Annotated in this window: 75 protein-coding genes and 1 pseudogene (1 of these 76 running past the window's edge); 39 read left to right on the top strand and 37 right to left on the bottom strand. The window is 59.2% G+C overall.

Features of this window, described 5'->3' with window-relative positions; translation table 11 throughout:
* Positions 1-302 precede the first annotated feature (302 nt).
* Positions 303-869 (bottom strand): D-glycero-beta-D-manno-heptose 1,7-bisphosphate 7-phosphatase, encoded by a 567-nt coding sequence (gene gmhB / locus ACQUTP_RS18580; protein WP_004204479.1) that lies wholly within the window; start codon positions 867-869, stop codon positions 303-305.
* A 188-nt stretch (positions 870-1,057) separates the two neighbouring features.
* Here gmhB and metN point away from each other — a divergent pair, with 188 nt between their 5' ends.
* From metN to ACQUTP_RS18545, 7 genes and pseudogenes are all read left to right on the top strand, one after another.
* Positions 1,058-2,089, top strand: coding sequence for a methionine ABC transporter ATP-binding protein MetN (gene metN / locus ACQUTP_RS18575; protein WP_002889450.1), 1,032 nt, complete (start codon positions 1,058-1,060; stop codon positions 2,087-2,089).
* Positions 2,082-2,735 (top strand): methionine ABC transporter permease MetI, encoded by a 654-nt coding sequence (locus ACQUTP_RS18570; RefSeq protein WP_004204478.1) that lies wholly within the window; start codon positions 2,082-2,084, stop codon positions 2,733-2,735. The genes metN and ACQUTP_RS18570 overlap by 8 nt, the downstream gene beginning before the upstream one ends.
* A gap of 43 nt (positions 2,736-2,778) precedes the next feature.
* Positions 2,779-3,594 (top strand): methionine ABC transporter substrate-binding lipoprotein MetQ, encoded by an 816-nt coding sequence (gene metQ, locus ACQUTP_RS18565; protein ID WP_002889445.1) that lies wholly within the window; start codon positions 2,779-2,781, stop codon positions 3,592-3,594.
* A 107-nt stretch (positions 3,595-3,701) separates the two neighbouring features.
* Positions 3,702-4,109 (top strand): Rcs stress response system protein RcsF, encoded by a 408-nt coding sequence (gene rcsF / locus ACQUTP_RS18560; RefSeq protein WP_004204477.1) that lies wholly within the window; start codon positions 3,702-3,704, stop codon positions 4,107-4,109.
* Positions 4,106-4,813 (top strand): tRNA (N6-threonylcarbamoyladenosine(37)-N6)-methyltransferase TrmO, encoded by a 708-nt coding sequence (gene tsaA, locus ACQUTP_RS18555; RefSeq protein ID WP_017900660.1) that lies wholly within the window; start codon positions 4,106-4,108, stop codon positions 4,811-4,813. The genes rcsF and tsaA overlap by 4 nt, the downstream gene beginning before the upstream one ends.
* 112 nt (positions 4,814-4,925) lie before the next feature.
* The gene (gene proS / locus ACQUTP_RS18550; protein ID WP_004204474.1) at positions 4,926-6,644 is read left to right on the top strand and encodes a proline--tRNA ligase; all 1,719 of its coding nucleotides are present in this window, start codon (positions 4,926-4,928) and stop codon (positions 6,642-6,644) included.
* Positions 6,645-6,702: 58 nt separating this feature from the next.
* A pseudogene (locus ACQUTP_RS18545) lies at positions 6,703-6,996 on the top strand (YaeF family permuted papain-like enzyme); the annotation flags it as partial.
* 187 nt (positions 6,997-7,183) lie between these two features.
* Here ACQUTP_RS18545 and nlpE read toward each other — a convergent pair.
* Genes nlpE through ACQUTP_RS18530 form a run of 3 tightly spaced genes read right to left on the bottom strand, consistent with a single transcriptional unit; the run spans position 7,184 to position 8,880 of the window.
* Entirely contained in the window at positions 7,184-7,882 is a 699-nt protein-coding gene (gene nlpE, locus ACQUTP_RS18540) for an envelope stress response activation lipoprotein NlpE (RefSeq protein ID WP_004204471.1), read from the bottom strand.
* 42 nt (positions 7,883-7,924) lie between these two features.
* Complete coding sequence (gene arfB / locus ACQUTP_RS18535) at positions 7,925-8,338, bottom strand: alternative ribosome rescue aminoacyl-tRNA hydrolase ArfB (protein ID WP_004204468.1); 414 nt, start codon at positions 8,336-8,338, stop codon at positions 7,925-7,927.
* Complete coding sequence (locus ACQUTP_RS18530; protein ID WP_004204466.1) at positions 8,335-8,880, bottom strand: YaeQ family protein; 546 nt, start codon at positions 8,878-8,880, stop codon at positions 8,335-8,337. The genes arfB and ACQUTP_RS18530 overlap by 4 nt, the downstream gene beginning before the upstream one ends.
* Before the next feature lie 196 nt (positions 8,881-9,076).
* Between ACQUTP_RS18530 and ACQUTP_RS18525 the strand changes: the two genes are divergently transcribed.
* The gene (locus ACQUTP_RS18525) at positions 9,077-9,277 is read left to right on the top strand and encodes a YaeP family protein (RefSeq protein WP_002889429.1); all 201 of its coding nucleotides are present in this window, start codon (positions 9,077-9,079) and stop codon (positions 9,275-9,277) included.
* Entirely contained in the window at positions 9,264-9,524 is a 261-nt protein-coding gene (rof, locus tag ACQUTP_RS18520) for a Rho-binding antiterminator (protein WP_002889424.1), read from the top strand. Before ACQUTP_RS18525 ends, rof begins: the two co-directional genes overlap by 14 nt.
* Positions 9,525-9,536: 12 nt before the next feature.
* Here the strand turns inward: rof and tilS are convergent, their stop codons facing one another.
* The 20 genes from tilS to rpsB form a co-directional block, all read right to left on the bottom strand.
* Complete coding sequence (gene tilS / locus ACQUTP_RS18515; RefSeq protein ID WP_096833512.1) at positions 9,537-10,850, bottom strand: tRNA lysidine(34) synthetase TilS; 1,314 nt, start codon at positions 10,848-10,850, stop codon at positions 9,537-9,539.
* Between the two features lie 53 nt (positions 10,851-10,903).
* Positions 10,904-11,293, bottom strand: a complete 390-nt coding sequence (locus ACQUTP_RS18510; RefSeq protein WP_048323048.1) for a VOC family protein — start codon at positions 11,291-11,293, stop codon at positions 10,904-10,906.
* 46 nt (positions 11,294-11,339) lie between these two features.
* Positions 11,340-13,493: a lysine decarboxylase LdcC gene (locus ACQUTP_RS18505; protein WP_004204462.1), complete on the bottom strand. Its 2,154-nt coding sequence runs from the start codon at positions 13,491-13,493 to the stop codon at positions 11,340-11,342.
* Positions 13,494-13,606: 113 nt separating this feature from the next.
* Positions 13,607-14,566 (bottom strand): acetyl-CoA carboxylase carboxyl transferase subunit alpha, encoded by a 960-nt coding sequence (accA, locus tag ACQUTP_RS18500; protein ID WP_004204460.1) that lies wholly within the window; start codon positions 14,564-14,566, stop codon positions 13,607-13,609.
* Between the two features lie 12 nt (positions 14,567-14,578).
* Positions 14,579-18,061, bottom strand: coding sequence for a DNA polymerase III subunit alpha (dnaE, locus tag ACQUTP_RS18495; protein ID WP_017900653.1), 3,483 nt, complete (start codon positions 18,059-18,061; stop codon positions 14,579-14,581).
* A gap of 17 nt (positions 18,062-18,078) precedes the next feature.
* Positions 18,079-18,678 (bottom strand): ribonuclease HII, encoded by a 600-nt coding sequence (rnhB, locus tag ACQUTP_RS18490; protein WP_004204458.1) that lies wholly within the window; start codon positions 18,676-18,678, stop codon positions 18,079-18,081.
* Positions 18,675-19,826 (bottom strand): lipid-A-disaccharide synthase, encoded by a 1,152-nt coding sequence (lpxB, locus tag ACQUTP_RS18485; RefSeq protein ID WP_023292050.1) that lies wholly within the window; start codon positions 19,824-19,826, stop codon positions 18,675-18,677. The genes rnhB and lpxB overlap by 4 nt, the downstream gene beginning before the upstream one ends.
* On the bottom strand, positions 19,826-20,614 hold the full coding sequence (gene lpxA, locus ACQUTP_RS18480; protein ID WP_004204455.1) for an acyl-ACP--UDP-N-acetylglucosamine O-acyltransferase: 789 nt from the start codon (positions 20,612-20,614) through the stop codon (positions 19,826-19,828). The genes lpxB and lpxA overlap by 1 nt, the downstream gene beginning before the upstream one ends.
* Positions 20,615-20,617: 3 nt before the next feature.
* Complete coding sequence (fabZ, locus tag ACQUTP_RS18475; RefSeq protein WP_004145858.1) at positions 20,618-21,073, bottom strand: 3-hydroxyacyl-ACP dehydratase FabZ; 456 nt, start codon at positions 21,071-21,073, stop codon at positions 20,618-20,620.
* Between the two features lie 105 nt (positions 21,074-21,178).
* On the bottom strand, positions 21,179-22,204 hold the full coding sequence (lpxD, locus tag ACQUTP_RS18470) for a UDP-3-O-(3-hydroxymyristoyl)glucosamine N-acyltransferase (protein ID WP_032452898.1): 1,026 nt from the start codon (positions 22,202-22,204) through the stop codon (positions 21,179-21,181).
* Positions 22,205-22,207: 3 nt separating this feature from the next.
* A complete protein-coding gene (skp, locus tag ACQUTP_RS18465; RefSeq protein WP_002889325.1) occupies positions 22,208-22,693 on the bottom strand; it encodes a molecular chaperone Skp in 486 nt (161 codons plus the stop codon).
* A gap of 121 nt (positions 22,694-22,814) precedes the next feature.
* Positions 22,815-25,244 carry an outer membrane protein assembly factor BamA gene (bamA, locus tag ACQUTP_RS18460; RefSeq protein WP_285755729.1) on the bottom strand — a complete coding sequence of 810 codons (2,430 nt, stop codon included), beginning with the start codon at positions 25,242-25,244 and terminating at the stop codon, positions 22,815-22,817.
* 31 nt (positions 25,245-25,275) lie between these two features.
* Positions 25,276-26,628 (bottom strand): sigma E protease regulator RseP, encoded by a 1,353-nt coding sequence (rseP, locus tag ACQUTP_RS18455; RefSeq protein ID WP_004204451.1) that lies wholly within the window; start codon positions 26,626-26,628, stop codon positions 25,276-25,278.
* Positions 26,629-26,639: 11 nt separating this feature from the next.
* Positions 26,640-27,497, bottom strand: coding sequence for a phosphatidate cytidylyltransferase (gene cdsA / locus ACQUTP_RS18450; protein ID WP_004204449.1), 858 nt, complete (start codon positions 27,495-27,497; stop codon positions 26,640-26,642).
* Between the two features lie 12 nt (positions 27,498-27,509).
* Complete coding sequence (gene ispU, locus ACQUTP_RS18445) at positions 27,510-28,268, bottom strand: (2E,6E)-farnesyl-diphosphate-specific ditrans,polycis-undecaprenyl-diphosphate synthase (RefSeq protein ID WP_002889316.1); 759 nt, start codon at positions 28,266-28,268, stop codon at positions 27,510-27,512.
* A gap of 237 nt (positions 28,269-28,505) precedes the next feature.
* Positions 28,506-29,708 carry a 1-deoxy-D-xylulose-5-phosphate reductoisomerase gene (gene ispC / locus ACQUTP_RS18440; RefSeq protein WP_065697333.1) on the bottom strand — a complete coding sequence of 401 codons (1,203 nt, stop codon included), beginning with the start codon at positions 29,706-29,708 and terminating at the stop codon, positions 28,506-28,508.
* 228 nt (positions 29,709-29,936) lie between these two features.
* Positions 29,937-30,494, bottom strand: a complete 558-nt coding sequence (frr, locus tag ACQUTP_RS18435; RefSeq protein ID WP_002889308.1) for a ribosome recycling factor — start codon at positions 30,492-30,494, stop codon at positions 29,937-29,939.
* Positions 30,495-30,644: 150 nt separating this feature from the next.
* Positions 30,645-31,370 (bottom strand): UMP kinase, encoded by a 726-nt coding sequence (pyrH, locus tag ACQUTP_RS18430; protein ID WP_002889306.1) that lies wholly within the window; start codon positions 31,368-31,370, stop codon positions 30,645-30,647.
* Positions 31,371-31,517: 147 nt separating this feature from the next.
* Positions 31,518-32,369, bottom strand: a complete 852-nt coding sequence (gene tsf / locus ACQUTP_RS18425; RefSeq protein ID WP_004151930.1) for a translation elongation factor Ts — start codon at positions 32,367-32,369, stop codon at positions 31,518-31,520.
* A gap of 119 nt (positions 32,370-32,488) precedes the next feature.
* Positions 32,489-33,214, bottom strand: coding sequence for a 30S ribosomal protein S2 (gene rpsB, locus ACQUTP_RS18420; RefSeq protein WP_004204447.1), 726 nt, complete (start codon positions 33,212-33,214; stop codon positions 32,489-32,491).
* 321 nt (positions 33,215-33,535) lie between these two features.
* On the opposite strand from rpsB, the gene map reads away from it, so the two are divergent.
* The 4 genes from map to ACQUTP_RS18400 all read left to right on the top strand — a co-directional run bounded on the left by map (position 33,536) and on the right by ACQUTP_RS18400 (position 38,400).
* On the top strand, positions 33,536-34,330 hold the full coding sequence (gene map / locus ACQUTP_RS18415) for a type I methionyl aminopeptidase (RefSeq protein WP_004204446.1): 795 nt from the start codon (positions 33,536-33,538) through the stop codon (positions 34,328-34,330).
* A gap of 57 nt (positions 34,331-34,387) precedes the next feature.
* Positions 34,388-37,051 carry a bifunctional uridylyltransferase/uridylyl-removing protein GlnD gene (gene glnD, locus ACQUTP_RS18410; protein WP_032455578.1) on the top strand — a complete coding sequence of 888 codons (2,664 nt, stop codon included), beginning with the start codon at positions 34,388-34,390 and terminating at the stop codon, positions 37,049-37,051.
* A 30-nt stretch (positions 37,052-37,081) separates the two neighbouring features.
* Positions 37,082-37,906 (top strand): 2,3,4,5-tetrahydropyridine-2,6-dicarboxylate N-succinyltransferase, encoded by an 825-nt coding sequence (dapD, locus tag ACQUTP_RS18405; RefSeq protein ID WP_002889295.1) that lies wholly within the window; start codon positions 37,082-37,084, stop codon positions 37,904-37,906.
* Between the two features lie 107 nt (positions 37,907-38,013).
* Entirely contained in the window at positions 38,014-38,400 is a 387-nt protein-coding gene (locus ACQUTP_RS18400) for a DUF3461 family protein (protein ID WP_002889292.1), read from the top strand.
* Between the two features lie 116 nt (positions 38,401-38,516).
* Here ACQUTP_RS18400 and cdaR read toward each other — a convergent pair whose 3' ends face one another.
* From cdaR to dgt, 3 genes are all read right to left on the bottom strand, one after another.
* On the bottom strand, positions 38,517-39,674 hold the full coding sequence (gene cdaR / locus ACQUTP_RS18395) for a DNA-binding transcriptional regulator CdaR (protein ID WP_004204443.1): 1,158 nt from the start codon (positions 39,672-39,674) through the stop codon (positions 38,517-38,519).
* Between the two features lie 167 nt (positions 39,675-39,841).
* A complete protein-coding gene (gene degP / locus ACQUTP_RS18390) occupies positions 39,842-41,275 on the bottom strand; it encodes a serine endoprotease DegP (RefSeq protein ID WP_004145870.1) in 1,434 nt (477 codons plus the stop codon).
* Between the two features lie 134 nt (positions 41,276-41,409).
* A complete protein-coding gene (gene dgt, locus ACQUTP_RS18385) occupies positions 41,410-42,924 on the bottom strand; it encodes a dGTPase (RefSeq protein ID WP_004204441.1) in 1,515 nt (504 codons plus the stop codon).
* Between the two features lie 83 nt (positions 42,925-43,007).
* Here dgt and mtnN point away from each other — a divergent pair, with 83 nt between their 5' ends.
* From mtnN to ACQUTP_RS18370, 3 genes are read left to right on the top strand one after another with little or no spacing between them, the layout of a single operon-like run.
* Complete coding sequence (mtnN, locus tag ACQUTP_RS18380) at positions 43,008-43,706, top strand: 5'-methylthioadenosine/S-adenosylhomocysteine nucleosidase (protein WP_004204440.1); 699 nt, start codon at positions 43,008-43,010, stop codon at positions 43,704-43,706.
* Positions 43,699-44,499: a vitamin B12 ABC transporter substrate-binding protein BtuF gene (gene btuF / locus ACQUTP_RS18375; RefSeq protein WP_004204438.1), complete on the top strand. Its 801-nt coding sequence runs from the start codon at positions 43,699-43,701 to the stop codon at positions 44,497-44,499. Before mtnN ends, btuF begins: the two co-directional genes overlap by 8 nt.
* 36 nt (positions 44,500-44,535) lie before the next feature.
* Complete coding sequence (locus tag ACQUTP_RS18370) at positions 44,536-45,162, top strand: TRIC cation channel family protein (RefSeq protein ID WP_004204437.1); 627 nt, start codon at positions 44,536-44,538, stop codon at positions 45,160-45,162.
* An 81-nt stretch (positions 45,163-45,243) separates the two neighbouring features.
* Here the strand turns inward: ACQUTP_RS18370 and erpA are convergent, their stop codons facing one another.
* Entirely contained in the window at positions 45,244-45,588 is a 345-nt protein-coding gene (erpA, locus tag ACQUTP_RS18365) for an iron-sulfur cluster insertion protein ErpA (protein WP_002889275.1), read from the bottom strand.
* Between the two features lie 81 nt (positions 45,589-45,669).
* A complete protein-coding gene (clcA, locus tag ACQUTP_RS18360) occupies positions 45,670-47,088 on the bottom strand; it encodes a H(+)/Cl(-) exchange transporter ClcA (protein WP_004204436.1) in 1,419 nt (472 codons plus the stop codon).
* Between the two features lie 180 nt (positions 47,089-47,268).
* Between clcA and hemL the strand changes: the two genes are divergently transcribed.
* Positions 47,269-48,549, top strand: a complete 1,281-nt coding sequence (gene hemL, locus ACQUTP_RS18355) for a glutamate-1-semialdehyde 2,1-aminomutase (protein ID WP_004204435.1) — start codon at positions 47,269-47,271, stop codon at positions 48,547-48,549.
* 174 nt (positions 48,550-48,723) lie between these two features.
* On the opposite strand, the gene fhuB is transcribed toward hemL, so the two are convergent.
* From fhuB to mrcB, 5 genes are all read right to left on the bottom strand, one after another.
* Positions 48,724-50,706, bottom strand: coding sequence for a Fe(3+)-hydroxamate ABC transporter permease FhuB (gene fhuB / locus ACQUTP_RS18350; RefSeq protein WP_049003563.1), 1,983 nt, complete (start codon positions 50,704-50,706; stop codon positions 48,724-48,726).
* The gene (fhuD, locus tag ACQUTP_RS18345; protein ID WP_250689820.1) at positions 50,703-51,593 is read right to left on the bottom strand and encodes a Fe(3+)-hydroxamate ABC transporter substrate-binding protein FhuD; all 891 of its coding nucleotides are present in this window, start codon (positions 51,591-51,593) and stop codon (positions 50,703-50,705) included. Before fhuD ends, fhuB begins: the two co-directional genes overlap by 4 nt.
* Positions 51,593-52,390: a Fe3+-hydroxamate ABC transporter ATP-binding protein FhuC gene (gene fhuC, locus ACQUTP_RS18340; protein ID WP_428902422.1), complete on the bottom strand. Its 798-nt coding sequence runs from the start codon at positions 52,388-52,390 to the stop codon at positions 51,593-51,595. The genes fhuD and fhuC overlap by 1 nt, the downstream gene beginning before the upstream one ends.
* Before the next feature lie 45 nt (positions 52,391-52,435).
* Positions 52,436-54,643, bottom strand: a complete 2,208-nt coding sequence (gene fhuA / locus ACQUTP_RS18335) for a ferrichrome porin FhuA (RefSeq protein ID WP_285755732.1) — start codon at positions 54,641-54,643, stop codon at positions 52,436-52,438.
* Between the two features lie 234 nt (positions 54,644-54,877).
* On the bottom strand, positions 54,878-57,433 hold the full coding sequence (mrcB, locus tag ACQUTP_RS18330; RefSeq protein ID WP_023319766.1) for a bifunctional glycosyl transferase/transpeptidase: 2,556 nt from the start codon (positions 57,431-57,433) through the stop codon (positions 54,878-54,880).
* A gap of 587 nt (positions 57,434-58,020) precedes the next feature.
* On the opposite strand from mrcB, the gene gspS reads away from it, so the two are divergent.
* A complete protein-coding gene (gene gspS, locus ACQUTP_RS18325; RefSeq protein ID WP_023319765.1) occupies positions 58,021-58,395 on the top strand; it encodes a type II secretion system pilot lipoprotein GspS in 375 nt (124 codons plus the stop codon).
* Positions 58,396-58,434: 39 nt separating this feature from the next.
* On the opposite strand, the gene gspB is transcribed toward gspS, so the two are convergent.
* On the bottom strand, positions 58,435-58,992 hold the full coding sequence (gene gspB / locus ACQUTP_RS18320; protein ID WP_048323025.1) for a type II secretion system assembly factor GspB: 558 nt from the start codon (positions 58,990-58,992) through the stop codon (positions 58,435-58,437).
* Between the two features lie 60 nt (positions 58,993-59,052).
* Positions 59,053-62,343 carry a pullulanase-type alpha-1,6-glucosidase gene (pulA, locus tag ACQUTP_RS18315; RefSeq protein ID WP_428902421.1) on the bottom strand — a complete coding sequence of 1,097 codons (3,291 nt, stop codon included), beginning with the start codon at positions 62,341-62,343 and terminating at the stop codon, positions 59,053-59,055.
* Between the two features lie 184 nt (positions 62,344-62,527).
* Between pulA and ACQUTP_RS18310 the strand changes: the two genes are divergently transcribed.
* The 14 genes from ACQUTP_RS18310 to ACQUTP_RS18245 are packed head-to-tail and all read left to right on the top strand — an operon-like array spanning position 62,528 to position 74,271.
* Positions 62,528-62,665, top strand: a complete 138-nt coding sequence (locus ACQUTP_RS18310; protein ID WP_032426032.1) for a hypothetical protein — start codon at positions 62,528-62,530, stop codon at positions 62,663-62,665.
* Positions 62,650-63,492: a type II secretion system protein GspC gene (gene gspC, locus ACQUTP_RS18305; RefSeq protein ID WP_428902420.1), complete on the top strand. Its 843-nt coding sequence runs from the start codon at positions 62,650-62,652 to the stop codon at positions 63,490-63,492. The genes ACQUTP_RS18310 and gspC overlap by 16 nt, the downstream gene beginning before the upstream one ends.
* 9 nt (positions 63,493-63,501) lie before the next feature.
* A complete protein-coding gene (pulD, locus tag ACQUTP_RS18300) occupies positions 63,502-65,475 on the top strand; it encodes a GspD family T2SS secretin variant PulD (protein WP_004204420.1) in 1,974 nt (657 codons plus the stop codon).
* Positions 65,472-66,965: a type II secretion system ATPase GspE gene (gspE, locus tag ACQUTP_RS18295; protein WP_017901153.1), complete on the top strand. Its 1,494-nt coding sequence runs from the start codon at positions 65,472-65,474 to the stop codon at positions 66,963-66,965. The genes pulD and gspE overlap by 4 nt, the downstream gene beginning before the upstream one ends.
* Position 66,966: 1 nt before the next feature.
* A complete protein-coding gene (gene gspF, locus ACQUTP_RS18290; RefSeq protein WP_285755735.1) occupies positions 66,967-68,181 on the top strand; it encodes a type II secretion system inner membrane protein GspF in 1,215 nt (404 codons plus the stop codon).
* A 20-nt stretch (positions 68,182-68,201) separates the two neighbouring features.
* The gene (gene gspG / locus ACQUTP_RS18285; protein WP_004204417.1) at positions 68,202-68,624 is read left to right on the top strand and encodes a type II secretion system major pseudopilin GspG; all 423 of its coding nucleotides are present in this window, start codon (positions 68,202-68,204) and stop codon (positions 68,622-68,624) included.
* The gene (gene gspH, locus ACQUTP_RS18280; RefSeq protein WP_004204416.1) at positions 68,624-69,139 is read left to right on the top strand and encodes a type II secretion system minor pseudopilin GspH; all 516 of its coding nucleotides are present in this window, start codon (positions 68,624-68,626) and stop codon (positions 69,137-69,139) included. The genes gspG and gspH overlap by 1 nt, the downstream gene beginning before the upstream one ends.
* Positions 69,136-69,501: a type II secretion system minor pseudopilin GspI gene (gspI, locus tag ACQUTP_RS18275; protein ID WP_069734362.1), complete on the top strand. Its 366-nt coding sequence runs from the start codon at positions 69,136-69,138 to the stop codon at positions 69,499-69,501. The genes gspH and gspI overlap by 4 nt, the downstream gene beginning before the upstream one ends.
* Positions 69,498-70,094, top strand: a complete 597-nt coding sequence (gspJ, locus tag ACQUTP_RS18270; protein ID WP_048323018.1) for a type II secretion system minor pseudopilin GspJ — start codon at positions 69,498-69,500, stop codon at positions 70,092-70,094. The genes gspI and gspJ overlap by 4 nt, the downstream gene beginning before the upstream one ends.
* A complete protein-coding gene (gene gspK, locus ACQUTP_RS18265; protein WP_096833519.1) occupies positions 70,091-71,071 on the top strand; it encodes a type II secretion system minor pseudopilin GspK in 981 nt (326 codons plus the stop codon). Before gspJ ends, gspK begins: the two co-directional genes overlap by 4 nt.
* Positions 71,064-72,260: a type II secretion system protein GspL gene (gene gspL, locus ACQUTP_RS18260; RefSeq protein ID WP_062914383.1), complete on the top strand. Its 1,197-nt coding sequence runs from the start codon at positions 71,064-71,066 to the stop codon at positions 72,258-72,260. Before gspK ends, gspL begins: the two co-directional genes overlap by 8 nt.
* On the top strand, positions 72,253-72,738 hold the full coding sequence (locus tag ACQUTP_RS18255) for a type II secretion system protein M (RefSeq protein ID WP_096833520.1): 486 nt from the start codon (positions 72,253-72,255) through the stop codon (positions 72,736-72,738). Before gspL ends, ACQUTP_RS18255 begins: the two co-directional genes overlap by 8 nt.
* Positions 72,728-73,456, top strand: coding sequence for a type II secretion system protein N (locus ACQUTP_RS18250; protein WP_065904239.1), 729 nt, complete (start codon positions 72,728-72,730; stop codon positions 73,454-73,456). The genes ACQUTP_RS18255 and ACQUTP_RS18250 overlap by 11 nt, the downstream gene beginning before the upstream one ends.
* A 14-nt stretch (positions 73,457-73,470) precedes the next feature.
* Positions 73,471-74,271: a prepilin peptidase gene (locus ACQUTP_RS18245; RefSeq protein ID WP_096833521.1), complete on the top strand. Its 801-nt coding sequence runs from the start codon at positions 73,471-73,473 to the stop codon at positions 74,269-74,271.
* Positions 74,272-74,318: 47 nt separating this feature from the next.
* On the opposite strand, the gene hrpB is transcribed toward ACQUTP_RS18245, so the two are convergent.
* Positions 74,319-76,748, bottom strand: coding sequence for an ATP-dependent helicase HrpB (gene hrpB / locus ACQUTP_RS18240; protein WP_096833522.1), 2,430 nt, complete (start codon positions 76,746-76,748; stop codon positions 74,319-74,321).
* Between the two features lie 72 nt (positions 76,749-76,820).
* Here hrpB and thpR point away from each other — a divergent pair, with 72 nt between their 5' ends.
* The 7 genes from thpR to panB form a co-directional block, all read left to right on the top strand.
* On the top strand, positions 76,821-77,357 hold the full coding sequence (thpR, locus tag ACQUTP_RS18235) for an RNA 2',3'-cyclic phosphodiesterase (protein WP_004204405.1): 537 nt from the start codon (positions 76,821-76,823) through the stop codon (positions 77,355-77,357).
* Positions 77,357-78,073 (top strand): DNA/RNA nuclease SfsA, encoded by a 717-nt coding sequence (gene sfsA / locus ACQUTP_RS18230; RefSeq protein ID WP_004204404.1) that lies wholly within the window; start codon positions 77,357-77,359, stop codon positions 78,071-78,073. The genes thpR and sfsA overlap by 1 nt, the downstream gene beginning before the upstream one ends.
* A gap of 162 nt (positions 78,074-78,235) precedes the next feature.
* Complete coding sequence (gene dksA, locus ACQUTP_RS18225; protein ID WP_002888845.1) at positions 78,236-78,691, top strand: RNA polymerase-binding protein DksA; 456 nt, start codon at positions 78,236-78,238, stop codon at positions 78,689-78,691.
* Between the two features lie 59 nt (positions 78,692-78,750).
* Complete coding sequence (gluQRS, locus tag ACQUTP_RS18220; RefSeq protein ID WP_062914382.1) at positions 78,751-79,632, top strand: tRNA glutamyl-Q(34) synthetase GluQRS; 882 nt, start codon at positions 78,751-78,753, stop codon at positions 79,630-79,632.
* Between the two features lie 62 nt (positions 79,633-79,694).
* A complete protein-coding gene (gene pcnB, locus ACQUTP_RS18215; protein WP_071592560.1) occupies positions 79,695-81,089 on the top strand; it encodes a polynucleotide adenylyltransferase PcnB in 1,395 nt (464 codons plus the stop codon).
* Positions 81,086-81,565: a 2-amino-4-hydroxy-6-hydroxymethyldihydropteridine diphosphokinase gene (gene folK / locus ACQUTP_RS18210; protein ID WP_285755741.1), complete on the top strand. Its 480-nt coding sequence runs from the start codon at positions 81,086-81,088 to the stop codon at positions 81,563-81,565. Before pcnB ends, folK begins: the two co-directional genes overlap by 4 nt.
* Before the next feature lie 119 nt (positions 81,566-81,684).
* Positions 81,685-81,798: the beginning of a 3-methyl-2-oxobutanoate hydroxymethyltransferase gene (panB, locus tag ACQUTP_RS18205; protein WP_004204400.1), read on the top strand. Its footprint extends 678 nt past the window's final position; 114 of the gene's 792 nt are visible here — the first part of the coding sequence; it begins with the start codon at positions 81,685-81,687; its stop codon lies beyond the right edge, outside the window.

Genomic DNA, 81,798 nt, shown 5'->3' with positions numbered 1-81,798 from the left:
ATTTTTCGTCCGAGGACGTTAAGAATCCATGTCACTTTGAGTGCCCACACAGATTGTCTGATAAATTGTTAAAGAGCAGTTGCGACGCGCTTTAGCGCTCTGTCGCGAGGTGGCGTATATTACGCCTTCCTCTTTCAGAGTCAACCCGTTTTTCAGGATTTTTCTCTTCAACCGAACTGGCTGTTTGTGTGAAGTGATTCACATCCGCCGTGTCGATGGAGGCGCATTATAGGGAGCCCGCCGGGAATGACAAGCGGAAAAATACAATTTTATTTCAACCGCTCATCTTTTATACGTAACGCTTATTTTTGCTGCTTTTTAATCGCCGCCGGCAGCTCTGTCAGGCTATTTAGCACCCAGTCCGCGGCTTTTTCCGCTTCTTCAGTAACAGGCTTACCGGTACGTACCAGCACTTTAGTACCGACATCAGCAGCCGCTGCAGCCTGCATATCTTCCAGTTTGTCCCCTACCATATAGGAAGCGGCCATATCGATATGCAGATAATCGCGAGCTGAGATCAGCATCCCCGGATGCGGTTTACGGCAATCACAGGTCTGACGGTACTCCTCAACCGCACCCTGCGGGTGATGCGGGCAATAATAGATACCGTCCAGATCGACGCCACGGTCTGCCAGAGACCAGTCCATCCATTCGGTCAGCGTTTCAAACTGGGCTTCGGTAAATTTACCGCGAGCAATACCGGACTGGTTAGTGACCAGCACCAGCGCGTAGCCCATCTCTTTTAGTTCGCGCATTGCGTCAATGACGCCATCGATAAATTCAAAATTGTCGATTTCGTGGACGTAGCCATGATCGACATTAATAGTGCCGTCACGGTCGAGAAAAATTGCGGGTACTGACTTTGCCACCGGTTTGCTCCTGAAAAAGGCTAGTGCCGTTAGTATCGCATGTTTCCGCATGCAAGAAAGTGCTCATTATAAAGAGTCAGATTGATTTAGACGTCTGGATGCCTTAACATCCATTTCATTGCCAGGCATCGCCTGGATACGGCAGAAGAAAATGCCACGGCAAACGGCTAAACGATAATAAATAACTGATGATTAAACTTTCCAATATCACCAAAGTGTTCCAGCAGGGGAATCGCAGCATTCAGGCGCTGAATAACGTCAGCCTGCATGTCCCTGCCGGACAGATTTACGGCGTCATCGGTGCCTCCGGCGCCGGTAAAAGTACGCTGATTCGCTGTGTTAACCTGCTGGAGCGACCGACTGAGGGCAGCGTACAGGTTGACGGTCAGGAGCTGACTGCGCTGTCGGAAAAAGAGCTAACCCGCGCTCGCCGTCAGATTGGCATGATTTTCCAGCATTTTAACCTGCTGGCATCCCGCACCGTTTTCGGCAACGTGGCGTTACCTCTGGAGCTGGATAACACGCCACAGGCAGAAATCAAACGCCGCGTGACGGAGCTGCTGGATCTTGTCGGCCTGGGTGATAAGCACGACAGCTATCCGGCTAATCTCTCCGGCGGTCAGAAACAGCGTGTCGCCATTGCCCGCGCGCTGGCCAGTAACCCCAAGGTACTGCTGTGCGATGAAGCCACCAGCGCCCTGGATCCGGCCACCACCCGTTCCATTCTCGAACTGCTGAAAGATATTAACCGTCGTCTGGGGCTGACCATCCTGCTGATCACCCACGAAATGGATGTGGTGAAACGCATTTGCGACTGCGTGGCAGTGATTAGCAACGGCCAGTTGATTGAGCAGGACACGGTGAGCGAAGTCTTCTCCCATCCGAAGACGCCGCTGGCCCAGCAGTTTATTCAGTCGACCCTGCACCTGGATATTCCGGATGACTACCAGGCACGCCTGAAACCTACCGCTACAGCGGATAGCGTACCGATGCTGCGCATGGAATTTACCGGCCACTCCGTCGATGCGCCGCTGCTTTCTGAAACCGCGCGTCGCTTCAACGTGAATAACAACATTATTAGCGCGCAGATGGATTATGCCGGCGGGGTGAAGTTCGGCATCATGCTGACTGAAATGCACGGTACACAGGAAGACACTCAGGCGGCTATCGCCTGGCTGCAGGAACATCATGTAAAAGTAGAGGTATTGGGTTATGTCTGAGGCAATGATGTGGCTGCTGTTGCGCGGCGTATGGGAAACGCTGGCAATGACCTTTGTCTCCGGCTTCTTCGGTTTTGTCCTTGGTCTGCCGGTGGGCGTGCTGCTGTACGTGACCCGTCCGGGGCAAATCGTCGCCAATGCTAAACTGTACCGGACGCTGTCGGCGCTGGTGAACATTTTCCGCTCCATCCCGTTCATTATCCTGTTGGTCTGGATGATCCCGTTTACCCGCGTGATCGTCGGCACCTCAATCGGCCTGCAGGCGGCGATCGTGCCGTTGACAGTGGGCGCCGCGCCGTTTATCGCTCGCATGGTGGAGAACGCGCTGCTGGAGATCCCGACAGGCCTTATTGAAGCCTCCCGGGCAATGGGCGCTACGCCGCTGCAGATCGTGCGTAAGGTTCTGCTGCCTGAAGCGCTGCCGGGTCTGGTCAACGCCGCCACTATCACTCTTATCACCCTGGTGGGCTATTCCGCCATGGGCGGCGCGGTGGGCGCCGGCGGTTTGGGGCAGATTGGTTATCAGTATGGCTATATCGGCTACAACGCCACCGTGATGAATACCGTACTGGTATTGCTGGTTATTCTGGTTTATTTAATTCAATTCTCTGGCGATCGCATCGTCCGGGCTGTGACTCATAAATAACGTTATTGGCAGACAACACTCATTCTTACAGGAAGGAAATAACATGGCCTTTAATTTCAAAACCTTTGCGGCAGTTGGTGCGTTAATCGGTTCTCTGGCGCTGGTGGGTTGCGGTCAGGATGAAAAAGATCCGAATCATATTAAAGTCGGCGTTATCGTCGGGGCGGAGCAGCAGGTCGCTGAAGTCGCGCAGAAAGTGGCAAAAGAGAAGTATGGCCTTGACGTTGAGCTGGTGACCTTCAACGATTACGTTCTGCCGAACGAAGCGCTGAGCAAAGGTGATATCGACGTCAACGCCTTCCAGCATAAACCGTACCTCGACCAGCAGATTAAAGACCGCGGCTACAAGCTGGTGGCTGTCGGCAATACCTTCGTCTACCCGATCGCGGGTTACTCGAAGAAAATCAAATCGCTGGACGAACTGCAGCCGGGCTCGCAGATCGCCGTCCCTAACGATCCGACCAACCTCGGTCGTTCTCTGCTGCTGCTGCAGCAGGTGGGCCTGATCAAACTGAAAGACGGCGTTGGCCTGCTGCCGACCTCGCTGGATATCGTCGAGAACCCGAAAAACCTGAAGATTGTTGAACTGGAAGCACCGCAGCTGCCGCGTTCTCTCGACGACGCGCAGATTGCGCTGGCCGTTATCAACACCACTTACGCCAGCCAGATTGGCCTGACCCCGGCGAAAGACGGCATCTTTGTTGAAGGGAAAGAGTCGCCGTACGTGAACCTGATCGTGGCGCGTGAAGACAATAAAGATGCTGAGAATGTGAAAAAATTCGTTCAGGCTTACCAGAGCGATGAAGTTTACGAAGCAGCAAACAAGATCTTTAACGGCGGCGCAGTGAAAGGCTGGTAATCTTTTCTCACCGTAATATCATTCAGGACGGGCTTCACGCCCGTCTTGTCATTTATGCAAGCACCTGATTCAATAACGCCCTGTTTTTTATTCATTGAGGAAATATTATGCGTGCTTTACCGGTCTGTTTGATAGCACTCATGTTAAGCGGTTGTTCCATGCTAAGCAGATCTCCCGTCGAGCCTGTTCAAAGCACTGCAACTCCTCCGGTTAAATCGGAGCCGACCAAACCACGCGCAACCCGTCCGGCGCCGGTACGTATTTATACCGATGCGTCAGAGCTGGTAGGTAAACCGTTCCGCGATCTGGGTGAAGTGTCTGGCGAGTCCTGCCAGGCTTCGAATCAGGATTCTCCGCCGAATATCCCTACCGCCCGCAAGCGCCTGCAGATTAATGCCGCACGAATGAAAGCCAATGCTGTCCTGCTGCACCGCTGCGAAGTGACCAGCGGTACCCCAGGCTGCTACCGTCAGGCGGTTTGTCTGGGCTCGGCGCTTAACGTCTCGGCGCAATGAGTGCATTTCAGTTCGCGCAGATAGGCGTGATCCGCTCGCCGTATAAAGAGAAGTTTGCCGTGCCTCGCCAGCCGGGTCTGGTCAAGCACGGCGGCGGAGAACTCCATCTGATCGCGCCCTACAACCAGGCCGACGCCGTGCGTGGTCTGGAAAGCTTCAGCCATCTGTGGATCTTGTTTGTGTTTCATCAGACCATGGAAGGCGGCTGGCGTCCGACGGTGCGCCCTCCCCGTCTCGGGGGCAACGCGCGTATGGGCGTCTTCGCCACCCGCTCCACGTTTCGCCCCAATCCCATTGGCATGTCGCTGGTTGAGCTGAAGGGCGTTCGCTGTCAGAAAGAGCAGGTGATACTGGAGCTCGGCAGCCTCGATCTCGTCGACGGTACGCCGGTGGTCGACATCAAACCCTATCTGCCGTTTGCCGAAGCGCTGCCCAACGCGCACGCCAGCTACGCGCAACAGGCACCGCAGGCGGATCAGGTCGTCAGTTTTACCGCCGAGGTCGAAACGCAGCTTTTGCATCTGGAGAAGCGTTATCCGCATCTGAAGGCGTTTATCCGAGAGGTGCTGGCGCAGGATCCGCGTCCGGCCTACCGTAAGGAAGAAGAGGCAGGTAAAAATTACGCCGTCTGGCTGCTGGATTTCAACGTCCGCTGGCGGGTGACTGCCGCCGGTTTTGAAGTCTTTGCCCTCGAAGCGCGCTAATTTTATTTTCCTCTCTTTTGGCATCTTTGCCACACTGGTAAACTAAACCACTTTTTTTGTTTCAGGCTGGGCAACCAGCCTGTTCCGCTCGTTTAACTGGAACCGTTACAACATGCGTACTAGCCAATATCTGCTCTCCACTCTGAAGGAGACACCTGCCGACGCCGAGGTAATCAGCCACCAGCTGATGCTGCGCGCCGGGATGATCCGCAAGCTGGCCTCCGGGTTATACACCTGGCTGCCGACCGGCGTGCGCGTCCTGAAAAAAGTCGAAAACATCGTGCGTGAAGAGATGAACAACGCCGGTGCGATCGAGGTGTTAATGCCGGTCGTTCAGCCATCTGAACTATGGCAGGAGAGCGGTCGCTGGGAGCAGTACGGCCCGGAACTGCTGCGCATTGCCGATCGTGGCGATCGTCCGTTCGTCCTCGGTCCAACCCACGAAGAGGTCATCACCGACCTGATCCGCAACGAGCTGAACTCCTATAAGCAGCTGCCGCTGAACTTCTATCAGATCCAGACCAAATTCCGCGACGAAGTGCGTCCGCGTTTCGGCGTGATGCGCTCCCGCGAATTCCTGATGAAAGATGCGTACTCTTTCCATACTTCGCAGGAATCGCTGCAGGAAACCTACGATGCGATGTACGCCGCTTACAGTAAAATCTTCAGCCGCATGGGGCTGGACTTCCGCGCGGTACAGGCTGATACCGGCTCTATCGGCGGCAGCGCCTCTCATGAATTCCAGGTGCTGGCGCAGAGCGGCGAAGACGATGTGATCTTCTCCGACAGCTCCGACTACGCGGCAAACATCGAGTTTGCGGAAGCCGTTGCGCCGAAAACGCCGCGCGCGGCCGCCACCCAGGAGATGACCCTGGTCGACACGCCGAACGCCAAAACCATCGCCGAGCTGGTTGAGCAGTTCAACCTGCCGATCGAAAAAACCGTGAAAACCCTGCTGGTGAAAGCGGTTGAAGATAGCGCTTCCCCGCTGGTTGCCCTGCTGGTGCGCGGCGATCACGAGCTGAACGAAGTGAAAGCGGAAAAACTGCCGCAGGTCGCCAGCCCGCTGACCTTCGCCACCGAAGAAGAGATCCGCGCCCTGGTGAAAGCCGGTCCGGGCTCCCTGGGTCCGGTGAACCTGCCGGTGCCGGTGATTATCGACCGTACTGTGGCGGTGATGAGCGATTTCGCCGCCGGCGCCAACATCGATGGCAAACACTACTTCGGCATCAACTGGGACCGCGATGTCGCCACGCCGGAAGTCGCGGACATCCGTAACGTCGTCGCCGGCGATCCGAGCCCGGACGGCAAAGGTACCCTGCTTATCAAGCGCGGTATCGAAGTGGGTCATATCTTCCAGCTGGGGACGAAGTACTCCGAGGCGATGAAAGCCGCGGTCCAGGGCGAAGATGGCCGCAACCAGATCCTGACGATGGGTTGCTATGGTATCGGGGTCACTCGCGTAGTGGCGGCGGCGATTGAGCAGAACTTTGACGATCGCGGTATCGTCTGGCCGGATGCGATTGCGCCATTCCAGGTGGCGATCCTGCCGATGAACATGCACAAATCTTACCGTGTGCAGGAGCTGGCGGAGAAACTGTACGCCGAGCTGAGCGCCCAGGGTATTGAAGTGCTGATGGACGATCGTAAAGAGCGTCCGGGCGTGATGTTCGCCGATATGGAGCTGATCGGTATCCCGCACACCATCGTGCTGGGCGATCGTAACCTCGACAATGACGATATCGAATACAAGTATCGTCGCAACGGTGAGAAGCAGCTGATTAAGACCGGGGATATTGTGGAATATCTGGTTAAAGCGATAAAAGGCTAATCACCCAACCAGGGCCCTGAACGGATGTCAGGGCCTTTTTTTTACAAGGACTGTACCCATGACTGCACCTCTTCTCAGCAGCGGGCTGCTGACCTCCGCCCTGCTCCTGCCTACCGCCTGCACTGTAGACGTCGGCCGCAACGCCCCTTCCGCATCCGCTACCGATAGCCGCTCACTGCCATGGGCGGTCCCCCTCCAGCGCCACAGCTCGATTGCCGGCAGCGGACTGCGCGAAATCGCCGAAAGCGACCTACGTTCCGGCGACCTGCTCTTCTTCTCCAGCCTCGGCGTCACTTCGTTTGGGATCCGCGCCTTCAGTCCCTCTTCCGTGAGCCACGTCGCGCTGTATCTGGTGAACAAACCGAAGGCCGGTGCGGAGTAAAAGAACGATTTGCCCTTTCCCACCCGTCATGAGGCTCATGATTCGTGCGCTATGGTTGGTGGAAAAGGGGGACGGTAAAACCACCATGAACGAAGTCCGCTGGCCGGCTACCGCTGAGGCGTATCTCCTGCCCATTCCCCGGGCAGGAGCCGGACAATCAGTGTCCGCAGTCTTTCCCTGGAATAAATTTGCCGGCCTGATCCGTCATCAGCGTTTTCATCATTTCGCCGGTATCCGGGTTCGCCTCGAGGGTAAAGTGCCCTTCCACCACCAGCAGAACCGGACGTGAATCATTGCCGCGGGCAGCGGCATAATCCCGCTCAAGCTGGGCATTGTTCGCCACCGCGACGCGTTTACCGGTCGCGCAATCAGTAAAGGTTGCCGCATCGGCCATATAGAAGTACATGCCACGCATCGCCATCGGGGTGGTCGGCAGGCTGGCCTTCACCGGCTCCAGGGTATAGTTGAGAGGAGACTGAATGGGACTCCCGTTGCGGTCGAGCATCTCCAGCTTGTCGCCCTTCGCGCGAAAGTACGATTTTTCGCCCTTGCTGTTGGTCAGTACCAGCTTATCCGCCGTACGCGCCCAGGTGCCGTAAGAGGCAAAGGAAGATGGTTCACGACCAGCGCCCTGGTAGTGCTCATTCATCACCCAGGTACCGTCTTTTTCCAGGAACAGCGAGGTGTCGATGCCTTCGCAATCCGCGCAGGGCAGCACCCCACGCCAGCTTTGCTGCATCGGTTTGAGCTCTTCCATCGCTGCCGGCTGAACCGTGTCATTTTCGGCGCGATGGTTACAACCAAACAGCGCGAACAGCGAACAGGCCGCTATCACGGAGAATATGATTTTCTTCACTCTACTTTCCTTATGATCCATTCCACCCGTTCGCCTACGCCTTCACTGGCGAACTTTTCCACGCAGCGCCTTGACTGAGGACTTTTGCGCCTTAGAAGCAAGGCGACGCTCTTTGGATGCCCGAGTCGGTCGCGTCTCCCGGCGACTTTTTTGCACTGCGGTTAATTCTTTGATAAGGGCCACCAGCCGGGCGATCGCCGCTTCGCGGTTCATCTCCTGACTGCGGTATTCCTGAGCCTTAATGATAACCACACCGTCAGCAGAAATTAAGTGATGGCTGGCGGCGAGCAGGCGCTCTTTGTAAAACGCCGGCAGGCTCGAGGCTTTAATATCGAAGCGCAGATGGATCGCGGTCGACGCTTTGTTCACGTGCTGGCCCCCGGCCCCCTGGGCGCGAATACCTTCCAGCGTGATCTCGTTGTCAGCAATGGCCACACTGCGGCTGATAGTAATCATGCCGGCGCTTGCCAGGCGGTAAGCTGAATTTCCAGATTATTCTGAGCATCGGATAACCAGATGCTCCCCTCCTGCAAAGTGGCCTGCAGCGTCATCGTGCGGTCGGCAAAAGCGCTAAGCTGCGCCAGCTGGGCATCATCAAGATACCAGATGGTCAGCTTCGGGTACGCCGCAAGCTTGTTCTGATTTTGCTGCCACCAGATTTCAGCCGCCCGGCTGTTATAGGCGAACAACGCCACCGCCTGCGCCCGCGAGCAGGCTTTCTTGATACGTTTCTCGTCCGGCAGCCCCAGCTCGATCCACAGATCAACCCCGAGATGATCGTTAAGCAGCCACAGCTCCGGCTCGTCGTCTGACGAGAGGCCGCGCGTAAACTGCAGCCGTTCATCGGCATATTTGATCCACGCCAGCAGGCGCAGCATCATGCGCTCCTGGGTTTCCGACGGGTGCTGCGCCAGCGTCAGGTTAGCATCCAGAAACTGGTTGCGATCCAGATCGGCTACATTCACCGCGGCTTTATATATCGTCGCTTTCAGCGCCATGAATAAACTCCTGAAAAAAATGGCGTACATTGTAGCGAAACTGGCGGCAAAAGGCTGTCAGCAATCGCAGCAACCTGTTTCATCCTGCTGAAATTGCTTAAATGACTATGATATAGTTCCCTTGCTAAACAGAGTTTATCTTCGTAGGCTTAAACTTGCATCCCACGGTTGAGTCAGAACGCTGACAGGAGGGCATGTGGACCACTATTGTGAGTTAATACGCAAGCGGTATGCGGAAATAGCCAGCGGAGACTTAGGGTATATCCCGGATGCGCTGGGTTGCGTGTTGAAAGTATTGAATGAGATTGCGGCGGATGAGGCCCTTTCGGAGTCAGTCAGGGAAAAGGCCGCTTATGCGGCAGCAAACTTACTGGTGAGCGATTATGTCAATGAATGATACTTATCAACCCATTAACTGCGATGATTACGACAACCTGGAGCTGGCCTGCCAGCATCACCTGGTGCTGACGCTGGCGCTGAAGGATGGCGAACAGCTGCAGGCGAAGGCCAGCGATCTAATCTCGCGTAAAAATATCGAGTATCTGGTGGTCGAACTCGCCGGTAACGTCCGCGAGCTGCGCCTGGATAAAATCGCCAGCTTCAGTCACCCGGAAATCGGCACCGTGGTGGTGAGCGAATCCTGAATCAAAACGGGCTTAACCGCCCGTTTTCCTCCATGTCAGACTGACCCCTTCCCCGTCTTTGACTTCACCTTCGTGGGTCACAAACAGATTGTCCGCTGCGGCAATCGGCGTTTCACCGTAAAACAGCAGCGGCGTGGTGTCTCGTCGCCACGGAGCAACGCCCAGCTCCTGCCAGATCTTCTTTAGCTTACGGCCGCCATGACGCCCAACGATATGCTGATTGCCGCTGGCGCGAAAGCGGACGGTGACCGGCTCATCCGCCGAGGGCGGGCGCAGCCTGCCGCCCGGCTGCAGCATCAGCTCGCCGAGACCGTCCGCCAGCCGCAGCGGCTGGCGCCAGTCGGGCCAGTGCTGGACGCTATCCGCCTGCCCGGGTACATATCTCACCCAGTACAAGCGCTGCTGAAAACGACGGACGGTAAATTCCCCCAACCGCAGGCAGGGGCTGGCATCTTCCCGCGCCAGCGCCACCTCGTGCCAGAGGCGCTCCGGCACCTCGCGGGCAGGCATCGGCGCCCGCTGCCCGGCGAGCCAGCGACGCAGCAGCGCCGCGCGGCGGGGAGAACTCATCGACGTCAGTGGTGCGATAGCCAGCGACCCGTCTTCGGCCACCAGCGACGCGAGCTCCGCCGCCAGTATCTCGTCCAGCAGTTGCTCCTGCTCGGCGCACAGGCTGGCGCTGCGAGCGACGGCCTCGCTAAAGTGCGGCCAGCGCTCGCGCAGCAGCGGGATCACCCGCAGGCGCAGAAAGTTGCGGTCATAGGTATCGTCCTGATTACTCTCATCTTCAATCCACGACAACTGATGGGCGAGCGCCCACTGGCGTAGCGATTCGCGGGTTTCATTGAGGAGAGGACGCAGTAGTCGGCTCTCGGCAAAGGCAGAGGATGGCGCCATCGCCGACAGACCAGTAGGACCGCTGCCGCGTTTTAACGCCAGCAGCAGCGTTTCGCACTGGTCATCCTGGTGCTGGGCGGTCACTAACACCTCGCCGGCATTGAGCGTATCCTGAAAGGCCTGATAGCGCGCCGCACGGGCATGGGCCTCGACGCCCAGGCCGCCCCGGGCTAACGTCACGCGATGCACCACCAACGGCACCTGCCACTGCTGGCAAATCTGCCGACAGTGCGCCACCCAGTCGTCTGCGTGGGCGCTAAGGCCGTGGTGAACATGCACCGCCCGCAGCGTCAGCGAGGGATCCTGTTCCCGCAGCAGCACCAGCTGATGCAGAAGAACCGTCGAGTCCAGACCGCCGCTGAAGGCCACCAGCAGCTGGCGATGGGGATGAAGCGTATGCGCAATGTCAGCCGTCATAACCACAAACATACCGAGAAGTGATGGCCCGGCACGTTACCGGGCCAGGGTCGCGCTGGCAAGGTTTACTGCTGATATATTTCCAGCGGCAGGTCGTCCGGATCGCTAAAGAAGGTAAAGCGTTTACCGGTAAAGGGATCGACGCGAATCGCTTCGCACTCCACGCCATGCACAGTCAAATGCGCTACCGCAGCGTCGATATCATCCACGCTAAAGGCCAGATGACGCAGCCCGCAGGCTTCCGGACGACTTGGGCGGGCTGGCGGAAACGGGAACGAGAACAGCTCAATCACATACTCGCCGTTGAGCGCCAGATCGCCTTTCCAGGAGTCACGCTCGGCGCGATAAAACTCGCTTTGCAGCGTAAACCCCAGAGTATCGCAATAGAACGCTTTACTGCGGGCGTAGTCGGTCGCAATGATGGCAATATGGTGAACCCGTTTCAAACCCAGCATGGTCAAACTCCTTCTGTTAAGCCAGCCACGTTACTCGTGCGCGCCGTTAACGCGCAAGCCTTTCGTCATTTTTTAAGACTCGTACCCGATAAACGCCGTCCTCATCGCGCTTCGCGCCGTGAATATCGGTCTCAAACCCCGGGTAATGACGTCCTATGGAGCAGAGCATCAGCAGGAAGTCGAGCACCGCCCGGCTCTCCTCCGTGATCATCTCTCCTGGCATCAGCAGCGGTACCCCCGGCGGATAAGGGAGGATCATGTTGGCCGAAATCCGGCCCACCAGGTTCTCCAGTTCAATGGTTTCCACCTCACCTTTGATCTGGCGCTGCCAGGCATGATGCGGCGTCATTTTCATTTCCGGTAGGACGTCAAAGGCGCTGAGCATCAGCTGCGGCAGCTGGTGCTGGCGGATCAAGCGGTGGATCCCCTGCGCCAGATCCTGGATCCGCATATTGCGGTAGAAGTCGGGATCTTCGGCGTACAGATCCGGCAGCATATTCTTCACCCGCAGATTGAGATCGTAGGCACGCTTAAATTCGGTCAGGCCGCGCAGCAGCCCCATCGCCCGGGTTTTATCGATACCGATGCTAAAGAGGAACAGCAGGTTGTAGGGGCCCGTTTTCTCCACCACCACGCCCCGCTCGTCGAGGAACTTCGCCACCAGCGCCGCCGGGATCCCCTCTTCATCCATATTCCCCTGCTCGTCCATGCCCGGCGTCAGAATGGTGACCTTCACCGGATCGAGATACATATGATCCGCATCGGCATCTTTGAAACCGTGCCAGTCTTCGCCCGGCGCTACCGGCCAGCACTCGGCTTTATCCACCGCTTCCGGCTGCCAGATATCAAAGAACCAGCCGTCCGACTCTTCGCGCAGTCGCTGCACCTCTTTACGGAAGTCCAGCGCCCGCTCAATGGAGCGCTGGATCAGGCGCTTACCGGAGTTACCGCGCAGCATCGCCGCCGCGGTCTCAATCGACGCGACGATGGGGTAGCTCGGCGATGTAGAGGTATGCATCATAAAGGCTTCATTAAAGGTCTCTTCATCATAGTTGCCCTTAATGTGGATCAACGAGGCCTGCGACAGCGCGGCCAGCATCTTATGCGTCGACTGCGTCTCGAAGATGACTTTACCGGGGATCCGCTCACCGCTCATGCCGCTTTTCCCCTGATATATCGGATGGAAATGGGTATACGGCACCCAGGCGGAATCGAAATGGATCGACGGGACGTCGAGCGTCTCTTTAAGCCAGGTGGTGTTGTAGAGCAGGCCATCGTAGGTGGAGTTGGTGATCACCGCATGCACGGGCCACTGCGCCCCGCCCGTGTCGCGCACTTTCTGCTGAATACTGTCGCGGGTAAACTCGCGCCGGGGGATACCGCCGAGGATCCCCAGCGCGTTGCGGGTCGGCTTCAGCCACAGGGGAACCACATCGCTCATCATCAGCAGGTGGGCCAGCGATTTGTGACAGTTACGGTCAATCAGCAGCGTGCTGCCGGCGGGCGCCGAGTACATGCCGACAATTTTATTGGACGTTGAGGTACCGTTGGTCACCATATAGCTTTGCTCGGCGCCAAAGGCGCGAGCGATATACTCCTCCGCCTCCAGATGCGGGCCGGTATGATCCAGCAGGGAGCCCAGCTCGGTGACCGAAATCGAGACATCCGCCTTCAGCGTATTCCCGCCAAAAAAGTCATAGAACAGGCAGCCCACTGGGCTTTTCTGATAGGCGCTGCCGCCCATATGACCCGGCGTACAAAAGGTATATTTACCCTCCTGCACATAGTTAAACAGCGCGCGGGTAAACGGCGGGGTGATATTGTCCAGGTACTCGCGGGTATACTGCCCGATGCGGGTGGCGATCTCTTCGGAGAGTCCCAGCGCATATTCGAAGAACCACAGCGTCATGCGCAGATCCTGACTGCTGACATCCATCGTCGAGTGGGCATTAATAAAGGCGTACAGAGGCAGATATTCATTGAGCTGATTGATATCGCTGCACAGATCGACGCTGTACTCATCCCAGTCGAAGATCACGCCGCAGATGCGCGGGTTGTGCTCGATAAACTGCAGCAGGTCGGCGCTGTTTTGCGGCCAGATGGTCTGAAAGCCCTGGCGCTGCAGCGCCGCTTCCAGTTCTTTGATCGGCTCGTCTTTGTGATAGACGCCGTGAGGCCCCATGATGGCGATGATATTCACGCTTTCCTCCTGGTATTCACCTAAGTCCAGCATCATAGCAATCCCCTGGGCGCATCGCACATAAAAAAAGGGCCGGAAAATCCGGCCCTTAGTCTTTTGCGCTAGCGGAATACTTAGGCGTAACCGTAGCTCATCAGACGTTGATAGCGGCGGTTAAGCAGCTCTTCTTCGCTGAGAAGATCGAGATCGGCCAGGTCCGCCAGCAGCTGCGCTTTCAGGTTTGCCGCCATCGCTTCCGGGTTGCGGTGGGCGCCGCCCAGCGGTTCCGGAACGATAGAATCGATCAGCTTCAGCTCTTTCAGACGCGGGGCGATAATACCCATCGCTTCCGCAGCCAGCGGCGCTTTATCCGCGCTCTTCCACAGAATGGAGGCACAGCCTTCCGGCGAAATCACCGAATAGGTGCTGTACTGCAGCATGTTGACCTTGTCGCCCACGCCGATCGCCAGCGCGCCGCCGGAGCCGCCTTCGCCGATCACGGTGCAGATCACCGGCACGCTCAGACGCGACATTTCACGCAGATTGCGAGCGATCGCTTCCGACTGGCCGCGCTCTTCCGCGCCAACGCCCGGGTAGGCGCCCGGGGTGTCGATGAAGGTGATGATCGGCATTTTAAACCGCTCAGCCATCTCCATCAGGCGCAGCGCTTTGCGGTAGCCTTCCGGGGCCGGCATACCAAAGTTGCGACGAATTTTTTCTTTGGTTTCGCGACCTTTCTGGTGGCCAATGATCATCACCGGACGACCATCAAGACGCGCGATACCGCCGACAATCGCTTTATCGTCAGCGTAGGCACGGTCACCGGCCAGTTCGTCAAACTCGTCGAACGCCAGGCGGACATAATCCAGGGTGTAAGGACGGCGCGGGTGGCGCGCCAGTTGCGCAACCTGCCATGCACCGAGATCGGAGAAGATTTTGCGCGTCAGCTCTACGCTTTTCTCGCGCAGACGATGCACTTCTTCGTCGATGTTAATATCCAGTTTCTCATCCTGACGGCTTACCGCAGTCAGGGAATCGATTTTCGCTTCCAGCTCTGCAATCGGCTGTTCAAAATCTAGGAAATTCAGACTCATAGTATTCCTGTATTAGTCAAACTCCAGTTCCACCTGCTCCGAGCCGATAAGGCCACGCAGATCGTTGAGTAAACGATCGCTCGGAGAGACGCGCCATGTTGCGCCGAAACGCAACCGCGCGCGTGCATCCGCCCTCTGATAGTAGAGGTGCACTGGAATGGTTCCCGAACGGTGGGGTTCCAGAGACTGACGGAGTCGGTTTAAAAGCTGGTCATCAATTTGCCTGTCCGTCAGCGAGATAGCAAGCCCGCGAGCATATTTTTCCCGGGCTTCGTCAATGTCCATGACTTCACGGGCGGTCATTTTAAGCCCCCCGCTAAAGTCATCAAAGCTGACCTGTCCGCTGACGATAAGTATGCGGTCTTTTTCCAGCAACTGCTGATATTTATCCAGCGCGTCGGTGAATAACATCACTTCCAGCCGCCCGGAACGGTCATCCAGGGTACAGATGCCGATACGATTGCCGCGCTTGGTGACCATTACCCGCGCCGCAATCACCAGCCCCGCCGCCGTGGTCACTTTTCCACGATCGGTCGGATGCATGTCTTTGAGCCTCACGCCGCCGACGTAGCGCTCAATCTCTTTCAGATACTGGTTAATCGGGTGCCCGGTCAGGTACAGCCCCAGGGTCTCCCTTTCACCATCCAGCACCACCTGCTCAGGCCACGGCTGGCAGCTGGCGTAGGACTGTTCAATCTGCTCAGGCTCTTCCGCCAGTACGCCGAACATATCAGCCTGGCCGATGGCCTCGGCTTTGGCGTGCTGGTCGGCGGCTTTCAGCGCATCGCCCAGCGAATTCATCAGCGCCGCACGGTGCGGACCGAGACGATCGAACGCCCCGGACATAATCAGCTTTTCCAGCACGCGACGGTTGAGCTTTTTAATATCGGTCCGCGCGCAGAGGTCGAACAGCTCGCGGAAATAACCGCCGTTGTTGCGCGCCTCAATGATCGCTTCGATCGGCCCTTCGCCGACGCCCTTGATGGCGCCGATACCGTAGACGATCTCGCCGTCGTCGTTGACGTGGAAATGGTACAGGCCGGAGTTAATATCAGGCGGCAAAATTTTCAGCCCCATCCGCCAGCACTCGTCCACCAGGCCAACGACCTTCTCGGTGTTATCCATATCGGCGGTCATTACCGCCGCCATAAACTCAGCCGGATAGTGCGCCTTAAGCCATAGCGTCTGGTAAGAAACCAGCGCGTACGCGGCGGAGTGCGATTTGTTAAACCCGTAACCGGCGAATTTCTCCACCAGGTCAAAGATTTTCATCGCCAGTTCGCCGTCAATGCCGTTTTTCTTCGCCCCATCCTCAAAGATAGAACGCTGCTTGGCCATCTCCTCCGGCTTTTTCTTACCCATCGCGCGACGCAGCATATCCGCGCCGCCGAGGGTATACCCGGACAGCACCTGGGCAATCTGCATGACCTGTTCCTGATACAGGATGATGCCGTAGGTCGGCTCCAGCACCGGTTTCAGGCTTTCATGCTGCCACTGCACGTCCGGATACGAGATCTCTTCTCGGCCGTGCTTACGGTCGATAAAGTTATCTACCATCCCCGACTGCAGCGGGCCCGGGCGGAACAGGGCCACCAGAGCGATCATATCTTCGAAGCAGTCCGGCTGCAGGCGTTTAATCAGATCTTTCATGCCGCGCGATTCAAGCTGGAAGACCGCAGTGGTTTCCGAGCGCTGCAGCATGTCGAAGCTTTTCTTGTCATCCAGCGGGATGGCGGCGATATCCAGCGGCCCTTCACCGTTCTTCTCACGGCGCTTATTAATCATCTCCAGCGCCCAGTTAATGATAGTGAGCGTACGCAGACCGAGGAAGTCGAATTTCACCAGCCCGGCGTATTCCACGTCGTTCTTGTCAAACTGGGTAACCGGATGCAGCCCCTGCTCATCGCAATACAGCGGGGCGAAGTCGGTGATCTTGGTCGGTGCGATAACCACGCCGCCCGCATGCTTACCGGCGTTTCGCGTCACCCCTTCCAGCTTACGCGCCATGTCGATCAGCGCTTTCACTTCTTCGTCCGCCTCGTAGATCTCCGGCAGCTGCGGCTCGGCCTCGAAGGCTTTCGCCAGCGTCATGCCCGGATCGGGCGGCACCAGCTTGGAAATGCGGTCGACAAAGCCGTACGGGTGACCCAGCACGCGGCCCACATCCCGGATGACCGCTTTCGCCGCCATGGTACCGAAGGTGATGATCTGCGATACCGCGTCGCGGCCATACATATCCGCCACGTGCTCGATAACCTGGTCGCGTTTCTCCATGCAGAAGTCGACGTCAAAGTCGGGCATTGAGACACGCTCCGGGTTAAGGAAACGTTCGAACAGCAGGTCGAACTCCAGCGGGTCGAGATCGGTGATCTTCAGCGCGTAGGCCACCAGCGAACCGGCGCCGGAACCGCGGCCCGGGCCGACCGGCACACCGTTATCCTTCGACCACTGGATAAACTCCATCACGATCAGGAAGTAGCCGGGGAAGCCCATCTGGTTGATCACCTGCAGCTCGATATCCAGACGCTCGTCGTATTCCGGCCGGCGCTTCGCGCGCACTTCCGGATCCGGGAAGAGGAATTCCAGCCGCTCCTCCAGACCTTCTTTCGATTTCATCACCAGGAAATCTTCCGTGGTCATATCGCCGGTCGGGAACTGCGGCAGGAAATATTCGCCAAGCCGCACGGTGACGTTGCAGCGCTTGGCAATTTCAACGCTGTTTGCCAGCGCTTCCGGAATATCGGCGAACAGCTCGCACATCTCTTCCTCGCTGCGCATATATTGCTGCGGCGAGTAGTTGCGCGGCCGTTTCGGGTCGTCGAGGGTGAAGCCGTCGTGAATAGCGACGCGGATTTCATGGGCGTCAAAGTCGCCAGTGTCGAGGAAGCGGACATCGTTGGTCGCCACCACCGGCAGACCACGCGCTTCCGCCAGCGCCACGGCGGCATGAAGATAACTCTCTTCATCCTGACGACCGGTGCGGATCAGCTCCAGAAAATAGCGATCCGGGAAATGCTCTTCATAGAAGGCGACGCACTGCTCAACCAGCGGCATGTTGCCGCGGATCAGGCTGACGCCGACGTCGCCTTTACGGCCGCCGGAGAGCAGAATCAGCCCTTCCTGATGTTCCACCAGCCAGTCGCGATCGATCCACGGCCCCAGGGCGCCGTAGCCGCGCTGATAGGCGCGGGAAATCAGCAGAGTCAGGTTCTGGTAGCCGGTGTTATTCGCCGCCAGCACGGTCAGCTCGGTAAATTCGTCGCCGAGCAGGTCGCACTGCACGTGGAAATCGGCGCCGACGATCGGCTTAATCCCCGCGCCGTGTCCCGTCCCGTAGAACTTCACCAGCCCGCAGAGATTGGTGAAATCGGTGATCGCCAGCGCTGGCATGCCAAGCGAGGCCGCCTTCTTGACCAGCGGCCCGGTCTTTGCCAGCCCATCGATCATGGAATAGTCGCTGTGCACCCGCAGGTGTACGAAACGTGGTTCAGCCATCTTTAGATCCCGGTGACTTAGTTGGACGCCAGGCCCAGGGCACGCTTCACCGGGCCAAAACTGCGCCGGTGATGCTCTGTTGCGCCGTGTTCCTGCAGCTTCTGCAGGTGAACAGCGGTGGGATAGCCTTTATGCTGGGCAAATCCGTAGTGGGGAAATGCGAGGTCCAGCGTGGCCATTTCGGCGTCACGAGTGACTTTTGCCAGAATAGACGCTGCGCTGATTTCTGCTACCCGGCTGTCGCCTTTGACTACTGCCAGGGAGGGCATCGGTAGCGATGGGCAGCGGTTGCCATCAATCAGAACAAACTCGGGTACAATGCTCAGGCCGGCGACGGCGCGCTGCATCGCCAGCATAGTGGCATGCAGGATATTCAGCTCATCGATTTCGTGCGGCTCGGCGCGCCCCAGGCTCCAGCACAGCGCTTTCTCTTTAATCTCATCGAACAGCGCCAGACGACGCTTCTCGCTGAGTTTTTTGGAATCATTCAGACCCACAATCGGCTTCGCCGGATCGAGGATCACCGCCGCGGTCACCACCGCGCCAACCAGGGGGCCACGCCCGACCTCATCGACGCCGGCAACCAGATGGGTATGCGGATAGACGAACTCCATCATTGTTTTGCTAACTCCAGTACGGCGTCCGCCGCCTGCTCATCGGCGTTGCAGCGGATCTGCTGATGCAGCGCGCGGAATGTCTCATGCATCTCATGGCTGGTTTTGCCATCGGCCAGCAGCGGCTGCAGGGCGGCAGCCAGCGCCTGCGGCTCGCACTCATCCTGCAGCAGCTCTTTAACCAGCTCGCGCCCGGCCAGCAGGTTCGGCAACGAGACGTAGTCGGTTTTAACCAACCGCTTCGCCAGCCAGAAGGTGAACGGCTTCATGCGATAGCCAACCACCATCGGGCATTTCGCCAGCATACACTCCAGCGCCGCCGTCCCGGAGGCCAGCAGCGCGGCGTCGCTGGCGATCATCGCATCGCGCGCCTGGCCGTCCAGCATATGCACGATCATATCCGGCGCCGTCTCAGCTTTAATTCGCTCAAACTGCTCCCGCCGTTTAGCATTAACCAGCGGCACCACCACCTGCAGATCGGGATAGGTAGCCCGCAGAAGCTGCGCGGTTTTCAGAAAGTCCGCGCTGAGCATTTCGACTTCCGCGCCGCGGCTACCGGGCAACAGCGCCAGGCAACGCACGTCGTGCGGGATCCCTAACCGGTCGCGCGCGGCGCCTTTGTCAGGATCCAGCGGCATCGCATCCGCCATGGTATGGCCGATAAAGCGGCAGGGAACGTTAAATTTGTCATAAAACGCTTTTTCGAAAGGCAGAAAGGCCAGCACCAGATCGGTGGATCTGCCGATTTTGAAAACGCGTTTTTGTCGCCAGGCCCAGACCGATGGGCTGACGTAGTGAATGGTTTTGATGCCCTGCTTTTTCAGATTCCCTTCGAGGGTAATATTGAAGTCAGGGGCGTCGATACCGACGAAGACGTCGGGACGCAGCTCGCCGAAGCGGCGGGTCAAATCGGCGCGAATATGGAGTAAGCGACGCAGGCGACCGAGCACTTCAACAATACCCATCACCGCCAGCTCTTCCATTTCGTACCAGGCTTCACACCCTTCCGCCTGCATCAGCGGTCCCGCCACGCCGACAAAGCGCGCATTCGGGATGCGTGCTTTGAGGGCGCGGATGAGGCCGGCGCCAAGAATATCGCCGGAGGTTTCTCCGGCGACCAGGGCAATCGTCAGGGGACGCTGTTCAGCCATTAACGAATCAAGCCGCGGGTAGAGCGGGCAAAGAAATCGACAAACGGCTGAACTTCAGGATGCTGAGTCGCCAGTTCGGCGATCTCCGGCTTGGCTTCTTCCAGCGTCTTGCCGCTGCGGTACAGCAGTTTATACGCGTTGCGGATCGCGGTAATCGCTTCCCGGCTGAAGCCGCGGCGTTTCAGACCTTCGATATTGACGCCGAACGGCGTCGCATGGTTGCCCTGGGCAATCACGAACGGCGGAACGTCCTGCGCCACGCCGGAGCAGCCGCCAACCATAACGTGTGAGCCAATGACGCAGAACTGGTGCACCGCAGTCATGCCGCCGATAATGACATAATCATCCAGCGAAACATGGCCAGCGAGCGTCGCGTTATTGGCCAGGATGCAGCGATCGCCAAGCGTACAATCGTGCGCCACGTGGGCGTTGATCATCAGCAGGTTATCGTTGCCCACCTTTGTTAATCCACCGCCCTGTACTGTGCCGCGATGAATGGTGACGCTTTCGCGAATGCGGTTGCGATCGCCAATTTCCACCCGGGTTGGTTCGCCAGCATATTTCAGATCCTGGTTAACTTCGCCGATGGAAGCGAACTGATAGATCTCGTTGTCACGGCCGATTTTGGTGTGGCCGTTAACGACAACGTGAGACTTCAGTACGGTGCCTTCGCCGATTTCGACGTTGGCGCCAACAATACAAAACGGACCAATGTGGACGTTAGCGCCAATCACGGCGCCTTCTTCTACAATGGCGGTAGGATGAACAAAAGCGGTTTTATCAATCACGTATCAGGCCTCCCGGCTACGCGCACACATCATCGTCGCTTCGCAAACCACTTTACCGTCAACCAGCGCAACGCCTTTGAAACGGGTCAGGCCGCGGCGGGTTTTCTCGAAAGTGACTTCCATAATCATCTGATCGCCTGGTACTACCGGGCGTTTGAAACGTGCTTCATCGATACCCGCGAAGTAATACAGCTCGCCTGGTTCCAGTTTTCCAACGCTTTTGAATGCCAGAATCCCGGTGGCCTGCGCCATTGCTTCCAGAATCAGGACGCCCGGCAAAATCGGCTTACCAGGGAAATGCCCCTGGAAAAACGGCTCGTTTACAGAAACATTTTTTACTGCGCGCAGAAAACGACCTTCTTCAAAATCCAGCACGCGGTCTACCAGCAGGAACGGGTAACGGTGAGGCAGAAGTTCCAGAATCTCTTCAATGTGCAGAGTATGAGTGTCAGTAGTCAAAATACTCTTCCTGTCTAAATGTACTAAAAGGCAATAATAACACGGCCTGCGGCAATCTTTTAGCGAATGCAACAGGCCGGAAATGTCATGTGACCAAATGATGAATTAGTCTTGTTGATTAACCTTGCGCTCAATCGCTTTCAGGCGCTTGCTCATCTCGTCAATATTCATCACCAGCGCAGCGGTTTTACGCCACGCCTTGTTCGGCTGCAGCGGAATACCGGAGGAGTATACGCCAGGTTCGCTGATAGGACGCATCACCATCCCCATCCCCGTGACGGTGACCTTATCGCAGATTTCCATATGGCCGTTAATCACGCTGGCGCCGCCAATCATGCAGTAGCGGCCGATTTTCAGGCTGCCTGCCATGATGACACCGCCGGCAACCGCGGTATTGTCGCCAATCACCACGTTATGCGCAATCTGGCACTGGTTATCAATGATAACCCCGTTGCCAATCACGGTATCGTCCAGCGCGCCGCGGTCAATTGTGGTGCAGGCGCCGATCTCCACGCGATCGCCAATAATGACGCGACCCAGCTGCGGGATCTTCACCCAGTTGCCGCGATCGTTGGCGTAGCCGAAGCCATCCGCGCCGATCACCGTGCTGGACTGGATCAGGCAATTCTCGCCGATCTCAATCTCATGGTAAACGGTCACATTGGCCCACAAACGCGAGCCGGCGCCTATTTTCGTATTTTTCCCAACGAAGCAGCCTGCGCCGATGACCACGTTATCGCCCAGCTCTACCCCGGATTCGATAACGGCGTTGGCGCCGATGGCAACGTTGCTACCCAGCTTCGCCGTCGGATCGATAACCGCGCTCGGCGCGATATCCTGTGCCGGCTGCGGCGTGGTATCCAGAATTTGAGCCATGCGCGCATAGGTCAGGTAGGGATTACGCACTACCAGCGCGGCGCTATGGGCAAAAGGCAAATCATCCTGCGTCATCACAACGGCAGAAGCCTGGCAAGCGGCCAGGTGTTCACGGTACTTAGGGTTGACCATGAAAGTGATTTGGCCCGTTTTCGCGCTCTGCATGGACGCAACGCCGGTGATGACGATATCGCCATCACCGTGTAATTCTGCATCCAACTGCTGCGCAAGATCAGCCAGTCGAATTGAAGGCATTACTTATTTAACCTGTTTCAGCACATCAGCGGTGATGTCTTTTACATCGCTGCTGTTGTATGCAACGGCATTCGCGTCAACCACCAGATCGATGCTCTGATCTTTCGCTACGCTCTGTACGGCAGTCTGGATACGGGTCACCAGTTTGCCACGCTCTTCGTTGGAACGACGAGCGCGATCCTGTTCAAACGCCTGCGCTTTCTGGGAGAAGGTCTGGCGCTGAGCCATCACGTCTTTTTCCAGTTTGGTACGATCGGCGCCCGGCTTCATGGACTGCAGACGCTGCATTTTAGACTGCAGGTCGCCTTCCATACGCTGCAGTTCGCTAGCGCGGCCTTTGAACTCGTTTTCCAGCGTGTTGGAAACGCCAGTTTTCTGGGCAACCTGTTGGAACAGGCTGTTCATGTTCACCAGGGCAATTTTATCTGCCGCCTGAGCGGAAGTTACCATTGCCAAACCCAGACCTGCAGCTAATAACCACTTTTTCACAATAAACTCCTTACCATCCCATGAGTACCCAGGGGTACCGTTATTTGCGTGGCGAGGCGATAAACGCGTTATCGCCTACGGTCAGCGCTATACTGCACTTGCATTCCGTTGCCGCCAACAATTACCAGGTTTTACCAATGTTAAACTGGAACTGTTCGGCTTTGTCTCCATCGTACTTTTTGAACGGTTGGGCGTAGGAGAAGACCAACGGCCCCAACGGCGACATCCACTGCACGGCAATACCCGCAGACATACGGATGTTGCTCGGATCGCTGTAATCCGGATATCCAGCGTACGCGTTCGAATCCCAGTGAGTATCCCATACGGTACCCATATCCCAGAAGAAGGAAGTCCGGACCGAGTTCGCATATTTGTCACTAATAAACGGCGTCGGGGTAATCAGCTCCAGGCTGGCCACCGCCATGGCGTTACCGCCCACCGCATCATCGGATTTACACGGTGCGGATTCGGTGCTCTTACAGTCGTTGGTATAGCCGCTGTCGCCATCATGACGGCTGCTCGACGGGAAGTACACCGCCTTCGGACCAATGGTGTTCGACTGGAAGCCACGCACGGTGCTGGAGCCACCTGCATAGAAGTTCTCATAGAACGGCATCTCTTTGCCGCCGATACCATCGCCATAGCCAAAGCGGGTACGACCCAGCACCACCCATTCATGATCGTTGTCGATCGGCACATAGGTGGCGGTATCCAACGTCGCTTTGTAGTATTCGTTGTCCGAACCCGGAATGGTCACTTTACCGTTCAGGTTGACGCGCGAACCTTCGGTTGGGAAGAAGCCGCGGTCAAGCTTGTTATAGGTCCAACCGTAGTTGAAGGTGAAGTCATTCGCACTGAACGAGTTCCGGTCGTTGGTGTTGTCCGGATACTGGCCCATCGAGTTCAGGTAACGCCACATCGCCACCTGCGGCTGCATATTGGACAGGGAGTTATGCACATACCCGACGCCCGCGCGCAGCGTGTTGTATTCGTTGACCGGGAAGCCCAGCGTGACGTCTGTACCATAGCTTTTGTTGGTATAGTCAGACAGATCCGCATCGTTCGCGTCAAAGTCATTATAGAAGATACGACCGCCGAGGCTCACACCGTCTACGGTGAAGTACGGGTTGGTCACCGACAGCTCGGTATAGGTCTGGTAGTCGTTTTTGGTGCCGTTGATCCCGACAGCATAGCCAGTACCTAACCAGTTATCCTGCTGAACGCCCGCCTGGAAGCTGACGCCGCTCTCGGTACCGTAACCGATACCGAAGTTGAAGCTACCGGTGTTACGCTCTTTCACCTTGTAGACTACGTCGACCTGGTCCGGACTGCCTGGTACGCGCTGGGTATCGGTATCGACCGTTTCGAAGAAGCCTAAACGGTTGAGACGGTCTTTACCCTGATCGACGAGGTCGCTGCCCAGCCACGCGCCTTCCATCTGGCGCATTTCGCGGCGCAGAACGGCGTCTTTGGAGGTGTCATTGCCTTCGAAGCGAATTTTACGCACGTAATAGCGGTTGCCCGCGTCGACGTTGACGTGCAGCTTAACGGTTTTATCGCTGTCGTTGATCTCCGGCTGCGACTGTACGCGCGGGTAGGCGTAACCATAACGACCCAACAGTTTCTTGATGTCGTTTTCCATCTTGGTCACTTTCGCGCCGTTATACAGTTCACCCGGCTCGACTTTGGTCAGCGCTTCGATTTCCGCGGAATGGCCGGCGAGGTTGCCCGACACCTGTACCCCGGAAAACTTGTACTGATCGCCTTCGGTGATGTTGACGGTGATATAGATCCCTTTCTTATCCGGCGTCAGGCTGACCTGGGTAGAATCAATGTTGAAACGGGCATAGCCGCGATCCAGGTAGTAGCTGCGCAGGGTTTCAAGGTCGCCCGCCAGTTTCTGCTTCTGGTATTTACGGTCGCCGACCACGTTCCACCACGGCACTTCATCGCGCAGCTGGAAGTGGGAGATCAGCTCATCAGTCGAAAACGCATGGTTGCCGACGATGTTGATCTGCTGAATTTTAGCGGAGACGCCTTCCTGGAAGACCAGTTTCAGGTCGACACGGTTACGCGGCAGCGGGGTAACGACCGCTTTGACGCTGGCGCTGTATTTACCGACGCTGTAGTAGAAATCCTCGAGGCCCTTCTCGATATCCGCGATGGTCGTGCGGTCAAGCGACTCGCCCACCCGAACGCCAGAGGCCTCAAGGTTCTGCTTGAGCATGTCATCTTTCACCGACTTGTTGCCGGAGAAGGTGATGCTGGCGATCGTCGGACGCTCTTTCACCTGCACCAGCAGGGTATCACCATCGCGCAGGACGCGGACGTCCTCGAAGTTGCCAGTGGCAAACAGCGCGCGAATAGTGTTACTGATATCATCGTCGGTCACCGTATCGCCAGGACGCACTGGCATACTGAGGAGGGCCGCACCAACAGCGACACGCTGCAAGCCTTCGAAATGAATGTCCTTCACCACGAACCCTTCAGCACCGTATACAGTCGCGCTGCTAAACAGCAGCGACGCTATGAGCAACTTTTTCATCGCCATCGTTATTATGCGTTCTTCCTAACAAACTCTCTTATAACCGAGAGAAATCATTGAAAAGTGCAAGCCCCATTAACAGCACCAGCAGTATTGAGCCAATGCGATAACTAAAGTCTTGAACTCGCTCGGATACCGGCCCGCCCTTCAGCTTTTCAATCGCCAAAAACAGCAGATGTCCCCCATCCAGTACGGGTAGTGGGAACAGGTTGATGATTCCGAGGTTCACGCTAATCAGCGCAAGGAACATCAGATAATAAATCAACCCAAACTCCGCTGACATTCCAGCCCCCTGAGCGATAGAGATCGGCCCACTGAGGTTGTTCAGTTTGACATCACCGGTTATCAATTTACCCAGCATCCTGACCGTCAGCGACATCAGCTGCCAGGTTTTATCCGTGGCTTCAGCGATGGCGGCAAACGGTCCGTACTGACGTACTGTCTTGTATTCTTCAGGCAGCGGGATGACCTTTGGCACCACCCCTGCGAACCCTTCTGCCTTACCTTTCACCGTTTTTGCATCCGGCGTCAGGGTTAACGGCAGCGCACTCCCCTGCCGTTCAATCTCCAGCGCCAGCGCTTTGCCCGGATTATCGCGCACCAGATTAACAAACGTCATCCACTGCGTTAACGGTTGACCATCGACTTTAACGATCCGGTCGCCCGCTTGCAAACCTGCTTTCTGCGCTGCCGAGCCCGCCTGGACCTCCGCCAGCACCGTATCAATCTGCGCGCTGCGCGGCTGGATCCCCAGCGACGTGACGGGATCTTGCTTGTCTGGCTCAAACGCCCAGTGCCGCAGATCGACGATTTTATCCTGGCGCTGATTAGTCCCGAAAGGGGCGACGGTAAGTATTGTTTGCGGGTTGCCGATTTTGGCCACCAGCTGCAGACGCACCGCATCCCAATCAGGCGTTTCGATACCATCTATCGCTTTAAGTTCCGTTCCTTTTGCAATTTGTGCTTGCGCGGCAACCGAATTGGGCGTTATTTCACCCACTACCGGACGGACCCCAGGAACGCCGATGATGAAGACCAGCCAGTAGGCAAAGATAGCGAAAAGGAAATTAGCGATGGGACCGGCGGCAATGACCGCCGCGCGCTGGCCGACGGTTTTATTATTGAACGCATAGTGGCGCATCTCCGGCGCCACCGCTTCAACACGCTCATCCAGCATCTTGACGTAGCCGCCCAGCGGGATCAGGGCAATGACGAACTCCGTACCCTGCTTATCCATCCGCCGCCACAACGCTTTGCCGAAGCCGATAGAAAAACGCTCAACCCGAATACCGCAGCGACGCGCTACCCAAAAATGGCCAAACTCATGCACCGTAATCAGTACGCCAAGCGCAATGATAAAAGCTGCCAGATTCCAGAGCACGCTCAGCATATCACCTTCCGTCAAATCGTCCTGAAGACCAACAGTAGCAGACAGGCGAAGACCGGCACCGCCGCCGTGAGGCTGTCGATACGATCGAGAATACCGCCGTGTCCGGGAATCAAGTGCCCGCTGTCCTTAATGCCGGCCTCGCGCTTAAACATACTTTCCGTCAGATCGCCCAGCACCGAAGCCAGGGCGGCTACTACCGAACAGACCAGCAGCACCGTTGGCGTAACGTCAAGATGGGCCCACACCCCGTAGGCCCAGGAGATCACCGCCGCGGTCAGCAAACCGCCAAAAAAGCCCTGCCAGGTTTTTCCCGGCGAAACCTTCGGCGCCAGCTTGTGCTTGCCAAACATTTTACCAAACATATAGGCGCCGGAATCCGCGCCCCAGACCAGAATCATCACGTACAGGAGCCACAGCGCACCGCTGTAATGGTTATCGGTATAGTGCCAGGCGCGTAGCGCCAGCATGCCCCAGAAAAACGGGACAATGGTCAGGATACCGAAGATGAGGCGCAGCACTTTAGAGTGACGCCAGAATGCCGCCGACGCCGGATAAGAGAGCACCAGCAGCAGCGCGACGATCCACCAGACGAAAGAGGCCCACAGCGAGCCTTCAACCATCGGTTGATGAACGTCATAATGGTATTCCGGCAGCAGAAACAGCATCGCCGCCAGCAGAAGGCCGCACAACACCGCCAGCCAGACCCGCTGCGACGTCGAGGTGAAACCACTCAGTTGCCCCCACTCCCATGCGGCGAGCATACAGACCACCAGGGTCACGATAGCAAACCCCATAGGCGGCAATAAAAACAGCGCCGCAATGACGACGGGGATTAAGACGAAAGCAGATATCAGGCGATACTTCAGCAAAAGTGACCCCCATCAGGCATGACTGCCACCCGGCTCAGTGCCGCCGAAACGACGCTCTCGATTAACAAAGGCATGGAGTGCACCTTCAAAGTCCTGTTCAGCAAAATCGGGCCAAAGAACATCCGTAAAGTAAAGTTCGGCATAGGCAATTTGCCAAATCAGAAAATTACTTATTCGGTGCTCTCCCCCGGTCCTAATAACTAAATCTACGGGAGCCAGTTCATGCATGCAGACCTGCTGACTCAGCATGTCTTCCGTGATCTGCTCAGGCAGCAGCGTCCCGTCCTGTACCTGTTTCGCCAGCAAACGAACGCCCTGGGTAATATCCCAGCGACCGCCGTAATTGGCCGCAATATTCAGCGTTAAGCCGGTATTGTTCGCGGTCAGCGCTTCCGCTTTGCGGATACGCTCCTGCAGGCGCGCATTGAAGCGCGTGGTGTCGCCAATAATCCGCAAACGCACATTGTGTCGGTGCAGGCTTTTGACTTCGCTATCCAGCGCCCAGACGAACAGCTCCATCAGCGCACTGACTTCCTGAGCCGGACGGTTCCAGTTTTCGCTGCTGAACGCGTATAACGTTAACGCCTCAATCCCATTATTCGCCGCGAAAGAGACCGCGCGACGCACGGATTTCGCACCGGCCTTGTGCCCGAAAGCGCGAATTTTACCTTGCCGTTTCGCCCAACGGCCGTTGCCATCCATAATAATGGCGACATGACGGCAGCCATGTGTGGGCGATATTTCGCTGACAGTTTGATTAGCAGACAACATCACGCGTTTTAAGTCCATAATAAGGATTAACTAGCCACCAAACAGAGGCCACCGGGCCGCGCTGGATACGCATTTTTATCCGGTGCCGGGGCTGCAGCCAATCGCAGAGAACAACCAAAAGCTTTACGCAAAAAAGCCGTGTTTTGCCACGGCCACCGTAATCTTTAACAACAAAATGCAACGATCGGGTGGCGCAGACTATATCACTGAAGCTTTGCGCCCACAAATATCACCGCGTTACGCCTGGGTGACCAACCGTTTCAGCTGTTGATGAGCAACCGCGCGGGCCTCAGCGTCGATAACCAGAACGTCATCAATGCTTTGCGGCTCCTGCAGGTTCATCTTATCCAGCACAGTCTGGTTAACCGCCGCAATATCGGTAAAGCGGATATCGCCATGCAGAAACGCGGCAACCGACTCTTCATTGGCCGCATTCAGCGTGGTGGTCGCCGCCTGGCCGACGTCAAACGCCTCCATCGCCAGCTTCAGGCACGGATACCGCGTATAGTCTGGCGCGGAGAAGCTCAGATTGCTCAGCTGGCAGAAGTCCAGCGGCTTAGCGCCGGAGTTAAGCCGCTGCGGCCAGCCCATGGTATGGGCGATCGGCGTGCGCATATCCGGCTCCCCAAGCTGCGCCAGCACGCTGCCGTCCTGATAGCGAACCATCGAGTGGATCACCGACTGCGGATGGATAAGGACCTCCATCTGCCGGGCTGAGGCGTTAAACAGCCAGCGCGCTTCAATATATTCCAGGCCTTTGTTCATCATCGTGGCGGAGTCAACGGAGATCTTGCGTCCCATCGACCAGTTAGGATGACGGCAGGCCTGATCCGGCGTCATCGCCGCCAGATCAGCTACCGCTGTCTCACGGAAAGGCCCGCCCGAGCCGGTCAGCAGGATGGATGAAACGCCATTCTGCGCCAGGTCAGCGTATCCCAGATGCTGCTGAATTGTCTCCGGCATACTCTGAAAAATCGCGTTATGTTCGCTATCGACCGGCAGCAATCGCGCCCCCGACCGTTGAACCGCCTCCATGAACAAGCGACCGCAGGTCACCAGCGACTCTTTATTCGCTAACAACACCGTTTTCCCGGCGCGGATCGCCGCCAGCGTCGGCACCAGCCCCGCCGCGCCGACGATAGCCGCCATCACCTGATCGACCTCCTCCAGCGCTGCGACCTCTGCCGCCGCCTGCTGGCCGCTCAGCACCTCGGTACGGCAGCCATGTTCCTGCAGACGGGTGCGCAATCGCTCAGCGCTTTGCGCATCGTCCATCACGGCGTAACGGGGGGTAAATTCAAGGCATTGTTCAACCATACGGTCAACGTTTTTCCCCGCGACCAGCGCGGCGACGGAAAAGCGACCGGGATTATGGCGCACCACGTCCAGCGTGCTACAGCCAATGGAGCCGGTCGAACCGAGAACGGTTAATTGCTTCATGAGACGTCCAGAAGAGTGGAAACAGAATAAAAAGCAAAACGCCGCCAGCAAGCCCCTACGCAGCAATTATCAGGGATAAGACGGCGGCATTAGGCCTTCAACTTAGCGCTAAAGGCTACAAGGCCAGCGGTCGCAACGCAATCCCGAGAATTGAGCGTACAGTCTTCTGTACGGCGTTTCGGATTTTACTCAGACCAGACGCTGTCAGGCCCGAGTAAGGGCAGAGCATCAGAACTGCATCAGTTCTGCTTCTTTGTCTGCCAGCGCCGCGTCAACTTTCTTGATGGCGGCGTCAGTCATTTTCTGCACGTCGTCCTGAGAACGGCGATCGTCATCTTCGCTGATCTCTTTCTCTTTCAGCAGCGCTTTGACTTTGTCGTTGGCGTCGCGGCGAACGTTACGTACGGCAACGCGCGCCTGCTCAGCTTCACCACGCACGATCTTGGTCAGATCTTTACGACGCTCTTCGGTCAGCGGCGGCAACGGAACACGAATATCGCTGCCGGCAGAGCTTGGGTTCAGACCGAGGTCGGACGCCATGATCGCTTTTTCAACGGCCGCGGACATAGAACGGTCAAAGACGTTGATTTTCAGGGTACGGGAGTCTTCGACGGTGACGCTGGCCAGCTGGCGCAGCGGGGTCGGCGTACCGTAGTATTCAACAACAATCCCGTCCAGCAGGCTCGGAGAAGCACGACCCGTGCGAATTTTGCTGATTTGGTTTTTGAATGCTTCGACGCATTTTTCCATGCGGATTTCAGCATCTTTTCTGATATCGCTAATCACGTTACGAATCCTTGAAAGCTTGTCTCAGTCAGACCAGACGGGGCACCCGTCGGAAAATGAGCTAAGTATAGTCAGATTTAATGAAAATCACCGGGTAATATCCCCGCGAAAGTAAAGCGGAATATTACCCGGATTTGGCGCTGACGGGAATTATTCCGTGATCAATGTGCCTTCTTTTTCGCCCATCACCACGCGACGCAGGGCGCCAGGTTTGTTCATGTTGAAGACGCGAATCGGCAATTTATGGTCACGCGCCAGGGTGAAGGCCGCCAGATCCATCACTTTCAGCTCTTTTTCCAGCACTTCGCTGTAGGTCAGCTGATCGTACATCGTGGCGGAAGGATCTTTGGCCGGATCAGCGGTGAATACGCCGTCAACCTTGGTGGCTTTCAGCACCACATCGGCTTCAATTTCAATACCGCGCAGGCAGGCTGCGGAATCGGTGGTAAAGAACGGGTTGCCGGTACCCGCGGAAAGGATCACCACGCGGTTGTTGCGCAGCAGGCTGATCGCCTCTGCCCAGCTGTAGTTGTCGCACACGCCGTTCAGCGGAATGGCGGACATCAGACGAGCGTTCACATAGGCGCGGTGGAGCGCATCGCGCATCGCGAGGCCATTCATAACCGTTGCCAGCATGCCCATGTGGTCGCCCACAACGCGGTTCATACCCGCTTTCGCCAGACCAGCACCACGGAACAGGTTACCGCCACCAATTACTACGCCAACCTGAATACCCAGCTCAACCAGCTCTTTGATCTCCTGAGCCATGCGGTCAAGTATGCTTGCATCAATACCGAAGCCTTCTGAGCCCTGCAGCGCTTCGCCACTTAATTTCAGCAGAATACGTTTGTAGACGGGTTTTGCATTGGTAGCCATGTTTCTTTCCTGAGACTGTCAACGAATGAGATGTGAGAATTCCGGCGACATTGTATGTCGCATTTCAGCGCGGTCACTATAAGCAGTTGGCTGAATTTACAAAATGGGCGCAAAAAGAAGCCGCCCTCAGGCGGCTCCTTGTAAAAATTAAGACTGCTTGGACATCGCAGCAACTTCTGCTGCAAAGTCAGTCTCAACTTTCTCGATGCCTTCGCCCACTTCAAAGCGGATGAAGCCAGTCACGTCAGCGTTGTGCTCTTTCAGCAGCTGACCAACAGATTTGCTCGGCTCCATGACGAAAGGCTGACCAGTCAGAGAAACTTCGCCGGTGAATTTCTTCATGCGGCCTTCAACCATTTTCTCTGCGATTTCTTTCGGCTTACCGGACTGCATCGCGATGTCCAGCTGAACCTGGTACTCTTTCTCTACCACTTCAGCAGACACGTCTTCCGGCTTAACGAATTCCGGCTTGCTTGCAGCAACGTGCATTGCCAGCTGCTTAACCAGCTCTTCGTCAGCGCCTTTAGCGGCAACCAGAACGCCGATGCGCGCACCGTGCTGGTAGCTGCCCAGAACGTCGCCTTCCAGAACAGCGATACGACGGATGTTGATGTTCTCACCGATTTTAGCAACCAGGGCAACACGTTCTTCTTCGAACTGCGCTTTCAGAACTTCAACGTCGGAGATTTTACCCGCAACAGCGGCGTCCAGTACTTTGTCAGCAAATGCCTGGAAACCACCATCTTTAGCAACGAAGTCAGTCTGGCAGTTAACTTCCAGAATGTAACCGTAGTTGCCTTCGATTTTGGTTTTGATCACGCCGTCAGCAGCCACGTTGCCTGCTTTCTTCGCCGCTTTGATCGCGCCGGATTTACGCATGTTTTCGATTGCCAGCTCGATGTCGCCATTCGCTTCAGTCAGCGCTTTTTTGCAATCCATCATGCCTGCGCCAGTACGTTCGCGCAGCTCTTTTACCAGGGAAGCGGTAATTTCAGCCATTCTAAAATCCTCGGGAGATGTGGATACTGCCCGGCCAACGGCCAAACAGCGTAAATTGAAAAAAGGGGCCGATAATGGGCCCCTATTCATACACGGTACTAATAAGGGCTTAAACCTTATTATTCAGCTTCTACGAAGCTTTCTTCCGCCTGAGAAGCCAGGTCCTGAGAGCGACCTTCACGAACGGTAGCAGCAACAGCGCCCAGGTACAGGCTTACTGCGCGGATTGCATCGTCGTTACCCGGGATAACGAAGTCTACGCCGTCCGGATCAGAGTTGGTATCAACGATAGCAAATACCGGGATGCCCAGGTTGTTTGCTTCTTTGATAGCGATGTGCTCGTGGTCAGCGTCGATTACGAACAGTGCGTCCGGCAGGCCGCCCATGTCTTTGATACCGCCCAGGCTGTTTTCCAGCTTGTCCAGCTCACGAGTACGCATCAGCGCTTCTTTCTTGGTCAGCTTGTCGAAAGTACCGTCCTGGGACTGAGTTTCCAGGTCTTTCAGACGTTTGATGGACTGACGAACGGTTTTCCAGTTAGTCAGCATACCGCCCAGCCAGCGATGGTTCACGAAGAACTGGTCGCAGCTCAGAGCAGCGTCTTTTACCGCTTCGCTTGCAGCGCGCTTAGTACCAACGAAAAGGATTTTACCTTTACGAGCAGCGATCTTGTTCAGTTCAGCCAGAGCGTCGTTGAACATCGGTACGGTTTTCTCAAGGTTGATGATGTGAACTTTGTTACGCGCACCGAAGATGAACGGCTTCATTTTCGGGTTCCAGTAACGGGTCTGGTGACCGAAGTGAACACCAGCCTTGAGCATGTCGCGCATGGAAACAGTTGCCATGTTTAAAACCTCTATAGATTAAATTGGGGTTATGCCTCCACGTATCCCATATTACCGACCCCAAAGGGCACCCCGGAATATGTGCCGATACGTGTGTGTTGTTACACAAAGTGAGATTTGTCGCTCCCGCCCATCCTGTGTATCTGAGATGGAACGGAAGTCCGGCGCGCTTTATACCACAAAATCCACCCAGACACCAACTCTTGTTGACGTCACGTGCTGTTAATGATTCTCAGTTTGGCACCAGCCTGCCCGGACTGTTACCATTGACAGGACTTACTCTATTATTGTCGAAAATATCGACACTGCTGGACATACTCCATGGCTATCTCTATTAAGACATCTGAAGATATTGAAAAAATGCGCGTTGCTGGTCGCCTGGCCGCTGAAGTGCTGGAAATGATCGAACCCTGGGTTAAACCGGGCGTCAGCACTGGCGAACTGGACCGCATCTGTAACGACTATATCGTTAACGAGCAGAAGGCCATTTCCGCCTGCCTCGGCTATCACGGCTATCCGAAATCCGTCTGCATTTCGGTCAACGAAGTGGTCTGTCACGGTATCCCTGACGACGGCAAACTGCTGAAAGATGGCGATATCGTGAATATCGACGTGACCGTCATTAAAGATGATTTCCATGGCGATACCTCCAAAATGTTTATCGTCGGCAAACCGACGATTCTCGGCGAGCGCCTGTGCCGCATCACTCAGGAAAGCCTGTACCTGGCGCTGAAGATGGTGAAGCCGGGCATCAATCTGCGCACCATCGGCGCGGCGATCCAGAAATATGTTGAAGCGGAAGGGTTCTCCGTGGTTCGCGAATACTGCGGTCACGGCATCGGCCGCGGCTTCCATGAAGAGCCGCAGGTGCTGCACTACGACTCGCCGGAAACCAACGTCGTGCTCAAACCAGGCATGACCTTTACCATCGAGCCGATGGTCAACGCCGGTAAAAAAGAGATCCGCAGCATGAAAGACGGCTGGACGGTGAAAACTAAAGACCGGAGCTTGTCTGCGCAGTATGAGCATACTATTGTGGTGACAGACAACGGCTGCGAAATTCTGACGCTACGTAAGGATGACACCATCCCGGCGATAATCTCGCACGATGAATGATGAAAAGCCGGCGCCCGCCGGCTTTTTTATTAGATAGTTTTTTCTTATGGTGACGCGATGAGCAACTCATTACCTGACACAGCCTCCCCTCTTCTGCCCATCCCGCCGGAACATCCGGTAAGCTGGCCGCAAAGCGATCTGAACTGTGCTGCAATAAAGGCGCACATCGATACCTTTCAGCACTGGCTGGGCGAGGCGTTTGACGCCGGTATCGCCGCGGAGCTGCTCATTGCGGCGCGCACCGAATTTATCGACCAGCTGCTGCAGCGGTTGTGGATCGCCAGTGGATTCGAATCCGTCTGCGACCTGGCGCTGGTGGCCGTCGGCGGCTACGGTCGCGGCGAGCTGCATCCGCTTTCTGACGTCGATCTGCTGATCCTCAGCCGCAAAAAGCTGCCGGACGACCAGGCGCAAAAGGTCGGCGAACTGCTGACGCTGCTGTGGGACGTCAAACTGGAGGTAGGCCATAGCGTACGCACTCTCGAAGAGTGTCTGCTGGAAGGGCTTTCAGATCTCACCGTCGCCACGAACTTAATCGAATCGCGCCTGCTGATCGGCGACGTCGCGCTGTTCCTTGAGCTGCAAAAACATATTTTTAGCGACGGCTTCTGGCCATCAGAAAAGTTCTTCGCCGCCAAGGTCGAAGAGCAGAACGTCCGTCATCAGCGTTATCACGGCACCAGCTATAACCTCGAGCCGGACGTGAAAAGCAGCCCCGGCGGCCTGCGCGATATCCATACGCTACAGTGGGTGGCTCGCCGCCATTTCGGCGCCACCTCAATGGATGAGATGGTCGGCTTCGGCTTTCTGACCGAAGCCGAGCGCAATGAGCTCAACGAGTGTCTGCATCAACTGTGGCGTATCCGCTTCGCGCTGCATCTCGAACTCACTCGCTATGACAACCGCCTGCTTTTCGACCGCCAGCTCAGCGTCGCCCGCCGGCTCGGCTATGAAGGCGACGGCAACCAGCCGATTGAGCATATGATGAAGGACTTCTTCCGCGTCACCCGCCGGGTGAGCGAGCTGAACCAGATGCTGCTGCAGCTGTTTGAAGAGGCCATCCTTGCGCTGACCGAGGATGAAAAACCGCGCCCGATCGATGATGACTTCCAGCTGCGCGGCACGCTGATCGATCTGCGTGACGATACGCTGTTTATTCGCGAGCCGCAGGCCATTCTGCGCATGTTTTATATTATGGTGCGCAACAGCACCATCACCGGCATCTACTCCACGACGTTGCGCCATCTGCGCCACGCCCGCCGCCATCTGACCCAGCCGCTGTGCTATATCCCGGAGGCGCGCACGCTCTTTCTCAGCATGCTGCGCCATCAGGGAGCAGTGAGTCGCGGACTGCTGCCGATGCATCGTCACAGCGTGCTGTGGGCCTATATGCCGCAGTGGTCCCATATCGTCGGCCAGATGCAGTTCGACCTGTTTCACGCCTATACCGTCGATGAACACACCATCCGCGTGATGCTCAAGCTGGAGAGTTTTGCTAAAGAAGAGACTCGTAGCCGCCACCCGCTGTGCGTGGAGCTATGGCCGCGCTTAACGCACCCGGAGCTGATTTTAATCGCCGCCCTGTTCCACGACATCGCCAAAGGGCGCGGCGGCGACCACTCGATCCTCGGCGCGCAGGATGTGCTGAAGTTTGCCGAGCTGCACGGGCTGAACTCCCGGGAAACGCAGCTGGTCGCCTGGCTGGTGCGTCACCACTTGCTGATGTCGGTCACCGCCCAGCGGCGCGATATTCAGGATCCGGAGGTGATTAAGCAGTTCGCCGAGGAAGTGCAAACGGAAAATCGCCTGCGCTATCTGGTGTGTCTGACCGTCGCCGATATCTGCGCCACCAACGAAACCCTGTGGAACAGCTGGAAGCAGAGCCTGCTGCGCGAACTCTATTTCGCCACTGAAAAACAGCTGCGTCGCGGCATGCAAAGCACCCCGGACATGCGCGAACGCGTGCGTCACCATCAATTGCAGGCGCTGGCCCTGCTGCGGATGGACAATATTAATGAAGAGGCGCTGCATCAGATCTGGAACCGCTGCCGCGCCAACTATTTCGTGCGACATACGCCGACGCAGCTCGCCTGGCACGCCCGCAACCTGCTGCGCCACGATCTGAATAAGCCGATGATCCTCCTGAGCTCGCAGGCCACCCGCGGCGGAACGGAGATTTTTATCTGGAGCCCGGATCGCCCTTACCTGTTCGCCGCGGTGTGTGGCGAACTGGACCGTCGCAACCTCAGCGTCCACGATGCGCAGATCTTCACCACCCGCGACGGTATGGCGATGGACACCTTTATTGTCCTCGAACCCGACGGCAGTCCGCTGTCCGCCGATCGCCACGAAGCGATCCGCCAGGGTCTGGAGCAGACCATCACGCAGCGCAGTTGGGAACCCCCGGCGCCCCGTCGTCAGGCGGCAAAACTGCGTCATTTCTCGGTGGACACCGAGGTAAATTTCCTGCCGACCCATACCGATCGGAAATCGTTTCTCGAGCTGATAGCCCTTGACCAGCCCGGGCTGCTCGCCCGTGTCGGTCAGGTATTCGCCGACCTCGGAATTTCGCTTCACGGGGCGCGAATTACGACAATTGGTGAGCGAGTAGAAGATTTATTTATAATCGCTACCGCCGACCGGCGTGCCCTTAATAATGAGCTGCAACAAGAAGTGCAACAACGGTTGACAGCGGCCCTCAATCCAAACGATAAAGGGTGACGTATTTTTTTTAGTGAATGGAAAGAAACAATGCAGCAGTTACAGAACGTTATTGAGTCCGCTTTCGAGCGTCGCGCCGACATCACGCCGGCTAATGTGGATACCGTGACCCGCGAAGCGGTTAACCAGGTTATCGCCCTTCTGGATTCCGGCGCGCTGCGCGTCGCTGAGAAGATCGACGGTCAGTGGGTGACGCATCAGTGGCTGAAGAAGGCGGTACTGCTCTCTTTCCGTATTAACGATAACCAGGTTATCGATGGTGCGGAAAGCCGCTACTTCGATAAAGTCCCGATGAAATTCGCTGACTATGACGAAGCGCGTTTCCAGAAAGAAGGTTTCCGCGTGGTGCCGCCGGCAGCGGTTCGTCAGGGCGCGTTCATCGCCCGCAACACCGTGCTGATGCCGTCCTATGTGAACATCGGCGCCTACGTTGACGAAGGCACCATGGTTGACACCTGGGCCACCGTCGGCTCCTGCGCGCAGATCGGTAAAAACGTTCACCTGTCCGGCGGCGTCGGCATTGGTGGCGTACTGGAGCCGCTGCAGGCGAACCCGACCATCATCGAAGATAACTGCTTCATCGGCGCGCGCTCTGAAGTGGTTGAAGGGGTGATTGTCGAAGAAGGCTCCGTGATCTCCATGGGCGTTTACCTCGGTCAGAGCACCAAAATCTACGATCGCGAAACCGGCGAAGTCTTCTACGGCCGCGTGCCGGCTGGTTCGGTAGTGGTATCAGGCAACCTGCCGTCGAAAGATGGTAAATACAGCCTGTACTGCGCGGTGATCGTGAAGAAAGTCGATGCCAAAACCCGCGGCAAGGTCGGCATTAACGAACTGCTGCGCACCATCGACTAAAGCAAATAAAAAGCGGGAGATATCCCGCTTTTTTTATATTTGATGCTGGCGAAAATGGATTTTTTCGTTAATTATTCAATGGTTATGATGCTATCAAAGGTACCGTTATGTACGATAATCTGAAAAGTCTTGGCATTACCAACCCTGATGAGATCGATCGCTATAGCCTGCGGCAGGAAGCTAACAACGACATTCTGAAAATTTACTTTCAGAAAGACAAAGGCGAATTCTTCGCCAAGAGCGTGAAGTTCAAATATCCGCGTCAGCGCAAAACCGTCGTCGCCGACGGCGTCGGCCAGGGCTACAAAGAGGTCCAGGAGATCAGCCCGAACCTGCGCTACGTTATCGATGAGCTGGATCAGATCTGCCAGCGCGATCGCACTGAAATCGATCTCAAGCGTAAAATCCTCGACGATTTACGCCATCTGGAAAGCGTGGTCACCAATAAGATCAGCGAAATCGAAGCCGATCTGGAAAAACTTACCCGTAAGTGACAGCGTTCCCGGCGGCGCACCGCCTGACCGGGCAACCAATATAATCTGCCGCTTACGCCATGCATCCTCCAGGCCGGGTAAGGCGAACCGCCTCCCGGCATTTTTATCTCGACGCCCTATCGTTGCTCATCCAGCTGCAGGGCTATATAGAGCAGCAGCCGATCGTCAAAGCTGCCGAGATCCAGACCGGTCAGCTCCGAGATACGGTTCAACCGATACTCCAGGGTATTGCGATGAATAAACAGCGCCTTTGACGTCGCCAGGGGCTGCACGTTATGGCGAAACCACGCCTGCAGCGTTCGCCGCAGCAGCCCGTTGTTGTCCATCGCCTTGAGACGCGCCAGCGGACGGGCCAGCTCATTGGCCTGCCAGCCGCCGCGCAGGCTGTCAAGCAGCACCGGCAGCATCAGATCCTGATAGAAGTAACAGCGGCTCTCCGGCATCCGCTGCTTGCCCACCATCATCGTCGTGCGTGCGGTACGGTAAGAGCGGGCGATACTCCCGGGACCGGTGAAGAAGTTGCCCAGCGCCACGCGGAAGCGGAGCTGCCCATTCTCTTTCATCCTGGCGATAAGCTGCTCGACGCGCCGGACGTGATCGTCTGCGTCCCAGCGGCCAAAGCTGTTCAGCGCCGGTTTCAACACCACCATTTCCGTGAGCGAGACAATGGCCACCAGATTATTGCGATCGGGGGTGGTCAGCGCGTTCTGCAGCTGCTGTAGCTCCGCCATCGCGCTGTCCACGCCGAGCTGGCCGCTGTCCACCTCAATCATCGCCACTACGCGCGGCTGATTCAGATCAATTCCTAAACGCTGCGCCCATTCGTTCAGCGCCGGGGTATGCTCTTCCGCCTGAATCAGGTTCATCACCAGCTCTTCGCGCAGACGGCTGTCCTGCGCCAGGAGATGCATCAGTCGCGACTGCTCCAGCATCATCTCAGCCGTCATGCACACCAGCTCGCCATATTTTCGCAGCGACTCCGGCTCGCCGGTCAGGCCGATCACCCCGACGATCTCCCCCTCCAGGCGCAGCGGCAGGTTGATCCCTTGACGCACCCCGTGGAGATGGCGAGCCACCGCATCGTCGATATCCACCACCCGCCCCTGGGAAAGCACCAGCAGCGCGCCTTCGTGCAATTCACCAATCCTTTCCCGATCGCCGCTGCCGATAATCCGCCCGCGGGCATCCATCACGTTGATGTTGGTATCGATGATGCGCATCGTCCGCGCCACAATATCCTGCGCCATTTTGGTATCAAGATGCCAGCCAGCCATGTAATCCTCCCCTTTGCAGGGCACCAGCATAAAAGAGTCGTTGCTCTGCTGCATTGTGCATATGCCCGAAGCCCGGGTGAGATATGTGGAGTTGTGGAAGCGGTCACAGAACGAAAAAAAGCCCCTGCCCTCGGCGAGGGAAGGGGCTGGAGAGCGAGCGCTGACTGTTACTGCAACAGCAGATAGATAGAGGCGTCGCCGCGCTGAATATTCAGCGCCAGCACGGACGGTTTGGCGTCGAAGATTTTCCGCAGATCGGCGATGTTTTTCACCGGCTGCTGGTTCGCCCCGACGATGACGTCGCCTTTCTTGAGGCCAATCTGCGCCGCCGGGGTACCGGCTTTCACATTATTGACCACCACACCTTTGTCCTGACCCTTGTTGCTCATTTCCGCCCCTTCAATCCCGTTGAAGATGGTGCTGGAGTCAACCTGGGTCTGGTTGCTCTGCTGCAGTTCGACGGTCACGGTCACCGGTTTGCCGTCGCGCAGCAGACCAAGCTCAACTTTGCTGCCGATAGGCATGGTGCCGACCTGGGCACGCAGCGCGGCGAAGCTGCTGATCGCCTTCCCGTTGAGAGAGGTGATCACGTCGCCGGCTTTAATGCCCGCTTTCGCGGCCGCCGAACCCGGCATCACCTGGCTGACAAAGGCGCCGCGCTGAGCGTCGACTTTCATCGCTTTCGCCAGCTCAGAGTTCAGTTCGGTCCCCATGATGCCGAGCTCGCCGCGTTTCACCTGGCCATATTTCACCATCTGCTCGGTCAGGTTTTTCACCATGTTGCTTGGGATAGCAAAACCGATACCGATGTTGCCGCCGTCCGGCGCCAGAATGGCGGTGTTGATGCCGATCAGCTCGCCGTTGAGGTTCACCAGGGCGCCGCCGGAGTTCCCGCGGTTAATCGCCGCATCGGTCTGGATAAAGTTTTCGTAGTTTTCCACGTTCAGGCCGCTACGACCCAGCGCGGAAACAATCCCGGAGGTCACGGTTTCGCCCAGACCGAACGGGTTACCGATAGCCACGGTGTAGTCGCCAACGCGCAGCGCGTCAGAGTCGGCGAGCTTAATCGCCGTCAGGTTTTTCGGATCCTGAATCTGAATCAGCGCGATATCAGAGCGCGGATCTTTGCCAACGACTTTGGCATCAAACTTACGGCCATCGCTCAGTTGAACCTTAATTGTGGTGGCGTTGTCCACGACGTGGTTGTTGGTCACCACATACCCCTTGGCGGCATCAATGATGACGCCGGAGCCCAGCGCCATAAATTTCTGCTGCTGGCCGCCGTCAGGCTGACCGCCCTGTCCGCCGCCCTGGCAAAACGGCGAACTCTGGAAAGGAGAACCGTCCTGGCAGAACGGCGAATTATCGCCAAAGAACTGCTGGAAGTTACGTGGCATCCGTGGGGTATTAACGGTGGTGCTACCTTCAACGTTAATGCTCACCACCGACGGCATCACCTTCTCCAGCATCGGGGCCAGGCTTGGCATCTGCTGTGCATTAGTGGCCGAAGATGCCGTTTCTGCCGCGCTCGCAGAGAGCGGGGACAACGCCAGACCTAAACTCAGAGCCAGTGCACTCATTGCTAACGTGGTTTTTTTCATCAGTTTCAATCTCAATATCAGAAAACGAAAGTTGCTGTGTACGTGACTATCAGAGTCATTTTATAGCGCTAAGTTCCGGAATTAAGTTTCTGGAAAAAGTAAAAATTTATTGTCCATCTTTACAAAACTCCAGCCTATTCCACCGCCATTAGCCGCCGATATTCATCCCACGCATACAAATCCGTCATCCCGCTGATATAATCCTGAATCAGACGGCAGCGATAATAGTATTCCATCAGCGCAAATTCAGGCGCCGTGCGCGCCAGCTTATTTACCGCTTCCACATAGGCCAGCCGGTGGCGGGTTGATAGTTTCTGATACAGCCGGGAGGCAATGGGTAAACGCCGTACCCGCTCCTGCGCCACTAATTCGCTGAAATCCTCGAGCGATAATTTCAGCAGCGGCTGATAGATATCCAGCAGGCCACTGATCACCCGGTAGCCCTGCAATTCCAGCTGCTCGACATCCGGATGGCTAAACACCTGTTTCATCGCCACATTTTTATAAAGCTCCAGCAGCTGACTGCAATCGCTGTCGTCCTCGAGCAGCGCATGATTAAAGTCGCCCGTAAAGATGGCCGGCAGGTTGTCAATAAATCGGCGCGCCGCGTAGGGCACCAGCTTATTCAGCGTGTTCACCCGCAAATACATAAAAAACTGATCTTCCGCGCTCTGTTTCAGGGAATTGGCTCGTGATTTCTCCCAGGCATTTTCCACTACCTGTGAGAATAACGATCCTTTTTCATGGCAGCCCCAGGCGTCGTAAAGATGCTGATAAAGCTGCTCAGCGCTGAAAATACGTTTTTCCACCGCGTCCTCGAGATCCGCGACGCAATATGAGATGTCATCCGCGGCTTCCATAATCCAGGTTAATGGGAACCGATTGTAAGGCGCCAGATCCAGTTCTTTACGCAGGCGCGCCACATACTCCTCTTCGGCTAAATAGTAGCCAGGCTTTTTCATTAAATAGCTGTGGCTGGCTGGCGTCGCCTCAGACCACCACGCCGGCCGAGTATATTTCAGAATACAGCCGACCTGCGCCCAGGTCAGATTCATGCGCATCAGCGTATGGACCAGACGAATGCCCTGGGCGTTGCCCTCAAAGCTGCAGAGATCCTGGCGCACTTTGCGGCGCAGCGCGTTAAGCGACGTTTCCCCTTCATGCAAGCGTAATGCCTGCACTTCACAGCGATCGTCGGTCAGCGGCTGCCCGAGCGCATCGCCGGGCGCCAGACGCTGGCGGAACCAGTCGTTAATCGCCGCCTCGCCAAAATGGCCAAACGGGGGATTGCCGATATCGTGCATCAGGCAGGCCATCTCCACCACGCTCTCGAATGGCCCGGTCAGCTCTTCCAGGCCATACTCCTCCAGTAGCCTCAGCTCTTTCAGCCGGCTCAGCACCTCTTTGGCGATATAGCGTCCCACCTGCTGCACCTCCAGCGAGTGGGTCAGGCGGGTACGCACCGCCGCGTTGCGCTCCAGCGGGAAGACCTGAGTTTTTTGCTGTAAGCGACGGATTGCCGGCGAGTTGACGATCCGTCCCCGATCGCTTTCGAAGATCCGCAGGATGTCGCGCTCCGTCTCGACACGCGGCGGCGAACGGAAGCGTCGACGCCAGTTTATCTTGTTGCGAAAATCAATCTTTGCCATAGCCTCTCCCGCGCGAGCAATACGCTTCCCCTTAAGCGCATGATAGACTATGCAACTAAACCTGACACATCGCGAGTAAATCTATGAAAATTGGCATTATTGGCGCTATGGAAGAGGAAGTTACCCTTCTGCGCGACAAAATCGAAAACCGCCAGACTATCACTATTGGCGGGAGCGAAATCTATACCGGCCAACTTCACGGCGTTGACGTCGCGCTGCTGAAGTCTGGTATCGGGAAAGTGGCCGCGGCGATGGGCGCGACCCTGCTGCTGGAGCGCTGCCAGCCTGACGTGATCATTAATACCGGCTCTGCCGGCGGCCTGGCGCCGACGCTGAAGGTCGGCGATATCGTCGTCTCCGATGAAGCGCGCTACCACGACGCCGACGTCACCGCCTTCGGCTATGAGTACGGCCAGTTGCCTGGCTGTCCGGCCGGCTTTAAAGCGGACGAAAAACTGGTGGCCGCGGCGGAGAGCTGCATTAACGCGTTAGATCTCAATGCCGTTCGCGGCCTGATCGTCAGCGGTGATGCCTTCATTAACGGCTCTGTCGGTCTGGCGAAGATCCGCCATAATTTCCCGCAGGCGATCGCTGTGGAAATGGAAGCGACCGCCATCGCTCACGTCTGCCATAACTTTAAGGTTCCTTTCGTGGTGGTTCGCGCCATCTCCGATGTGGCCGACCAGCAGTCTCACCTCAGCTTTGAGGAGTTCCTTGCGGTCGCCGCCAGACAGTCCACCCTGATGGTGGAGAATCTGGTACAGAACCTGGCACGTGGCTAAGTCGCTCTCCTTCGCGCTTGCCGCGCTGCTGTTACTCGCCCCGGCGTGGCTGCTGGCCGCGCCGCGGGTGATCACCCTCTCCCCCGCCAATACCGAACTGGCCTTTGCCGCCGGGATCACGCCGGTCGGCGTCAGCAGTTATTCCGATTATCCGCCGCAGGCCAAAACGATTGAGCAAGTTGCCAGCTGGCAGGGAATGAACCTGGAGCGCATCGTAGCGCTCAAGCCAGACCTGGTGCTGGCCTGGCGCGGGGGTAATGCCGAACGTCAGGTTAACCAGCTGCAGTCGCTGGGGATCCACGTCCTGTGGGTACAGACTTCGACCATCGAAGAGATCATCGCCACCCTGCGTCAGCTGGCGCAGTGGAGCCCACAGCCGGAAAAAGCACAGCAGGCGGCGCAGGCGATGCAGCAGGAATACGATGCGCTGAAAGCGCGCTATGCCAGCGCGCCGAAGAAACGCGTCTTCCTGCAGTTCGGTTCCGCACCGCTATTCACCAGCGGCCCCGGCTCAATTCAGGATCAGGTGCTGAGGCTGTGCGGCGGCGAGAATATCTTTGCCGCCAGCCGCGTTCCCTGGCCGCAGGTGAGCCGCGAACAGGTGCTGGCCCGTCAGCCGCAGGCGATTGTGGTGACCGGCGACGCCAGCCGCATCGCCGAAGCGCAGCGCTTTTGGCAACATCAGCTCACCATTTCGTTGATTGCGTTACACAGCGACTGGTTTGAACGCGCAAGCCCACGTATTATCCTCGCCGCCAAACAACTTTGTGCAGCGCTCGACCAGGTAAAATAACCATCCGGCATACCGGATGTTCAGTGGGAATCAACGATGCTTGTCTATTGGCTGGATATTATTGGCACAGCTGTCTTCGCGATCTCCGGCGTTCTGCTGGCGGGGAAATTGCGTATGGACCCATTCGGCGTGCTGGTGTTAGGCGTGGTGACGGCGGTGGGCGGCGGTACCATCCGCGATATGGCGCTGGCGAATGGCCCGGTATTCTGGGTCAAAGATCCCACCGATCTGGTGGTGGCAATGGTCACCAGCATGCTGACCATCCTGCTGGTCCGCCAGCCGCGCCGGCTGCCGAAATGGATCCTGCCCGTTCTTGATGCCGTCGGTCTGGCGGTGTTTGTCGGCATCGGGGTGAATAAAGCGTTTCTCGCCGGCAGCGGCCCGCTGGTCGCGGTGTGCATGGGCGTGGTGACCGGCGTTGGCGGCGGGATAATCCGCGACGTGCTGGCGCGCGAAATTCCTATGATTCTGCGCACCGAGATCTACGCCACCGCCTGTATTGTGGGCGGCATTGTCCACGCCACCGCGCACGACACCTTTCATCTCCCGCTGGAGAATTCGGCGATGATGGGGATGGTGGTGACCCTGGTGATTCGTCTGGCGGCGATCCGCTGGCACCTGAAGCTGCCGACGTTTGCGCTGGACGATAACGGACGGTCATAAAAGCAAAACGGTAACCTGAGGTTACCGTTTTTAACGTTGGCACCCTCTCGCAGAAGGGGAAGACGCCCGGTCGCACTCGCTTTACACGCTGAACGAGGATCCGCAGCCGCAGGTGCTTTTCGCGTTCGGGTTGGTCACGATAAAGCGCGAACCTTCCAGCCCTTCGGTATAGTCGACAGAGCCGCCGACCAGATACTGCAGGCTCATTGGGTCAACCACCAGGCCGACACCCTGTTTCTCAATGGTCATATCCCCTTCGTTCACCTGATCGTCGAAGGTGAAGCCATACTGGAAACCGCTGCAACCGCCGCCGGTAATATACACGCGCAGTTTCAGGTTCGGATTATCTTCATCCGCAATCAGGTGTTTTACTTTATTGGCTGCGGCTTCGGTAAACTCCAGCGGCAACGCTACGTCATCACTCATTTTTTGCTCCCATTGGTACTTCCGGCCGGTTAAAGAATAACCGGGCCTTTTGAGCCATTATCTAATACCCTGGTAAATCGTTCAAGTATTCTCCCGGGGCGCCTGCTGCGCTTTTGCCGCCTGCTCGGCCTCCTGCTTCGCCAGAGTACGTTGCAGAATGGTCGAATACAAAGGCTTACCGCCGAGGAATTGCGCCAGTAGTGTTGCGCCAAGGCAGGTAATAATCATTGGCAAAATGAGCTGATAGTTATCGGTCATCTCCAGCACCAGCACAATCCCGGTCAGCGGCGCGCGCACCGAGGCGGCGAGCAGCGCGCCCATGCCGGCGATAGCGAAAGTGCCGGCATCGAGATGGTAGGACGGAAACAGCGGGATAGCCGCCATGCCGAACGCCGTGCCCAGCAGCGTGCCGAGCGCCAGCATCGGGGCGAAGATGCCCCCCGGCGCGCCGGAGGAGAAGCAGATCAGCGTGGTCACCACGCGGGCAATAAAGATAAACAGCAGCAAACCGACGGAGAAGTTACCGGCGGCGGCGATGGGGATCAGGTTAAAGCCACCGCCCACCGCGGAGGGCTGCATCAGCCCCAGCAGACCGCAAAGCCCGCCGATGATCCCGCCCATTAACACCCATTTTTTGATGTTGCCACCGTGAATGCGCTGGAACAGATCCTGGGTGCGCAGCACCAGAAAATTAAACAGCGGGCCGAAGCAGCCAAACAGCATCCCCAGCACCAGGTACAGCCACAGAGTGTTCACCGGGGCATTGCTCAGCTTGCCCACCTCTATAATTGCCGCCTCGCCGTTAAAAATGCGAAACACAATGCTCGACATGATCACGCCGGTAAATACCGCTTTAATGGAGATCAGGTTGTAGCGGAACTGCGGGCGCATCTCTTCGATGATAAACAGGATACCAGCCAGCGGCGCGTTAAAAGCCGCTGAGAGACCCGATGCCGCGCCGGTCGCCAGCAGCGTGTGCCGCGCTTCCGGACTGCGCATGCGGAAAATATCCAACACCATGCGCCCAATGTTGCCGCCAAGCTGCACCATCGGCCCTTCGCGTCCCAGCACCATTCCGGCGCCCAGGGTCCCCATGCCGCCGATGAATTTTACCGGCAGCACGCGCCACCAGCGCACCGGCCGCAGCTCCTCCAGCGCCCCTTCGATCTCCGGGATCCCCGATCCGCCAGCCTCCGGCGCAAAGCGGCGCACGAGGAAATAGCCGACCATCGCCAGCAGCGCCGACAAGATAAACGCCAGCGGCCAGACCAGATACCAGTGGTCCGCTACCTGCGCCAGCGCGCCGATCCGCTGGTTCTGCACCCAGTTCACGCTCTTTTCAAACGCCACGCCCACCAGCCCGGCCAGCGTGCCGACCACCGCCGCCATAAACAGCACCGCCAGCGGCGTTTTATCGCGCTGAATTAAGCGGCGCACCGCATCGCCGCGACGCACCCGCACGAACTGATGTGCTTCAAAAGAGGGAGTTTCTGCTTTCATGCCGTTATCAATTATTGGTAATACAAATGAAGAGAGAGGCATTTTAGCCGCCCCGGCGCGCTGCGTCGTCAAAAAAATGCCCTTGCGGCACATTGTTTCAATTGGGCAAAACTTTCATAACCATCCTGGAATAACTTAGAATAGCCGATAAAACATTTTTCACGAACCAGGACCCTGGCCATGAGCAAATCTGAAAATCTGTACCATACTGCGCGCGAACTGATCCCCGGCGGCGTTAACTCGCCGGTGCGCGCCTTTACCGGCGTCGGCGGCACCCCGCTGTTTATCGAACGCGCGGATGGCGCTTACCTCTATGACGTGGATGGAAAGGCCTATATCGATTATGTCGGCTCCTGGGGTCCGATGGTGCTGGGCCACAACCATCCGGCGATCCGCAACGCGGTGATCGAGGCGGCGTCACGCGGCCTGAGCTTTGGCGCGCCGACCGAAATGGAAGTGAAAATGGCGGCGCTAGTGACCGAGCTGGTACCGACCATGGATATGGTGCGGATGGTGAACTCCGGTACCGAAGCCACCATGAGCGCGATTCGCCTGGCGCGCGGTTTCACAGGCCGCGACAAGATCATCAAGTTCGAAGGCTGCTACCACGGCCATGCCGACTGCCTGCTGGTGAAAGCCGGTTCCGGCGCGCTGACCCTCGGCCAGCCGAACTCGCCGGGCGTGCCGGCTGATTTCGCCAAACATACCCTGACCTGCACCTATAACGACCTCGCCTCGGTGCGCGCGGCGTTCGAGCAGTATCCGCAGGATATCGCCTGCATCATCGTCGAGCCGGTCGCCGGGAACATGAACTGCATTCCGCCGCAGCCGGAGTTCCTGCCGGGCCTGCGCGCGCTGTGCGACGAATTTGGCGCCCTGCTGATCATCGACGAAGTGATGACCGGCTTCCGCGTGGCGCTGGCGGGCGCGCAGGCTTATTACGGCGTGGAGCCGGATCTGACCTGTCTCGGGAAAATCATCGGCGGCGGGATGCCGGTAGGCGCTTTCGGCGGCCGTCGCGAGGTGATGGACGCTCTGGCCCCCACCGGCCCGGTTTATCAGGCCGGTACCCTCTCCGGTAACCCGATCGCCATGGCCGCCGGCTTCGCCTGCTTAAGCGAAGTGGCGCAGCCGGGCGTGCATGAAACCCTCACCGAGCTGACCAACCAGCTGGCGCAAGGTCTGCTTGATGCGGCGCGTGACGCCGGGATCCCGCTGGTGGTCAATAACGTCGGCGGCATGTTCGGCATCTTCTTTACCGATGCCGAAACTGTCACCTGCTATCAGGATGTGGTGAAGTGCGATGTCGAACGCTTCAAGCGCTTCTTCCATCTGATGCTGGAGGAAGGCGTGTACCTGGCGCCGTCAGCATTTGAGGCTGGCTTTATGTCCGTGGCCCACAGCGAAGAAGATATCGACAATACCATCGACGCCGCGCGTCGGGTGTTTGCCAAACTGTAAGCTCCCTGCATGCCGGGTGGCGCTCCGCTTACCCGGCCTACCAAACCCGCAATGGCACGGACCGTAGGTCGGGTAAGGCGTTAGCCGCTACCCGACAAAAAAACGGCACCGTGCGGTAGCCCGGATAAAGCGCAACGCGCCGCTATCCGGGATCTTTCGCGCTAACGCCACGCGTTAGCGGCTCTGCTTTCTCAGCAAATAGATAAAGTACGGCGCGCCGATAAAGGTTGATAACAGCCCCGCCGGGATCTGGTAGGGAAACATGATCATTCGTCCGCACCAGTCGGCGAAGACCAGCAGCAGCCCGCCAGTCAGCCCGGAGATCACCATATGCGGCAGCGTGCGCCGGAAGCCCATCATCCGTGCGATATGCGGCGCCATCAGCCCGACGAAGCTCAGCGGGCCGATGGTCAGCGTCGCCGCCGCCGTCAGGCAGGCCGCCAGCAGCAGCAGAACAATCCGCGATGAGGTCAGCGCCATGCCCACCGCTCGCGCCGCCTCCCCGCCCAGCGGCAGGATGGTCAGCCAACGGCGACAGAGCGGCGCCAGCGCCAGCAGGAGCAGCATCACCGCGCCGCTGCGGACCACCCTCTCCGGCGTCGCGCTGTAGGTCGACCCTGAGATCCACGTCAGGATCTGCGCCATGCGCGGATCGCCGCTGGCCTGCAGCATCATCAGCAGCATGGTGAAGGCGGTACTGAGCGCCATCCCCGCCAGCAGCATCCGATGCGGCGAAAAGCCGCCGCGCCCGGCGGCCAGCATAATGATCAGCAAGGTGCCGGCCGCGCCAAGGCTCCCGGCCGGCAGCAGCCAGCCAAAGGCGTCGCCAGGGACGAAGAACAGCATCAGCACCACGCCAAAGGCGGCGCCGGAGCTGATGCCCAGCACTTCCGGACTGGCCATCGGGTTGCCGGTCAGGCGCTGGATAATACAGCCGGCGACCGCCAGCATCACCCCGGCGAACAGCGCCGACAGCACTCGCGGCCAGCGCCAGGGCAGCAGTTGCTCCAGCAGATCGCCGTGAGCCCACAGCCAACCGTGGGCATCGCGACCAAAGGCCAGCGCCACGCTCACCGCCAGCAGCAGCAACGCGACGCCCCCGAGAACAAACCCTTGCACGTGATAGCGCTCAGGCTGCACGTTATCGCCGCCGTTCATCACCGGGGCGCTGATGCTGCGCAGCCGCGGCAGCAGCCACAGCAGCAGCGGCGCGCCAATCAGGGCGGTGACCGAGCCGGTGGAGACTTCCCGCCATACCCTGCTCAGCCAGAGGATCACCTGATCTGAAAGCCACAGGAGCAGCGCGCCGATCAGCGCCGCCAGCAGCAGCCGGGCCAGCAGTCGACGGGCGCCGAGCATTTTCGCCAGCAGCGGCGCGAACAGGCCGATAAAGCCGATAATCCCGACCGCGTTGACCAGCAGCGCGCTCATCACGATCGCCAGCGTCAGGGCGCCGAGGCGCGCCAGAGACAACGCCAGCCCAAGGTTGCGCGCCACTCCGTCATCGAGCCCCATCAGGGTCAGCGGACGCAGCAGCAGCAGCGTGAGTACTGCGCCGCCCAGCAGCTGCGGCCACAGGCGCTGCGCCACGCTCCAGTCGGTTTGCGTCAGCGTCCCGGTGCTCCACAAGAACATACTCTGCAGCTGGTCGTGATGGAAAATCACCATCAGCTGGTTAAGCGCCCCGCAGTAGAGGCTGACCACCAGGCCCGCCAGGATCAGCGTTACCGGCGACAGGCGCTTGCCCCAGGAGACGCCAAACACCAGCGCTCCCACCAGACAGGCTCCGGCCAGCGCGGCAAACTGCGACGCCAGCACGCCGGGGATGGCCCACAGCGTAGTGACTGTGATCCCCAGTTGCGCGCCGGTGGCGACGCCAAGGGTGGTTGGCTCCGCCAGCGGATTGCGCAGCACCTGCTGGAACAGTACGCCGACCAGTCCCAGCCCGGCCCCCACCAGCAGTGAAACGGTCACCCGCGGCAGCAGGCTGTAATGAAACAGCATCTGGGCAATCCGATCGCTATCCGGCTGCCACAGCGCCTGCCGCCATTGCGCATAGGGCAAGGCGACGTTGAGATTGACGATGCTCAACGCGAAGGCGGCAACCAGCAGCCCGGCCAGCAGGATAATGGCTAACGGTGAAATACGCCTATTCATGCCGGATTCCCCTGGGCCTCGGCCAGCACGCGGGCAAAATGCATCGCCGACAGCGTCGCGCCATAGAACCACACCGCCGGAACGCGCTGGAAGCGCCCCGCGCGCACGAACGGCATCGCCTGCCACAGCGGGGTCGCCAGCAGTTGGGTCATCTCCCGCTCGTTACCATGATCGAAACAGATCACATCGGCCTCGTTAAACGCCGCCAGCCGGTCGATGCCAACGCTGACGCTGCCCCAGAACGCCGCTTCGCCGCGCCAGGCGTTTTTGATGCCAAAGCGATCGAGCACTTCCTGGAACAGGCAGTTTTCGCCAAAAACCAGTACATGGCGCGGATCGAGCAGGGAGATCATCAACAGCGGACGGTCGCCGCGCCCGGCAAAACGCGGCTTCAGGCTCGCCATCAGCGCCTCAAACTCCGCCAGGTGGTGCTGAGCCTGTTGTGTTTTGCCCAGCAGGTCAGCCATCTCCAGCAGCGAGCGCTGAGCCATCGCCAGCGGACGTTTGCCATCGCTGAAGGTAAATCCGCGGCCGGGGGCGATACGCGCCAGCTTCTCCGGCGACGGGCCGTAGCCTGCCGACCAGACGATAAATGACGGTTTCATCTGCGTCAGCAGTTCAAGATTGGGTTCGGTACGCAAACCGACATCGATCACCAAGTCGGGCAGCGCGGGTTCGTTCACCCACAGGCGATAGTTGGGGATATCGGCCACGCCGTAAGGCGTGACGCCCAGCGCCAGCAGCAGCTCCGCCGGCAGCCACTCCAGGGCGACCACGCGCTGCGGGTCAACGTTCGCCGCCTGCGCGCCGCGCATCTGCCACAGCAGCGGCGAGAGCGCCATCGCGGTCAGCAGGCGGCGTCGGGTTATCTGAGTCGGGGTCATCATCAATAGACAAAGCTTACCGGCGCCGCGCCGGCCGGGTGCGGCAGGATCCCCATCGGGATGCCGTAGATTTGTTCCAGGGTGTCGCTGCGCATCAGTTCCGCCGGCGTCCCCTGGGCGATCATTTCTCCGCCGCGCAGGGCCACCAGATAGTCGCAGTAGCGGGCCGCCATATTAATGTCGTGCAGGACGGCGATCACCGTCAGGCCGCGCTGCTGGCTGAGACGATGCACCAGCGCGAGGACATCAACCTGATGGGCGATATCCAGCGCCGAGGTGGGTTCATCGAGCAGCAGACAGCGGCTATCCTGCGCCACCAGCATGGCGATCCACGCCCGCTGGCGTTCGCCGCCGGAGAGGCTGTCCACCAGGCGATGGGCGAGCGGCTTCAGCCCCACCAGCGCAATCGCCTCTTCCACTTTCTCGCGGTCCGCCGCGCCAAAGCGACCCAGCGCGCCGTGCCACGGGTAGCGGCCGATGGCCACCAGCTCACGCACCGTCATACCTTCGGCCGGCGGCAGCTGCTGCGGCAGATAGGCCACTTTGCGGGCAAAGGCTTTGCTGCCCCAGCTCTCCAGCTGCTGCCCGTCCAGCAGCACATCGCCTGCGGAAGGCGGCTGATGACGGCCAAGCATTTTCAGTAACGTCGACTTGCCGGAGCCATTATGACCGATCAGGCCTGTGACTTTTCCAGCCGGGAAGGTGAGCGAGAGCGGATGGAGCAACGTGCGGCCAGGCACACGGAAAGTGACGCGATCCAACGCGAAGGTGGTTTCTGCGTGCGGAGTCTGTTCCTGCATAGCGATAACCTGATAAAGGGCGCGGCGAACCGCGCCCGTAGGTGGTTAGAAACGGAAGGTGGCGGTGGCGACGACCTGACGTCCGGCCCCCCAGTAGCAAGCGTATTCGCTGTAGCAACTGGAGACATATTCGCGGTCGAACAGGTTGTTGACGTTGACGCCGACCGACGATCCCGGCAGGCCAAAGCGCGCCAGATCGTATTTCACCGTCGCATCCATCAGCGCATAACCGGCCACACTAAAGGAGTCATTTTTCTTACCGGTGCTGGTGTCATTTTTGTAGTAGCTGACCGTTGAACCGATATAGCGCGCCCCGGCCCCAATCGTCAGACCGCTGAGCGCGGTTTCGTGGAAGGTATAATCCGCCCACAGGGAGGCCATATTACGCGGCACTTCCGCCGGACGTTTGCCGTTGAACACCGTATCGTGAGTGTATTCCGCATCGGTATAGCTGTAGGCTGCGGTCAGGTTGATATTGGCGTTAACTGCCGCTTTCGCCTCCAGCTCAAGGCCGCGGGAGCGGATCTCGCCGGTCTGGATGCTGAACGCCTGGTTAGCCGGATCCGCCGTCAGGTTCTTATCTTTGGTCAGCTGATAGACCGCCGCGGTGACCACCACCGGCATATCTTTCGGCACATATTTCACGCCGGCTTCATACTGCTTACCGCGCGACGGATCGAACGGCTTGCCGCTGCTGCTGGAGCCCGATACCGGTTCAAACGATTCGCTGTAGCTGAAGTACGGAGAGATACCGTTATCGAACAGGTAGTTGATGCCGCCGCGCCAGCTGAACTGCTGGTCGTGGTTCTCCGCCAGGCTGTTGGTGGCGCGGGTTAACGTTGAGGTGGTGGCGTAGTCGTAACGACCGCCCAGGGTCATGACCCACTTATCCCACTCCATCTGATCCTGCGCGTACAGGCCGGTCTGTTCCATCCGGTTGAGCACCGCGTACGGGAAGGTAACCTCAATATTCGGGTTGCCGTACTGCGGATTATTCATGCTGATAGGATCCGCCGTCCCGTAGTCGGCATCCACATCATTACGCATCCGCGAGTAGTCCACGCCGGTCAGCAGCGTATGGCTGACCGCGCCGGTGGCGAAATCAGACTGCAGCTGGGTATCGACGGTAAAGGTGTTCAGGTGCTCGTCGGAGCGCACATAGGCGCGATTCATGTAGCCCGGCGCGACATAGCCATTGCCGTACACCGAGCGATACAGGGTATCGACCTCGGCATAGCGCAGGTTCTGCCGCACGGTAAAGGTATCATCGAACTGATGGGAGAAGCTGTAGCCCACCATCTTCTGGCGGCGGGAGATTTTATTATCCGCCTCGCCTTCATTGAAATCGGTTGGCAGCTTGTGCGCCTTACCATTGGCGTCGTAATACGGCACCACGGTGCCTTCACGCGGCAGCCAGCCGTAGTAGCCCGCATCCGGGTCATTCTGGAAGTTGCTCAGGAATGTGAAGTCGGTTTTATCGTCCGGACGCCAGCTAAAGGAGGGCGCCACCGCGTAGCGGGTCGATTTCGCCATCTGCTGCTGGGCATCCTGGCTGCGGCCCAGGCCGGTCAGGCGGTAAGACCAGACGCCGGCATCATCAATGGCGTCGCTGAAGTCAAACCCGGTCTGCCACAGATTGTCGGTGCCCATCTTAAACTGCACTTCTTTCAGCGGCTCGGTGGTCGGGCGTTTGCTGACCATGCTGACGATACCGCCCGGGTTGCTGTTGCCGTACAGCACCGAAGTTGGCCCGCGCATCACTTCCACGCGCTCCAGGAAGTAAGGATCCATGGAGACTTCAGAGTAGTTATTCCCCTGCAGCTTCATGCCGTCCAGATACTGGTTGGTGTTGACGGTCGTCGAGGTGGTGAAGCCGCGAATGGTGACCACGTCATAAGTGGTCGAACTGCCGCGGGTGGAGAAGACGCTTGGCGTATAGGAGAGCGCCTCTTTTACCGTCGTCGGCTGGCGCATCTCCATCTCCTGGCGCGTCACCACCGACACAGACTGCGGCGTTTTTTCAATCGGGGTATCGGTTTTCGTCACCGTGGCGGAGCGTTTCGCCGCGATGGTCGGCGCCGGTCCCCAGGCGCTTTCCTGGGCGGCCGGAGCGGCAACGACGGTGATGGTTTCTTCTTGCTTCGGTTGTTCTGCTGCCTGTGCGTAGACAGACATGCCGCTAACCGCCGTGGCTACTACAGCTGCGACTTTACGCAGCGAGTGGTTTGGCTGAGCAGTTTTTGGACGCGCCATGGGTATATCTCTGATGAAAGTGAATGATAACGTAAACGAGAATTATTATTATGACGGGCGATATAATAGGCGAAACGTCGAAGGCAAGGCAAGCGATATGCCTGTCGCTGCGGGTCGAGGGCTGAATTAATAACCAGATAGTTATTATGGAGTTAAAGAGCCGTTAACTTTTTTACAGGCATAAAAAAACCCCTTAATACTTTCGTCTTAAGGGGTCTGGTCTTAGGGCTTAAATCAGTTACTGCCGAACATATCCTTGATCCAGCCCGCGACGCCGTCGCTCTTCTCCTGCTGCTTCGGCGGCTGTTGCTGCGGTTGCTGTTGCTGCTGAGGCTGCTGCTGCCCGGACTGATTGAACGGGTTGTTCGCTTCCTGCTGCTGCAACTGCTGCTGCTGCATCATCTCGCCCTGGCGGCACAGCGCATCCGGCTGCGTCGTCCACACCGGCAGCGAACGCATCCCGCCGCTGCAGACGAAGTTGCCGTTGCTGTCCACGCCCATGTCGACCACATCTTCCGGCGGCGTCAGCACCAGCGGCGTTGGCGTCTGGTTCGCCAGATAACGCTGATAAATCGACATCGCACCGCTGGCACCGTACAGTTTGGTTGGCTGGTTATTGTCGCGCCCCACCCAGGTGATGGTCACCTGGCTACCGTCGATCCCGGCAAACCAGGTATCGACGTTATTGTTGGTGGTCCCGGTTTTCCCCGCCAGATGGAGGCCCGGATACTTCGCCCCCAGCTGACGCCCCGTCCCGCGCTGCACTACCTGCTGCATGGTCCACAGCGTCATATAGGCCGCCTGGGCAGGCACCGCGCGCTCCGCCTGCGGGTAGCTCTGATACAGCACCGTGCCATCTTCCGCAATCACTGACCGCAGGGCGGAGAGTGGTGCACGGTTGCCGCCGCTGGCGATGGTCTGGAAGGCCTGGGCCACTTCAATCGGCGTCAGGTTCAGCGCGCCAAGCAGCATCGCCGGCACGGCGTTGAGCTGATTCTTCGGCGCCCCCAGTTTGGTCCAGGTATCGACCACCGCCGGCAAGCCCAGCGCCATCCCGAGGTTAACCGTCGGCACGTTCATCGAACGAGTCAGGGCATCTACCAGCATCACCTGGCCGCTGAAGCGACGATCGTCGTTCTGCGGCGACCAGGTCTGGCCATTGGACAGGCGAATGGTCACTGGCGCATCGGCGATCCACGTATTCAGGCGATACTGATTCGGCTGGCTCAGCGCGGTCAGATAGGTCGCCGGCTTGGCCAGAGAACCAATCGACCGGCGGGCCTGCATCGCGCGGTTGTAGCCCGCGAACTGCGGCTCCGCGCCGCCGACCATCGCCCGCACTTCACCGGTAAAGCGGTCCACCACCACCATGGCGGTTTCCAGATCTGCCAGCTTGCGCTGTTTCTTCAGTACCGGGATCCCTTCAGTAGCCGCTTTTTCCGCGGCATCCTGCGCCACCGAGTCGAAGGTAGTGAAGATCTTCACGCCGGAGAGATCTTTTACTTTATCGCCCAGCTTCGCCTGCAGCTCCTGACGCACCATCTGCATGAACGCCGGCTGTGGTGAAATCACCCCGCCGCGCGGCTGCACGCCCAGCGGACGCGCGCTCAGCATGTCGTACAGCTCCTGGTCGATGACCTGCTGCTGCTGCAGCAGACGCAGCACCAGATTGCGTCGCTCAAGGGCCAGCTTCGGGTTGCGCCACGGGTTATACACCGAGGCCCCTTTCACCATCCCCACCAGCAGCGCCTGCTGGTCGAGGCTCAGCTCTTCCACCGGACGGCCAAAGTAGTACAGGCTGGCCAGCGGGAAGCCGCGAATTTCGTTATCGCCGCTCTGACCGAGGTACACCTCGTTCATGTACAGCTCAAGGATGCGATCCTTGCTGTAGCGGGCGTCGACGATCAGCGCCATGTACGCTTCGTTGGCTTTACGCCAGTAGGAGCGCTCGCTGGAGAGGAACAGGTTTTTCACCAACTGCTGGGTCAGGGTACTTGCCCCTTGCACCGTCCGGCCTGCCGTCAGGTTCGCCAGCACCGCACGGCCGATGGAATAGAGGCTGATGCCATCGTGCTCGTAGAAGTGGCGGTCTTCGGTCGCCAACAGTGTATCCACCAGCAGGTCAGGGAAGCCGCTGCGCTTCACGAACAGACGCTGCTCGCCGTTCGGCGACTGCAGCATGGTAATAAGCCGCGGATCGAGGCGGAAGAAACCGAACTGGCGGTTGTTATCCATATTCTCGATGGTTTCCAGATGGTCGCCGTCGAAGGTCAGACGCGCGCGCACCTGCCCTTCTTTACTGTCCGGGAAATCGAACGGACGGCGGATCATCTCGATGCTGTTGGCCTGCACCGTATATTCGCCGGGACGCGTCATCGCGCTAACCTGACGATACTGGGTGGCGTTCAGCAGACGCACCATCTCGTTTTTGCTGATCTGCATGTCCGGCTCAAGGTTCACCATCCGTCCATAGACCGCAGCCGGCAGCTCCCAAACTTTACCGTCGATGCGGCTGCGGATTTTCTGGTCGAGGTAGACGCCATAGGCGGCAATCAGCACCGCGAAGACAATCCCCAGCTTGACCAGCAGCCACAGCCAGCTGCGCTTACGACGAGGCTTGCCACCTTTGCCTTTGGCTTTTCTCGGCACCGGTTTCTCATCCTCATAATCATCGTCATCATACTCGTCGTCGTAGTCCTCTTCCCGGACCCGGCGACGGGTGACTTTCTGTTTTGTCGGACGTGAGGGTCTTCCCTTACGTCCGATAGGCTCGCGGTCATCTCCCGCCATGCTTTTTCTCCGCAACGTTCAGGCGCAAAGGCCTGATTCTCAATACTTCCTCCGTTCAGAGGAAGAAGAAATCTCTCAAATTAACGTTCAGGCTGCTCATCCTCAGGACGACAACCTGCTGGCGGGCAGAACGCGCCGCCCACCTTTCAAAGGGTTGCTTTGCTTCGCTTCACATGATACTAACAATAGAAATTCACCATAAAATCAATGCGTTAAACGCATCACTGGCAGAATAAGTCAGAACATAGCACGTAATGTTCAGGGCATACAGGATAGCACTAAAATGCGACATTCTTAACCAGCATTTTACCTCGTGCTTACGTAACAAGATGGGAAAGAGTATGTTTTTTAATAACATAAAAAATGACGCTCGCCCTGATGCCAAATGCGGCGGCATCGCCTCAGACTGAAAATATATTTCCTGGACGACAGCATTTATTATTGAGAGAAGTAAAGGGGATGAATCGAGTTTCTGCCAATAAAAATGAGAGGCTGTTAACATTTATGTAGAATAATATTTTATGATGACACCAGGGAAATATTTGTTAAACTAGCGGCCAGTGATTCATTATTTTGATTACTCTACTATGCGCATTCCACTTATATTCCCGCTTTGCGTGGTGGCCTTACTCTCTGGCTGCCAACAGAAACCCGCCTCAACGCTCAGTCCGGCCATCAGTAGCCAGGCACAGCTCGAGCAGCTCTCGTCCGTGGCGGCAGGAACGCGCTATCTCAAGAATAAATGTAATCGTAGCGATCTGCCCGCCGATGAAACTATTTATCGGGCGGTGGTGAATGTCGGCAAAGCGCGCGGATGGGGAAATATTGACCCGGCAACGTTAAGTCAAAATAGCGACCGGCTTTACCAACAGCTTTTACAGGACAGCACCCCGGAAGCCACACAGTGCAGTCAATTTAATCGCCAGCTTGCTCCCTTTATTGCCAGCCTGCGCGGCGACTAAGCAAAATATCTTCAACGCGCATTGAATTGCGCTTGCTCCTTATTCGCCTTTCGGCTCCTCGTCAATTTTCCCGCCGGGCCAGTCCTCCAGCGCCGCGAGGGTAAAGGTCGTGCCATTGAAGCTAAAGATCGTCACATCCTGCTGGATCTGCTCCACCACCAGATTGGGCAGCGGGGAATCGCCCTCGGTCCACGCTTTGCCGTTTAACACAATGCTGCGCTTTTCCGCTAACGAGGCGTAGACATGGGCGCTGTAGCGCAGAGGCGGCAGCGTATCGCTGTCCACCACCGGCGCGGCGGGCGCGCTGGCTTTTGCCGCCGGCGGCGGCGTCTTTGGCGCGGCCTCTCCGGCAGCGGTTAACGGCAGAAGCGCCGCATGCGCCACCGGCAAGGGCAGCGTTTGCGGCGGTGCCGGGTGACGCCACTGTTCGCCGCCAAACCAGCCGAGCGCGATAAATAATCCGGCGTATAGCGGGATAATCCAGCCAGGGATCTGCACCATCCGGCCGCGGACCACCGGCGCGTCCGCCAGTGCGGTGGGCGGCTGATGCGCTACCAGCGGGGGGATCCCTCTTTCACTGTCATCACGAACAATCACAACGGTCTCCTGTTCCCTCATGATAACGAGAAGGCGCCCTTACGGGCGCCCCACGTCACCTTATTTACTGCTCACCGGCAGGCCGGCGCCCTGCGATTCGCCCTGCGGCAATTCGAGGACGGCAACCGACCAGGCCGGCAGCGTGACCGAGCCGTCAGCGGCAACCTGCACGCCGCTGGCCAGCGACCGGTCGCCCGCCGCCTGCTGAATAGCGCTCAGCTGGAGCGATGTGCCGGCGAAATCCTGCAGCGTCCGGCTTTCCGGGGCAGCGTTGATCGCCACCACGATGCCGTCGACGCGGCTGTCCAGGCTGGCGCCAGCCTGGATCCCGTCATCGATGGTCATCACCAGCAGACCAGTCTGCTGATCGGCGCCGGTATTGCGGAAGTCCACGCGCTGCATCACCGTCGCGCCGTCGCCGAGGGTAAACAGCGGCGACGATTTACGCAGCGCGGTCAGCTCCTGATAAAACGCGGTCATCTGCTTGAGCTCGGCTTCGCCCGGGGTGGCCACCCAGTCCTTCACGCGGGCGATGATGTCATAGTTGCTGCCATCATCGCTGCTGCGCGGCATACCGACGTTGTAGTTGTTGTCCTGCAGGGAGTAGTCCACGCGGTTAAACCAGTCGCCGGAATCATACGAGTCGCGGGTAAAGGATTTAGAGCGCAGCAGCTCTGAGCCCTGCTGGTCAAAGGCGATCCCCTGGCCGAGCATCACCGTCGCCAGCGACACCGCCTGCATCCGGATGCGGGTATCGAGATCTGCCTCCTGAGCGGCTTTATAGCTGATCATGTCCCACAGCGTCTGGTTATCGTGTTTTGACACATAGTTCACGACTTCCGTCGGATCAGCCGCGTAGCCGCCTGGCGCGCCGTTATAGTCAATCTCGCTGCCTCTCTTCACCGCGCCGTCTTTGTCGATCAGCACGAAGTCCGCAAGGTTACCGGCCATGCCGAGACGGGTCAGATCGGCGAGGTGACGCGCCTGATCGTCGGTCAGGGTGGTCAGCTCATTCGGCAGAACGCCGGCCCCGCTGCCCACGCCCTGGTTCTGGCGCAATGCATCACCGGAGTCGAACGGCCCGCCGCCGCGCACGGCGTCGCGCAGACGATCGGAAAACGTGCCGATCCCGGTGCCTTTGAGATTGATTTGCGAGGCAATTTCAAAGCGATCGCTCTGGTTGGAATCCCAGCCTTCGCCAAAGAAGTAGATATCCGGGTTCAGCGCTTTAATGCGTTCCCAGGCCGAGAGGATCTGCGCTTTCGGGTGGTAGCCCATCAGGTCGAAGCGGAAGCCATCGATCTTATAATCGGTGGTCCATACCGCCAGTGAATCGGCGATAAGCTTGGCGAACATCCGGTGCTCTGGCGCCGAGTCGGAGCAACAGGTAGCCGATTCCACGCTGCCGGTGGTTTCGTTCAGACGCTGATAGTACCAGGGGACGATCTTATCCAGTACCGAAGTGCGGTCGGTCGGGCCGGCGGCGTTGGTGTGGTTGTACACCACGTCCATAATGACGTTCATTCCCTGATCCTGCTTGATCGCCTGAATCATGGTGCGGAACTCTTTAATGCGCGCCGTGCCTTCCGGATCGGTGGCGTAGGATCCTTCCGGTACCGTGTAGTGGAACGGATCGTAGCCCCAGTTATAGGAGTCGGTCTGCGCCACCAGCGTATTCAACGCCTGCACCTGCGGGTTATCCTTGCTGTCGTTCTGCTTCAGCTGAGTCAGCACCTCTTCAACCGTCGAACCGCTGTCGCAATAGCCCGCGAACTCGCTGCTTTTCACCGCGCTGTTGACCTCGCACAGGCGACTGAACGGCTGCTGAATATCGGCGACTTTGTCGCTGAACTCATTGACCGTCGCCAGATCGAAGACCGGCAGCAGCTCAATATGGGTCACGCCTGAGGCCGACAGCTGTTTCAGATGCTGGACCATATTGCTCTCCTGGGCGGTGAGCGCCAGATACTTACCGCGCAGCTCCGCAGGAACGGTTTGATCCCAGGCGGAGAGATCGCGAATATGCGATTCGTGGATCGTCATTTTCGCCAGGTCGGCTTTGGTTTTCTGCGCGTGCGGCATCGTCAGCCCGTCCCAGCCTTCCGGCTTCAGCGCGCTGTCGTTCAGATCGACCACCTGGCTGTACTCCGAGTTGGTCGACAAACTGTGGGCGTAGGGATCGGTCACTTCGTACTGCTCGACTTTACGCGACTGCGGGTGGTAGACCGTCATCGCGTAGCGGTAGAACGCGCCTTTCAGGTCGCTCCCGCCCTGCCAGGACCAGGCGCCGGAGGCGCTGTCGCGGGTCATCGGGTGACTGGCTATCACTTTCTTGTCCGCGCTATAGATCACCAGCTCGACCTGCTGCGCCGTGGGCGCCCAGACGCGGAAGGTCACGCCGCTATCGGTTAGCTGGGCGCCATAGCTCAGCGCCTCGGCGGCGGCGGCATAGGTATCGTCCAGTACGCCGGCGGTCTGCACCTGGGTGGCGGAGCTCAGGATCCCGTCGCTTTCGGCGGATATCGCCACCGTCTCGCCCTGCAGCAATTCATCGACGTTGACGTCATCCGGCAGCTTAAAGGCAGGATAGCTAGCGAGATGCGGGAAGCGCATGCTCACCTGCTGGCTGACGGTGGTGGGGGTCAGCTTGACATATTTATCGGTAAATTCGCCGTTACTGTCGGCAGCCACCTTACTGCTGTGGCTGTAATAGAGGCGCACAATGGGTTTATTTTCCCCGCCCGGCCACAGCAGAGTGGTCTTATCGACCCAGTGCGCATCGGCCAGCGCCACGCCAAAGGCGGCGCGGAAGGCGTCGGCGCGGGAGTCATAGACCGCGCTGTTGCCGGCGATGACCGATACCGTCCGATCGGTGAAATCGCTGAAAGAGACGCGCAGGTCGCTGTCGATAAGCTTATTGGTGCCATCGCGGACGATAACGTTGATACATCCGCTCTCTTTGGTCAACGGGATCACCCAGTAAGGGCCATATTTGTCGCTGCCGGTCGGCGTGGTGCTGACATCATTCCAGTCCGCCACCGGCGCGCTCAGCGCATCGCAGGTTTCGTTATTCCACAGATAGAGGTTTTTGCTGGCATAGTCCGCCGGCGTGCTGCTGGTGATGCCGGCGATATCGACGAGATGAATGACAGCCTGGTTGGCAGAGGCCTGTACCGCTTCGCCAGGGACGGCAACGTCCGGTAAACGGACGACGACATCCTGCGGGTCGGGCGTGCCGGGATTACCTGGGTCGCCAGGTGAGCCAGAGGAAGAGGAGGAAGAGCTGTTATCACAGCCACTCAATAATACTAACGATCCAATAAATAGGGCATGACAGGTATATCTGAGCATTCGATAGTCCCTAATATGCTTATTAAATTATAAAAGGTAAGAAAGGATGAATATCTTTACAGCGCGCTAATTAGATATTTTTGCTTTCCCAGGCGCAATCATCCCCCACAAATGAGAGGGGGGCGTAGGAAGCCGGGGGAGTAAATGAATAAAGGGAATGACGACCGCAAACCGCAAACTGATTATGATTCGCCACGCTTATCGCCACTCTCCGGCAATAATTCATTCAAAAGCCAATAATCACCTACCTGTTTCGGTAGGGTATTACGCCAGCGTGCAGAAAAATAAATTAGCAAAGGAATTAAAATGCCAGTTTCTGTGATGCGGTTAACAAATATAAATAAAGGGATAATTAAATTATTACCCCAAATTGTGACGCTCATCATATTAATAACCGCCATTCCGCAGCTGGCGAAATTAACCTGGCGGGTGGTATTCCCTGTGAGTCCTGAGGATATTTCCGCCCTACCGTTAACCATGCCTCCGGCGGCAGATCCGGAATTAAAAAACGTGCGGCCCGCATTTACCCTGTTTGGCCTGGCGGCTAAAAACCCCCCCGCGCCAGCGGCGGCCACCAGCCTCAATCAGGTGCCGGTTTCCAGCTTGAAGCTACGTCTGGCCGGGCTGCTCGCCAGCAGCAACCCGGCGCGATCCATCGCGATTATTGAAAAGGAAAATCAGCAGGTTAGCCTTAGCGTCGGCGATACCACCCCGGGGTACGATGCGCAGATCGCTGCCATCCTGCCAGACCGGATCATCGTCAACTATCAGGGGCGCCAGGAGGCCATTTTATTATTTAACGATACCCGCGCGCCGTCGTCATCGCCCGCCGCCGCGCCCCGTCCGCCCCTGATGAAGCGACTCCGCGAGCAGCCGCAAAATATCCTCACGTATTTAACGATTTCGCCGGTACTCAGCGGCGACAAACTGCAGGGCTATCGACTTAATCCTGGCAAAGACCCCTCGCTGTTTCGCCAGGCCGGCCTACAGGCAAATGATTTGGCGATTGCCTTAAATGGCATCGATTTACGCGATCAGGAACAAGCGCAACAGGCGCTGCAGAATTTGGCCGACATGACCGAAATAACGCTAACCGTTGAGCGGGAAGGCCAACGACACGATATTGCTTTCGCCCTGGGGGATGAATAATTGCCAACCATGAAACGCCTGCGAAAAATGCTGCCTGCGCTGCTGATATTAACCCCGCTGCTATTTTCCCCGGCCGCCGCGGAGGAATTTTCCGCCAGTTTTAAAGGCACCGATATCCAGGAATTTATCAATACCGTCAGCAAAAACCTGAATAAAACGGTGATTATCGATCCCAGCGTACGCGGTACTATCACCGTGCGCAGTTACGATATGCTCAATGAAGAGCAATATTATCAATTCTTCCTCAGCGTGCTGGATGTATACGGCTTCGCCGTGATTAATATGAATAACGGCGTGCTGAAGGTGGTCCGCGCTAAAGACGCCAAGACCTCGGCCGTTCCGGTCGCCAGCGAGGCCGCGCCGGGCGAAGGCGATGAGGTCGTCACCCGGGTGGTGCCCCTGACCAACGTCGCCGCCCGCGATCTCGCGCCGCTGCTCCGCCAGCTGAACGATAACGCTGGCGCCGGCAGCGTGGTCCATTATGAACCCTCCAACGTCCTGCTGATGACCGGCCGCGCGGCGGTGATCAAACGCCTGCTGACTATTGTCGAACGCGTCGACAACGCCGGGGATCGCAGCGTGGTGACCGTGCCTCTCTCCTGGGCCTCCGCCGCGGAGGTGGTCAAACTGGTTACCGAACTCAATAAAGACACCAGCAAATCGGCGCTGCCGGGATCGATGGTGGCGAACGTGGTGGCCGATGAGCGTACCAACTCGGTGCTGGTGAGCGGCGAGCCAAACTCGCGCCAGCGCATTATCGCCATGATCAAACAGCTCGACCGCCAGCAGGCGGTGCAGGGCAACACCAAAGTGATCTACCTGAAGTACGCCAAAGCCGCCGATCTGGTGGAGGTCCTGACCGGGATCAGCAGCTCGTTGCAGAACGATAAGCAAAGCGCCAAACCGGTGGCCGCGATCGATAAAAATATCATTATCAAAGCCCACGGCCAGACCAACGCCCTGATCGTCACCGCCGCGCCGGACGTGATGAACGATCTGGAGCGAGTGATCGCCCAGCTGGATATCCGCCGCCCGCAGGTGCTGGTGGAGGCGATTATCGCCGAAGTGCAGGATGCCGACGGCCTCAATCTCGGTATCCAGTGGGCCAATAAAAACGCCGGCATGACCCAGTTCACCAACAGCGGTTTGCCGATATCCAGCGTCATCGCCGGCGCCAACCAGTACAACAAAGACGGCACCATCAGCAGCTCGCTGGCCAGCGCCCTCGGCTCGTTTAACGGTATCGCCGCCGGTTTCTATCAGGGGAACTGGGCGATGCTGCTGACCGCCCTCTCCAGCAGTACCAAGAACGATATTCTGGCCACCCCCAGCATCGTCACTCTCGACAATATGCAAGCCACCTTCAACGTCGGCCAGGAAGTCCCGGTGTTAACCGGCTCGCAAACCACCTCCGGCGACAACATCTTTAATACCGTCGAGCGCAAAACCGTGGGCATTAAGCTGAAGGTGAAGCCACAGATTAACGAAGGCGATGCCGTGCTGCTGGAGATTGAGCAGGAAGTATCGAGCGTCGCCGATTCGGCCTCCAGCACCAGCAGCGATCTCGGAGCGACCTTTAATACCCGGACGGTGAATAACGCCGTGCTGGTCGGCAGCGGCGAAACGGTGGTGGTTGGCGGGCTGCTGGATAAAAGCGTCACCGATACCGCCGACAAAGTGCCGCTGCTCGGCGACATCCCGGTGATCGGCGCGCTGTTCCGCTCCGACAGCAAGAAAGTGTCGAAGCGCAACCTAATGCTGTTTATCCGCCCGACCATTATTCGCGACCGCGATGAGTACCGCCAGGCCTCTTCCGGCCAGTACACCGCCTTCAACGATGCGCAAACCAAACAGCGGGGCAAAGAGAGCAGCGAAGCATCGCTCAGCAACGATCTGTTGCACATCTACCCGCAGCAGGAGACCCAGGCCTTCCGCCAGGTCAGCGCCGCCATTGACGCTTTTAACCTCGGAGGCCGCCTATGACGCCAGCCGCCGAACGCCGTCCGCTGCTGCCCTTCGCCTGGGCCCGCGCGCACCATCTGGTGCTGCTCAGCGACGGCGAACGCTGCGAAGCGCTGTGCCGCGCGGACACCGCCGCCCGGGCGCTGCTGGAAGCGCGCCGCCTGGCGGACGGGCCGATGAGCGTCAGCCGTCTGGCGCCGGACGCGTTCGAGAAAGCGCTGGTGCTCAGCTATCAGCGCGACTCGGCGGAAGCGCACCGGATGATGGCCGACATCGGCAATGAGCTTGACCTCTATACCCTCGCCGAAGAGCTGCCGGATACCGACGATCTGCTCGACAGCGAGGACGATGCACCGATTATCCGTCTGATCAACGCCATGCTCACCGAGGCTATCAAAGAGAAAGCCTCCGATATCCATATCGAAACCTATGAGCGCCATCTGCAGATCCGCTTTCGCGTCGACGGCGTGCTGCGGGAAATTCTCCGCCCGCAGCGGCGGCTGGCCGCGCTGTTAATTTCGCGTATCAAGGTGATGGCGAGCCTGGACATTGCGGAAAAACGGGTTCCCCAGGATGGCCGCATGGCGCTGCGCATCGGCGGGCGGGCGATAGACGTGCGCGTCTCCACCCTGCCCTCCAGCCATGGGGAACGCGTGGTGCTGCGCCTGCTGGATAAAAACAGCGTCAACCTGGATCTGCTGACGCTGGGCATGCCCCCCGCCCTGCTCGACCAGGTCGACGCGCTGATCGCCCGGCCACACGGCATCATTCTGGTCACCGGGCCGACCGGATCCGGGAAAAGCACGACGCTCTACGCCGCCCTCAGCCGCCTCGACGCCCGGGAGCGCAACATCATGACCATTGAAGATCCGGTGGAGTATGAGCTGGAGGGCATCGGCCAGACTCAGGTCAACGCCAAAGTCGAGATGACCTTCGCCCGCGGCCTGCGCGCCATCCTGCGCCAGGATCCGGACGTGGTGCTGGTGGGCGAAATCCGCGATGGCGAAACCGCGCAGATCGCCGTTCAGGCCTCGCTCACCGGCCACCTGGTGCTGTCGACTCTTCACACCAACAGCGCGCTGGGCGCTATTTCCCGTCTGCAGGATATGGGCGTGGAGCCTTTTTTACTCTCCACGTCGCTGCTGGCGGTGATGTCGCAGCGGCTGGTGCGCCAACTGTGCCCGCACTGCCGTCAGCCCACGCAGGCGGATGCCGACACCGCCCGGCAGATGGCGGTCCCGACCGGCACGCCGCTGTGGCGGCCAAAAGGCTGCGCCCGGTGTAATTTCACCGGCTATCGCGGACGCACCGGCATTCACGAGCTGCTGCCGATCGACGACCGCGTCCGCGCCGCCATCCACCGCGGCGAAAATGAGATCACCCTGATCCAGCAGCTGGGGCCGGCCTGGCAGACCCTGCGCCATGCCGGGCGCGATAAAGCGCTGGCGGGGATCACCAGCTGGGAGGAGGTGATGCGGGTCACCGAACAGCAAACGGCGGACAGCGTCTGAGATGGCCCTGTTTCGCTATCAGGCGCTGGACGCGCAGGGCAAAACCCGCCGCGGCGTTCAACAAGCCGACTCCGCCCGCCACGCCCGCCAGCTGCTGCGGGACAAAGGCTGGCTGGCGCTGGAAGTGGCCGCCGCCGACCCGGCGAGCCGGCTGTGGCGCGGCGGGCTCCTTACCCGGCGCACCAGCGCCGGTGATTTAGCCCTGCTCACTCGCCAGCTGGCCACCCTGGTCGCCGCCGGCATTCCGCTGGAGAAAGCGCTCGATGCCGTCGCCCAGCAGTGCGAAAAGGCGCCGCTGAGAACGTTAATGGCCGGGGTGCGGAGCAAAGTGCTCGAAGGCCATTCGCTGGCGGAGGCGATGCGCGGCTATCCCGCCTGCTTCGACGGCCTGTTCTGCGCCATGGTGGCGGCTGGCGAAACCTCCGGCCATCTCGACGGCGTGCTGAATCGGCTGGCGGACTATACCGAGCAGCGCCAGCAGCTTCGCGCCCGCCTGCTGCAGGCGATGATCTACCCCATCGTGCTGACGCTGGTCGCCATCAGCGTGATCGCCATTCTGCTCTCCACCGTGGTGCCGAAAGTCGTCGAGCAGTTTGTCCATCTTAAACAGGCCCTGCCCTTCTCTACCCGGCTGCTGATGAGCCTGAGCGACATGATGCGCAGCGCGGGCCCCTGGCTGGTGCTGCTGTCGTTACTGGCGCTGCTGGGGCTGCGCTATCTGCTGCGCCAGCCTGCCCGGCGGCTCGCCTGGGACCGGGCGCTGCTGCGCCTGCCGGTCATCGGCCGCGTGACGCGCAGCGTCAACAGCGCGCGCTACGCCCGCACCTTAAGCATTCTCAACGCCAGCGCGGTGCCGCTGCTGCTGTCGATGCGCATCAGCGCGGGCGTTCTCAGCAATGCCTGGGCGTGCAGCCAGCTGGAGACCGCCAGCGAGTCGGTGCGCGAAGGCGTCAGCCTGCATCGCGCGCTGGAGGCCACGGCGCTGTTTCCGCCGATGATGCGCTACATGATCGCCAGCGGCGAACAGAGCGGTGAGCTGACCGCCATGCTGGAGCGCGCGGCGGAGAACCAGGACCGGGAACTGAGCGCGCAGATCCAGATGTCCCTCAGCCTGTTTGAACCCCTGCTGGTGGTCACCATGGCCGGCATGGTGCTGTTTATCGTGCTGGCCATCCTGCAGCCGATCCTGCAACTGAATACCCTTATGAGTATGTGACTGTATTAATGGAGAAAACTATGCAACGGCAACGCGGCTTCACGTTACTGGAAATTATGGTGGTGATCGTCATTCTCGGCATCCTCGCCAGCCTGGTGGTACCTAACCTGATGGGCAACAAGGAGAAAGCGGACCGCCAGAAGGTGGTCAGCGATCTGGTGGCGCTCGAGGGGGCGCTGGACATGTATAAGCTGGACAACAGCCGCTACCCGAATACCGAACAGGGTCTGCAGGCGCTGGTGACCGCCCCGGCCGTCGAGCCGCATGCCCGCAACTACCCGGAAGGCGGCTATATCCGCCGCCTGCCGCAGGACCCATGGGGAAATGAGTATCAGCTGTTAAGCCCCGGTCAGCATGGTGCCATCGACGTCTTCAGCGTCGGCCCGGACGGGATGCCCGACACCAATGACGACATCGGCAACTGGACCCTCGGGAAGAAATAGTGTCTCAGCGCGGTTTCACCCTCCTGGAAATGATGCTGGTCCTGCTGCTGATCGGCGTCAGCGCCAGCATGGTGCTGCTGGCGTTTCCCTCCGCCCGCACCCAGGAGGCCACGCAGATCCTGGCGCGCTTTCAGGCGCAGCTGGATTTTGTCCGCGAGCGCGGGCAGCAAACCGGCCAGCTCTTCGGGATCGTTATCCACCCTGACCGCTGGCAGTTTATGCGCCTGCAGCCTGCCGACGAAGGCGCCCCGGCGGCGGCTGACGACCGCTGGGGCAACGCGCAGTGGCTGCCGCTGCAGGCCGGGCGCGCCACCACGGCGGAAACCCTCCCGCGGGCCAGGCTGACGCTGCGCTTTCCCAACGGCCAGGCGTGGACGCCGGGCGAGCAGCCCGACGTGATCATCTTTCCCGGCGGCGAAGTCACCCCGTTTCAGCTGCGGATTGACGCCGCGACGGGCATCAACATCGACGCCCAGGGCGACAGTCAGCCGCTGGCGGCGCGGGAGCAGCCATGAAACGCGAGAGCGGAATGACGCTTATCGAAGTGATGGTCGCGCTGGTGATTTTCGCCCTCGCCGGCCTGGCGGTGATGCAATCCACCCTGCAGCAGACGCGGCAGCTCGGGCGTATGGAAGAGAAAGTCCTCGCCAGCTGGCTGGCGGATAATCAGCTGGTGCAGCTGCGGCTGGAGAAACGCTGGCCTGCCCTCAGCTGGTCTGAAACCACCGTGGAGGCCGCCGGGACGCGCTGGTTCGTCCGCTGGCAGGGGGTGGAAACCGCGCTGCCGCAGCTGCGGGCGCTGGACGTGGAGGTCCGGCGGCAAAAAAGCGATCCCGCGCCGCTGGCGACTCTGCGCACCTGGGTGACGCCGCCATGATAACGAAAATGCGCGGTTTCACCCTGATTGAAACGCTGCTGGCGCTGGCTATCCTCGCCGTCCTCAGCGCCGCCGCCGTGATGGTGCTGCAGAACGTCATCCGCGCCGATGGCCTCACCCGCGAGAAGAGCCAGCAGATCGCCGCCCTCCAGCGCGCTTTTCGCCAGATAGCCGACGATGTCACGCACATCATTCCCCGTCGCGCCAGAAACAGCGACACGCTTTTCTTTGCCGGACGTTTTCAGTTGCAGAGCGATGACTGGGGGCTGGCCTTCAGCCGCAGCGGCTGGCCGAATCCGCTGGGGATCCTCCCGCGCTCGGAGATCCAGAACGTCAGCTACCGCCTGCGCCAGCAGCAGCTTGAACGGCTGAGCTTCGATCAGCAGGATCCGCTGACCGGCAGCCAGCCGACGGTCCGGGTGCTGCTGCGCGAGGTGACGGCGTTTCGCCTGCGGTTTTATGCCGACGGGCGCTGGCAGGAGACCTGGGACCGCCCTCAGACGCTGCCGCAGGGGCTAGAGATCACCCTGACCCTGGCGAACAGCGGGGAGATAACCCGCCTGTTTTTACTTACCCCGGGGGGCGGCCAGTGAAAAATCGGCAACGCGGCGTCGCGCTCCTGATGGTGCTGTTCATCCTCGCCCTGATGATGATCCTCGCCAGCGCCATGACCGAACGCACCTCGGTCATGTATCAACACACCGCCGTGACCCTCGATAATCTGCAGGCCAGATGGTACGCCCTGGCGGCGGAAAACATGGCCGCCGCGCTGCTGCAACGCGACGCGCTGGACTCGCCCAGTCAAACGAACCTGGCGCAAACCTGGGCGCAGGAGGGACGCCGCTTTACCCTCGACGATGGCGAAATCCTCGCCACGATCCGCGACGGGCACGCCTGCTTTAACCTCAATGCCATCAACCATCGCGCGGATGAGACCAGCGGCGAAACGCCCTACCCGACCGACGTCTTCGTCCGGCTGCTGGCGCTGCTCGGTGAATCACCGCTGCGCGCCAGCCAGATCGCCGCCGCCCTCGGCGACTGGACGGACAGCGACGGCCAGCCACGACTGAACGGGGCGGAGGACGAGGTTTATATGGCGCAAACCCCGGGCTATCTCGCCGCCAACCAGCCGATGCAGGACGTCAGCGAGCTGCGCCTGCTGGCCGGTATGGACGCCGCGCTCTATCAGCGCCTGCTCCCCTTCGTCTGCGTCCAGCCGGATGACGCGCTGCAGGTCAATGTAAACACCCTGCGGCCCTCCCAGGCCGCCCTGCTGGTGGCCCTCTTTCCCGGCGATCTGACGCTGCAGGAGGCGCAACAGCTGTTGCACAACCGCCCGCGAACCGGATGGAGCAGCGTCGCCGCGTTTCTCGCGCAGCCTACGCTGCAGAAAACCGATACCACGCTCGCCCGCCCCTGGCTGACGGTGCGCAGCACACGCTTTATCGCCGCCTTCACCGTGGTGACCGGCAACCTTCGCTTTCAGCTGCAAAGCGTCCTGCAACAGGAGGGGCGCGCCTTTACCGTCGTCCAGCGGCGATACGGACTTTCTATGGTGGTTGATGAATAAGTTTAACGCTTCCCCCCAGGCCATGCTGATCGTGCGCTTCGCCCCCGGGCAGGCGCCGCTGCACTGGCAACTCTTCGCCCCCGGCGATCCGCATCACGAAGCCCGCGGCCGGTGGCCGGCTGACGACGCCAGCCCTTTCCCGGCGCTGGCGGCGCATTATCCAGCCTGGGTGCTGATCCCGGCCAGCGACTGCGCGTTTCACCCCCTCAGCCTGCCGGCGGGCCTGCGTAAACCGCCGCTGCAGGTGGCCCCGTTCCTGTTGGAAGAGCAGCTGGCCGACGATGTGGAAGCCACCCATTTTGCCCTGCTCCACCGCCAGCAGGCCCAGTGCGAGATCGTCGCCGTGCAGCGGCAAAAAATGCGCGACTGGCTGGCGCGCTGCGAGTCGCTCTCCCTACGCCCCCTGGCGTTGACGCCCGATGTGCTGGCCCTGCCCTGGCAACCGCCGGCGTGGAGCGCGGTGCAGGTGGACGAGCAGTGGCTGATCCGCCACCAGCCATGGAGCGGCATGGCGGCGGAAAGCTCCTGGCTGGCGGAGCTGCTGCAGGGCGAGGCGGAAGAGCACGTCATCGACAGCTATTCGCCGCCGCCCGCGGCGCCGGGAGCGTGGCGCGCGCAGCCTGCGCAGACGCTGCTCTCCCTCGCCGCAAATCATCCGGCGGCGCAGAAGCTCAGCCTGCTGCAGGGAGAGTTTGCCATCCGCCGTCGGCAGCCTGCGCAGGGGAGCTGGCGTCCGGCGCGGTATGCCGCGCTGGCCCTGGCGCTGCTGGCGGCGGTGAACAGCGTACTGGATCATCGCGATCTGGCGCGCCAGGCCGAGGCGGCCCAGCAGGCCAGCCGGGCCTACTATCATCGCTGGTTTCCTACGGAGAAAAAGGTGATTAACCCGCGACTGCAGATGCAGCAGCATCTGCAAACCCTCGCCCGTCAGGCGCAGCATGCCCCCCTCGTCGACCGCCTCAGCGCGTTGCAGAACATCATCAGCGAAACGCCGGGGATCCGCCTGCGGGCGCTGAGCTGGGATGCCGCGGCCAACCGTCTGCAGCTGGATATCGCCGCGGCCTCTTCCCGGGCGCTGGAGCAGTTCACCCAGCGGGCGCAGCCGCGGTTTCGCGTCCGGCCAGGCGACATGAGCACGAAACCGGATGGCATTGAAGGACAACTGACGCTGGAGGAAAACGATGGCTAATCTGTTTATCTGGTGGCGGCAGCGCACGCCGTCGGAGCAGCGCCTGCTGCTCGGACTCGCGGGACTGCTGGTGGTGTGCGCCCTCTGGTACGGGCTGTGGCAGCCCTGGCGAGCCCGCGAGGCGCAGTGGCGGCAAACCCTGGTGAAAGAACAGGCCAGCCTGCGCTGGATGACGCAGCAGGGTCCGCGCCTGCAGCAGCTCAGCCAGCAGCCCGCGCTGGCGGCAAAAGAGGCGCTCACCGCGCTGGTGATGCGCGAGGCGGCGAGCCACGGGCTGGAAGTCGTTCGTCTGCAGCCGCAGGGAAAACGTCTTCAGGTCACCCTTCAGCCCTGCGCCTTTCAGGCGCTGATGGACTGGCTGGACGCCCCGGCGATGCGCGGCGTCAACGCGGTCTCGCTATCCGTAACCGCACAGCCGTCGCGGCCGGGCTGGGTCACGGTCAACCATCTGCTGCTGGAGCGCGACGATGAAAGCTAACGGGTTCGCGGTTGGGCTACTGCTGGCGCTCTATCTGCTGTGGTTGACCGCCACCGCCCCGGCGCGCCTGTTAGTCCCGATGCTGCCGCCCGAGGTACAGGTGGCCAACCTCAGCGGCAGTATCTGGCGCGGCGCGGCGCAGTCAGTCTCCTGGCGCGGCGAACGACTTGAGCGGCTGACGTGGTCGCTTACCCCGGCTGGCTGGCAGATCGCGCTCAGCGATCCCCGCGGCGTGGAGGGTCAGGCCCGGCTGTGGGGGATCCGCGATCTGCGCCTGCAGGAGGGACGGCTCACCGCCCCCGCCAGCCTGCTCGGTCGCTGGCTAACGCCGACCATGCCCGTCAGCGCCGAAGGAGAGGTTACTTTCAGCCTGGCCGAAGCGCACTTCAGCGAGGGGCGCTGTCAGCAAATCACCGCCGGACGCGCGCAGTGGCGTCAGGCCAGGCTGCACTCTCCGGTCGGTAGCCTGGAGTTAGCCCAGGTCAGTGGCACCTTAAGCTGTACGGCGACCGGCGCCGTGGCGCTGGCCATCCGCCAGGATTCTCATCAGCTGAGCCTCAGCGGCCAGGGAACCCTGTCGCCCGATGGCCGCTATCTGTTTCACGGTACGCTACAGCCCCGGCAGGGGATACCGCCCCTGCTGGCGCTGCTGGTCACCCGCCCGATGGCCAAAAACGACCCGGGCCCGACGCCGTGGCAGCTGCAGGGAAAATGGTGATTAAAGGAGCAAAAATGACGACATTAGCCGCATTATCGCTGCATTTCCCTCTTATCTGGTATGGCTTTCTGCTGCTGTTCGGCCTGGCGCTGGGCAGCTTTTACAACGTGGTGATCTACCGTCTGCCGCGCATGCTGGCCCAGACCGCGGACGACGAGCCGCTAACCCTCAGCACGCCGGGCTCATCTTGTCCGCAGTGTCGCCAGCCGATAGCCTGGCGGGACAATATCCCGCTGGTCAGCTTCCTCTGGCTAGGCCGTCGCGCCCGCTGCTGTCAGGCGCGCATCTCGTGGAGCTATCCGCTGACCGAGCTGACCACCGGCCTGCTGTTTATCCTCGCCGGGGCGCTGCTCGCACCGGGACTGGCGCTGGCGGGCGGCCTGGTGCTGCTCTCCTTTCTGCTGATACTGGCGCGGATTGATGCCCGGACCCAGCTGCTGCCCGACCGCCTGACCCTGCCCCTGCTGTGGGCCGGACTGCTGTTCAATCTTAACGAGGTGTACATTGCGCTGCCGGACGCGGTCGCCGGGGCGATGGCTGGTTATCTGGCGCTGTGGTCGGTCTATTGGCTGTTCCGCCTGCTGACCGGCAAAGAGGCTCTGGGCTATGGCGATTTTAAGCTGCTGGCGGCGCTGGGCGCCTGGTGCGGCTGGCAGGCTCTGCCGCAGGTGCTGTTGGTCGCCTCGGCCAGCGGGCTGACGTGGACCCTGCTGCAGCGCCTGTGGACCCGGCAGTCGCTGCAGCAGCCGCTGGCCTTCGGCCCCTGGCTGGCGCTGGCGGGAGGGGGCGTTTTTCTCTGGCAGCAGATGGTCTAGCGTGAGTGGTTCGACTGGCCGGGCAGAATGCCGCCCGGCGCCTGGGGCTACGAATATTTTTTGCTGCGTCGGGTCGGAGCGGCGTTGGCCGGATCGTCCGGCCAGACGTGTTTCGGATAGCGTCCCTTCATCTCTTTCTGCACCTCACGGTAGCTCCCCTGCCAGAAGGCGCTGAGATCGCGAGTGATCTGCAGCGGACGCTGAGCGGGCGACAGCAGCTCCAGCACCAGCGGCACTCGCCCCTCGGCGATAACCGGCGTCGTGGCCTCGCCGAACATCTCCTGCATACGCACCGCCAGCGCCGGCGGGTTCTCCGCATGGTAACGGATCGCCAGACGGCTGCCGGTCGGCACGGTATAGTGCGTCGGCAGCTCGCGATCCAGCTTCTGGCGCAGCGGCCACGGCAGCCAGTCCTGGAGCGCCTGCCGCAGATCCAGCGCCTTCAGCGCCCGCAGCGAGTGAACGCCGTTCATCTGCGGCAGCAGCCATGCCTCCAGCGAGGCCAGCAGCGAAGCGTCATCCACCGCGGGCCACGCCTCTTCCGGCAGCCATTGCGCCGCACTCTGCAGCCGCAGCCGCAGCTGCTCGGCCTCTGGCGTCCAGTTGAGCACACCGAGGCCTTTCTCACGAATCCCGTTGAGCATCGCCTGATGCAGCTCCGCCTCAGAGGGCTTCGCCAGCGGCTGGGTCTTAATCACCAGCTGGCCCGTCACCGTCCGCCGCCAGGCTTTCAGCGTCCCCTGCGCTTCATCCCACTCCACCGTGTCGGAACGCTGCGCCAGCTCGGGACGGGCGGCGATCAGCTCGCCGATATCCACCGGCAGAGCCAGCAGCATGCGGGCATCCGGTGAGGCGCTGCCCTGCAGCAGCAGCGGAGCGATCAGCCACTCATGGCGGCCCAGCGCGTCGTCGGCGTCCAGCATCGCGCCCATACCGTTCGCCAGCTGATAGCGTCCCTCCTGACCGCGGCGGCGGGCGATGCGGTCGGCGAAGGCCGACGCCAGGAGCGCAGCCATTCGTCCCGCGTCGGGCTGGCCGCTGCGGCAGGCCAGACGCTTCATCAGCTGCTGCGCGCGCTGCTGCCAGTTGGCCTGCTGACGGGAAAAGACGGCGCCCAAATCCACCAGCCCGCCGCGCGGCGGCTCCTCAAGGATCGCCGCCAGCCTGGCCGCCGTCGCCACCTCGTCATCGGTCTGCGCAGCGGCCAGCATCGCCGCCAGCCGGGGCTCGTTGCCGAGGGTGGCCATTTTGCGGCCAAACGCCGACAGCCGCTCGCCGTCCAGCGCCGAGAGCGCCTCCAGCAGGCGGCGCGCGGCGGCCAGGTTCACCGCCGGCGGCTGATCCAGCCAGGCCAGCGCGGCCGGATCGTGGCAACCCCACTGCAGCAGCTCCAGCAACAGCGCCGACAGATCGCTGTGCAGGATCTCCGGTTCGCTCTGCGCCGCCGCTCGTTCGGCCTGTTCTTTGCCGAGCAAATGCAGGCAGATCCCCGGGGAGAGACGACCGGCGCGTCCGGCGCGCTGGGTCATCGATGCCTGGCTGATGCGCTGCGTCACCAGCCGGGTCAGGCCGGTGCGCGGGTCAAAGCGGGCAACGCGCTCCTGGGCGGTGTCGACCACCAGGCGGATGCCCTCGATGGTTAAACTGGTCTCGGCAATGTTGGTGGCCAGCACCACTTTGCGCTTCCCGGCCGGCGCCGGGAGGATCGCTTTGCGCTGCTCGCTTAGGGGCAAAGCGCCATACAGCGGGCAGAGGATGACATCCTCCGCCACGCGCTCCGTCAGCTGGTCTAGAACGCGCTGGATCTCGCCGACGCCGGGCAGAAACAGCAGCATCGATCCCTGTTCATGCCGCAGGAGCTCCGCCGCCGCTACCGCCACCGCCTCATCAAAACGCTGGTGCGCGGAGAGCGGGCTGAAGCGACGCTCCACCGGATAAGCGCGCCCCTCCGAGACCACCACCGGCGCCTCAGGCAGCAGACGCTGCAGGCGATCGTTATCAAGGGTCGCCGACATGATGAGCAGTTTGAGATCGTCACGTAACCCCTGCTGGACATCAAGCAGCAGAGCCAGCGCCAGATCCGCCTGCAGGCTGCGCTCATGAAACTCATCGAGGATCACCAGCCCCACGCCCGTCAGCTCGGGATCGCGCTGGATCATGCGCGTCAGGATCCCCTCCGTGACCACCTCCAGGCGGGTCTGTGGCCCGACGCAGGTTTCGGCACGCATGCGGTAACCCACGGTCTCCCCTGGCTTTTCGCCGAGCAGTTCAGCCAGCCGCTGCGCGACATTGCGCGCCGCCAGACGCCTCGGCTCCAGCAGGATAATGCGTCCCGCGATGTTACCCTCAGCGAGGATCTGCAGCGGCAGCCAGGTCGACTTCCCGGCGCCGGTCGGCGCGTTGAGCAAAACCTGCGGCGCATGCTGCAGGGCGGATAACAGTTCTGGGAGGACGGCGGCAACCGGCAATGAGGACACAAAAGGCTCCGGGGGTTAACATTCAGGGGCTCGCATTGTAGCATCCCCCTAATTCATTACCGAGTCTCTATCATGTCTGAGCCGAAAAGGCTGTTTTTTGCGATTGAACTGCCGCCTGCCGTCCGCAAACAGATTGTTCAGTGGCGGGCAACGCACTTCCCTGAGGATGCCGGCAGGCCCGTCGCGGCGGATAACCTTCATCTGACGCTGGCGTTTCTCGGCGAGGTGAGCGCGGAAAAACAGCGGGCGCTGTCCGCCCTCGCCGGCCGCCTCCAGCAGCCGGGCTTTACCCTGACGCTGGACGATGCCGGACAGTGGCTGCGTTCGCGGGTGGTCTGGCTCGGGACCCGTCAGCCGCCGCGCGGCCTGCTGCAGCTTGCCAGTATGCTGCGCGCTCAGGCGGCGCGCAGCGGCTGCTATCAGAGTCCGCAGCCGTTTCATCCGCACATTACCCTGTGGCGCGATGCCCGTCAGGCGGTGCCGATCCCGCCGCCCGGCTTTCGCTGGACGTTTCCGGTGAACGAGTTCGTGCTCTATGAATCCAGCTTTAGCCGCGGGCGCACGCGCTACACGGCGCTGGAACATTATCCGTTTGATAAGGAAAATTGATGCAGTTTGATCCGCCGTTGCAACCCGCCATTTTGCTTAAACGTTACAAACGTTTTCTTGCCGACGTGGTGACCCCCGATGGCCGCGAATTGACGCTCCACTGCCCAAATACCGGTGCCATGACCGGCTGCGCCGTCCCGGGCGACACCGTCTGGTATTCCACTTCTGACAATGCGAAGCGCAAATATGCCCATACCTGGGAATTAACTGAAACGCAGCAGGGCGCCGTTATTTGCGTCAACACGCTGCGCGCGAATACGCTGGCGAAAGAAGCAATTTCCGCCGGAATAATCCCTGAACTTTCCGGCTATAACCAGCTGAAAAGCGAAGTGAAATATGGCGCAGAGAATAGCCGTATCGATATTATGTTACAGGCAGATGATCGCCAAAACTGCTATATTGAAGTGAAATCGGTTACGTTGGCGGAGAAAGAATACGGTTATTTTCCTGATGCGGTGACTATGCGCGGACAGAAGCACCTGCGGGAGCTGATGGCCGTCGCGGCAAATGGCGACCGCGCGGTGATTTTATTTGCCGTCCTGCATTCGGCAATTGACCGTTTCTCTCCCGCGCATCATATTGATGCCAGATACGCACAGCTGTTAACAGAAGCCCGCGACAAGGGGGTGGAAATTCTCGCCTGGAAAGCGGAACTTTCTACGACGAGGATGACTCTGAATAAGCCGATCGCCGTGGTGTTAAACCCCGGTAAATAAGTGGCTAAATAGTGTTCGGGTCGCAAGCGCGAATACGCTTTTCTTCACAGGGTTGTCAAGTGTAACGTTTAGATAATTGCTATCCGGAAAAGCATCTGCTATTTATAGCGGCCTGATTTTCCCCCACATGGGGATCGATAGTGCGTGTTAAGGAGAAGCAACATGCAAGAAGGGCAAAACCGTAAAACATCGTCCCTGAGTATTCTCGCCATCGCTGGGGTGGAGCCGTACCAAGAGAAACCGGGCGAAGAGTATATGAACGAAGCCCAGCTGGCGCACTTCAAGCGTATTCTTGAAGCATGGCGTAATCAACTCAGGGATGAAGTGGATCGCACCGTATCGCACATGCAGGATGAAGCTGCTAACTTCCCGGACCCGGTAGACCGTGCCGCCCAGGAAGAAGAGTTCAGCCTGGAGCTGCGTAACCGCGACCGCGAACGTAAACTGATCAAAAAGATCGAGAAAACGCTGAAAAAAGTTGAAGACGAAGACTTCGGCTACTGCGAATCCTGCGGCGTGGAGATCGGCATTCGCCGTCTGGAAGCGCGTCCGACAGCGGATCTGTGCATTGACTGCAAAACCCTGGCGGAAATTCGCGAAAAACAGATGGCGGGCTAATCCCCTGCTGCCTCACTCTCTGGCGGGAGTCTCTCCCGCCTGGTTCTGTTGTCCGTACCATGACTGACTCACGCTATATAGGGCGCTTTGCTCCCTCCCCCTCCGGCGAACTCCACTTCGGCTCTCTGATCGCCGCGCTCGGCAGCTACCTGCAGGCCCGCGCGAACCAGGGTATCTGGCGCGTTCGTATTGAAGATATCGACCCGCCGCGCGAAGTCCCCGGGGCCGCCGACACCATCCTGCGCCAGCTCGACCACTACGGTCTGCACTGGGACGGCGAGGTGCTCTGGCAGTCGCAACGGCACGAAGCCTACCGCGAGGCGCTGGCCTGGCTGAGCGAGCAAGGGCTGAGCTACTACTGCACCTGCACCCGCGCGCGGATCCACGCCGTAGGCGGGATCTATGATGGTCACTGCCGCGACCTTGGGCTGGGGGCGGAAAACGCCGCGCTGCGTCTGCGCCAGACCCGTCCGGTTCTGCAGTTCACCGACCGCCTGCGCGGCACGCTGGTCGCCAACGAGCCGCTGGCGCGAGAAGATTTTATTATCCACCGTCGCGACGGACTGTTTGCCTACAACCTGGCGGTGGTGGTCGATGACCACTTTCAGGGGATCACCGAGATCGTCCGCGGCGCCGATCTGATTGAGCCGACGGTGCGGCAGATTTCGCTGTATCAGCATTTTGGCTGGCAGGCACCGGACTACCTTCATCTGCCGCTGGCCCTCAATGCCGACGGCAATAAGCTCTCTAAACAAAACCACGCGCCGGCGCTGCCGGAAGGCGATCCGCGCCCCGAAATCGTCCGGGCGCTCCGCTTTCTGAATCAGGAGATCGCCGGGGAGTGGCAGGCCCTGAGCATCGATGATTTACTCACCCAGGCCGTCGCCAACTGGCAGCCGGCGAAAATCGAGCATTCTCAAATGGCTCCCGCTGAGCTATGATTAGCCGCTATTTTTACACTGTACAGTTGATCTGAAGTCCGTCTGACACTACGAGGTGCACCATTTTTACCCGAGTCGCTAATTTTTGCCGTAAGGTGCTAAGCCGTGAGGAGCGCGAGGCAGAAGCCGCCGTCGAACCAACGCCTATGACGGTGATCCCGCGTGAGCAGCATGCTATTTCCCGCAAAGATATCAGTGAAAACGCCCTCAAGGTCATGTACCGCCTCAACAAGGCGGGCTACGAGTCCTGGCTGGTCGGCGGCGGCGTCCGCGACCTGCTGCTTGGCAAAAAGCCAAAAGATTTTGACGTCACGACCAACGCCACGCCGGATCAGGTGCGTAAGCTGTTCCGCAACTGCCGTCTGGTCGGGCGCCGTTTCCGCCTCGCGCACGTCATGTTCGGGCCGGAAATCATTGAGGTCGCTACCTTCCGTGGCCATCACGAAGGACACACTACCGATCGCGTCACCTCCCAGCGGGGCCAGAACGGCATGCTGCTGCGTGATAATATCTTCGGCTCGATCGAAGAGGACGCCCAGCGTCGCGACTTCACCATCAACAGCCTCTATTACAGCGTGGCGGACTTTACCGTTCGCGACTACGTCGGCGGCATGAAGGATCTGCAGGACGGCGTGATCCGCCTGATCGGCAATCCGGAAACCCGCTATCGCGAGGATCCGGTACGCATGCTGCGCGCGGTGCGCTTCGCCGCCAAGCTGGATATGACCATCAGTCCGGAAACGGCCGAACCGCTGCCGCGGCTGGCCGCCCTGCTCCACGACGTGCCGCCGGCGCGCCTGTTCGAAGAAGTGCTCAAGCTGCTGCAGGCCGGGCATGGCTATCAGACCTACCTGCTGCTGCGGGAATACAACCTGTTCCAGCCGCTGTTCCCGACCATCACCCGCTACTTTACCGAGCGCGGCGATAGCCCGATGGAGCGGATCATCAACCAGGTGCTGAAGAACACCGATACCCGCATTCGTAACGACATGCGCGTCAATCCGGCCTTCCTGTTCGCAGTGATGTTCTGGTATCCGCTGCTGGAGACGGCGCAGAAAATCGCCCAGGAGAGCGGTCTGGCGTACTATGACGCCTTCGCCCTGGCGATGAACGACGTACTGGACGAAGCCTGCCGTACGCTGGCGATCCCTAAGCGCATCACCACCCTGATCCGCGATATCTGGCAGCTGCAGCTGCGCATGTCCCGTCGCCAGGGCAAACGCGCCTGGAAGCTGATGGAGCATCCGAAATTCCGCGCCGCCTACGATCTGCTGGAGCTACGCGCTGGCGCTGAAAACAACGGCGAACTGCAGCGTCTGACCAAATGGTGGGGCGAATTCCAGGTCGCCGCGCCGCCGGCGCAAAAAGATATGCTCAACGACCTCGGGGACGATCCGGCGCCGCGCCGTCGCCACCGCCGTCCGCGCAAGCGCGCGCCACGCCAGGGTAACGCATGACCCTGGCCTATATCGCCCTCGGCAGTAACCTCGTTTCGCCACTGGCGCAGGTGCAGGCGGCGATCCACGCCCTGGGCGAAATTCCGCACAGCCGCGTGGTGAACGTCTCTTCGTTCTACCGCACGCCGCCGCTGGGCCCGCAGGATCAGCCAGACTATCTCAACGCCGCCGTCGCGCTGGAAACCACGCTGTCCCCTGAGGCGCTGCTCGATCACACCCAGCGCATTGAGCTGCAGCAGGGTCGGGTGCGCAAAGCCGAACGCTGGGGGCCGCGCACCCTCGATCTCGACATTATGCTGTTTGGCGATGCGGTCATTAACAGCGAGCGCCTGACCGTTCCGCACTACGATATGAGAAACCGCGGCTTTATGCTCTGGCCGTTGTTCGAGATCGCCCCGGACCTCCACTTTCCTGACGGCATGGCGCTGCGCGCCGTGCTGGATGATCTCGGCGCGGCAAAGCCCGCTATCTGGTAATTCCCTCTCCTTTTTTAGCATTTGCGGCGATCGTCGTAATCGGTTGCCCAAAATCATTGCCCCTCTGAATGCTGCTGTTAGAATGCCGGTTAATATGACTTTCATCATCAGGAAATGTTATGAAACCGACCACCATTGCCCTGCTGCAGAAATGCAAACAGGAAAAGAAGCGCTTTGCCACCATTACCGCCTACGACCATAGCTTCGCGAAGCTGTTCGCCGATGAAGGCATT

The sequence above is a fragment of the Klebsiella sp. 2-CIP_Kleb. genome, assembly GCF_050378715.1.
Taxonomy (GTDB): domain Bacteria; phylum Pseudomonadota; class Gammaproteobacteria; order Enterobacterales; family Enterobacteriaceae; genus Klebsiella; species Klebsiella quasipneumoniae.
The sequence above is the reverse complement of the archived record's forward strand: the minus strand, read 5'-3'. Positions and strand labels throughout refer to the sequence as shown.

Bases quoted from the DNA above. Each gene is read 5' to 3' on its own strand.
- metN (WP_002889450.1), top strand. From the start codon at position 1,058: ATGATTAAACTTTCCAATATCACCAAAGTGTTCCAGCAGGGGAATCGC.
- ACQUTP_RS18570 (WP_004204478.1), top strand. From the start codon at position 2,082: ATGTCTGAGGCAATGATGTGGCTGCTGTTGCGCGGCGTATGGGAAACG.
- metQ (WP_002889445.1), top strand. From the start codon at position 2,779: ATGGCCTTTAATTTCAAAACCTTTGCGGCAGTTGGTGCGTTAATCGGT.
- rcsF (WP_004204477.1), top strand. From the start codon at position 3,702: ATGCGTGCTTTACCGGTCTGTTTGATAGCACTCATGTTAAGCGGTTGT.
- tsaA (WP_017900660.1), top strand. From the start codon at position 4,106: ATGAGTGCATTTCAGTTCGCGCAGATAGGCGTGATCCGCTCGCCGTAT.
- proS (WP_004204474.1), top strand. From the start codon at position 4,926: ATGCGTACTAGCCAATATCTGCTCTCCACTCTGAAGGAGACACCTGCC.
- arfB (WP_004204468.1), bottom strand. From the start codon at position 8,338: ATGATTACTATCAGCCGCAGTGTGGCCATTGCTGACAACGAGATCACG.
- ACQUTP_RS18530 (WP_004204466.1), bottom strand. From the start codon at position 8,880: ATGGCGCTGAAAGCGACGATATATAAAGCCGCGGTGAATGTAGCCGAT.
- rof (WP_002889424.1), top strand. From the start codon at position 9,264: ATGTCAATGAATGATACTTATCAACCCATTAACTGCGATGATTACGAC.
- tilS (WP_096833512.1), bottom strand. From the start codon at position 10,850: ATGTTTGTGGTTATGACGGCTGACATTGCGCATACGCTTCATCCCCAT.
- ACQUTP_RS18510 (WP_048323048.1), bottom strand. From the start codon at position 11,293: ATGCTGGGTTTGAAACGGGTTCACCATATTGCCATCATTGCGACCGAC.
- accA (WP_004204460.1), bottom strand. From the start codon at position 14,566: ATGAGTCTGAATTTCCTAGATTTTGAACAGCCGATTGCAGAGCTGGAA.
- dnaE (WP_017900653.1), bottom strand. From the start codon at position 18,061: ATGGCTGAACCACGTTTCGTACACCTGCGGGTGCACAGCGACTATTCC.
- rnhB (WP_004204458.1), bottom strand. From the start codon at position 18,678: ATGATGGAGTTCGTCTATCCGCATACCCATCTGGTTGCCGGCGTCGAT.
- lpxB (WP_023292050.1), bottom strand. From the start codon at position 19,826: ATGGCTGAACAGCGTCCCCTGACGATTGCCCTGGTCGCCGGAGAAACC.
- lpxD (WP_032452898.1), bottom strand. From the start codon at position 22,204: ATGCCTTCAATTCGACTGGCTGATCTTGCGCAGCAGTTGGATGCAGAA.
- bamA (WP_285755729.1), bottom strand. From the start codon at position 25,244: ATGGCGATGAAAAAGTTGCTCATAGCGTCGCTGCTGTTTAGCAGCGCG.
- rseP (WP_004204451.1), bottom strand. From the start codon at position 26,628: ATGCTGAGCGTGCTCTGGAATCTGGCAGCTTTTATCATTGCGCTTGGC.
- ispU (WP_002889316.1), bottom strand. From the start codon at position 28,268: ATGTTGTCTGCTAATCAAACTGTCAGCGAAATATCGCCCACACATGGC.
- ispC (WP_065697333.1), bottom strand. From the start codon at position 29,708: ATGAAGCAATTAACCGTTCTCGGTTCGACCGGCTCCATTGGCTGTAGC.
- pyrH (WP_002889306.1), bottom strand. From the start codon at position 31,370: ATGGCTACCAATGCAAAACCCGTCTACAAACGTATTCTGCTGAAATTA.
- tsf (WP_004151930.1), bottom strand. From the start codon at position 32,369: ATGGCTGAAATTACCGCTTCCCTGGTAAAAGAGCTGCGCGAACGTACT.
- rpsB (WP_004204447.1), bottom strand. From the start codon at position 33,214: ATGGCAACTGTTTCCATGCGCGACATGCTCAAGGCTGGTGTTCACTTC.
- map (WP_004204446.1), top strand. From the start codon at position 33,536: ATGGCTATCTCTATTAAGACATCTGAAGATATTGAAAAAATGCGCGTT.
- glnD (WP_032455578.1), top strand. From the start codon at position 34,388: ATGAGCAACTCATTACCTGACACAGCCTCCCCTCTTCTGCCCATCCCG.
- dapD (WP_002889295.1), top strand. From the start codon at position 37,082: ATGCAGCAGTTACAGAACGTTATTGAGTCCGCTTTCGAGCGTCGCGCC.
- ACQUTP_RS18400 (WP_002889292.1), top strand. From the start codon at position 38,014: ATGTACGATAATCTGAAAAGTCTTGGCATTACCAACCCTGATGAGATC.
- cdaR (WP_004204443.1), bottom strand. From the start codon at position 39,674: ATGGCTGGCTGGCATCTTGATACCAAAATGGCGCAGGATATTGTGGCG.
- degP (WP_004145870.1), bottom strand. From the start codon at position 41,275: ATGAAAAAAACCACGTTAGCAATGAGTGCACTGGCTCTGAGTTTAGGT.
- dgt (WP_004204441.1), bottom strand. From the start codon at position 42,924: ATGGCAAAGATTGATTTTCGCAACAAGATAAACTGGCGTCGACGCTTC.
- mtnN (WP_004204440.1), top strand. From the start codon at position 43,008: ATGAAAATTGGCATTATTGGCGCTATGGAAGAGGAAGTTACCCTTCTG.
- ACQUTP_RS18370 (WP_004204437.1), top strand. From the start codon at position 44,536: ATGCTTGTCTATTGGCTGGATATTATTGGCACAGCTGTCTTCGCGATC.
- erpA (WP_002889275.1), bottom strand. From the start codon at position 45,588: ATGAGTGATGACGTAGCGTTGCCGCTGGAGTTTACCGAAGCCGCAGCC.
- clcA (WP_004204436.1), bottom strand. From the start codon at position 47,088: ATGAAAGCAGAAACTCCCTCTTTTGAAGCACATCAGTTCGTGCGGGTG.
- hemL (WP_004204435.1), top strand. From the start codon at position 47,269: ATGAGCAAATCTGAAAATCTGTACCATACTGCGCGCGAACTGATCCCC.
- fhuB (WP_049003563.1), bottom strand. From the start codon at position 50,706: ATGAATAGGCGTATTTCACCGTTAGCCATTATCCTGCTGGCCGGGCTG.
- fhuD (WP_250689820.1), bottom strand. From the start codon at position 51,593: ATGATGACCCCGACTCAGATAACCCGACGCCGCCTGCTGACCGCGATG.
- fhuC (WP_428902422.1), bottom strand. From the start codon at position 52,390: ATGCAGGAACAGACTCCGCACGCAGAAACCACCTTCGCGTTGGATCGC.
- fhuA (WP_285755732.1), bottom strand. From the start codon at position 54,643: ATGGCGCGTCCAAAAACTGCTCAGCCAAACCACTCGCTGCGTAAAGTC.
- mrcB (WP_023319766.1), bottom strand. From the start codon at position 57,433: ATGGCGGGAGATGACCGCGAGCCTATCGGACGTAAGGGAAGACCCTCA.
- gspS (WP_023319765.1), top strand. From the start codon at position 58,021: ATGCGCATTCCACTTATATTCCCGCTTTGCGTGGTGGCCTTACTCTCT.
- pulA (WP_428902421.1), bottom strand. From the start codon at position 62,343: ATGCTCAGATATACCTGTCATGCCCTATTTATTGGATCGTTAGTATTA.
- ACQUTP_RS18310 (WP_032426032.1), top strand. From the start codon at position 62,528: ATGATTCGCCACGCTTATCGCCACTCTCCGGCAATAATTCATTCAAAA.
- gspC (WP_428902420.1), top strand. From the start codon at position 62,650: ATGCCAGTTTCTGTGATGCGGTTAACAAATATAAATAAAGGGATAATT.
- pulD (WP_004204420.1), top strand. From the start codon at position 63,502: ATGAAACGCCTGCGAAAAATGCTGCCTGCGCTGCTGATATTAACCCCG.
- gspE (WP_017901153.1), top strand. From the start codon at position 65,472: ATGACGCCAGCCGCCGAACGCCGTCCGCTGCTGCCCTTCGCCTGGGCC.
- gspF (WP_285755735.1), top strand. From the start codon at position 66,967: ATGGCCCTGTTTCGCTATCAGGCGCTGGACGCGCAGGGCAAAACCCGC.
- gspG (WP_004204417.1), top strand. From the start codon at position 68,202: ATGCAACGGCAACGCGGCTTCACGTTACTGGAAATTATGGTGGTGATC.
- gspI (WP_069734362.1), top strand. From the start codon at position 69,136: ATGAAACGCGAGAGCGGAATGACGCTTATCGAAGTGATGGTCGCGCTG.
- gspJ (WP_048323018.1), top strand. From the start codon at position 69,498: ATGATAACGAAAATGCGCGGTTTCACCCTGATTGAAACGCTGCTGGCG.
- gspL (WP_062914383.1), top strand. From the start codon at position 71,064: ATGAATAAGTTTAACGCTTCCCCCCAGGCCATGCTGATCGTGCGCTTC.
- ACQUTP_RS18255 (WP_096833520.1), top strand. From the start codon at position 72,253: ATGGCTAATCTGTTTATCTGGTGGCGGCAGCGCACGCCGTCGGAGCAG.
- ACQUTP_RS18250 (WP_065904239.1), top strand. From the start codon at position 72,728: ATGAAAGCTAACGGGTTCGCGGTTGGGCTACTGCTGGCGCTCTATCTG.
- ACQUTP_RS18245 (WP_096833521.1), top strand. From the start codon at position 73,471: ATGACGACATTAGCCGCATTATCGCTGCATTTCCCTCTTATCTGGTAT.
- thpR (WP_004204405.1), top strand. From the start codon at position 76,821: ATGTCTGAGCCGAAAAGGCTGTTTTTTGCGATTGAACTGCCGCCTGCC.
- sfsA (WP_004204404.1), top strand. From the start codon at position 77,357: ATGCAGTTTGATCCGCCGTTGCAACCCGCCATTTTGCTTAAACGTTAC.
- dksA (WP_002888845.1), top strand. From the start codon at position 78,236: ATGCAAGAAGGGCAAAACCGTAAAACATCGTCCCTGAGTATTCTCGCC.
- gluQRS (WP_062914382.1), top strand. From the start codon at position 78,751: ATGACTGACTCACGCTATATAGGGCGCTTTGCTCCCTCCCCCTCCGGC.
- folK (WP_285755741.1), top strand. From the start codon at position 81,086: ATGACCCTGGCCTATATCGCCCTCGGCAGTAACCTCGTTTCGCCACTG.